This is a genomic window from Halodesulfovibrio aestuarii DSM 17919 = ATCC 29578, from assembly GCF_000384815.1.
In the GTDB taxonomy this organism is placed as follows: Bacteria; Desulfobacterota; Desulfovibrionia; order Desulfovibrionales; family Desulfovibrionaceae; genus Halodesulfovibrio; species Halodesulfovibrio aestuarii.
The window spans coordinates 1-115,343 of sequence record NZ_ARQF01000016.1; the positions used below are offsets into that span (position 1 = coordinate 1).

The following is a 115,343-nucleotide window of genomic DNA, read 5'->3' on the forward strand; positions in this document are numbered from 1 at the left end:
TTAACCCAGCAGGTGTCGTCCAAATTTCTTTCTGTGGATCATAGGTTACAGGTAGCTCTTGACCATATGGTCGATCATTTGAACCCTTCGTAAATTTTGCCAACATTGGCGCTGTAACATCAATCTCACCGCTTTGATCTGGAGTGGTGTGGACGATTGGAGAGCTTGAACCATTATCTGGAGTAACTAATGGGCCAGTGTCAACACCACCTTCTGCTGAGTAACCGTCTGTGCCAGTATCAACACTAGGGGGAGTATTGTCATGCTCGGAAGGTAACGATGGCACATCATTACCGGAGTATCCAGGAACCGGCTCCATTCCGTTGGCAGTCTCGATGTAACGTGCGCCCGTACTTACAACTGATGTCCCGTCTTCGTTTTGGCCAACTCTATAATACTCCCCTGTCCCTCTATCTTCAATGTATTCCAACTTACCAGTAACTGGATCTCTTCTTGCATTGCCGACGTAAAAAAGTTTTTCATCCCCAGAGTCAGTTTCCAATACAGCCAGCCCCTTTTGGGCAGCAAAGATAGGAGACAACTTCACAAACGTAGAAATTAAGGCTACGGCACCGGCTTCGCCCATTGTCACAGCTAGGTTGCAAGCATCATCAAGTCCTCTAGACAATTCATCAGCAACCTCAGGATATTTTTCACTGATAACTTTTAGTGTACCTGCAGTGAACAATGTTACGCCTGCCAACAGGACAGCATCGTCCACTCCCACAACAGCTAGTAGGTTCTTTATATTCTCTAAGTAAGGCTTGCCATCGGTATACGTTAGCACAAAGCCATCTTTAGCAACTATATCTGCGACATCACTCAATCTGCTAAGCTGTGAACCGATTATGCCTAGTGCTTCTGAATTGCTTTTCCCCTCATCTCGCAGTTTTGTATATTCTTCACCAACTGCATCTGAAAGTGACTTACGAGCTTCCTCTGAGTTTACTCCTTTATTTACTGCAAGTATCTCAGCAGCATCCTTAGAAACTTTTTCTTTAAAGTCTTCAAGTTCTTGGGGAGTTAGAGTTTCCTTACCCTTTAAGTCCGCTATGCAGTCAGTTATTTTTGTATGCAGATTTTTAATTTTATTTGTAAGTTCCTTACCGCCACTTGCAATATCTGCAATCGTCGCACTATCAATGTAGACCTTAACGACAGTTTCACTGTTCTTAGTAAGCTCCTGTGCTTTTGCTAAATTTCGATTTAAGCCATCAAGCGATGCATTGGGATCAGAGCGAATGATGATTGTGCCCGCACCAATTGTTGCGCGGTTAATCTGACGTTTATCGTGCGAAGAATAGCCACCGGAAATGGTTGCTGTATCAATGATATTGTTGGGGTCTTGCGGATTTGTAGATGCCTCGTTCGCATCAGCAGCTTTCGGAGTAAAAGATGTGGATGCACTTACATTTGCATTGAAGCCTTTCCCTTTATCGGAATCTTTTATGTCAGCGAAAGTAAGTGTTTCCGTGTTTAGCGTTAGGTTATCGTTTTCAGCAGCAATAACCGCACCTTCAACATGGGTATTTTTCCCTGTATAAATATCTACTTTCTTTTCACCGACAATAGATGTTTGAGTGTCTACCCATTTTGATTTTGAACTGTTACTTCCTACACCGGCATTAACACTGACACTCACACCATAGCCAACGGTGACTGAACCACCGACACTAAGCTGCGACCCCTTAGAACTAGTTTTTCCTTGGACGCTACGTACAGTCAGGTTTTCGCCGACATTCATATCGACAGTTGAACCTTTCAGATTCGCGCCTTGAATTGTAGTATCTTTTTCGGAAGTTACTGAAAGGGATTGACCTGCCGTTACACCAGTATTCACGGGAGTAACAACTTTGCCTTTTCCTTCAGAAAGGGAAACAGCAGCAGAACCTGTAACACCAATAGAAGCGCCACCGGCACCGACACTGGCACCGATGCCTCCACGTGCATCGGCAAAGGATGTGCTGAAAGAAGAAGTATATGTATTCTCTGTTGACGAAACGAAAACATCGTCTCCGGCAGTTAATGAGACATCATTTGCGGCATGAATTTGGGCTCCGGTAATAGACAAATCATCATTAGCCGTCAGACTAATGTTATTACCTGAGTTAATGCTTGATGCTATTGCAACTTTTGAAGTGTTTTCCTGTTTTGCTTCTGAATAAGTGGCACCCGCTGTGGCCGAAATAGAGGCTGTATTGGTCATAGCAGAGCTAAGAGCTGAATAAGCCTCCATTGCGGCACTTGCAGCTGTAACGGCTTCTGCTGCGGCATTGCCTTTACCTGCCTGTAGAGCATTAGGAAGGTCTGCAAGAGTACGCGCTACTCTAGTTACACTTTGCTTTGCAGCTAGCTTTGCTCCGACCTCAATATCACGAACATAAGAATCTATTTTTTCTACATCATGCGCAGCTTCTATACTAATATCTTCACCCGCGCTGATTGTAACATTCTCACCAGATGCTATATTTGATGAGATTTGGGTTACATTTCTTCCAGATGAAATTGTTACATTCTTATTAGCTGCAAGGTTTGACTGTGCGTTATAAAGACCAGAGAACTCTTCTTTTTGTTCTGTTATCTTAATACCACTCGACAAACTAATTTCATCTTCGGAAAAATTAAACCCAAAACCTGCAACGCTTTTCTTAGTCGATTGGGTTGATTCTTCCTCACTTCGACCGGAAAGAATATTTACATCACGCCCAGCAGTTATCTTCAGGTCTTCATTTGCCATGAGTTCAGAGCCTATTACTACCGCATCATTATGAGCTGCGATAGTAATGTTCTCATTTGAAATGACGCTGGAACCAACGCTCGTGGAGTGCTTAGCTGAACCTTTACCTACACTGCTTTCAGCATAGGTCAGCCAACCTGAATCAAATCCTAACGAAAAGCCTGATTTTTCCTTTTTATTACGGGAGGTATATTCATTTTGCGCAGCAACAATGTTTATGTCCCCCTGATTGCTTGTTAACGAAAGCTCCCCATCAGAAAAAATATTGCTTGCAGACAACCTTACGTCATCTTCTGCTGTCGCAGAGAACGTTCCCCCAGAACTCAGATTGCTGGCAACCTGCGTAGAGCTAGTATAGTCGCCGCTTTTTAGCTTTGCCCCTAAAAACCCCTTACTGCTATGGTACCGTGATGATTCATGAACATCTTGTGCTGAAGCAACGCTAATCTTGCCGCTCGACTCTAGCGCCAGATTGCCGTCCGCATTGATGTCACTACCAATAACAGCTAAATCTCCTTCACCGGCAGATCCAGCAAGAATCTTTACATTACCGCCGCCTGAAATCTTTGAGCCCTTGTTACGAATATTAAGTTCATGCCCTGAGCTGACCTTTTTCTTGCCAAACACCCCACTGCCTTTGGACTTACTATAGTAATAAAACTCGTTGTGCTCAGCAGCTGAGGTAATGTTTACGTGTTCACCAGCCGTAATGGAGGTGTCAGCACCGGAGGCTGCAAGGCTTGCCTGCATTGCCACATCCCGTCCGGCGGATATTTCTATATTTTCTCCAGCAGCAACAACGCTTTCGTCAAAATGAGAGTCTTTACTCCATGATCTATTTTTCTTTCCACGGTCAATGTGTGAACTTGCAGTAGTTTCTTTGCCTACTATCGCCACATCACGCACTGCAGAAATAGAAGTGTTTCCACCTGAAACAACATCTGTCCCACTTAAGACAACATCGTTACCAGCCGTTAATTGCAGATCACCAGTTGCGCGTATTGCGCCGCGTGCTCCAGAAGTTTGTACAACACTGCCTCCGGCATTATGCGTCTTAACATACTTATCTGAGACAATATCTCCCTCTGCAGTAAGTGAGACATTCCCCCCTTCTATTACACCACTTCTGTTTGTAATATCACCCGTTGCTGTAACGGCTACGCTTGTAGCACCAGAAACCGTGCCACCAGAGTTCAAAAACTCTTCTGTGGTAATTGTCACGTCTTCTTTGGCGACTATTGCTCCACTATTCTTCACATCGTCAGCAACAACCTTAACACTTTTGCCAACAATAACAGCACCGTCTGTGGCTAGTTTATCAAGGCTGTTTGAAGCCAGATACACAACAGGAACAAAGACTTCTTCTCCTGCAACTGTTTTTTTCTCCATCCAGAGAATATCATTATGCAGTGAAGCTATCTGGTCTTCCGTAAGGGCCACGCCTACACTTAATGAGAGAGAATCTTTTTCCGCTAGCGCATTGTCCATTAAGATCTGCATTTGATCTGCGTCAGACGTAACGCCGGAATCTAAGAATCTACCACCTGTAAGCTTGTAAATCTGTTCTTGGACTAATTTGGTTTCATAGCCAGCATCACCGAGAACCTGCTCTGTTTCGTCCATGGTAAAACCGGCACGCTTAAAGAAATAGTCTGATCCAAGAAACTCAGACATGCTAAGTAATACAGGATTAGTCTCCACCCTATAGCGGTGACCTGGAGTTTTATTGATTATGTATAATTGGCTAAGGTGTTCCGGAAGCAAAGGAACTTCCACTTTTGAAAAATGACTATCGTCGACTGGAGCGACGGGAGTTTCACCAGCAAGGGGGGAAAGCACCGATGCCATAGTACTTTCTGGATACGTGCCTTGTCCGCCTGTAGTGTAGGATTCTATACCATTCGTTGCATGTGTTGCAGTAATTACAACATCTCCTCCGGCAACTATTGTTCCGCCGGAGCCTGCAATCTTAATATCTTTTTTCTCAACACCACTTCCGTGATTCTCATACCGAGGACTACGGTGTTCATTATATTTACCGATTCCCCATATAACAGAGCTGTGAGAATAGGCCGCATTTTCTTCGTTAACAAAGTTTGTAGTGTCTACTGTTATATCACCAAGAATTGATGTTAATGCGCTACCAGTATTTCTAAAGTTAGTACTGGAAATATACAAATCATCTTTGGCTGTAATAGTAGCCATTTTATCTATATTTTCTGCACTATCTTCTACTGTAACAGCTTTAACCAAAACTGAATATCGTGGAGACCTTACCGCATACTCATGGCCACTATTCAAATGTCCTTGCGCAGAATTAACATAACTTTCTCGAGTTGGGTCCGGTTTAACAAGAAGTTCCTCTCTTGATTTATTAATTGCCGCTTGAACTTCTGATCGTGAAAACGTTCTTTCTGCTGTATTCAGACCAAGAGCCCGTAGCATAGCATTGTCAACTGCCCAGGTACGACGCCTAGAGTAACTAAAAGGATCTCCTGTTAAAGATGTAAAAAAGTCTTCACAGTTATCTCGTGTATTCCCAGTGCTACAATATGCACCTCGAAAAACACTCTCACGTCCAGCGACTACAGAATATTCACTGTTGTAGTTAATAAATTCGTCTGCAGAAATGGTAATAGAACCACCATATGACTCTATTTGACCAGAGGCATTAGTAAAGGACGCCATACTCTCACCAGCAGCTTCACCTTCAAGGGTAATATCCCCTTTCGATATGACCGCCCCTTTGTCATTGGTAAACTGGCCTTTAATGCTAGCATGGATATTGCCAGCCGAAGCCAATACCCCTGTATTGGTTACAGAATCAGTGGCATGCAAATTAAGATCTGTACCAGCGGATACGGTTGCGGAGTTGCTAATTTTTGAGGCATCGAGTTCAATTGTCGGGGCATCAATGACTGCTGAGATTCTTCCTGTCTCTGCTGTGAGTTCAATCTTATCATTTGCTGCCACTTCAACACGATCATTGGACACCAGTAAACCTGACGCAGCTACGTTATTCCCAGAAACTCGCAGAAGATTTCCTGCAGAGAATTGTCCTTTGGCAGAGACATCCCCTGTGCCTGCAATAGAAAGGTTATTTCCTGCTATGACATGGCCTGAAAGATCTATTCCGCTTGCTTTAAGGTAAACTGAGCCAATTGATGAAATATCGTTTGAAGAAGTCCAGTTCCCCCCTACGTCCAAAGACAGATCACCTCCGGAAGTAATACCTTCATGGAGTTGCAGTTGGCCTGCGTTAAGAACAAAGTCTTTTCCAGAGGAAAGGAGAGCTCTCGTAGTAATGCTGTCATCTGCACGTAAATGCATTGCATCCGTGGAGAGTACTTTTTCTGCAATATCCATGGAGCCAGCTTGGAATGCCAATTCTTGCCCGGCAGACAATACTCCGCTTGTGATAAGCCCATGACCGACTACAGCGCGGAAATCGCCACCAGCAATAGCGGACTGCAGCACCTTAAGATTATCAGCAGACAGAGCAATATTACCCTGCGACGATATGGCATTTGATATAACAGCAACCTGACTTGCAGAGATTGTTAAGTCACTACCAGTGGTAATATCACCAGCCACCTCTATATCTTGTCCCTGTAAAGTCGTCTGAGCTAAAGATGACATTGTGCCAGAGGTCGCCAACTTACCTGTGCTTTCAATCTCTATAGAACCGTTTGCTGTGATATCGCCTTCTAAAGTAGCTACCCCTGCGGTAACGGTCATTGACCCACCAGAAGCGATATCGCCAGTGCTATGCACACCCTCCTGACCTTCAATGCGTAGAACCTTACCCGCAGTAACAGAGCTATCTACTCTTATGCTTTTGCCTTTAAGAGTTAGCTTGTCCTCAGAAGACAACTTGTCTGAAATCTCAATATGATTACGAGCTGTAACCCCTAGCTCAGATCCAGCAGAAACGCCTCCATTTACGGCCACATCACTTGCAGAAAAAGCAATGTTATTTCCCGCTACGAGAGGGTCAGAATTATCCGTTTTACGCTCTATTGTTATTGCATTATTTGCATCAAGTTTAATTGCGCCCGACGAATTAACGGCACCAGAAATAACTATAGAATCCCCGGAAGCGATTAATTCATTTTGCGCTACTATATTATTGCGTAGTTGAATCTTGCCGGCTGAACTAATTTCCAAATGATCAGTAGACTGCGTCAACCCTTCAAGGTTAACACCAACCCCTTTTTCTGTTCCTACAAGACGAATACGGTCAGCATACATACCGCCAAGAGCTGTTGAGTCGATTGAAACGGCTGGCTTACTTCCGCTAGCTTCAGAAGAAGCCATCCTACCGGATAAATAGTCATATTGGCCTGTTCCTGTAGTTACGGTGAGATCTTTGGCGTAAATACCAGCATTAATCTTAGCCACACGGGTAACCATAGAAAATGCATCAATATTGCGAGCATTTAGTCCCGCACCACTGATTTCAATATCACCCTTATCAACATCCAAACCAAGAAGATTTTCATGTTCATCCCAACGTGGAACCCCTGTTGTGAGCATCGCTTTAGGGATATTAATAAATCCACCGCCATTAACAGTAATGCCGTTAGGGTTGGCTAAGATATAATCCGCACGTTTTCCGAAAACCTCAATATATCCATTCAATAAAGAACGGTTTGTTCCGGTTACTTCGTTAACAATTTTAGCTGCTGATCCAGAATGTAATAACGGGTTCGCACCAATAACGCCGCCAAGTTGAGATCTACCAATCGCATTGCTGTTGTTAATAATTACGCCACGATTTGATACATTGAACTCAGTGTACTTACTATGCGAGATGCCGTGTCGATTAGGAGCAGGGATGTTCACTATAGGAACACCATTTCGTGCCGCATCTAGCTGTGCCTGATGTTTTGCCTTCGCACCAGTATCAACAATGATTCCTTGTGCATGAACAAGTGCAGGCGAAAAAGTCATCAGAAAACATAGTACTGAACATAAAATTTTGTGATAAAGAGAACTCATGGTGACACCTTAAAACGTTAGCTTTACAGAGGAATATATTTCAAAATCATTTTTCAAAAGATAATCAGGCGCATCTAATGGCTTTGCGAAAACAATTTCTGCCGCCAAACGTCCGCCACCGGTGCGTATTCCCAATACTGCACCTTGCAGTGTCCCCCCGTTATAGGCATCATGCTGATCCTCCAATACACATCCAGCATCATACCCAGCAAATATTTCAATAGACTTCGCCAACCCCCACATATCTTCCATAGGAATGATCAATGCCAAATCATTCCTTACATATCCCCCGGTACTTCCATAAATATTGTCCTCATGAAATCCACGCACCGTATACCTACTCCCTATGCTGAACTGTTCCGCAGAGTAGAGAGTATCTGGAGACCATTGGGTGGAAAAAATAGATGAAAATACGAACTGGTTTGAATAAATCGTAAACGGGCGCATTACACTAAGATTCAATGTGGCTTTATCAAATGTTGTCTGAGGTGACGCCAAAGAAAACTCAGAATCCGTTGGCTGAACGCCAAATATTGGCAGTCCCTTAGTGTACTCACCACGAATGGATATGGCGGTGCCTAATACACGGACAACACCACTGCCGTACATCGAAAGATCTGTAAGTTGATAGCTGCTTGCAAGTAATTTTGTGTCGTCAAGGTAGGTGCGTATACAACGACTTAAAAAGGATGTTCCAAGAGTAAATTTGCTATTAGCACTTCGATACACAACACGCTCTAACGAGGCTCCACCTGTCAAGGTTTCACCTGTGTTACGCAATTGCATATTTCCATCACCGATGAGGCTGTTATATTTAAATACACCAAAGGTTCCCGAAAAAGACCAATACCCATACCCCATCGTATAGAAAGATTGCAGACTATAACTCCTCAATCCTTCATAATTAAATAGATTTTCAGCATCACCACTAAACGAAATAGAAAGAAGATCATTTAGGTCGAACAAGTTGTCTTTTTCAAAAGAAGACAAAAATTGTGTCGTGCCCGTAAGCTCTTGACCGGAGTTGTCTACACCGAAAGCGGGACGCCAGGTACGCGTCGGCTGATTGTCAATAACCACACATGTTGTGCCAACTTTTTCACCAGGCTCAAGGCGTATTTTAGCATTATTTGAAGGCAACTTATTAAGCTGATCAAGTCCCTGCTCAATATCTCGAATATTAAGCTTACGACCATTAAGATCTGGGAAAGCACAATAGAGTTGCCTTTCTCCATTTTCTGCTGGCGGATTAAATTTAAAAGACGTTACCTCTCCTTCAACAACAACTAACTTCAACACGCCAGAACCCATATCTTGTTGTGGGACAAAAATACGTGAAGTTATGTATCCTTTTGCGATGTAGAGGTTTGTTAGCTCGCGTATAAGCTCCTTAATATCAGCAAGGCGCAAGCACTTGGAGCTATAGCGTGCTATAATTTCACTATACTCATCTTCATCAAGTAACGTGCACCCAGTCAGTGATATGGTCTTTATTGAAACACATATTTTTTGATCTGCCTCTTCAGGGCTTTTGGGTAGCAAGTACTCTTCATCACCAAGAGATTTTTCGTACTGCTCTTTGTGTTTTTTCTGTAGTTCTTTCCTTCGTTGTTCTTCTTGTTGTTGTAATACAGCATCGTTTCTAAATATAGATTCTTCCGTACTTGAATACCCATCAAGAGGTTGACCCATCAACAAAAGCGATACGTTGCATAATAAAAGTAGAGCAGTAGCAAGTTTGTGCATATTTTTTCATTCTTATTTTTTTATTAACGAAAACTTTAGCTGCGCTATATGCGCAAATGAAATTTTTATCATTAAAAAAATTATTATTTCTTCATGTTATGTTCATAACAGAAAATAAAAATGCATTGCAATACTGTTACACGGATGAGATACTTTACAGTTCTTCATCTAGATCAATAGGCAATTAATGTTGTAATAAAATGTAAGGTGAACTAATTTTAAAAATCAGACTCGAAAAACACATTAACAATTCAAACTAAACAGTTATAGAAAGTTCATAATACTTTTTCGGCAACCTATGTAATTTGCGAGTCTTTATAAGAAAAGAAATTGAAGTAGTAATATGTTGTATAGGGAGAACTCCCAGCTAAATACCTATTCCATAATGAAAAATCTTACTTTAAACGATCATGTTAACGAAAATTTCCCCATTCTCCTTAATAGCAAATTGGATAAATTCCTTACCGCTGTTCGTTGAACACAAAAAAAGCCCTCACAGTCGTCACTGTAAGGGCTTAATTCTCATGGCGGAGAAGGAGGGATTCGAATCGAAACATAACCATTTGGATTTTAATAGTTTAAAAAAATAATGAGATTATAATGTGCCACCTTGTGTACCACATTTGGACGGCTACCGGGTTCAACTCCTCGATATCTATGTACTAGATCGCCAAAATTTCTATTTGCCTAACTTCACTCAACAGATCATTGCAACGAAGCACCACCATCAGAACGACTTCCCAAAGAACTTTGGGGAGTTCTTGAATGGTTCGTTACGACAAACGAAAAGAATGGGATAAGTAAGCTACAATCGTCCATTACTGGTTCGTGACAATTCACCCTACTACCTCGAGGTGGCCGCTATTGCAGGAAAACCAGTTATCGGCCACTGCGACTGCTGCGGTCACCTGATCTGCAAAGGCGAACCACACACCAACAACTACGGCTTATGGTGTACCCGCTGTATGCCGAAGGGGTAAAAGACATGGCAACAAATACCATAACCGTAAGCATAGACGCTATGCGCCGGAACACTGCTCAAAATTACTTAAACGCACACCGTACGCTTGAAACTCTCTTCGAAAAAATGGACGGAGCATACAGCTACCTCACAGATAAAGTTAAGGAAGCAATGAACGACCTTAACTCCTCCATTAGCAGCTTGTTTTACATACACATATCCGAAGTCAGCCACTTCTCTGATCTGACAGACGAAGTAGACAAGATTTTCCCTGAAACTTTCGATTTGGATTAAAAATACAAGGAAACAACATGCAGACACATCACGAAATGCCACCTATTAACATTCTACCTGTAAACAAAATTAGCGTATCAGTGGAAGAAGCCAGCCAAGTTACAGGTATCCCCGCAGCCACCCTAAACGTCTGGCGATGCCAAGGACGTGGCCAAAGTATGTAAAGAGTTCTAACCGGATCTATTACAGGCATGACAGCATAAAAAAATATATAGAGTCCAGTGAGTATGCTACTGCCGACCAGCAGTAGAAAAAGCCCCTCGGATTTCTCCGAAGGGCTTTTTCTTGGTATTACTTGTTCTAACCAAATGGTTAACCAAAAGTTAGAAACTCCCTCCTTGGTTAGAAATAGTTTAAAAAAAGAAAAGGCTCTCAGAAGAATAACCTTCTAAGAGCCTTTATTTACTGGAGCCAACAATCGGAATTGAACCGACGACCTACTGATTACGAATCAGTTGCTCTACCGACTGAGCTATGTTGGCTTATGTGAGGAGTGGTTTTTATCGCAATGGGTTATCCGGGTCAAGTGAAAGGTCATTACTTTTAGAAGCGATGCCTATTTGGAAGTGCACTCACCCCAAACTTGGCAGCATTTTCCTGTTGAAGATGATTCAAGATCAACAGCAATGCGAATACGACGCAACGACTTCACAATTTCTTCTGACAGCAGAACGTTTTCAATTACAAAACAGTTTTGTCTCTCACACTGCTTATCAAAACGTTGATGCTCTTCGCCATGGTTACCAATGCCACAGCCGTCAATCAATATAAACGCCGGTTTTCTTATGAGCAAGGCATCTAATGCCTTTTGTGTCAAAAATGTTTCACTTTTTCCATAAACATCACTTCCGTACCCTGCAGAGTTCAGCACGCATGTATAAAAAACTACGGCTTTTCCAATCAAATCCGATTCCGCGAATTGTGCCGCGGTCGGCATCGCCTTGGTACAATCAAAAACAACTACATCCACTTCGTAGGTATCTTTAGTTGGTTCTGTCGTATAGCAATCTAAATGAGTGCCAATGTGTCCAATGGCGTTAACTGAATCGGATTGAGATTTTGCCCACCGATAAGCCGGATGTTCCTCAGTAATTTCAATATGCAATGGTACCAATTTCATAGGTCTCTCCTCAATATAACGTTCGAGGCCTAATCAATTAGCTTTTCAGCGTCAAATACATTCACAAAATGGCACTTTCTTAACTTTTGAACACAAAAGATGCCTCAGATTCTTTAGCCCGTTATCTTGAATGAACAGCGCCCCATTGCTTGCTTGAAAGAATCTACACGCTATCAAATAGACCTGAACAATTCCTCCGTGGTACTGTTTCAGAACATTTCTTTAAAAAGGAGATTTTTTTCATGCCTAACCAAGACTATCCAGGCGTTTGTATGTCCTGCTCAACTAAAGCTTGCCAAGTTGTTGCGCCTGATATTGAAGCAGTGCGCGAACGTGTAAAACACGACCCTATTACTGGATACACAAAAAATGTTGTAAACAACCTAACTACAGCAATGGGTGACAAGTTTGCCGACGAATATGAAGCATACCTTGCTTTTGATGTAGTGAAAGCTGCAATTGTTATGGGCCTCAAAAACGGACAGAAAATCGACTTGGGCGGGCTCGGAGAATTTAATGTTGAAACAGTAAACGGCCAAAAAACTGTTACCTTCCAGCCAGCACCTAGCCTGAACGCAATTCTTAAAGAGTAATGTTGTAAAATGGAATTAATACCAAAAAGGCGGCATCATGCAGATGTCGCCTTTTTCTATATCAATTCATTGTCTCGTTCTGAAAATCGTATTCAAGCTTTTTTATTTTAAGCCAACTTCTTTCTCACATAACGCAAGAGGAGTAATTTTAGAGATGCGCTTTTCATAGGCAGTCTTGGAATTGTAAATATGTCTGCGAGAAAGATCATTTAACACATCGATATCTTTTTTCCGCATTGCCTCAATAAACTCTAAATGCTCTTCTCCGGACTGGAGAATGTACTCTCTTTTATCCCATGCGGCATAACGCGTAATATAAAGTTTAACATGCAGATCATTGATGATTTCAACCAATGCCGCATTGTCCGCACGCTTATATATAATATTATGAAATTCTGTATTTAACCGGCTCAACTCTTCAACATTTGCCGTATCTACGCTATCAAGAAATTTTGCGGCAATGGCTTCAAGCTCCGAAAAATCCTCTTCACGCATATTATTCAGGGCAAGGCTGTAGGCAAATCTTTCTAAATTAATACGGATATCGAACACGTCGCTGATCTCTTTCATAGAAAGACTTACAACACGTGCACCTTTGTATCGCTTCGTTTCAATAAGCCCTTTACTCTCAAGAACCTTGAAGGCGTCACGAATAACGTGGCGCTTAACAGAAAATCTGTCTGCCATGTCTGTTTCGCCAAGACGCTCTCTTGGCAACAGCTGTCCTGAAAGAATAAGATCTTCCAAATGGTCAGCAACAAGCTGGCTAGGAGGACAGTTCTTCATACCAATTTCCTACCATTACTTTCATTTAGAAAAAACACCATAAAAAGGCAGTCTGAATAATATCAACTTTCCACAAAAAGGAAGCTGCTCAGTAAACCATCTGCCACCCTATGTCTAGCTATCTAATAATTATGAACAACACCTAATACAACAAAATTGCTGACAATCTTGCCAAACTCTTGCAAAAACCTACAAAAGCTTGTTTTTATTAACTTAATACAAAAAAGAAGGAGAACCATACATAAAATTTGTTCTCTCACCATCTTTGCCACGTTTTTAGCCATAAACATTCCTGCTATGACGCAGAGCATTAACCGTATCATTATTGCTACTGCCACCACAGGCGGCACATTTTACCCCGCAGGTGTTGGTATCGGCACTCTTATTAATTTAAAACCTGCTAAAACTAATAACATTACCGCAACGGCTATTAACTCCGCACGCTCAGGTAAACACATTGAAATAATGAAACCATGAAGCACACACATCCGGTACTTCATCTTGCTTTTCCGCGGCATAACGGTGCTGCTTTACGTTCTGCCGGAACTGCTGGATTGGCGTTGTCATTTTTGCTATTCTCACAGGTATGCTTAACTATACCAACGTGTTCGACAGGAATGACCTATAGAAAAATCCGCACTGACAGAAGCTGCATAGCAGGAATACCATGCCATACCCTATCTTCTATGACGTCGAACAAACATTTGAGACGTCTCAACTTGATGATATTGCAAAGACCGTAGATACGGTATTTGCTTCTTTTGACAGTTCGTCAGTAAAGCAAAACGCACGAATCGGCATTACGGTCGGCTCACGTGGTATCGACTGCATTGTGCCGCTGCTGCAAGCTGTTGTACGCAACCTTAAAATCATGGGACTGCGTCCTTTCATCATACCTTCAATGGGTTCCCATGGCGGTTCTACCGCTGAAGGGCAGACTGCTATTCTTGCCAAGCTCGGCATCACAGAAGAGTCAGCGGGGTGCCCTATTGTTTCATCTATAGAGACAGTCAGCCTTGGAACGCTGAATGAAGGCGCAGAAGTATTTGTGGCAAAAGATGCACTGGAAGCGGACTATATTTTTGTGATGAACCGTGTAAAGCCGCACACGCTGTTCCATGGAGAAGTCGAATCCGGCCTGTGCAAGATGCTCGCAATTGGACTCGGCAAACCTCGCGGGGCAGACAACCTGCACAACTTCCCGCTGGAACAAGTAATCAAACCTGCTGCGCTGCGTATACTGGAAAATATTACCCTGCTCGCAGGTCTCGCTATAGTAGAGAATGCTGTAGAACAACTGCACAGCATACGGCTCTGCACACCGGAAGATATAGTAAAAACAGATTCTGCCCTGTTGTCTGTGTCCTCTGCTCTTCTGCCGCGTATTCCTGTTGATTCGCTTGACCTTCTCATCATCGATGAAATGGGCAAGAATATCAGCGGAACCGGCATGGATACCAACGTTATCGGAACATGGCGACGTATGGCTGGCGAGCGAAAGCCGGAATACAAAACACTTGTCGTGTTGAACCTTACCCCGCAATCACAAGGCAACGCGCACGGCATCGGCATGGCTGATCTCATCCCGCAACGTCTTGCAGATTCCATAGACCCCACCGCAACGTATGCAAACTCGCTCACTACCGGAGTATGGGCAAGCGGACGATTGCCAATAACACTCCCTACAGACAAGGCCGTTATTGATGCAGCACTGGCAAAAGCTCCAGAGCATATACGGGCAGTGCGCATCACAAACACGCTCTCTTTGCAACATTTCTGGGCGACAGAAGCAGTTCTCGACGATCTTGCAATGGCTGGCGCAACCATCCACCTACCATGCTCTCATCCTCTCGAGTTTGACGACGCCGGTACTCTGCAGCCATTTTATAAACTACCGGACAAAACGTGATACACATGTTCCGGACGATAAAAATACTCAAACAAAACTGTCTTATACTGCTATTATGGCATGATAGAATCTTACTGCAACGCAGTCACAGCGCTCTGCTTTGACTCTTTGTCAACCGAACCGTCAAGGAGAGAAACATGCTTCGGAATATCGGTTTATTGACTGTATGCATCATACTGCTTGCGGTATTAGATTGGTTTGGCATCATCAACTTCTGGCAGCCAGTACAAGTCATAGCCTCCTTCCTAGTAAATCTGGTACAGAAATTACTGGAATTAGGATAACGATCAGCATATCCCCTAGGCATGTTCCCAGCAGTTTTGCATAGGCCCGTCTCCCCATATGCCTTTTCCGCCCTTATTCTCTCAAATTTACTACTGTATAGATTCGGCAACAATTCCCGAAACTTCCCGTCACCAGACGGATATTACAGATTCACAGACAGCAAAAATACTCAAACTAAGCTCTCTCCCTCTGCTACAATGATGTGAACACACTTAGCAGCAGTGCAGTCACGGCCTTAAAACCGGCACGTTAGACACGCGCTGCCAAGGAGAGACACACATGCTTCGAAAAATCATATTACGGGCTAGCTGCGTCATGCTGCTTGCCTTAGCATTGGGGTGCACGGCTGCTGTTTCCGGCGGCTACAACTACTCTCCATATTACCGAAATGCTCCATATGGCTGGCGCAACAATTACTATCATCACAATTACTATCATCATAATTACTATCGACCTAGATATCATCATAACCATTACAACCGGTACAATCGACACCATTACAACCACCCTCACTTTCATCGCAGATGAATATCCAACTGGTCTAATAAGCTATTACAGATTGATTATATAACAGTAATGGCGCGGACATATGCAGCAGTATATTTCACCTGCGCGCAACCGACGGTTGCGATAGCAGTAAAGCCCTCTGTATACCCAGTTACACAGAGGGCTTTCTTTTTTGCAGCCACGCCGCATCATGTCTTATAAATAATTGTTATTTCATATATTCTTAGTACGAGATACCATTGGAAAAGCATTTATATCAGGAGACTAAAAATGCCAGCAAAACGAATTCTTATGATCGTTGGAGATTTTGTAGAAGATTATGAAGTGATGGTGCCCTATCAGATGCTGCTACTTGCGGGACATTCTGTAGACACGGTTTCTCCGGATAAAAACGCAGGTGAATTCATTGCCACTGCAATTCATGATTTCGAAGGACACCAGACCTACACAGAAAAGCGCGGACATAATTTCCTTTTGAATACAAGTTTTGAAACTATTGACGTTGACGACTACGACGGGCTTATCCTTCCCGGTGGTCGTGCTCCGGAATTCCTGCGTCTTGATACCCGTGTACTGACAATTGTCCGGACAATGCATGAAGCGAAAAAACCAATTGGCGCCATCTGTCACGGCCCACAGATTCTTGTGGCTGCCAAAGTCCTCAAAGGCGTTGCCTGTTGCCCGTATCCAGCAGTTAATCCAGAGATTTTACAATCGGGCGGCACACTGGAATTATTCAACGATACGTATTCAAACGCCTGTGTCAGCGGACACATTGTCACTGCTCCTGCGTGGCCTGCACATCCGGCATTCATCAAGGCTTTCCTTGACCTGCTAGGAACAACAATTGAACCATAACCAGGCCTGCCTCCAAGATATAAACTGCACCGTTGCCCACGCAATTGTGCAGTTTTTTTTGTAGCTTCAGTCCAACTTATACTTTTCTCTCTGTGTAACTATTTTATTGTATTCATTACCCAAATAGAATCAAAAACGTAGAGAGGAACATATGCCCCTTCATAATCACAAAGTTATTATTGATGACCTCTTCACCACTGAAGCTATGGCAAAACCCTTGAACGTGCATCGGATATCCCGCAAAGAGCGCAATGCGGAAGCTGTGTACCAGATGATTCACGACGAGCTTCTCCTTGACGGCAATTCACGTCAGAACATGGCGACATTCTGTTCTACTTGGCTTGAACGGGAAGTTCATGAACTTATGGAAGAATGTATCGACAAAAACATGATCGACAAAGATGAATATCCGCAGACGGCAGAAATTGAGTCCCGCTGCGTGTCAATGCTCTCTACCCTTTGGAATGCCAAAGAATGTACGAACCATGCTGCAACGGATTGTCCGCCCGCAATCGGCTGCTCCACTACAGGCTCAAGCGAAGCTGCCATGCTTGGAGGTATGGCGCTTAAATGGAATTGGAAGGCACGCCGGATAGCCGCCGGAAAGCCGTACGACAAACCCAACCTTGTCTGCGGCCCTGTTCAGGTATGCTGGCACAAGTTTGCCCGCTACTGGGAAATTGAACTGCGTGAACTGCCCATGGAAAAAGGCAAATACATGTCCTCTCCGAAAGACGTAATCGCCCACTGTGATGAAAACACCATCGGGGTCGTACAGACCCTCGGCACTACCTTCACAGGGCACTATGAACCTGTTGCGGATGTTCACGCCGCCCTCGACAAGCTTCAACAAGAAACAGGGCTCGACATACCTATGCACGTTGATGCTGCAAGCGGCGGTTTTGTTGCTCCGTTCATGCATCCCGAAATCAAATGGGATTTCCGGCTCCCCCGCGTCAAGTCGATCAACGCGTCAGGTCACAAATACGGGCTTGCACCTCTCGGCTGCGGCTGGGTGATATGGGCAACAGAAAAAGATCTTCCGGAAGATCTTATTTTCCGCGTCAACTATCTTGGCGGACAAATGCCAACCTTCGCTCTTAACTTCTCACGTCCCGGTGGCGAGGTTGTCGCGCAATACTACAACTTCCTCCGCCTCGGATACGAGGGCTACATAAAAGTACAGGAAGCCGCCTTTGCTGCCGCACGATATTTTGCAGCCGGACTCGAACAATTCAACTTATTCGAGTTCATCAACAACAGTTCCAAAGGACTTCCGCTCATCTGCTGGAAACTTAAAGATGACGCAACTCCACCTTTCAGCCTCTACCAGCTCTCAGACGGGTTGCGCGAACGCGGCTGGCTTATACCAACCTACACCCTGCCGCCAAACTGCGAAGAGATCGTCGTGCAACGCATTGTTGTCCGGCACGGCACCAGCGTGGATATGCTCAGCCTGCTGCTCAAAGATTTCAAAGAGGTCATAGCTGAACTGACGGAAAACCCTCCGCTTAATCCGGACAAAAAGCGCACGTCGTTCAACCATTCGTAGTTCACAACTGTTTTACTTTTATTGCATCCGGCGGCCTAAGCCCCTTTCCGGGAGACAGTTTCTCAGGAAACGCCAAAGGCTTTTATATGCAAGTCAGACTCGTTGACTACGCAGGCTCATGTCTTATGCCTCATTAGCTTTCCACAAAAAAACGCCGGAGTTTCCTCCGGCGTTTTGTACTTGTAATGTGTATCAGGCTGTTGCTAAACTTTAGCGCCCTGAAGTTCTTTTGCAGTGAAGTCCCATTTCACGTTATGTGGCGGGAGAGCTTCTTCTGTGAACCAGCGTGGAAGCTGATCGTCTTTTTCGGTAAATCCTGCGCGACGGTTAAAGTCAAGCTCGTCCTGAAGTGCACCGATACCGAGATTTACTACGTCATCAACGCTGTATTCGGAACCGAGAAGACCGGAAACGAGTTTCGCCATGCAAGGAACACCGCGTTCGTCATCGAGAACAGCAAACGCTACGAAGAGGCAGAGGCCAAGGGAGTCAACAGCTGCGGTTGCAATCTGAAGGTTCTTGGAAACTTCAACGTTACCTTCTTTGCTGTGACCATCAATGTCGCCACCACATTTCAGAACGTTCTGACATACAGCATAACCAGCGGTATGGTCAGCACCCATTGGAGTCGTTGCGTAGGTAACACCGACACCTTTTACTGCACGCGGGTCATATGCCGGCATAGACTGGTTTTTAACAGTCGGGATACGGTCAACGCCGAATGCTGCTGCGGTAAAGCCTGCACCGTTACCAAGAATACGACCTACAGGATCGCCGGTACCGACTTTTCTGAGGTATTCAAGAGCGGCAGGGCCGTCGCCCCATGCGATAAGGCCGCCTTCCATTGCCATTGCAAGGGAGCTGGCCATTTCGATGGTGTCCATACCGATTTCATCACAGGTACGGTCCATAGTGGCGATGAGATCAAGGTCATCAATGAGAAGATGTGCGCCGAATCCCCAGATGGTTTCATATTCAAAACCAGTGGTAAGCATTTTACCGTTCTTGTCGTTGTACACCTGTGAGCACTGGATGATACAACCTGTGTGACAACCGTGGGAAACTTTACCTTCACGTTTAGTAATGGTTTCAGCCAGAGTTTCACCGGAAATTTTGCCAGCATTCTCAAAACGACCGGTACGGAAGTTTTTAGTTGGCAACGCGCCTGCTTCGTTAACAATGTTAACGAGGATTGCGGTACCGAATGCCGGAAGCCCTTCGCTGGTTACAGGGTGACTGCGAAGGATGTCTGTCCACTCTTTACGGGCAGCTTTAAAGCCTTCTTCGTCGCCCATAACAGCTTTACCCTTAACTTCTGGATCAAGGATGATGGATTTTACTTTCTTGGAACCAAGAACAGCACCCATACCACCACGACCTGCAGAACGGGTAGGAAGACCTTCAGGGTCGGAGAACTGAATGGTTGCAGCCTGCATGCAATGTTCGCCCGCAGGACCACAAAGACAGGTGACCGCTTTTTTACCGAACTCTTCCTGCAATTTTTCCTGTGCAGGGTAGTTATGCATCCCAACAATTTCTTTAGCAGGAGAGAACTTTACTTCGTCTTTAGAAATAAAAATATTGGAAAAGTCAGAACCGTCTTCAGGCTTGTCTTCAAGGATAATTGCCTGAAGATCCATTTTGCCCATCTGGTTGGCAAACTGGCCACCGGAGTTACTTTCTTTAATACCACCGGTAAGTGGAGATTTAGCGCCTACGGAAACACGGCCAGAGTTAGCAGCATTTGTGCAGGCAAGAACACCGGATGCAAAAACAAGTTTGTTTTCAGCAGAAAGTGCATGACAATCAGCAGGCACTTCTTTGTTTACAACGCGGGAAGTAAGAGCGCGACCACCAAGGCCTGCATATTCACCAAGCTCTTCAAAAGCGTATTCCTGAGTTCGAGTATTAATTCTAAGAATTCTCATCACTTAACTCCTTGTATTGCTCCGGTTTTTCACCGACTAATAAATCCTGATAGGATTATATAAATAAGTCTAATTCTAGAATCACTCAATCAGGGAAAAGTGGAAAAACGGTAAGGTTTTTCCCCAACGCACTTATTTTATTAAACATTGTTTGAGCACTTAAACAGTCGTCAATCCACAACGTATTGCGTACTTTGTCAGCTCTGCCACACTGGTATATTTGGTTTTTTGCATGATCTGTCTGCGATGCGTTTCAACTGTTTTAACACTGATACAGAGCTGCTCCGCCACTTCCTTGGTACTGTTACCTTCAGCAATTAATTTAAGCACTTCTCTCTCCCTTGTAGAAAGAGGAACCTCCTCTTCCTGAGGATTACGCAATGTTCCTATATAATCCATCACGACAGAATCTCTAAGAGGCTGGCTTAAACAGATTTCACCCTTCATCGCAGAACGCACAGCATGTGCTAACTCGTCAAAACAACAATCTTTCAGCAGAAAGCCGTAGGCGTTTGTCTTTAAAATTTCCCGTACAAACTGTGTATCTTTATGCATCGACAACGCAATAATGCGCGTATCAGGGAATTCCTGAGTGATTTTCTGCGCAGCAGTAATTCCGTTCATCCCCGGCATACTGATATCAGAAATAACTACATCAGGACGCAGCTTGGCTACCAGTTCCACCAACTCTGTACCGCTGGCGGCTTTCCCGACGACTTCGATGTCTTTTTCGTCTTTAACCAACGAGCAAAGACCTTCTAAAAAAACCTTGTGGTCATCTGCAATGACAACACGGATGGTCTTATTCATTGTATCTTCCTGTTGCTGCACTCATTTCCACATCGAGTGCGGGTGCAGATTGTTTGAAAGGAATAAAGATAAGGACATTACCGCCAACACTGTCGGATGTGAAGGCAACATCCCCTCCGAGATGACGGATAGATTCCTGAATGGTAAGCAGCCCGAACCCTTTTCGGAATCCCGAACCGGCAGTGCTCTCCGGAAATCCTTTGCCATTGTCATGAATCGTAATCGCGATGCCGTCAGTACGACTGTCGAATGTAATTGTGCAAACAGAAGCCCCCGAATGCTTGACCACGTTGGCCATAAGTTCTCTGACAACGCGGAACATCATAATTTTGAAATCACTGCCCCAGATACTGCACTGCATGTTGTCTTCTACCACAAACTCAATATCATGTTCTCTGGCGTATTTTTCACCAAGCCATTCCACAGCAGCAACAAGCCCCAGTGCATACAATGTCGGCGGACTCAATTCCCATACAAGAGTCCGTGTCAGTTCAATACCGCTTCCGAGTTGTTCCATGCTGGCATCAAGCAGTTTCAGTTCGTCTCCATCCTTCAAATAACGGCGTAACAGATTCAGCCGCATCTTAACGATTGCCAGAATCTGCCCGAGACTGTCGTGCAGTTCCACAGCAATTTTACGACGCTGCTGTTCTTCCGATAACGCAAGGCGTGTAGAGAGAACACGAACGGCTTCGCGATTGCGCTTTTCTTCTGTAATCTCACGCGCAACCCACACAATTTTTCTAGATCCGCAACCATGCTGAGGCAGCGCAAGAGCACGACCTTCCAACCAGTGTTCCTCGCCGGCATGTTTTACACTATATTCAAAAACTTGCAGACTGTTGTGCTCAAGACTTTTCAACAGGAAGCGACTTATCGTGTCCGACACCTTTTGATCAAATAACTCTGACAGTTGTTTGCCGACAGGTTCGCTTTTGTGACAATACTCAAGTAAATTTTTTCTTGATGTAATGACATTCTGACACACAAAAAACTCATCAAAAATATAATATATATTTTGCGAAGCATTAAAAATAGACTGCATCAATGTTTCATTACGTTGCAGAACATGCACTTGCATTTTTGTATCTGCCAATTCAACGAGTAAGGTTCTGTCGTGTTGCGCAATTTTTGTTTTTTCTCTGCGATACAAAACAAACACAAGGCTCAGGAGCACGGCAGGTACACCGCACAGCAAAAGCAGCAGATTCTGATTACTCAGTTCAATAGCAAACAAGTACACGGCTGTTGCAACGGACAAACAGAGTACTATACCGGCTACACAAAAAGTTTCTATAAATACGCTATGTTTTACAGTACGTGTCAATTCGGTATTCCCCCTGTAACTGTGGTCTTCATGCCATGCAAGGATGCGTACGGGCGCATACCATGATGACACAAGAAAGAATTATACTGTTATCAGTTCATACCGCGAATCAGGAACAAAAAAAAGAGCAGACATCCGCGCACACGGTTGCCTGCTCTTTTTAGCTTATCCAAAAACAAGGAGGTATTATCAATTAACACAGTATCCTTGTTACAATAATTTTCAATTATATCTATTTAAAGCTGGCAAGCGGCAATACAGCCATGTCTTTTGCCGCGTATCTAACCACTTCACAACACTTGCTGAAATAAACAACACCACAGTCAAGAGTGCATAAGATATCGTCATAATCCAACTCCATTCCGTCTATGTATCACCAATTACCTTGCGCAGTCTTTCTTCATCTTCATGAGAAAGAGATGTCTGCATCAAGTGCCCGCCGCTCCCTTTCAACCGTTCAAGAACGCGCTCAGAAGTCATCTTTGAACAGAGCACAAATAAGGCAGAAGTTCCTTTAGTCAGTTTTTCTGCAAGTTCTTTCATAAAATTGTCATTAATACCCACATCGCTCATGGCTCCGGCAGCAGCCCCCGCACTGGCACCAGCCACAAGACCGAGAAGCGGATGAAGAAACAGCAGGCCGATAAAAACACCCCAGAAGCCACCGCCGACGGCACCAGCGGCAGTCAAAGCGTGCATCTGCCGTAATTTAACTTTGCCATCCTGCTTATGAATGGCAATTACTGCATCTTCTATCTCAACAAGATATTCACCAGCCATCTTTAACAGTTCTGCGCGAACTTCTGAGGCCCGCTGCTCGGTATCATATGCAATTACCACTAGATCAGCCATTCTGAACCTCCACATCTATTTTGATCAATGCATTCAGAATACCGTGAGCACTATGTACTGGTTATGATAAGTAACAAGAACCGGGAAAACGCATGCCATATTCTGCTCCCCCTCCGACCAATCATCTGTCTTTTTGATTTTTTTCCATACACAACACGCCGCAGCCATTGCATCTTTACGCCATGTTATAACTTAACGTTTTTTCCCAATTCGCACTCGCCCTCTTTTCTTGCTTATTGTATTAGGATAACAATAGAAACAGGTAATACCCCGAAGCATATGTCATTCCACACAACAAACAGCTTGATTTTCTCGGGAGAAAAATGATGAAGTTAGGTTATGTCACTCTGTATGTAGATAATATCCCAGAAATAATTACTTTTTACGAAAAAGTGCTCGATCTCACACTCCGGTTCAAGCATGAAAGCGGTATGTACGCAGAAATGGAAACAGGCAACACCGTTCTTGCATTTGCCCATCATGAGCTTGCAACGCAACTTGTTCCCCAAGGCTACCAAAAAGCGCATCCTGATAACGAGGCACTCGGAATGCAACTCGGTTTTGAGGTTGAAAATGTAACTGAAACTTACCAAAAAGCTCTTACAAACGGTGCCAGCACTATCGCTCTACCAGAAGTAAAGCCATGGAACTTTGAATCAGCCATGGTAAAAGACCCCAGCGGGCATCTTGTTGAATTTTGCCGGCCTGTACATACAGTAAACCCTTCATAGATCTATTCTCAAACAAAAAAGCCCATACAACCAGATTGTTGTATGGGCTTTCTCTATGGTAACATGCATTATGAACATGAAAAGTTTTTCTCAAGCGACCAATTTATCCGCTCACACCATCCGGTATTATGAAAAAATCGGTTTACTTAAAAATATCGAACGTAATAGCAGCGAACACAGGATCTTTTCAAAACACGATCTAGTGTGGATGGAATTCATTACGCGCTTAAAAGACACAGGTATGCCTTTAAAACAGATCCTTATCTACGCAGAACTGCGAGACCAGGGGGAACATACCGCAACGCAACGCATGGAACTGCTGAAAGAGCATGCACACGCCCTTGAAGAGCGCCTTGCACAAGAGGCACAGCACCTGTCCAAGCTCAAAGAAAAGATCGCTTACTACGACGATATGATTAATTCAAACAATCGCTTGACTTAGAGTTAACTCTAACTTGTAGGCTCGGTGCTTGAAACATTCAACACACCTACAAAAGGAGAGTTACATGGACAGTCAACGCTTTACGACAGGGCTAGAAAAACTTCATGAAATTGACGGCGAAGCAGGAAAAATGGTTATCGAAAGCCTGCAATCAATAGCACCTGATCTTGCCAAATATACCATTGAATTTCCCTTCGGCGATATCTACCAACGCCCCGGACTGGATCTGCAAAAACGGGAACTCATAACCGTTGCAGCTCTGGCAGCACTCGGCCATTGCCAGCCGCAGCTGGCAGTACACACGCACGGCGCACTTAACGTCGGCTGCAAACCAGAAGAAATCGTAGAAACCATCATTCAGATGGCTGTCTATGCCGGTTTTCCCGCAGCACTCAATGCCATGTTTACTGTAAAAGCAGTCTTCAGCGAACGCGGACTCATTGAGTCAGAATAGCACTGAAAAATACATCACGGCCTGTCCTGATTGCTAATTAAAAATTTGCTATTCAGAATTCAGCTGATGCGGCTGTCTAAAAAAACATGAAAAGGATGGGGAGACTACCTCCCCATCCTTTTTCATATTGTAACTAAAAAAAATGATGCCTACTCCGAAGGATTCTCCTTTTGCAGCTTTGGCTGCCAACGCTTTTCCAATTCATTCAAGCTCTTGCTGTGTGTCAAAATCACAATCTCGTCGCCAGCGCGTAATGCCGTATCTTCATTTGCATGGGCAAACTTCCCTTCACGATAATAACAAACGACGCGGGCATCCACAGGCAGTTTCAACTTGTTAACGACGACGGCGTCTTCTTCCTCAGCAATAAACATGAAAAAACGGGCCTCATCTTTGAGAACCGTGGACAACTCTACGTTTTTACTGCCGCCGACCATATCCACCAGATAACGACTTATGGTTCGGGACGGGATAATTGTGTCCGTCAACCCTAACTCATGGCAGATGCCTGCGAACTGCTTATCCCGAATGCTCGTTACAATTCGTTTGAACCCCAGAGAACGGCCGACGAGGCTGGCAATAACGTTGGATTGGTCACTATCGGTCAAACAGAACAGTATGTCGGTATGTTCCGGATTCACCTCGCGCAGAATATCGGGCCGGCTGCCATCACCTAAAAGAAAGCTGCAATCCATATCGTCAGACAATTCGTCAATCTTTGTTTTGTCATTCTCGACGATGATGACTTCGTGACTCTTTTCAACGAGTGCCTTTGCGGTTTCAATACTGACTTGCCCTGCTCCAATAAACACTGTTCTCATTTTCCCTCCATTCTTCTACCAATCCACGTTCCAGGATACAGCATCACAATCCACGCTACAATTTCAAGTCGTCCCATCAACATGTCAGCGCACAGAACACATTTAAGAAGATCGGGTAATTCTGTACTTGTCAGCCCAACGGAAAGCCCTACTGTTCCAGTCGCGGAAGTCACCTCAAACAAGGAGTCGAGAGGGTCGTATCCCATTACTACAAACAATAGCCAGGACAGCGCAATAATGAATATGAACAGCACAATAACCAGCAGCGCCATACGGATCTCATCGTCCTGCAATCGGCGACCAGCAATCCGAGGCTCAAAAACGGCATGTTTCGGCAGGCTTGTTCGAATGATGAGCAACCGAAACACATTTACCGCGATCAGCAGCCGCAACAGTTTGAATCCGCCTGAGGTAGATCCTGCACCGCCGCCGGCAATCATCGAGAAAATCAGAATCAGCTTCGATCCCGCGTCAAGCTGCTCACATGGCATCGAGGAAAACCCCGCAGTACTCTGTGCGGAAAAAGCGAACAGGGGCGCGTGCTGGAATACCTGAGACCAATCCATGCCAATGTTCAGCCGCATGGAGATACCCACCATTAGCGAAACTACAAAGGAAGCTATGATAACGAGCTTAAACTGCAAAATATCCAGTGCTACGTGTCGCTTCTTTTTCAACATTCGGTAATAGACTGCCAAAGGAATCGCTCCTGCAAGGCAGAGCAGAGTAATCCACACCTGTGCAAACCGGTTCAACATTGCGAGGCTGCCATCATTCGGGGCAAAGCCTCCGGTTGAGAGCGCCGCGAAAGAATACAGCACAGCATCAAAAAAACTGATGCCAACCATCATAGATCCGATGATCCCCAGAACGGTTAATCCGCTATAGACCTTCAGAACCCGTCGTGCGTGGGCCCGTGTGCCACCAACCAGATCTTCAGTATCGGCCTCTGTAACAGCCAACCCCTTCGCCACCAGCCCCGGTTGCATAACAAGCGCCAAAGAAAGGACTACAATTCCCAGCCCGCCATACCATTGCATCCATGCGCGGGCAAAAAGAAACGTTTTCGGCATTCCGGCGAGCGTAGCCTTCGTACTCAGCCCCGTAGTCGTCATGCCGGAAATGGCTTCAAAGAGGGCATCCAAAAACTCCATCCCCCCGCCCATCATGGGGTAGGACATCACAAACGGTGTGAAAAGAAACATCAGCGCGACCACAACCATGCCTTCATTGGCCTGTATTCCGAATGGAACCCGCAGCCGAACCAGAGACCACCCCAGAACTGCAAGCCCGCCGATCACAATGCCATAGCGCAGGCTGATGGCCGTATCTCCAAAGAACAGCGACACAGACAACGGCACAAGAGACAACATCGCGAGAACAAGGCACAGTTGACCAAAATATTTGAAGACAACTCGGAACCGAACAGCATACTTCAGTTCGGCAGCTTGTTCAGTCATAAATGAATCCTTTATCCTTTGCGCCTATGATCGCAGGCGATAGTATACCCACCCTTTTCGAGTCAGTACGGTAAGGAAACCATTTTACCAAACTGAAGACATCTTATGCAACATGCAATGTCATAAAGACCGTTGCATGCAGGTTCCCTCTTGTACTTTCAAAAAACGGAACCAGACGTAACTCATACATATCAAAACGTATGTAACACTCTCTCCTGTTGCTCAAGATATCCCTTTTTCAGCATTTCCCCCCAGAGCATAAAAAAAGAACAGCCTACATTTTGTAGGCTGTTCTTCATAGGTAATGGATATACTATTTGACAGGGAACATACCCTCGCAGTCGAGAGGGCGTCCCTTTCGCGGGGTGCAGGGGCAGAGCCCCGCCCGCCGGAGGCATAAAAAGTCAAAAAACAAAAAACTTATTTGGGCGTAACACCCGCCATCATGAGCCCGATAGCTTCAACTTTTTTAGAATCCGATTTCGGGAACTGATCAATAATACGACCACGGTACATGACGGCTATACGGTCTGCGAGTTGCAGTGCTTCGTTCAACTCTGATGTTATAAGCAAAATACCTGCGCGCTTACGGACTTCAAGCAGTCGCTGCCAGACTTCTTCTGTTGCTGAAATATCGAGACCCTGTGTCGGGTTTTCTGCAACAATGATATCAGGCTGACGATAGAACTCACGCCCGATAACGAGTTTTTGCAGGTTACCGCCGGAAAGAGACCGTGCGTCCGCATCAATATGCCCGGGCTGTACGTTGAACTGCTCAACAATCTCTACGGTTGTGTCGATTGCCTTGCTACGGTTTAAGAACGGCCCTGTTGAAAACGAATGACGCGTTGTGAGCAGGAAGTTGTCCACCAGATCAACGAATTTACATGTCGCAAGTCCTTGGCGGTCTTCAGGAATATAGGCGAGAGAACGCCCTTTTCTTGGAGGTCGCGGATAGAAATCATGCCATTCCAGCCCAAGGATTGAAACATCACCTGTTATCGGCTTACGGAGACCGCAGACAACTTCTACAAGCTCTTTTTGACCGTTCCCTGCTACACCTGCGATGGCAACAATTTCACCTTTCCTGACAGAAAGCATGATATCTTCAAGCCCGTCACCTTCCAATCCTTGTACGTCCAGAACGGTTGCACCAAGTTCTACAGGCTGCGCATCAAGGGAGAGTTCAACATCACGGCCGACCATGCGGTTTGCAAGCACAGCTTCGTTCGGCACATCCGCTTCTTTGAACTCATCAACAACTTCACCTTTACGGAGAATGGCTATTTCGTCTGCCACTGCCATAACTTCTTTGAGTTTATGAGAGATAAAGACGAGAGATTTACCTTGGTCCGCCATGCGCCACATGGCATCAAAAAGCTGCTCAGTCTCGGTCGGAGTCAGAACGGCTGTCGGTTCATCAAGAATAAGCACGCGACTGTCACGGTACAAAAGCTTAAGAATTTCAACACGCTGCTTTTCACCCATGGAAAGGGTCGAAACAATTGCTGAAGGGTCGATAGGCAGACCGTACTGTTCCGCCAGTTCTGCAACTTCTTTTTCCTGCTCTTTCGGGCTGATGAGGAATGCTTTTTCCTGACCAAGCAACACGTTCTGCGCAACAGTCATGGATTCCACAAGCATAAAATGCTGATAAACCATACCGATACCCGCTTTAATTGCGTCTTTCGGAGAGGTAAAGGTTGTCAGCTTACCGTCTACCAGAATATCACCGGAAGTCTGCTGGAATCTACCGGAAAGAATAGACATGAGGGTGGATTTACCCGCACCGTTCTCGCCCAGCAAAGCTTTAATCATACCGGGACGAATATCGAGAGTAATTTCGTGGTTTGCACGCACCTTACCAAAATGCTTGCTGATTCCATGTAACCGGACAAATGATGCCCGTCCTGCAAATGCACCGCGGTTGGTTCGCTTATTAACGTATTCTGCCACGGCTATTCTCCCGGCTCAATATTCACGCCGAGAGCAGCAGGAGCCTGACGCCCCTTGCCTCGCGCTGAAGAAAAAAGAAGAACGATGATAGTCAGTGCGTATGGAAGCATGAGCAGCAGTGATGAAGGCAATGTTGCTCCTACAGCCTGTAAACGCATCTGGAATGCCATAATTCCGCCAAACAGATACGCACCGAACATTGCACGACCCGGACGCCAGAATGCAAAAATAACTAACGCGACAGCAATCCAACCACGTCCTGCTGTCATGTTGTTTGTCCACAGATGGGTGTAGGCAAGAGACAGGTATGCTCCGCCAAGACCGCAAAGGACACCGCCAAAGAAAATCCCCGCCCAGCGCAGTTTCACAGGATTAAGACCTGCGGCAAAACATGCAGCCGGATTTTCACCGGCCGCGCCGAGAGCAAGCCCCCAGCGGGTTCTGCTCATGAAGAACCAGAACAGGAACGGCAGGAAGTAGGACACATAGACCAATGCATCCTGCTTAAAGAAAATATCGCCCATAACCGGAATGGAAGACAGAAATGGAATATCAAATGGAGCAAACCCCGGTGCAGACATACCTACGTAGGTTGTGCCAAGGAAATCTGCAAGGCCGACACCAAGAATAGTAAGAGCAAGGCCAGATACAACCTGATTACCTTGGAAAACAAGGCAGACAATTGCATGTGCAAGACCGAAAAGACCGGCAAGCACACCTGCGCAGACAAACGCAAGCCACGGGCTGCCTGTGAAGTATGAAACAATGAACGCGAAAAACGCGCCGAAAATCATCATACCTTCCACACCAAGGTTCAGCACACCGGAACGCTCTGTCAGCATCTCTCCAAGAGTTGCGTACAGAATTGGTGTACCGGACTGAATAGTCGCAGCCAGAATAGGAATAATAAGTTCTAAGCCCACGATTATCCTCGCTTGCTTCTCTGGAAAGAATACCAGTTAAAGAACTGTCCAGCCAATACGCTCAACAGAATAAGTCCCTGCATAATACCGGTAAATGACGCCGGCACCTGCAATTCAAGCTGCAAGTTCTCTACACCTACGCGCAGACCTGCCAACAAAATAGAGTATCCGGCAATGGAGGTAATACGCAGACGGGCAAGCCACGCCACAACAATTGCGGTAAAACCGTACCCCACGACGATTGTCGGTTGCAGACGGTTAAGCGTTGCAGACGTTTCAATAAGCCCTGCCCAGCCTGCCAACGCACCGCATAGTCCCATGACCAGCACAACAAGTGCGCTGTACGGCATACGAGCGTAACGGGCGGCACGAGGATTCTCGCCACTGACCATGATTTCGAACCCGAGGCGAGTATGCTTTAAAAATACGGTAAGAGCTAACGCAGCACCCGCACAGACAAGTATGCCCCAATGAATCCGTCCGAATAATTCGCCGATAACGGCTGTATCAGGGAACATGATAGTCATCGGAAAACCGAAGCTCGCAGGATCTTTCCATGCACCGTAGACAAGGTACTGAAGAAACAGGATGCCGATGTAGTTAAACATCAGTGTCGAAATAATTTCGTTAAGTCCCATCTTCTCGCGCAGCAAAGCCGGAATAATTGCCCAAAGCCCGCCAAGCACCGCGGCTGCGATAAACATAAGCGGCATCAGCACCCATACAGGTGCATTCGGCATGCTCAGCACAACCCAGGTTGCACCGATGGCCCCGAGGGCGTACTGCCCTTCCGCGCCAATATTCCAGATCTGCATACGGAAGCAGACTGCAACCCCGAGGGAACAGAGAAAAATAGGGATAGCTTTAAGGACAGTGTCCTCAAGAGCCCATCCGTGAGCAAAGGCTCCGTCCCATAACAGGTACATTGCTTCCAACGGTGGTTTTCCCTGAACAGCCAGCAACAAAGCGCTTACCCCGAGAGAAAAAACCATCGCAACCAGAAAGATAAAAAAGGAGCCCCACTTAAGGGGCTCCTGACGTTTTTCAATAGTAAAACCTAGCATATGCTAAGATACTCCAGATTAGCCCAACGGCTACTGGTTAGAGCCCTCAACGCCTTCAACAAACCAATCCATACCAGCGAGCATTGCGTCAGAAGCGGTTTCGCCTTCTGCAATACGGATAGTACCGGACTGATCTTTGACAGGGCCAGCAAACACCTTGAATGTTCCATTTTTAATTTCTGCTTTACGGGCAGTAACCATAGCACGAACATTCTCAGGAACCATGTCACCGAATGGTGCAAGATCAACTACGCCTTCGGAAAGTCCCCACCAGTAGTTGTCAGCTTTCCATTCGCCCTTTTGAACTTTTTCAATAACTACCGGGTAGAATGCGCTCCAGTTCCATACTACAGAAGTAAGGTGTGCTTTAGGAGCAAACTGGGACATATCAGAGTTGTAGCCAATGGAGTAAATACCGGCTTCCTGAGCAGCTTCCTGAGGGCCTGGGGAATCCTGATGCTGTGCGATAACGTCGGAACCGATGTCGATAAGAGACTTGGCAGCTTCTTTCTCGGTTGCAGGGTCGTACCAAGTTTTAGTCCAGACAACGTGCACTTTTGCTTTAGGGTTCACAGCGCGAACACCGAGAGTAAATGCGTTGATACCACGTTTAACTTCCGGAATAGGGAATGCACCAACGTAACCGATGATGTTGGATTTAGTCATGGAACCAGCTACGAGACCTGCAAGGTAACGAGCCTGATAGATACGACCAAAGTATGCAGACATGTTCGGTGCAGTTTTGTAACCGGAACAATGCATGAAGGTAGTATCAGGAAATTTCTTTGCTACTTTGAGCATTGGGTCCATGTAACCGAAGCTGGTGCCGAAGATTACATCGTACCCTTTACGAGCCATGTTGTTGATAACACGGGTTGCATCAGCACCTTCCGGTACGGATTCAACATAAAACGTTTTTACGCCGTCCATTTTTTCAACAGCCTGACGACCAAGGTCGTGAGCGTAAGAATACCCAGCGTCACCAACTGGAGAAACGTACACGAAGCCAACTTTCAAATCTTTCGCCTGTGCTACAGTTGCGCCAAAGCCAGCGACAACAACCATAGCAGCGAGCATTGCAATACCCACTAATTTACGCATTGTTTCCTCCCATGAAACATCAATCCCGAATATTAAGAGGAGTTGCAGAGCTATTCTGCAACATCCAAATAGAACTACTTCGTATCATTAACCCGCTTAACGAGCGGCTCAACAAACTGACCCTCAGAATCCCAAGGGAATAAAATCCAAGTATCCTGAGAATATTCTCTGATAAATGTATCTACAAGCGGGCGGCCTTCCGGCTTCGCATACAAGGTTGCAAAATATGCTTTTGGCAACATATCACGCACAACTCGTGCGGTTCCGCCGGTATCCACCAGATCATCGATGATCAACCAGCCTTCGCCGTCCCCTTCCGGTTTTTTCAAAACATTCATCTCACCCTGATTCTTCCAGTTATAACTGCTGACACAGATGGTCTCAATCTGGTGAATTTCCATTTCTCGGGCAAGAATAGCAGCAGGAACCAAGCCTCCACGCGTAACGGCGTAAATGCCCTTCCATGTACCTTTTTTAAGTAAGTCCCAAGCCAGCTGTCTGGCATCTCTTTGCAACAACTCCCAAGATACAGGAGTAACTTTTGAATAGCGGTTGGAATCTGACACTGTAGTAATCCAATATGTATTTAAAGTGGAAGTATTACGGTAACAGTTAGAATTTTAGCCTAAAAGAGGCTTGCGTACGCCTCTTTTAGGCTAATCAAAAATATAAGACGAAAAGCTAATCCTGCTTACTTGCCTTTTTGGAACCAGAGTACAGCTGGTATCCAAGCAACTTACATTCAATTTTTGCGCTAAAGAATGTAAGACGCTTAAAGGTGCGTAAGCCAACCTGCTTCGCTAAATCCAAGTTACCGGTAAAAATAAACCCTATGTAGCCCTGACACTTCTTCTTAAAGAAGTCGCCAATAGCCTGATACACGTCACCAAGGTAACGCACATCACCAAGCCGTTCACCATATTCAGGGTTCATTATTACAATGCCGCCGCCTTCAGGAACGTCTGTTTCACGGAAATCGCACACATCAAATTCGATGTAGCGGTCAACACCCGCAGCAACAGCATTCTTTTTTGCAGCTTCAATAGCTTCTGCACTTTTGTCAGTAGCGATAATTCTAAAATCAAGTCCGCCAAGTTCTTCTGCTTCTGCTTCATCAAGAAGCTTGTCCCAGCGAGCCTGATCAAAGTCCGGCAAATGCATAAAACCGTAGTTGTCGCGCATCAGCCCCGGAGCACTGTTAAGACCGATAAGTGCTGCTTCAATGGCAAGTGTACCACTACCGCACATCGGGTTTACAACATTGCTTTTACGATCCCAGCCACTGGCAAGCAAAGACGCTGCACCAAGCGGTTCGGACATTGGAGCCTTCCAGGGAAGTTTGCGGTAACCACGACGGTTAAGAGGTTCGCCGGATGTATCTAAATACAGCTTACAACGGTTCTGAACCCAATGCAGGAACAGGACTGTACCTGTCTGCTCAGGGCCGGAATCCGGTCTGCGACCATGCTTATCACGCATAAAGTCACAAATGCCGTCTTTAACACGAACATTGGCGTAACGGGCATCACGAATGGAATCGTTCTGCACAAAGGAAGATATAGACAGGTAGCCGTCAGGAGCGATTATTTCGTCCCAGTCGATGTATTCGCGAATGTATTTGTACACATCGTCGGCATTGTATGCCCTGAAAGATGCAAGTTGGAACTGAACACGATGCGCAGTGCGCAGATGCAGGTTCAAACGCATACAGCCAGCCATAGTAGTAAATGTTTCTACAGCAGCGGTATGCTCATGCCTAACAGGGAAATTAAGTTGCTTAATTTCTTCAGTCAAAATTGGTGCTGCGCCGCGCGGGCATGTAATCAGCACTTCTGACTTACGGTTGAAAATACTCATGATTCTCCTGCACTCTTCGTGCAGCTACAAATAAAAAATCCGGCAAAATTACACGTTCCGTCCGCATAACATTACCAGATATGAAACAAGACTTACGCCTTGCACCCTTTCAATTTCTCCGCAACAAAACACAGCTGACTTGCGCCAACTTGATTTTTTTTCTACGGAGTGGCTCTTACTCATTGATTTTCCGATTTTTTATAAAAAACCAGTATCAGCTATTAAGATTCACACGGTATATATGACTCCTTAATAAGATGCAAATGCGCGTTTTTTGAGACACATTTTACGTCTCAACATGTATCAAGTTCTCTCAAACTGTATCAAGAGCAGTCACTACTGGTAGTGAGCTATCTTCTTTACATGTAACAAACAAAACGTGCCGGTGCTCCCTTGATGCAGTTGCCAGTTTTACCAGATACGTTTACTAGAGGGAGATGCTCTCTCTGTAATCGGGCACACGCTTCAGCCGCCACCAGACAGATATGTACAGGGACACATTGCCGCATCGCGCTAATAAGCTCATTGCAGCATACACGGTTACTATTTGCTGCGCCTGATTTTTTTTACTGCCGCACGCTTGTGTCCCGTAATTTTATCCTTCTACCCTAGCCTTGCGTACAAATTGTATCATTACATATGGCGACGCCCCGACACGATACACATTCAATAACCCTGCAGAATGCACATTATGACAACAACTACACTTTCCATACTTGTTTCATGCACCAGTTCAAACGAAGCTGCTGCCTTGTCTCTTGCCTCATTCACCAACCTGCCGAAGGATCTTGAATGCGAGATTCTCATTGCGGCAGACAGTAAAGCTGCACCAGATTTATCTGCGCTTATTGATGAAATAGCACCGCTGCTTCCCGCACGTCCCACAGCACTCGAACTTACTGCACCAATCAGCAGAGCACGTGCATTCAATCTTGCTGCGGACAACGCAAACGGCACCTACCTGTTCTTCATGGAAGCCGGAACACAGATAACAGCTGAAACCATTCCGCCGCTGCTCCGACATCTCAAAAGCAATCCATCCGCAGGCATTGCAGCACCGCTGCTCATATGCCCGCAATCCGGCAGAGTACAAAGCTGCGGCACAACATTTACCCCATCTCTGAGCGTCCAGCCGCTCTTTGCTTCGTTTCCGGCAACACATCCTGCTGTTAACAAGCAACGCTCTTTTCAGGCAGTGCCTGCAAACGGCATCCTCCTACGCACAACAACATTCAAAGACGCAAGCCAGTTCGATACAAAGTACAAAACAGGCATGGAGGTGCTCGACCTCTGCTGTGCAGTGCGCAACAACGAACAGACGATTGACCTCATCCCGCAATCCACACTTCTTACGCCGGACACAACCGAGTCCATTCTGGAAGATGATCTCAGTATCGACACAATGCGTTTAAATGACCGCTGCAAAGGTTGTTTTGGGCCGGACAAACACCTTTTTGCCCAAAAAGAGGGCTACCTGTTCTCCGTTTCACCGTGGCTAGAAAGCTACATGACTCTTACACCGGAACGTGAGCAAGAATTAAACGAACAGATGATGCAGTCACCAGACCCGTCGACCTGTCTTGCACTCATCCTCGAAGAACCACTCTGGCAAACAGGCTACGTCCAACTCGCAGCGTATCTGGAATCAACAGGAAAATACGAGGAAGCATGCGGAATCCGTCTGCTGCAAACATTTTTCTTCCCCATGCTGCCGCTGTACCGCAAACTTGCTGCCGTAGCAGAAGCCGCCAATAACGAAAACCTGCTGCAAATGGCAAACGACAAGCTCAAACATATCGACAACCAGCTTGAAGATATCAGCGCGCTTACAAAAAAAGCCGCCGGACTTGCCAACTGGGCACGTAAAGCCAAAGAAACCGAGCTCCAGTCCATATATGAAGGCTGGCTGAAAGATTTAGGACTGCTATAAAAAAAACGCCGATCTGCTAAAAACAGATCGGCGTTTTTTATCAAATAGTTCTTTGATAGCAATTCTAGCGTTCGAGCCAGTCTTCGAGAACTTCATTGTATTCTTCTTCGGTGTAGGTCGGTTGATCATACTTGCCGGAGATCTGGCGCTGACGAGACGCTTCTGAAAGAATTACGGCTGCTGCAACGGAGACGTTGAAGCTCTGGATCATGCCGAACATCGGGATGTACACTTCGCCGTCTGCAACTTCTACGAGTTCCGGGTCGGTACCGCGATGTTCGTTACCCATGATGATTGCTGTAGGCTCGGAAAGGTCGTAGTCACGAAGCGGTTTCGCTTTTGGGGAGCAGCTTGTTGCGAGAACTTTCATTCCCTGTGCGCGCAGAGACTTCATGAGATCATCAGTGTTGTCGTGGCGCTCAGTATCTACCCATTTTCGTGCAGATGCAGAGGACTTGTTACCGAGTTTCGGGAACGGGGTGTCGGTGTAATAGAGGTGAACTTTTGGTACACCAAAAGCATCACAACTACGTAAAATAGCAGAAACGTTATGCGGATCATGTACGTTTGCCATAACCAGAGTCAAATCTTTTTGGCGAAGCTTTAATACTCTTTCAAGCTTAGCTGTTCTTTCAGGCGTTCTTTCTTTTGTCATCTGTGTACCATACTACCCTGTCTGTTGCCGCCGGAGCTACGCCAACAACAGGATTTTTTTGTTATGTTAATGAGACTTATCTGAAAAATGCTGATTTGTGCCATCAGCATAACATATTGCAATAATAATAAAACACGCGCACCAATAGCTAAGGATCCTTCACACAAAAACTTTCAAAATCGCTTGTTGCAAATGATCATATGGGCAACCAAACAGATTTTCTTCCTTGTAAAGTTACGCGGAATGGGTGTACAGACTTTTGCAACTCTTGTCACGCAATGCAACATAACGCTGAAACCGGTTAAATATATTTTTTTGCACGATAGCTTGATTTTCCAACCGTACGAAATTCAAACCAAGCATTAACTAACTCGCTGCAAATTATATTTTTTTACACTGATTCTATTGAAATGTGCATTGTGTCCGAGTAAAAGAATCACTTGTTCTCTAATTTAATCCAAGAAGTTCGTGAATATACCGAATACCAATGCGCCCATATGCAATGGCGAAATGTCAATAGTTGTCTTTATTTATTGAACATTACAAAGGGTATATCTCGCTTTGTATCTTTTGATACACAACTTGTATGAAGGAGTCTTACGCTGTGTTTACCTTTTTGAAATCTAGAACTTTTTCAAGTCTGAGCGTTGCCTTAGCAGGATTGTTGCTACCTGCTATGGCATTTGCATCCGCATCTGCCGGAGGGGCACACCTTGGTGCACCACATCTTGATGGTGCCTCCCTTTCTGCACTGTGGGTAGTTCCATTTGCATGTATGCTACTTTCCATTGCAATTGGACCAATTGCAATGCCACACTTCTGGCACAACAACTTTGGTAAAATTTCTGTATTCTGGGCACTTTGCTTCCTCGTGCCATTCACAATGGCGTACGGATTCTCCCTTGCGCTTTACGAAGCATTACACGCCCTTCTACTTGAATACTTCCCGTTCATCATTCTTTTGCTGACACTGTTTACCGTAGCTGGCGGCGTTCGCCTCAAGGGCAACCTTGTTGGTACCCCTGTAGTGAACACTGCAATTCTGCTCATCGGTACTGCTCTCGCAAGCTGGATGGGTACCACTGGCGCAGCAATGCTCCTTATCCGCCCGCTTCTTCGTGCTAATGCTCACCGTAAATACAGAGTACACACCGTTGTATTCTTCATTTTCCTCGTAGCAAACATCGGTGGTTCCCTTACTCCACTTGGTGACCCACCACTCTTCCTCGGCTTCCTGAAAGGTGTTTCCTTCTTCTGGACCACTACTCACATGCTGCCGCTTATGTTGTTTGCTGGTGCGTTACTTCTTGTTGTCTTCTTCGGTATCGATACCGTACTCTTTGCTAAAGAAGGTAAACCAGTACCACCTACAGATTGTTGCGACGATGAAGAACCAGCAGTTCCCGGTCGTTGTCGTTTCGAGAACGGTCGTCAGATTTACGACTGCGGTCCAGGCCCTAAACTTGCCCTTGATGGTAAAGTTAACCTGCTCCTTCTCATTGGTGTAATCGCAGCTGTACTTCTTTCCGGTATGTGGAATCCACATGTCAGCTTCAACATCTACCATGTTCATGTTGAATTGCAGAACCTTGTTCGTGACATCATTCTTCTTGGCATCACCGGTCTTTCTCTCAAACTTACCGACGACGAATGCCGCCGTCTTAACGACTTCAACTGGTTCCCTATCCTTGAAGTTGGCAAGCTCTTCATCGGTATCTTCATGTCCATGATTCCGGCTATCGCTATCCTGAAAGCTGGCGAGCACGGCGCTCTTGCTTCTGTAATCAACATGGTTACAAGCAACGGCGAACCTGTGAACACCATGTACTTCTGGCTCACCGGTGCACTTTCCTCATTCCTGGACAACGCACCTACCTACCTTGTGTTCTTTAACACTGCTGGTGGTGATGCTGTTCACCTCATGGGCGACATGGCAAGCACTCTTCTTGCTATATCCGCTGGTGCTGTATTCATGGGTGCCAACACCTACATTGGTAACGCACCTAACTTTATGGTTCGTTCCATCGCTGAAGATCAGGGCGTAAAAATGCCTAGCTTCTTCGGCTACATGGCATGGTCCTTCGGTATCCTTATCCCAACCTTCATTCTCATTACTTTTGTCTTCATTGCATAGATAGAAGTTTGAATGACAGTAAAGCCCCCGTGCTCTGCACGGGGGCTTTTTTTTGCTCACATCTCAGCACAATAAGTCTCGCAAATTCTACTACCTGCCAACTCTCCCCCGTCATACTCCAATACCGCTACTCAACCTGAGTTATCACGCTGCACGCAAAAAGCAATTTTAGTTTGACTAACAAATATTTTCTATTTAGCTTGAAAATCAAATATCGTATCACTTTTTATTGGTTTGGAATTTTATTTTACTATCCCAATCAGAATTTATTAATTTCCTTTCAAAAAACATGGTAGCGCCTGCGCTACATATGTTTTGTACGGCATTGGAATTGATAAAAGGAGTTTAAGTTTATGTTGACTCGGCAACCTGTTATACTGTTCGCAAAATTGCTAACAGTATTTGCCACCTTTTTGCTGCCATGTACCGCTTTTGCAGCTTCCGCAGGAGCACCACATCTTGACGGTGCACTTCTCTCCGGCTTATGGGTGCTGCCCTTTGTCTGCATGCTGCTTTCTATTGCAGTACTCCCGTTAGTTGCACCACACTTCTGGCACAAACACTTTGGTAAAGTATCCCTGTTCTGGGCTCTTTGCTTCCTTGTTCCATTCACAATGACATTCGGTCACTCTTTAGCCTTATATGAAACATTACATGCACTCTTATTAGAATACTTCCCGTTTATTATTCTTTTATTGGCACTTTTTACTGTAGCCGGCGGAGTACGCCTTACCGGAACTCTGGTAGGTACTCCAATTGTTAACACACTTATTCTTGTCATCGGCACCATACTTGCCAGCTGGATGGGAACAACCGGTGCAGCTATGCTGCTTATTCGCCCATTACTCCGTGCTAACGCGCACCGTAAATACAAAGTTCACTCCGTTGTTTTCTTCATTTTCCTTGTAGCAAACATTGGCGGTTCTCTTACTCCTCTGGGCGATCCACCGCTTTTCCTCGGTTTCCTGCAGGGTGTTTCCTTCTTCTGGACTACCCAACACCTGCTGCTTCCGATGCTCTTCACAGCGGTTCTTCTTACGGGTGCATACTTCCTCATCGACACCTACCTGTTCGGTAAAGAAGGCCGTCCTGCCCCTGAAGGTCTGGACGCTTCAAACACTGAAAAGCTTGGGTTGGACGGTAAAGTTAACCTCCTTCTCCTTCTTGGTGTAATCGGTGCGGTATTGTTGTCCGGCATTTGGACACCAAATATTGAATTTAACATTTACCATGTGCATGTTGCACTGCAGAACATTGTCCGTGACATACTTCTGCTTGCCATTACCGGTCTTTCCATAAAACTGACCAGTAATGAAAACCGCAGATTAAACGAATTCAGCTGGTTCCCGATCCTCGAAGTCGGCAAGCTGTTTATCGGTATCTTCCTGTCCATGATCCCGGCTATCGCGATTTTAAAAGCCGGCAAAGACGGTGCCCTTGCTCCAATCATTAACATGGTTACTGGTGCAAACGGTGAGCCGGTAGACATCATGTACTTCTGGCTCACAGGTCTCCTGTCATCCTTCCTTGACAACGCACCTACCTACCTCGTGTTCTTCAACACTGCGGGTGGTGATGCAGTACACCTTATGAGTGATATGGCGAGCACATTACTCGCAATCTCAGCCGGTGCTGTATTCATGGGGGCGAACACCTACATCGGTAACGCGCCAAACTTTATGGTTCGTGCAATCGCAGAGGATCAAGGGGTTACAATGCCGAGCTTCTTCGGCTACATGGCATGGTCATTCGGCATTCTTATCCCGACATTCATTCTTGTTACATTTGTATTCTTTTAAACCGACATTCTAAAAAAAAGCCCTCTGCAACGCGCGGAGGGCTTTTTTTACGGTCAACCAAACGACTGCGTGTGTCATTTTTTTAGATTCGTAACACGTTGACGATAAGCTTACGTAAATGGTATCGAAAGACATCACATCACTCACTCATACCATTGGACAAGTATTATGCACATTGCCGAAGGAGTTCTACCACCAGTTATTCTGGCCTCCAGCGCTATCTTATCAGCAGCAGGAGTTTGCATCGGTCTGAAAAAACTTGATTATGACCGAATCATGACAACTGCCATTCTTTCAGCCTCTTTCTTTGTCGCATCACTTATCCATGTCCCGATCGGGCCTGTATCCGGTCATCTCATCTTAAACGGACTACTCGGATTACTGCTCGGCTGGGTCTCGTTTCCGGCAATTATGGTTGCACTGGCATTGCAGGCAATCCTATTCCAGTTCGGTGGTATCACTACCCTTGGTGTAAACACCTTAAACATGGCGCTGCCACCAGTTATCTGCTTCTATGTATTTCGTCCTATGCTTAGTAAAGGCACCTTCTCTCTGCGGATGGCTTCCTTCTTATGCGGCATGACAGCAGTCGCCCTTTCAGCGCTGCTCACATCAGGTACCCTCGCCCTTGGCGGTGACAACTTCCTGAATTCCGCAAAAATTTTACTCATATCCAGCGTACCTGTGATGGTAATTGAAGGACTTATTACAGCCGTTGTTGTAGGATTCCTTGCCAAGGTAAGCCCACAGATTTTTGATTTCGAAATAGCGACGTCAAATTCTGTTGTTTCTGCGCAGACTTCACCCAGCACAACAGAGTAACGCATGTCGCTTGAATCCTTTGCCGAAGGCAAAAGCCCGTTTCATACAATGGATGCGGCAGCCAAACTGGCTGCCGCTGCTTTATTTTCAATCTGCACAGCACTGCTTACTTCCATAACCGCCGCCTGTGCTGCTTTGCTTGTCGGTATCGTTCTGCTGGCAGTTGCGCAACTGCCGTTTAAAATTCTTTGTAGACGCGTGCTCTTCATCAACGCATTTATTGCCTTTCTCTGGCTCACACTGCCGGTCTCGACCGCAGGCACCCCTCTCTTCACATGGGGCGGTTTTACCGTCACCAAAGAGGGTGTAGATCTGACGCTGTTAATCACGCTTAAATCAAACGCCATCATAGCGGCAGTGATTGCGCTGCTTGCCACATCAAACGTCACTGATATAGGTACAGGGTTCGCCAGACTGCATGTACCGCAAAAGCTCAGCCTGCTGTTCCTTTTCACATGGCGTTACATTCACGTAATCCTCGAAGAGTACAAACGGTTATCCACCGCCGCAACGCTGCGCGGGTTTGTACCCGGAACAAACAGCCATACGTACAAAACGTATGCAAATCTTATTGCAATGGTGCTCATAAAAAGTCATGACAGAGCTGAGCGAGTTTCCAATGCCATGAAATTACGAGGATTTAACGGTACGTTCCATTCCCTGCATCGCACACGAACGCACCCTGCTGACGCAGTAGTCGCAGCCACCATTGTCCTTCTCGGGACTGCCCTGCTCGCTGCGGACTATTTTCATCTTACGGAGTTACTGTAATGCCCACCCCTTTGCTTTCCCTCACCGATATTCATTACACATATGCAGGCACAACAGTGCCGGCTCTCACAGGGGCAAATCTGGAACTCTTCCCGAACTCCCGACTCGGTGTTCTCGGGTACAACGGCAGTGGCAAGACCACACTCTTCCTCGCAGCAATGGGAATACTCAAGCCCAACAAAGGCACCATCACCTACGCAGGAACGCAGCTTAAAGCAGAAAAAGATTTTCGCACACTTCGGGCTGAAATCGGCTATCTTTTCCAACGCTCAGATGATCAGCTTTTTTCACCTACTGTCATTGATGACGTAGCCTTCGGCCCTTTAAATCTTGGAAAAACACCGGAAACAGCTCAACGCATTGCAGCAGAAAAGCTTTCACTCGTAGGACTGCAAGGGTTCGAGAACCGCATAACGCACAAGCTTTCCGGTGGTGAAAAAAAAATGGTCGCCCTAGCCTCTGTTCTGGCAATGCAACCAAAAGCACTCCTCCTTGATGAGCCGACAAACGATCTCGATCCTGACACCCGAGAACGGCTGATAGGTATCCTTAAAGATCTTGATATAGCACTGTGCATCATATCCCATGACTGGGATTTTCTCGACAAAACATGCACCAGCTTCCTTAATGTGACAAACGGTACTACCAAATCAGCTGAGTGTATTCCGCATACACATGTGCATACTCACCAAGGTGGAAATGTTACACACAACCATGTATAACATATTGTAAATTTTCATTGCTTGCGACTCGCGCACCCCTTTCAGGAAATACAAAAAGGCTGCCCTACGTTATGTAGGACAGCCTTTGTTATTAGTTACGTCAGTAGCGATACGCTACATGAGACCTTTTTCAACAGACGTTTTTTCAATCTCCTTATGACAGGAGAATAGTAAAATAAACTACGATTGCAGAACAGCTTCCGGAGCAAGCTCTATGAGCTTGTGCGCTATCTGTTCTGTACTACCAAGAGAGCTGTCTATTGCAACATGGTAATTTGTAGAATCTCTCCAGTCTTTACCCGTATAATTTAAACAATAGTTAGCTCGTTCGCGATCTGATTGTTCTAATTCTTTTGTTGAGACTGCAGAAGCCACACCATATTCTTCAACAAGCTTTGCTTTACGAAACGTATCATTTGCATGAATAAAGATATTAAAACAGTTCGGGGCGTCCTTTAAAATAAAATTAGCGCAACGTCCGACAATAACGCATGGCCCCTTACTGCAAATCTCTCTAATAATTTTGCTTTGGATTAAAAATAAAATATCAGACGGCGGTATTCTGTCATTTACATAAGCATAATTCTGCATATAAAGCTCTTCTAATAGAGACTTTGCCAGTTTCTGCTCATTCTGCGCAATGTATTCTGTGGTAAACCCACTTTTTTCCGCAGTTATATTGATTAATTCCTTGTCATAAAAAGCAATTCCAAGTTCTTTGGCAATTTGCTGACCAACCCCATGACCTCCACTGCCGTACTCCCGTGAAATGGTAATAATCGGGAAAGTATTCGTATCTTCCGATGCAACTATCGCTGTTTCGTCAGCCTCGGCACCTTCGCCCAACCATGAGCCTATTCTCGACAACTTACTATTAGCAAGCTTTACAAGATAGCCAACAAACAAGGCAGCAATAACAGTTCCTTCGCGTATGCCTGCAAGATGACTCATTAAAGCAAAAGAACTGATTACCCCTATAATAACCAGTGAGCTATCAAATCCGACCTTAACTCTGCCGAATTCTTTTTTATACAGATCGGCAAGAACAACAGCCAAACCATCACCGGGAAGATATGTAAGGTTTGCTTTTACTAAAAGGAACACACCAAATGCGATAACAACGCAGCTAAGCAAACACCAAAAGAGCTGCCACCCGTAAGAGGAGACATTGATGCCACCAACCAGAGTTAATGCATAATCAATAAAAAAACCAAATACTGTTATTGCAGGAAGCTGAACCAATTGCAGCAAAGAATATTTTCTACGTAATATTAAAATTTGTATGATGATGAATAATATATTCATAAGAATAGTTAGTTCGCCCAGACTGAAATCGAACGTTAAACTATATACATATGGAATACATGAAATAGGTGATACTCCCAGATCTGCCTTAACAGATAAAGCAACACCCAACGCCATAACAAAAAGCCCTAAAACAAATACAACGACCCTTTTAAACATATTTCTACTTTTATACATGAAACATACTCGTTAAATTTAGCAATCTACTACGTAACATAGTAAATTACCTTCTATTGCTCTTTACATTTTCTGAATGGAAGATCTGAATTCAATACCCCGAATGATGACACTAACCACCTGAAAGTAGATGCAACTCACGTCTTTGTTGTGCCTTCTTACTATTGAATAATATTATCTACCCAATCTCACATGCATATTTTCGATAAGACGATCCAGCATACTGATAAACTGAAGTTGTTCTTCATCGTCAAACCCAGTGAATAACGCTTCGTTATGCTCTTTAAGAATAGCGATAAGCTTCTTTCGTAACGATTTAGTCTTGGCCGTAGAATAAACGCGTTTTCTGCGGCGATCTTGCTGATCTTCTTCACGGTAGACCAGTCCTTTGCTTTCGAGATCCTGTAAAGCTCGCGCCGTTGCTGCCCGGTCAAGACATAAGGATTGGGTTAAATCCTCCTGAATAATTCCTTCGCAATTCTGTATTTTCATTAAAAAAGGCAGCTTTCCGCTACCTATTCCAAGCTCAGATAAAGGGCCTGATACATTAACCATGCACAAGCGATGCAACATGGAAACCCGACGCCCGACAGAGCCCTGTTCGAACTCTTCCATTTTTTCTAAAAGCATAGTTCTCTCCAACTCGTTGACTAGTCAATAGATTTGGGAACCGGCATTGTCAACATATGAAAAAGAGCATCCAGCGAAATTTTTCTCTCAACCAAAACAAACAACGACAAAACGGGCTGCGACAAACTTGTCACAACCCGCTGAAAAGAAAGATGATGATACAGAAGACACACTCGATCTTAGTGCTGGAGACTGTTCAAAAAGGATTTTCTCAACCATCAAAAACAACACAACCGTCTGTAACATGAACTCATGTATCAGGTCGTTCCCTTGGCCTTTGCTTCCGCCGTTGCGGCTTCATCTGCCATGTTCTGCGCGGCAGCCGAAAGATCTCTGGTTTGCTCTGGAGTCAAATCTGCTCCCTCAGGCACATGCACGCCTACGGTTGGACGCGCGAATTCAATGCCTTCCTCTTTAAATATCTTACGCATTTTTTCATATACGACTTTTCTGATACTCCACTGTCCGCCCGGCACCGTCATAAACTTCACGCGCATGCGCAGTCCGTATTGTTCGATAGATTTGACGCCTTGGGACTTAATGTCATCGAGGAGTAAGGCGTCGAGTGCCGGGTCTTCACGCACTTCCTTGTTAATACGCTTCATAATCTTCTTAATTTTGTTCACGTCTGTATCAAACGGCACAAGGTACGGCAGTTTCATGATAGCAAAACCGCGCGACATGTTCGTAACAAAACTGATGGTTCCGAACGGAATAGTGAAAAGAGACCCTCGCGGGTGGCGCAGTTTCAGAGCACGTATAGATATCTCCTCCACTGTACCCATTGAATTTCCTATCTGGATGTAATCATTCACGCGGAATGCATCATCCATCAGGAAGAAAATTCCGGAGATAATATCTTTTACGAGAGTTTGTGCACCAAAACCGATGGCAAGACCGAACACACTGGCACCTGCCAGAAGCGGGGTGATGTCGATACCGAGGGATGACAAAATGATGAGTGACACGACAACAAGCAGAAAACCGAAAAGGAACTTGCGGAACAAGTGAAGCAGCGTTGCAAACCTGTCCCCGCCAGCATTACCGCTGTCTCCTTCAGAATCTGCGGCATGCCCGCTGATTTTTCGCTCTATAGCCACATTTATTAGCGCCCAGACAATATACGCCACAACAATGGTGAACAGAATTCCGATAAACGAACGTGCGGTATCCAACCCCATTCGGACAGGTACGCCCCATACGTAAAGCAAGCCCATGAACAGCAATAAAAAAATACCTATCCGGAAGCTGATCTTGAGCATATTCCGAAAACGCATGGCTGTAGTAATATGCGGAGTTTGTAGCGGATGCTGAGAAGGTTCGGCAGGGTCTGAAACATTTTCTCTGGCTGACTCTGTTCCGGTGCTATCCGAAATCTGTGATGCCTGCTCCGGCTGCATATCTTCGTGTACTGTAGACTCCGCAGGCGTATCCTTTTTTTCACCTTCACCCTCAATCAGGTGGCATCCTTCTGTCTGCAAAGCAAGACTGCTCATACAGTCTACAAGCTGCTGCGCAAGCCAGTTTGCAATGCAGTATACCGGCACAGCCAATATCGTGGCTATAGCCGGAATAACAGCACCGGAGCCTCGCACCATTAGGATAATAAGCCAGAATATCCAGCCGAGGAAAAGCCCTGTCACCAGCATTACATGCCATATTCCCGCAAGCTGAAACCGCAAAGACCCCGGAGTTGCATTCCTCCGCAAAGCCTCAGTGCCGTTACGGGCTTCCCATACGATTAATAACGATATGCCGCACACTACAACAAAGCTGGTAACCGCAAGTGACAACAAATACCAACGCTCTGCTTCCCCTTGCAACAGGATAAGAAATGAAATGAGCAAACCAAGAGCACCGATACGACTTATCCATAATATCCAATGATACACAGTCATGGCTGTTTCATTTGACAACGGAAGATACCTGAGCCCTTCAGCCTTCGGAACCAGCACAAATCGGGCAAGAAGCCCGACAAAATCTACCAGCAGAACAGCAATAAACCATGAAACTATTATGGGCTTTGCCGCGCTGCTGTGCTCATAATAAAAAAGATACAGTCCAAGAATAACGACGCTTGAAAACACAATTCCCAACAAATCCAGACCGGCCCGCATGCACAGTCGCAGACCTTTTTTAAAAAAGCCCCACTCAACCGGTGTGTTTTCTATAATTTTCCGCAAACGCTGCGTCTTTCTGCGGTACAACAAGCGCACAGCAATCCACACAAGAGTCAGCACAACGATTCCTCTTGCCAGACGCATCATCGGCACTTTACCGCTACCGCTTACTGCTTTAAAAACAACATCCGGTATATCCTTAGCTGTTTGTGCAGCATCCCCGAACAAATACTCAAACCTGTCGTGCACCCGTGCAAGCATCGCGTTAAACGTCAGCGCTATATTTTTATCACCTTTTGTAGCGTGAGATTCCACCGCTTCCTTACGCAATTCTTCAATAAGCAACGCCCGCACCTGTTCGTCGCTCATTCCCGCAAGGATAGCATCTACCTGTGCACTTGAAGCATGAGCCGGAATCTGCGGAACTTTTTCTGCGGCCTTGCTCACATTAACGAGCAAACAGCCAAGTAAAATAAGAACCAACGCAACGAAAATCTGATTTCGTATACTCACGGGTGCCTCCTATCAGTATCCTGTAAGCATACTCTTTTTTTACCTGTTATTCCTATGACATAAAAAAAGAGTAGAACTATACGTTCTACTCTCTTTACCTCTCAATCGTTACATTGGAATGAACCCAATGTTACTTATTTCTTTGTAAGCGGCTTACCACAGCACTGTAATGGCACGGAGCATCGTTCCTCCACATTGCCATCGGTCTTACAGGCGCAGCTTTTCAAAACTTTTATTTCCAAATGGCATGACGTACAATAGTACACATCACCTACTTTCATTTCACTGCAAACAACCATACAAACCTCCTTAATATTGCAAGCAGTGTAGCATATTCAAGGCAGGTTTGTTGTATATATCTTCCCTAAACAAACAACTTTTTCTCAACGTCATTCCACACCATTTCAGGTGTAATGGAATGCATACAGGAAAAGTGCCCTTTCGGGCAGGAGTTAGACCCATGCAGACCGCAGGGACGACATGCAAGTTCTGTTTCCAGAACGGTTGAAGCTTCACCACGGGGAAAAAATCCAAGTTCACGGACTGTTGGGCCGAAAATAGCTGTCAAAGGCGTCCGCTGCGCCCACGCAATATGCATCGGGCCGGAGTCGTTTGTCACATAGCAGGTAAGTTTATTCAGATACGCAGCTAACTGTACCAGAGAAAGCGCACCGGAAAGATCAATAAGGCTGTCAGAATCCTGCGCGCCACTTTTCTCTATAACTTCCTGAGCCATTAATTCTTCACCGGGCCCTCCAAACACCATAACCTGAGCACCCGCATCAATGGCTTTTGCAACCACCTCCGCATAATACTCGGCAGGCCAGCGCTTTGTTGCCCACACAGAGCCGGGATTAACCCCGAGCACAGGAGAAGTTATGTGTTTTTTCCAGAACGCATCCGCATCATCATATGCTGCTTGCGGCAAAACCAGTTCCGGCCAGTCAAGAGTTTCTGCAATGGAAAGCGGCTTTACAAGTTGCATAAGCCTTTCAATTTCTTCCAGCTCTGAAAATTTTCTATCCACAGTGGTGGTGTAGAGCCAGTTATTAAATATAGGCTTGTTGTAGCCGATGCGGGTATGGGCAGATGTCCAGCGTGCAATCACACCGCTTCTAAGGCTGGTATGCGCTGAAATCCATAGAGAATACTCTTTTTTGGCGAGTTCACGACCATAAGACAGGGCAGAAAAAAAAGACTTCTGTGAACCGCGCTTGTCGTACGCGTACACATTATCCAGTTCCGGCTGGGCAGAAAAAAGAGACTCCACGCCCTTACGGACATAGAAATCTATCGGAGAATCCGGAAATGCAGCTTTCACAGTCCGTATGAGCGGAAGTGTAAGAACAGCATCACCAAGAAAAGCGGTATTCCATATACCTATTCTGCCCATCTAGTTGTCCCCTTGTGCCAATTCGTTCTCAATCCAGCGTACTGCTGCGGAAAGATCTTTAGCAACGGCAAGCATCCAGCCATTTTCAGTACAAACCGTCACATATCCGGTAGATTCATCAACCTCGGGAAGCTCCAGCTTCTGGCGTTCTTTTTCACCTTTGCCTGTAAGCACCAGAATGGATGCGGCTAATCCGGCATTTTTACCAAGATCAATGTCTGCCTGCTTATCTCCGATCATGACAGACTCTTCCGGCAGTAACCCATACATATCTTTAAGCTGAGACCACATTCCCGTAAGAGGCTTACGGCAATCGCATTCTTCCTCAGGTGCGTGCGGACAAAAAACAGTATCCTCAATCATCGCGCCGAACAACTCTGCAAGTTCATCAAGTCGAACGGTACATGCGTGCAGATCATCTTCTGTAAAATATCCACGCCCGATGCCGGACTGGTTCGTGACAATATACAAGCGCATTCCTGCCTGCTGGAGTGCAGCAAGAGCTCTGCCCCCTTCCGGAATAAGTTCTACTTTTTCCGGATCAGATAAGTAATGTTTATCTACAATCACAGTACCATCACGATCGAGCAGTATATTTTTAATCTGCGCCATTTATTTTTTCCCTGAGTTTCTGTTATCAGTTATACTGGAATAGCGTTCGCGACTCTTTCGCACGGCATTCTATTTTTTGCAAGAAAATGAGGTAGAATCACATACTGAATAACGCCAACCAGATAGACACACCCCCCTTTCAATTTTTTGTATGATACTGTAATTTTTTTTGCATCGTTAACATATTGCTATCTCCTTAGTAAGTTAATAATAATTATCTGTAAGCGGGGAAAGGTAAGGAGGAGTGCCAGCCGAATGCGAATTTCGAGCGTTATTATAGCGAGCACCCGAAAGGGGCTTGCATACGGGTACAGAAAAACTCCCCCCACAATACGGTAGCAACTTGCCCAAAGATAGTGCATACATGACAGCAAACTACCGGTACACCCGCAATTACTACTATATATTAAATCTACCTGAAGGAACTACATGTTTGAGTTAATAACCGCCGTAACATTTTCAATTGTTATTTCGGCAACATGCTCTATTACCGAGGCTATTTTATACTCCGTCCCATGGAGTCATATTGAACGGCTCCGAAGTTCCGGTTCAAAAGCTGGCAGAACTCTATTTAAACTCCGCAGCGATGTTGAACGCCCGATCACCGCAATTCTTACCTTGAACACTGTTGCCAATACTGCCGGTGCTACACTGGCAGGCGCGGCGTTTACCAAGGTCTACGGAGCGGAGTACATGCCGTACTTTGCAGTCGGCTTTACTGTCAGCATTCTGCTTTTTTCAGAGATTGTTCCCAAAACACTCGGTGTATCCTATGCCCGACAGTTAAGCGGCGTTATTGCCCGGCCGTTGAACGGCTTAGTCATCATGCTCAGCCCGATCATTTACATTTGCTCCTGGATGACGCACAAACTTACGTCTTCCAATAAAGGGCCGAATGCCACTGAAGACGATATCCGCGCCATTGTAAGCCTGTCCCGTAATGCTGGCGAAATCGATTCCAGTGAAGCGGCATCCATCCAGAACATCCTTTCACTTGACCATAAACATGTGCACGAAGTTATGACCCCGCGCACAGTAACGTTTACTCTACCTGTCGATATCACTGTAAAAGAGGCACAACAGGTACTGGACATTAAACACTACAGCCGTATTCCGGTATACGCTGAAAATAATGAAGATATTGTCGGCATTGTTATGCGCCGCTTTATTTATGAAGAACTTGCTGCGGGTCGCACAGAAACCAAGCTTTCAACGCTGGTACGCCCCGTAAACTTTGTGCTGGATTCCGTCACGCTTGATAAAGTGCTTAGAAACTTCCTTGAAAGCAGAGAACATCTCTTCGTTGCTATCGATGAATATGGCGGAGTGAGCGGTGTTGTATCTCTTGAGGATGTGCTTGAGGAAATTCTCGGCACAGAGATTGTTGACGAAACAGACCGTGTAGATGATATGCAGCTGCTGGCAAGAAGCAAAAGAAAACAGCTGGGTAAGGACAAATTGATAACCCGTTAATAGTAAGGTATATCAAATCATACTTTACAACTCGCGGCCACACAAAACCGGATTCTCTTTACTACCGCACTTGCAACGAAACAGAGCACAGCTTTTTGTTACCCAAAACTATTTGTTGCAATGAGGCATTAAACCAATTATTCGAAAAAGGCATCTGATCCGGGGGAGAATGGCTCAGATAGCACAGGACATTTCTGTCCATAAAATCGACACTGTCAGGAGACACTATGGCAAAGAAAAACGGCAAAAGCGTATATATTGCTGCCCTGCTTCTTTTTTTAGGAGGCGTCGGGTATCTGCTTTTCTCCGGTTTTTCACAAAACAGCGTATACTTCCTGGAAGTTTCTGAAGCTTTGGCAATGACACCGGACCAGCTTGGTTCTGCCCGTCTTTTCGGTACCGTTAAGGCTGGCAAAATTGAGCGACATGAGGAAGGACTGGGCGTTACCTTCATTCTCGAAGATGCAAAAGATAAGAAACTCGTATTACCTGTTGTATACGATGGAGCCGTACCGGATACTTTCAAAGCCGGTGCTGAAGTCATTGTTGAAGGTAATATTGATGACGCAACAAAAGCGTTTCAAGCACGTACGCTTATGACAAAATGTCCATCGAAGTACGAAAAGAAAAATAGGGAATAGCCGGCTGCACATCCGTTCTATTCCACCTGTACTACTTCCCCCACGTCGCCGTTTATCGGCTGAAGGAGCATCATGCATCTCTTAGCATTTTTGCTGCTTGTGGCGTCTTTGCTGTTTGCCATTGGCTTCGGCGCAGTCGCTGCATTGCAGATTTGGCAGGGACGCTCTACCCTGCTGCACTGGATCGAAAAATCGCAGATGATGATTACAACTCTCATCACTCTGAGTTCATTAATTCTTCTCTGGGCACTGATTAACTTTGATTTCTCTAATTACTATGTATCAAGTTATACCAGCCTTGATCTTCCGCTTTTCTATCGCGTAACCGCCTTCTGGGCCGGTCAGGCCGGTTCCTTGCTCTTCTGGGCATGGTCAGTTGCGTTATGCGGCATTATTTTCTGTTACACTAACGCGTACAAAGCGCTTTCAGACGGCACTAAAATGTGGTTCTGGATGCTCTTCCTTACGTTTATCGGTTTCTTCTTATTCCTGTTGACCACATGGTCCAACCCGTTTGAGCTTATCAGCCCTATTCCCGCTGACGGTAACGGATTGAACCCGCTGTTGCAGAATCCGGGCATGATTTTTCATCCGCCGCTTCTGTTCCTCGGGTATGGTGGTTTCACTATCCCTAGCTGTCTTGCTCTTGCTCAGGCTCTCAACGGTTCCCAGCACGATGAAGGAAGCTGGACAGATGCGTCCCGCAACATGATTCTGTTTGCATGGCTTACCCTTACCGCAGGTATTATCCTCGGTTGCTGGTGGTCATACATGGAACTTGGCTGGGGCGGATACTGGGCATGGGATCCAGTGGAAAACGCATCGCTTATCCCTTGGCTCGTCGGGTCTGCATTCCTGCATACCTCTGTTATCGAGACCCGCAGAGGCAAGCTGCACAGAACAAACACCTTCCTTGTTGCGCTCACAACCATATCCGCTGTGTTCGCCACCTACCTTGTACGCAGCGGTGTTGTTGAGTCCTTACACGCATTCGGTGACGGTGGCGTCGGAACTCCACTGCTCATCTTTATTATCTTCTTTACCGCGTTGGCCCTGTTTGCAACGGCAACCTGCAAAAATCCAAACGCAAAACCGATGGCTGAACTCTTCAGCCGTGAAGGTTTGCTGCTGGTAGCTGCATGGTTCCTTATTGCACTTAGTGTTATCATCCTCATTGCTACAATGTGGCCGGTATTCTCCAAGTTCTTTACAAGCAACCCGCAGGGACTTGATCAAAACTTCTATAACAAAGTCTGTATGCCTCTGGCAGCCGTCATCTCCGTACTGCTGATGATCTGCCCATGGATGAAATGGAAAGGCGGCGTTAAAAGTACAATAATGCTTGGCACTGTTACTGCTGTCTTTATCGCTACAGGTGCCGGCATGTACATTGCCGGATACCAGATTCCTGTTTCCATCCTTGCTGTAGGTTCCGCTGCCGGGTGTATCGCCGGTATAGTTCTGCTCTTTGCGACAGACGCTTCTGTACGCAAAAGCAACCGGGCCATTAGCGCATACGGTGTGCACATCGGTGTTGCACTTATCGTTATCGGTATTGCATTCTCCGGTTCGTACAAGCAGGAAATTCAGACTAGGATCAGTCATGGCGGAACTGCTGCACTTCAAGAATACACATTCAAATACAAAAAACTGTATGAAGGTCAGGCACCGGGATATGTTTTCCTGCAAGCCGAAATTGACGTTTATGAAGACGGCAAGCTTGTTGGAACGCTTGAACCTCAGCGCCGCCTCTACAACAAATTCGGCAAAAACAGATCCTTCGCAGAAGTATCCATTATCCCGTCCTTCGGTGAAGAGCTTTACTCTTCCCTCCTCGGGGCAGACTCTCAAGGCAATATCACTGTTAAATTGAGTATTGAACCGATGGTTAACTGGTTCTGGATTGGTGGTACGCTTATGTGCCTCTTCCCGTTCATCGGATTTACCAGATTCCGCAAATCTGAAAAGGTAACGGATGCTGCTTAAACTGGACAAGGTTGCTAAATTTTATGGCAACCGTCTAATCATCAAGGATGTTTCCTGCACGGTTGAACCGGGTACAGTAACAATACTGGCCGGTCCTAACGGCGCGGGCAAATCAACCTTGCTCAAGATTATGGCAGGCCTTTCCGAGCCTACAGCCGGAGAGGTAAAGCTTACAGTAGAAAATGACAGTATTGGATACGTGGGACATCAGACCTTCATTTATCCAGATTTGTCAGCCCTTGAAAACTTGTCCTTCTGGTCTTCCCTTCACGGGCAGAAAAATGACGAGGACACACTGCTTGCCGCACTTGATCGTGTAGAGCTTAAACGCTTTGCATTCGAGCGCGCAGGTTGTTTCTCGCGCGGCATGGCGCAACGTTTGAATCTTGCCCGTGTATTTTTGCTCCAGCCGTCCCTTATCCTGCTTGATGAGCCGGGTACGGGACTGGATGTCCGTTCTATGAACATCCTGCATAACGAAATTGCTGCTGCAAAAGAACGCGGTGCGGGGCTTGTGTGGATCAGCCACTCCGTTGCTTCCGACCTCGTGCGCGCCGACAAAGTACTCGCCATCCGTGATAAGAAGGTTGAATACTTTGGCGAAGCACAGGGCTACACACCGGAGGCGGTATGTTAAAAGCAGCTGTTTCCATTGCCGCAAAAGACCTGAAACTTGTGCTTGCACGAGGAACAGGACTTATTCAGGCACTTCTACTCGGCTTACTGCTTATCTTTGTATTCAGTTTGTCTCAGCAGATCGGTGAAAAAATGAGTGCACAGGCTGCTGCTGCCATCTTCTGGCTGGCTTCAGTATTCTGTCAGGTACTTATCTTTAATACGTTATTCAGTCTGGAAGAACAAAACGGCGCACGCTTCGGCCTGCTCCTTTCCCCTGCCCCTGTGCAGTCGGTCTGGATAGGCAAAGCCCTCGGCGGTTTCGTTCTTCTTTTATGTGCGCAGGCAGTATTTCTACCGGCAACAATCGTTTTTCTTGGTCAATCTGTATCCAACTTATGGCATATAGGGCTGGCAATGCTCATTGCCATTGACCTTGGATTAATTTTGCTCGGAGCACTGCTTGGTGCGCTTTCACAGGGACAGGCTGCCAAAGAGTCTTTACTCTCTATCATTCTGTTCCCGTTACTTATTCCTATTCTGCTTGCAGGTGTACGCGTCGGGTCTGCCGCTTTTTCCGGTATCATTCCGGAAGGATTCGGGGACTGGCTCGGCATTGCCTGTGCGTTTGATGCGCTGTTCGGTGCCGCGGGGCTTTTGCTCTTCGGCTACATTTACAGCGGAGAAGAATAGGGTTGAAGACAACAGCGCTTCCGCTGCGCTGAATTGTCCCACTCCCAATAGGAAAAAACTTTGTCAGTAACTGGCTGTTTTGCTATATAAATCAAACAGTCAGAGATGCAGATAACAGTTACAGAGGATATAATGCGAACAAAATGGATAGCACCTGTGGCGCTTCTGGCCGCACCGGCGATGGCATTAAGCCAGTACCTCATCTACCAGTATGCCCCTGTTGAACAGGTAATGGGCATAGTGCAGAAGGTGTTTTACACTCACCTGCCGCTGGCATGGTGGTCACTCCTCAGCTTCTTCTGTGTATTCGTTGCCTCCATTATGTATTTGAAAACCCGCAAGCGTTTCTGGGACAATGTCGCAGCAGCATCAGCAGAAGTGGGTGTTCTTTTCAGCGGACTGGCTCTGGTCACCGGAATGATCTGGGGACGGCACAGCTGGGGTGTCTGGTGGACATGGGATCCGCGTCTCACCACGACCCTCGTTATGTGGTTCGTATACGCAGGCTACCTAATTCTGCGTTCCATGTCCCTTTCTACAGAACGCAAAGCTGTGGTCAGCTCTGTTGTCGGCATTGCCGCGTTCATTGATGTACCGCTTGTTTTCCTTTCCGCCCGTTTGTGGCGTTCTATCCACCCGGCTGTATTCAACAGCAAAACAGGTGGACTGGAACCGGAAATGAAAATTACGGCTATCGTCTGTGTTCTCTGCTTCGGTCTTATCTGGGCCACCCTTGTAGGCATCCGCTCCTCGCAGATGGCGCTCTCTGACCGTATTGATAATCTGACAACACATGACGAACTTTAACCATCTGAATAAATAAGAAACAGAAGGGCATTCACAATGGAAAGCTTTAGCTGGCCTCTTATGACGAACCTTGCAGTTATTATCTGTGCGGTCTGCTTCGGCCTTATTTGTGCAGCTCTTGTGGGTATTCGTTCATCTCAGGTGGCTCTTACAGACCGCATTGAGAAGTTAACAAAACACTACAAAAAATAACCGCCTGAATTTACAAGGCACTCAAGGAGATTCATCATGGAAAGCTCCAACTGGCTCCTCATGGCTAACGTTGCAGTCTGGGTAGGCATTGCAGGCTACCTCTTCTTTATCGCACGCAAACATTGCGAGTTAAGCAAACGCGTTCGCCAAATGGAGCTGCTGAATGACTAATGCTCCAATGAGGCAACCGACTACGGTTGCAAAAATATTCATTGCGGCAATCCTTCTGGGATTTGCTGTAATGCTCGTTACCTCGAGCTTTTACCGTACCAAGCACCCGAGCCTGACCAAAGTTGTCCAGCCTCGCAACACGGTTTCCGCAGAAGCTAAAAACGATAGCTCTGCACACATTGCAGAGCTTATGGGCAAGCTCAAAGAAGACGCAAACAATGTGAAGCTGCTTGAAGAAATTGCCCAGCATTTTATGGATGATGGAGAATACAGTCAGGCTCGCATGTTTATCCAGCGCGGCATTACAGCCCAGCCGAATAACGCGCACCTGTTCTACATGCTCGGCATGGCCAACTTTAAGCTGCAAAGCTACAGCAAAGCAGCTAAAGCTTTTGAGACCTCTATTGCTATTGCAGATGATCCTTCTGCGCGCTATAATCTGGGGGTACTGCTTAAGTACTATCTGGATAAACCAGCAGAGGGTAACGAACAGTTTAAAAAGATTGTTTCCTCATCTGCCAATAAAAATCTTAAAGCCGCTGCGCAAAAAGAACTCAATGACAAATAAATTTAACAGATTACACTAACGCACAAAGCGCATTGCACTTGCAATGCGCTTTTTTTATACCCGATACGTATTGTACATGAAGCCCATTTGTCTCATGCTGTATCAGATCATCTTTTAAAGATTTTATGGTATAGTCCCTACGAAATCGGTTTCACTACTACTAAAAAGTATAATCAACCGTTGACATAGAATCAAAGGGCGCATACGCTAACGGGATTACCTAAAGTACTATCCGCCTAAACACACTAGGGAAGAAAGTACTGAACTCCAGGCCGGTTAAACGCGTGAATTTACGCTACTGTGGCCTTTTTTAATAGCTACCCAAAACTTATTTGGAGACCCACACAATGAGCGTAATCTTAGGCAAAGCACTGACTTTTGACGACGTGTTGCTTCTTCCAGGTTATTCTGAAGCCACGCCGGATCAGGTGGACCTCTCCACCAAGCTCACAAATTCCATCGCACTGAACATTCCACTTATTTCAGCAGCAATGGATACCGTCACCGAATCTGACATGGCCATCGCAATGGCCCGACACGGTGGCATCGGTGTTATTCACAAAAATATGCCATTTGAGCAGCAGTGCCTCGAAGTAGAAAAGGTTAAGAAATCTGAATCCGGAATGATTCTTGACCCTGTGACCGTTGAGCCTACCCTGACCATCACTCAGGCTCTCGAAGTTATGTCTACTTACAGAATTTCCGGCCTTCCTGTCGTTGAAAACGGAAACCTCGTTGGTATCATCACCAACCGTGACGTTCGTTTCGTCGACGATCCTGACGAAACTCTTGTTTCTGACATGATGACCAAAGACAAGCTTGTAACTGTTCCTGTTGGCACCACTCTGGAACAGGCAAAAGAACACTTGCACAAGCACCGCATTGAAAAACTGCTTGTTGTCGACGATGACAACACCCTGCAGGGCATCATTACCATGAAGGATATTGAGAAAGAAATTAAATATCCTAAGGCATGTAAAGATGCGAACGGCCGTCTTCGTGTCGCAGCAGCCCTCGGTGTTGGTGAAGATTGTAAAGAACGCGCTCAGGGTCTGCTCGACGCAGGTGCTGATGTTCTCGTTCTTGACTCTGCACACGGCCACTCACTGAACATTCTTAAAGCTGTAGAATCTATTCGCACCTCCTTCCCTGATGCGCAGATTATTGCCGGCAACGTCGCGACCTACGAAGGTGCAAAAGCTTTGTTCGAAGCTGGCGCAGACACCGTTAAGGTTGGCATCGGCCCTGGCTCCATCTGTACTACTCGAATTGTTGCGGGCGTTGGTGTTCCACAGATCACAGCCGTTCAGGAATGCTGTAAAGCAGCCAAAGAATTTGGCCGTCACATCATTGCTGACGGTGGCATCAAATACTCCGGCGACATTGTAAAAGCTCTGTGCGTCGGCGCATCTTCTATCATGATCGGTTCACTCTTCGCAGGTACTGACGAATCCCCGGGTGAAACTGTTCTTTATCAGGGTCGTCGTTACAAAAACTACCGCGGCATGGGTTCCATCGATGCAATGAAAGCTGGTAGCTCAGACCGTTACTTCCAGGAAAAGAGCAAAAAACTTGTTCCTGAAGGTATCGTTGGACGCGTGCCGTACAAAGGCCCTGTTCAGGACTCCGTATACCAGCTCTTAGGTGGTCTTCGTTCCGGTATGGGTTACATTGGCGCAAAAACTATTGTTGACATGCCTGAGGTTTCCAAAATGGTGGAAATTTCTACTGCAGGTCTTCGTGAATCTCATGTTCACGACGTTATCATTACGAAAGAAGCTCCCAACTACCGAGTTGAGAACTAATCTCTCTTTCTAGAGGAACTTATGGACGCAATTAGCAAAGTCGTTATTGTTGACTACGGCTCTCAGTTTACTCAGCTTATCGCACGTCGCGTACGCGAAGCGGGCGTATACTCTGAAATTCACCCTTGCATCGTTACAGCTGAAGAAGTCAAAGCAATGAATCCTTCTGCTGTGATTCTTTCCGGTGGCCCTTCAAGCGTAGGCGATGAAGACGCACCTACTCTTGACATGGGTCTGCTTGAGCTTGGCGTACCAGTACTCGGTATCTGCTACGGCATGCAGCTTCTCGCGCACAACATGGGTGGCAAACTTGCAAGCTCTGAGACTCGTGAATACGGTCCTGCAGACTTTAAAATGACTGCAGACTGCCCTCTCTTTGCTGACCTTAACCGTGAAGAATCCTTACGTGTATGGATGTCTCACGGCGATCAGGTTAAAGCTGTGCCGCCTTGTTTCGAGATCATCGGTTCTACCGAGACTCTTGAAGTTGCAGCTATGGCGTGCGTAGAGAAAAACATTTACGCTCTCCAGTACCATCCGGAAGTACATCACTCCGAAGGTGGCGACACCATGATCAACAACTTCCTCTTCAAGATCGCAGGAATAACTCCAGACTGGACAATGTCAGGATTTATCGACTCTGTTATCAAAGATTGTCAGGAAACAGTTGGTCCTGAAGGCAACGTCGTTTGCGGACTCTCCGGCGGCATTGACTCAACCGTTGTTGCTGTTCTTCTGAACAAAGCAATCGGTCATCGTCTCCACTGCATCTTTGTTGACAACGGCCTCATGCGTCAGAACGAAGTTGAAGAAGTTTCCAGCTACCTGCGCGAACACTTCGACCTCAACCTCACTGTTGTAGACGCCCGTGAGCGTTTCTTGTCCAAACTTGAAGGCGTTGAAGATCCTGAGAAAAAACGCAAAATCATCGGCTACGAATTTATCGATGTATTTGATAAAGAAGCAGCACGAATTGAAAACGTTAAATTCCTTGCACAGGGCACCCTGTACCCTGACGTAATCGAATCTATCTCTCACAAAGGGCCTTCTGCTGTAATCAAAAGCCATCACAACGTCGGCGGCCTGCCTGACGATATGGAACTTGAACTCATCGAGCCGCTTCGCGAGCTCTTTAAAGATGAAGTACGTAAAGTTGCTATCGAACTCGGCATGCCTGACTCCGTAGTTTGGCGTCATCCATTCCCTGGTCCTGGTCTTGCCATCCGTATTATCGGTGAAATTACCGATGAACGTCTCACTATTTTGAGAAAAGCAGATAAAATCGTACAGAACGAGTTGACTGCATCCGGATGGTATCGCAAAGTGTGGCAGGGCTTTGCTGTTCTGCTGCCGCTTAAGACTGTTGGGGTTATGGGCGACGACAGAACCTACGAAAACGTTATTGCCCTTCGTATTGTGGATAGTGTAGATGCTATGACAGCTGACTGGGCACGCCTTCCTTCCGAACTGCTGGAAAAAATTTCCAGCCGTATCATTAACGAAGTGAATGGCGTAAACCGCGTTGTTTATGACATCTCCTCCAAGCCACCGAGCACTATCGAGTGGGAATAAGCCAACCTTAGCTAATTGGGCGTGACTGCATGTTTGGAATCGGTACTACTGAAATACTGGTTATTCTTGTTGTAGCACTTATTGTGCTGGGTCCTAAGAGTTTGCCGAAAGTGGCTCGTACACTTGGGAAAGGTCTTGCGGAATTCCGCCGTGTATCTACTGACTTTCAGCGTACTATCAACACTGAAATCGCATTAGATGAACACGCAAAAGAGAAAAAAGCTGCTGAAAAGAAAATTTTCGGTGACGAAGACTCTAAAACGGAAGCAAAATCTGCTCCTGAACCGGCTGCCGAGTCGTCAACAGCTGACGCTACCGGAAACCTCGCAGTAGCTCCCGACAATGCAGAAGATGCTCAGCCGATAGCTAAAGAGACTGCTGACCAAAAGACCGAGAAGGAACAGGCGTAATGAGCGTTGATAAAAAAAATGACGCTCAGCCTTCTGAAGCAGACGAAACTGCTTCCAATGACGAGCACATTGAAGACGTTGAGTCTTCTGAGACTGATACTTCTGACAATGTGCACGCAGACGGAAGCGATGATTCTGATCCTTCTGCTGAGATAGAGTTCTCAGACGGTTCCCGTCCTGATCACATAGATGATCATGACGACGAAGATATAGATAACACCGCGTCCGAGGCACATGCTGCCTCGGACGACGGTGATTCTAATGATAACGAACAGGAATCTTCTACTCCCCCTACTCTGATAGACCATATTAATGCGTTGGATAATGAGGACGAGGATGATGAAGACGAAGAAGAAGAGTCAATGACTCTCCTGCAGCACCTTGATGAGCTTCGCGTGCGCTTAAAGCGCATCAGCTTTGCAATCATCATCGGCTGTCTTGCCTGTTACAGTTTTGCTGAAAAGCTCTTTGATTATCTGGTAATGCCGATGGTTGCGGTAATGCCGGACCAAAGTTCTTTCATCTACACAGCGCCGCATGAAGCGTTTGTGACCTACCTTAAAGTAGCCGCCTTGGCAGGCTTTTTTATCTCCAGTCCTTATATTTTCTACCAAATATGGGCATTTATTGCACCGGGACTGTATGAAGAAGAGCGTAAGTACATTATTCCAATCGCATTTTTCTCTGCTGCCTGTTTTATAGGCGGCGGCGCATTTGCCTACTTTATTGTATTCCCGTTTGCTTTTGAATTTTTCATGAGCTTTAACACAGGCCACATTCAGGCCATGCTTAAGCTCAACGAATATTTAAGCTTCTCGATGAAGCTGATCTTCGCCTTCGGCCTTGTTTTTGAGATGCCGCTGTTTGCCCTGTTCCTGAGCAGATTAGGAATTGTGACAGCAGAAATGATGCGTAAAGCACGTAAGTTTGCTATACTCTTCTCATTTGTCCTGGCTGCTATCCTTACGCCACCGGATGTTGTATCCCAGCTTCTCATGGCGGGACCATTGATGATTCTGTATGAAATCTCAATTGTCATCGCTGCAGTCTTCGGCAAACGCCGCCCTTCCGAGGAAGACGACGACACCGAAGATGATGAAGCAGTGGCTGAGTCTTAACAGACTCCTTCCTGCACTCTACTAGGTGTACTACAGGCCGGGCTTTTGCCCGGCTTTTAACCATCTACCGACTAAATCTGAGGTAAACGTATGACTCAACGTACCGCAACCATTACAAGAGACACAAGTGAAACCAAAGTATCACTGACTCTTACTCTGGACGGAACCAGCAATGTAGACGTGAAAACTGGTTGGGGTTTTGCCGACCACATGCTCACCCTTATCGCATTCTGGGGCGGCTTTGATCTCCATATTCATTGTGACGGAGATTTACACGTTGATGCACATCATACACTCGAAGATATTGGTATCTGCCTCGGTAATGCCCTTCGCGAAGCTCTTGGAGACCGAAAAGGTATCAACCGCATCGGCATGGCTAAAGTGCCAATGGACGAATCAATCTCTGAAGTGAACATCGACATTTCCGGTCGCCCTTATCTTGTGTATCGCGGTGACGACCTATTGCCTCCTGTTATTGCCGGTGATGAGTCTGACCTGTGGCGCGAATTCTTCAAATCCGTCAGTTATGGCGCAAGAATAAACATGCATATTTCTTACCTTTATGGTAAAAATGGGCATCACCTGCTCGAATCAGCATGTAAAGGCTTAGGATTGGCTCTGCGCATGGCTGCTTCCTGTGACCGAAACCAACTACTCAGCACCAAAGGGAGTCTTGATTAATGCATAAACATCTTCGTCATACCGGCCTTATTCTTTGCCTAGTTGGCTTGTTTATGGTTGGCGGTTGCGCTAAACCCACACCACCTGCCCAATTACCACCATTAGCTATGGGGCTGGCAAACTTTACCCAGCCGACCACCACTGGCGAATTGCTTGCTGGATACATCCCTTCCGACCAGTTTAAAGTTTCTGCTGAAACTCTGGACAAACTGAATGCTGATTTTGAAAAACTTTTGATGACAGAAACTACCCGCGTATATACGAGCGGTGCCGCTGCGAGCCAGTGTTACGAAATTACCACGGCACAACACAGAGAAGATCCGCTCAATGCGTTACAATTCTGGAATCAGGTTGGCATATGTATGAAGGCAGACGTTCTTATCATTCCGCAAGTAATTGACTGGACACCTCGCGAAGGTGGCAATATGGGCGCATTCCAGTCTGCGGGTGTTAATATGGACTTCTACACATTACGCGTTGATGCTGAAGAGCCTTCAATCTCACGTTTTCATTTTGAAGAAACCCAAGAAAGCCTTTCTGAAAACCTTCTCAACATTAAAAAGTGGTTCAAGCGTAAAGGTCACTGGATTACAGCTGAACAGCTTGCTGAAGAAGGAATGCGTCAGGCTATAACGGAGCTTGGTCTGTGATAATTTTTCCTGCTGTAGACATTAAAGGCGGACAGGCTGTTCGTCTTAAACAGGGTAAAGCCGATCAGGAAACTGTGTTTTCCTCCGATCCGGTAGCAATGGCAAAAAAATGGCAGGAACAAGGCGGCAAATGGCTCCATGTAATTGATCTTGATGGTGCTTTTTCCGGCGAACCAGTCAACCGTGATCTTATTAAAAACATCTGCTCCAGCGTAGATATGCCTGTTCAGCTCGGCGGTGGCATCCGCGATCTGAAAACCGCAAAAGCGTATCTTGACGCTGGCGTTTCCCGTCTGATCATCGGTACTATCGCGCTGACGGAACCTGAATTATTCGGCTCCATCTGCAAGGCATTTCCGGGTAAAATCGGTGTGTCCCTTGATGCAGAAGGCGGCGTATTAAAAACAAAAGGCTGGGTAGAAGACAGCGGCCTTACTATCTACGATGTGCTCCCGCGCATGGAAGAACAAGGCGTAGCTTTCATCATCTACACCGACATCGACCGCGATGGTATGCAGACTGGTGTCAACCTGCCTGCACTTACCAAACTGGCGCAGACATCGTCTGTTCCTGTAATTGCTGCAGGCGGTGTTGCAACTCTTGATGATATCAAGGCACTGTACCCGCTCACAAAGCAAGCCAACCTTGAAGGTGCTATTTCCGGAAAAGCTATATACACCGGAACGCTTGACCTTAAAGAAGCTTCTGACTGGATTGCAGCGCAAGACTAGCAACTCCGGACATACAAAGAGTAAAGCGAACCTGTAGTATTCAGGTTCGCTTTTTTATTTAGCCTTTACATGACTATTGCGACTAGTTATTACTTTTAATCAACTATACCATTGTATAACAGTTCATTTGCACATAGACACGTATACTACAGTAAAGCACATTCATACGGAGGCTAAGTATACGACACTATGAAACGCATATTAACCGCTGACATTGGCGGAACAAACAGCCGCTTTGCAGCCTTTACTATACAAGGAAAGACCATACGTCTGGTACGAAGCATTTGGCTTTCAACAAATGCTGCGGACAGCTTTGTACAATTACTGGAACTGCTGGCAAATTCTAACTTTGAGTTGCAGCCCTCTGAAGCAGATGCGGTGGTCTTCGGTGTTGCAGGGCCCGTTGTGGACAGCACTAAATGTGACCCACCGAACATTGCATGGGATATTGATCTCGGTGCGATTCCTAAAAAACTGTGCTGCAACAATGCGCTGCTCATTAATGACTTTCTTGCGCAAGCCTACGCATCGTTCACTCCTGCTTTCGACGATGCCGTAGAAATTGCTGCGGGTGCCCCTGCTCTAAACTGCCCTGTGGCAATCCTTGGCCCCGGCACCGGTCTTGGAAAATCACTTCTGGTACCAGATGGTACAGGGAAATACATACCCGTTCCATCTGAAGGCGGTCATGGAGCCTTCCCGTTCACAACTAAAGAAGAAACTGATTTCGCAGCCTTTGTACGTGAAAAAACAGGCAACAACGAAATCATTCAAGACAACATACTCACCGGCTCAGGTCTGGAATACCTTTTTGAATTTCACACAGGTAAGACAGCGCCTTCCCAGGCGGTTGTTGCACATTTTTCGGAGTATCCAATTGTTCTAGAGTGGTTTGCACGATTTTTTGGCCGGATATGCCGTAATTTTGTACTCGATACTTTTGCCCTTGGCGGGTTATACGTTACGGGCGGCATTGTCGCAAAAAATCCCATTATTATTGAACACAACGAATTTATGAAATCGTTCCTCGGCGATAAACAAGACAAGGACCTGCTCTGCAATATCCCCATCAAACTCAATGCTAACGAGGAAGCCGGTCTATGGGGAGCCGCTCAATACGGTGCTGACCATCTTATACGAAAAGCGAACAATCACCCTGCGATGAAAAGGTAACCGAATGACTGCAATTCAAGCAAAACGCATCAGCCTGATCACAATAATTGCTCTTCTACTGGCATCAGTCTGGTACTTTAACCTTACAGACTACCTTACACTTGAATACATTAAAGAAAAACAGGATGCGTTCAGGGTACTATACAAAGAATACAGTATCCTACTTGTAGGCGGGTTCATTCTTCTCTATATCCTTGTCACTGCTTTATCTATTCCCGGGGCTACAATAATGACCCTTGCTGCGGGTGGTTTATTCGGCTTCTGGACATCACTGATTGCCATATCGTTCGCATCTACTATCGGCGCAACACTCGCCTGTTTTGTATCCCGTTATATTCTCAAGGACTGGGTTCAGAATACATTCGGCAACAAAATTAAGAAAATTAACGAAGGAATCGAGAAGGAAGGAGCGTTCTACCTCTTCACCCTTCGTCTTGTTCCCATCTTTCCCTTCTTTGCAATAAATCTCATAATGGGCATCACCACCCTGCCATTGCGAACATACTTCTGGGTATCACAACTGGGGATGCTGCCGGGCACTGCTGTGTATGTGAATGCAGGAAAACATCTTGCCACTATCAATGACGTCTCAGACATTCTCCAACCTGTGCACATTCTTTCCTTCGCCCTTCTCGGTATTTTTCCCTTACTTGCAAAATATTTTTTAAAAATTATCCGTAAAGTAAAAGAGAACACCTAAATGGCAAAATACGATTTTGATCTCATCATTATTGGCAGCGGCGCAGCAGGACTAACCGTAGCCTCCGGTGCAGCACAGCTGGGTGTTAAAGTATTACTGATAGAAAAAGAAAAACACATGGGTGGCGACTGCCTTCATTACGGCTGTGTGCCCAGCAAAACGCTCATTAAATGTGCCAACGTACGCAACCAGATGACAAAAGCCGAAAACTACGGGCTACCCGCTCCGGCACTTGAACCTGTCGATTTTTCAAAAATCTCAGCACACATCAAATCCGTTATCGACACCATTCAGCCGCACGATTCTCCGGAACGCTTTGAAAAGCTCGGAGCCGTTATTCGCTTTGGCATTGCCTCTTTTACAGACCCGCACACTATCTCTCTTGCCCCCACAGACGGCAAAACACCTGAACACATCTCCGGTAAAATCATTGTAGTAGCAGCAGGATCTGCCCCTTCAATCCCGCCGTTCAAGGGCTTGGGTTCTGTCAATTATCTCACTAACGAAACCATTTTTTCCCAACAGAGGCTCCCGCAGTCTCTCACGGTCATCGGTGGCGGCCCTATCGCCGTGGAAATAGCTCAAGCTCTTCACAGATTAGGTTCCAAGGTCACGCTGCTCCAACGCTCTCCACACATTCTCTCAAAAGAAGATCCGGACATGGCAGAAATTGTCGAAACATCCCTCCGCAACGATGGCATTCGGGTCATAACAGGCACAAGCATTGAAGAAGTCACCCAGAACGGCGAAAAAATATCCGTCCATTATGGAACCACAGAACATCCCGCACAGGAAATTACCAGCGAAAGCCTCCTCGTTGCTCTCGGCAGAGCCCCTTCAGTGCAAGCGCTCAATCTCAAAAATGCAGGCGTGGAATATTCAACAAAAGGTATCCCAGTTGATAACAGAATGCGGACTAATGTTCCGCACATATATGCAGTGGGTGATATCACCGGCAAGCATCAGTTCACCCATGCCGCAGGCTACGAGGGCGGCATAGTCATAGCCAACGCAGTGTTCAAAATACCGCGTAAGGCAGACTACACCCTGCTCCCGTGGGTGACCTACTGTGATCCGGAACTTGCTTCCATCGGCTATAACGAAAAACGCGCACAAAACGCCGGAATAGACTACACGGTTCATACAGAAGTTTTTGCATCAAATGACCGCGCACTTGCAGAAAACCAGCCAAACGGTAAATTAAAGCTCCTGCAAGACAGCAAAGGACATGTTATCGGCGTGCAAATCGCCGGACTCCACGCCGGTGAACTTATAAACGAATGGGTCGCCATCCTCGGTGGAAAAATGACACTCTCCACCCTTGCAGGCGCAATTCACCCCTATCCGACACTCGGCGAAATCAACAAAAAGGTAGCTGGAACCATACTCAGCGAAAAAGTTTTTTCGCCGTTTACACGCAAGGTGCTCCGTACCCTGTTCAGGTATCGCGGCAACGTCTAGTTGGTCGATGCGGTCGTCTAACCATCTTCCAGTGACGCTTGTCAGCCTAACGCCATAGGTCAGTCTGCCACACTTTTTTTACATCCCCGACGTCTGGAGAAACTCTTTCTCAAAACACAAAAAGGATGGAGCTACTGCTCCATCCTTTTCTGTTAACATAGCTTAGTGTTGATCTGCACTGGTTACGGGCAATGAAAACTCTGCACGTCAATGCATTCGAGAGGACGTTCTTCTGACAGAGGCCCGCCCGCCGGAGGCACAAACACTAAAACAATGCCCCATACACACCTACTGTTTTAAATCAGCCATAAGTGATTCAAGCTCAACAGCCTGTGTGCGGACATCAAATAGAGAACGACTGAAGTCGCTCATTGATTCTGCGGTGGTTGTTGCAATGGTGTTCACTTCTACCACTGCGCTACTTATCTGTTCACTGGTTGCAGACTGCTGCTCAGACGCTGTGGCAATTGAACGGATACTGTCTGCTGTTTCAATCGCCATGGAGTTAATTTCTGTCAATGCAACAAGCGCTTTGTCAGAGCCGTTTGTTGTAATCTCCACGGATTTGTCCATTTCGTTTGCAACGGCAGTAGTTCCTTCAACGCCGCGCTGAATCCCGCCGACCTGATCAATAACTTCACGGGTTGCAACCATAGTTTTTTCTGCAAGCTTACGTACTTCGTCTGCTACAACTGCAAATCCCCGTCCGGCTTCGCCCGCGCGTGCCGCTTCGATTGCAGCATTAAGAGCAAGCAGGTTGGTCTGATCTGCAATATCAGAAATAGTGGAAATGACACCACCAATATTCGTTGCCTGAACCCCGAGGTCGGTAATTACACCACGCAGATTTTCTGCGCTTTGTGCCACAAATCCGATGGCATCTTTCAATTCTGCAATAATTTTTGCGCCTTCATCAGAACGTCCCCGAGTCTGGTCAGCTTTCTTTGCAGCCTCGCTCGCGTTCCGGGCAATATCCAGAACTGTTGAGTTCATTTCATCAATGGACATTGCTGTTTCTGAAATACGTGAGCGTTGCTCTTGTGCACCGGACTCTATCTGACCGATTTGATCGGTAAGTGACTCGGTAGTTGCCACAACAGAACGCATAGCATCGGAGGATTTATTCGCAGTCTCAATAATCCGGGAAGAAATCTTTTGAATATCCTCTTCGCGCGCTTCAACCTGAGCACGAGCAGCAAGTGCTTCTTTGGTGCTCTTTTCAGCAACGGCAGTCTTTTCTTTTGCATCCAGAATCTGCTTATGCAGACTCTGAACCATATTGGTAAGCGCTTGAGCCAACATTCCCAGCTCATCTGCACGGCTATTATCTAAAGAATATACTGCATCCGGATTATCACCAACATGCGCAGCTACACCGGAAACAATACTCAGCTCTCGGGCAGTCTTTGCATAACCAAGGCACACGGTAATGAGCACAGAAGTTACAATAAGGAGACCCATAATTAGAATATAATGCAGCATAGAAAGAGAGCTTGTAAACTCTGCAACAGAATGTTCCTTCAACTCGTCGTAATATTTTTCTATTACGGCAAACCCTTCAATCGCCAAATAATCACTTCTTTTCGCTATCTTATCAATTTGTGCAGGCGTTTTGCCTTCACTCCAAAGGCGCTTCACGAGCCTGACATTCTCATCGTACAGAACAGCAACCTTTTCTAATTTTTGAAGAGCCTCGCGTTCCTCCGGAGTAATATCCTGCAACCCTTTATATTCTTGCAGTGCTTTGTCTATCTTCTTCTGGTTAGCCATAACCATATTGTAATACTTGTCTGACCCACGCAGTACATAGTTTTTAAAGTTATGTATAATACCACCATAACCAAACTCGGACTTCATGGTTTGCAGCAAGTCCTGACGGGTTCCAACCCGTTCTGTAAACTCATTATAAGCAGATACAAGATGTGTTAGTGAATAATACGTCACCGGTGCAGCCACCAGTATTGTTACAATTCCCACCAATAAAAAATTTGAGGCTTTGCGTTTAATATTCATAAGCTCTCTATTCCTATAATTCGGTTCTAGCCAAAGGGAGTAATACTAAATAAAATTCTCAGTATTAACACAGTGCCGTTGTAGAAATATATTTAAAAATAGACGCTAGAAAATGTACAAAACAGATTGTTCAATCAACCATCGTCATTATTAATTGTATTCAAACAGCCGCACCGACATAAAACACACCTTCCCCGAAGCTATAAGAATACAAGTATCTTATCGGCATCCCTGTATCGACTTTAGCCATATTTAAAAATAAATATATTTTTATACGTAAACAGGACGCTACGCATTTTCTATAAAAATAAAAAAAGCCGACAATGTCGGCTTTTTCAAGGTACAGAAATTATGGAGCGTTATAGATTAATCGTAGGTAAAACCTTTGTTACCAGACAAAATCGGGTACGGTAACAACCGGGACACCATGATCATTTTCACATCGCCTTTATCCGGCTCAACAGCCGCAAGGATTCCACGCCCGAACTCAAACAGAAACTGCCTATCTTCAGCAGTCGGGGCAACAACAGAACCATCAGGAGCCAATGCTACTACAGCACGGAAGTCGTACTCGCCGTCTGCAATTGCTTTAAGCATTGCAGTCTTAATGGCAGAAACATTTTCCTTAGCAGTCTCTACGTTACATCCCACATAGGTTTTGCCGGAACGAGTCAGCACTGCCGCGCCTACAGGAACTTTAGAATATGGCGCATACGCGTTTACTGCAGCTTCGGAAGCTGCTTCGAACAGCTTGTTCAATTCATCTTCATATAATTCAGGAACAAACCATTTTCGGTAAATTCTATCATATTCGCCTGTAGCAACGACACGCTGGAAACCTTTGTTTACCATTTCCAGAATACGTCCTTTATCACGGTTAACCGCGACAAAGGATTCTGTAACACGCAAAAGACTGCCCACCGCACTAACTTCACCGTATTTAAAGCGCTTCAGATAGTAGTATGCTGTCTCCTCCGGCCCACAATACGCTTGTACTTCGTCACGACCAAGAGCATGGATTGCATCAACCATTGTGACGAATGGCTTAACATTCATTCCGCCAAACTCTTCGAGAACGCGCTGCTGGAACGACCCACGTTTTACAGACACCTTCTGCCCACGCAACAAGGTAACGTTCCCGACTCTGTTTGGAGTTTTGGTAAACAGACGAATCTTCATCGGTAACGTCGGTTTCTCTGAAAAATGGAAGAGCAGACTACGCTGCTTTGTTTTTGCCATACCTGTGGTCAAATCAATTGCGCCGGAAGAAAGTTCCATAAGCACATGATCCCAAACAAGAGGACGTGTAACCAGCTTAACGTTCTGGCCTTTAAATATGGCGCGAATTAAGTCAACATCAAAGCCAACAGCCTTTCCTTTTGCTTCTTCAAAAGAAAATGGCGGGAACTCCCTGTCAAAGCCATATGTAACTCTAATTGGCGCTTCTGCGTATGCCTGAGGCACAACAACAAAAGAAAATACACTCAGGGCAATGCCCAAAAAAACAGCTAAAAATCGACAGCGCATTACTATCTCCTGAAAAATAAACATGCCTTCCGGTAAGCCTGTATCACATCTCTTACAAAACAACTGCCACTCTACTCCTGTTCCGCAATCTATGGCGAAACAACGCAAAAAGGCAGCATACAACACTCTTCGGCATAACCAGAGAAAACTGTAGATAATGCCGCAAGAGCTATAACGCTGCCCTCTCAAACGCAATTTTAATTCTTTTTCAAGATCTCAATCAGCTGTTCAACCTTTGCACGGTCACTTTTGTATACTTCCGAAGCGTACTGCTTAATGAGAGATGACACCTTATTTCTTTTATCCAGCTTTGCTTTGAGCGCTGGAAGTTCCGGAAGCACCATTCCGGAAAATTCCTCACACGGAACAAATGTCAGACACATATCCTCTCCGGGGATGCATCCGGCCTTGCTGTTCACTGCTCCGACCGCTTTCTGTTTAGCCACCTTGTCCACATCCATCCCGCGTACGACACTGAGAACCTGTGACGGAGAGTGATCCCGATTAACTTTAGCAATGTGCTCGTTCAACTCAGTGCACCATTCCATGTATCGATAGAATCCCGTTGTCTTACCATACTTTTCTAAGGAACCCTTTTTTTCATACAGCGTGCCATGCAAAAAAAACTCAAAGGCGTTACGCATACGTTCATATGTTTCAAGAACACACTTTTCGTACCGCCCCTCTGCTGTGAAGGCAAAAGGCAACTTCATACTCAGCCAAGGATCGGCAGACTCTACACGAGGCAAAAAGTCAACCGGCACACCAAGTACATATAACAGCCCTTCCATATTATGTTCACTGGTCAACAATGCCATCAACTGAGCACAGATAGTTAACGCGCGCTGTTCCGCCAGTCTGATATCGCTTTCGACGCGCTCAAAAAATTCACGTTCGTCATCAATAGCCTTACGCGCACCAAAGTACCCGTTGGCGATATCCACCATAACCTCGCCCTTCAAGGATGCCGAAAGAGACTGAAAATCTGTCACCGCTTATGCCTCCTGTTCTTCACGCCATTCTACAGTGCAAACTGCGTCTCTAGCAAGGACTGCTTGCTATGCTACTCACGGAATGATAGCGAGTAATCAGGGAGTTATCATATGCATATTCCAGAATTATCCACACAAATTTTAGAACTCGGTGAAATCCTCCGCCAAAAGAAATACATGCTCGGCACGGCGGAATCATGCACTGGCGGGCTCATTTCTATGCTGCTTACTGAAGTGTCCGGTTCCTCTGACTGGTTTAAAGGAACCATTGTTTCTTATGCAAATGAGGTAAAGGAAAGCATACTGCACGTACCGCACGAAACCTTGCTGCAACATGGTGCTGTAAGTGAACAAACAGCACTGGCAATGGTACAGGGAGTACAGGATGCCCTGCAATTGCAGGCAGCAATTTCTGTAACGGGTATTGCGGGCCCTACCGGCGGCACAAAAGAAAAACCGGTCGGCACAGTCTGGATAGGCTTTGCTCTTGGCACACAGCGCTTTGCACAGCACCACGTATTCAGTGGCGACAGAACTGATGTCCGGTATCAGACTGCCATGGCGGCAATCTCTACCCTGCTGCATGAACTAAAACGGTAGCAGTAAATTTACTCGTATTTCATAAGAAAAGGCAGCCTATCAGGCTGCCTTTTCTTTTAACTTCTTTTCGCAAGGAATGCTGCTGCTGTTGCAGATTATCGCCTCATTGCTCGCCACACAGTAGTCTATAAAAGACAACGGCAGCATCGTAAGTTTTATACGAGGTAATCCCCGCGATTCAATTTAAATTGTTCAGTTACGGTCATAACCTCAAGCTCATTGCGCACGTTGTCCAACTCCGGAAAGTCGGACTGAAGAGACGGTGCAGTCTGTTTGAGCGTTGCAAGGTTATGGGCGAGCTCCTGAAGAGTTCCAAACGCGCCCTTAAGGTCCGGTGAGCCTTGTGTACTGATCTGTGTGGAATATTTTTCCCATTGATCGAGAATACCTTCTAACTCATCAGCCACTTTTTTCGGATCAACAGCAGGCTTATCGACTTCCTGTTGATCTGCATTCAGACGCGGGTCAAACGCAATGGAGCGGGTACCGGGAGGCAAGATTGCCTCTGTTGCAGACTTACTCTGCAACTCAATTTCCTGAGAAAGCAAATTATGGAAACCATCCGCAGCTCTTTTAGAGGCTTTGGTTGCCTGACTCTGCTTTTCAATCGATGTAATCTGTTCTGTAGTATTTATTCTCATAACAATATCCCCGGCGATTAGGATTTACACCTAACCTAGCAAAGAGCTTGCCAAAACGTCTGAGCCCTTGAAAACAGTACATTTTCGTTTTTCAGGAGCGTATCATGCGGAATTTTCTGCCCATTATTTGCGGAAAAAAAAGCATGACTTCTGCAATTTACATAAGAACGTTATCCTTGTCTATCTTCACAGAATGTGAGTATATGGTGTATAAAACAAAACAGTTACCCACTATAGACAGATACTCGTTATCCCTCAGGAGGTAGTATGGTTGCTATAAACAAAGCTGTTGTAGCTGTCGATTTTTCCGATGAAAGTACCTACATTGCAGAGTATGCACGACTTTTCGCTGAAAAATTTGATGCTGAATTAATTGTTATTTATGCGGCTCCATCACTGAACCAGTATGTTGGTTTTCATGTTCCACCAAACACAATTGAATCCTTTGTAGGTGAAATTGTTACCGGCGCGGAAAAAAATATGGAAGATTTCATCGAAAAACACTTCTCCGGTCTTAAGACTACCGGAAGAGTTGTAACAGGCTTTGCAGCCGAGGAAATTCTGGAAATTGCAGCTGATGAAAAGGCCGACCTCATTATTATGGGGACTCACGGCAGAACCGGTATAGACAGACTTCTGTTCGGTTCCGTTGCTGCCAAGATAGTTCGCGGGGCAGAAATTCCGGTTCTTACAGTAAGGCCTGATTTTACTAACTAACACGCTGCCTCTTGCGATATGCATTTTTGTAGTCTATTCAAAAGGACGACTCTGAACGGGTCGTCCTTTTTAATTGTGCATTTTTTTTAATGCATAACTTGCTCAACTATTGTCTAAACTAACGGCAATTCGCCTGAAACGAAGCTACATCCTTATATGATAGCCAAATCAACCACAGGCAGTATGTCAAAACATGTTGAAGAATACATCGGGGAAAGGGGCAATATATGAGCTCAAAAGTATCTGTATGTGACGCAGTTCGCGACGAGGTAAAAAGCTTTTCGCCTTACACGGCAGGAAAATCCATCGATGAAGTTAAAGAGGCATATGGTCTCAACTCCATCATCAAACTTGCAAGCAACGAAAACCCGCTGGGAACTTCCCCGCGAGTGCAGGATACTATCAAGCTTCATGCTGCATCCGTATTCCGCTATGCTCAAGTCGGCACCCCGCATCTTATCGACGCAATTGCTCATTATTTCCATATTCCCAACGATTCCATCGTAACCGGAAACGGTTCTGATGAAGTCATTGATATGCTCATCCGTGTCAAAGCGACATCCGGCAAGAATAACATTGTGGCCTTTGCCCCATGCTTCTCCATGTACAAGGTGTTGTCACAGCTGAACGGTATTGAATTCCGCCAGACCCCCCTTAACGACGATTTTTCATTCGACTGGGACGGCCTGCTCAAACTGGTAGACGAACAAACTTCTATCGTTTTCATCACCACACCGGATAACCCTTCCGGCTATGCACCGGCAGTGGAGGAAATTATTGCCCTTCACTCCAAGCTTCCAGCTTCATGCCTTCTTGTAGTTGATGAAGCGTACATGGACTTTGCGGAAAATGCAGAGAATCACTCCATGCTGCCACGACTTGCACAGTACGAAAACGTATGTGTCCTGAGAACGTTTTCAAAAACATTCGGTCTTGCAGGACTGCGTCTCGGCTTCGGTGCCATGCATCCGGAACTGGCAGAGTATCTGCGCCGCATCCGCCCTCCGTTTAACGTAAACATACTGGCGGAACAGGCAGGTATTGCCGTACTAAGTGACACACCATTTATCGAAGAAACTCTGCGGGTCACACGCGAAGGCCGTGCATATCTTACACAAGAGCTTGAAGCCTTAGACTTTACTGTCTATCCGTCTCACGCAAACTTTATTATGGTTGAAGCACCGGAAGACGGTAACTACCTTAATGAAGAGCTTCTGAAACGCGGGCTCATCATCCGTCCTCTTGTAAAGGGCTATAACCTGCCAAAGCACTTGCGAATTACCATTGGCACAGCCCATGAAAACAAAGTGCTTATTTCTGCTCTCAAGGAGATTCTTAATGCAGAATAACCTGCGCGTTGTCACCCTTGACGGCCCTGCCGGTGTCGGCAAAACAACTCTTGCCAAGCGCGTTGCACAGGAACTTTCCATTGCCTATCTCGATACCGGAGCGATGTTCCGTATCTTTGGATGGAAATTTGGGGAAGCTGCTCCAGGCATGTCTGAAAAAGAACTGGACGCGCATATTGCCCAGTACACGTTCTCTCTTTCCGGCATCGGATTTAATTCCGTTCTCTCCGTCAACGGAACACCGGTCGGTGATGAAATCCGTACAGAAGAAGTTGCCGCACTCGCTTCGTCCGTTGCCAAACTCCCTGTAGTGCGTGATGCTCTGAAACGAGTCCAACGGGAAATCAGTACTCAGACGTCTCTGGTGGCAGAAGGCAGAGACATGGGTTCCGTTGTGTTCCCAAATGCTGAATACAAGTTTTTCCTTGATGCTACAGCAGAAGAACGCGGCGCGCGCCGTTTCAAGCAATTGCAGGAAATGGGAAAACCGGCAGACCTCGATATCATCATTCAGCAGATTAAAGAGCGCGACGAGCAGGACAGAACCCGTAAAATTGCGCCCCTTGTTGCGGCAGATGACGCACACATAATTGATACAACGAAGCTTGATATCGATGGAGTCTTCGCAGCCATTATGAGTTTCTTTGACTAAGCCAAACACCGCGACATCCAATTCTACAGATTATCACTCCCGTCAGACCTGTCTGGCGGGAGTTTTGCTTACTCCAGAAGCATACAACCTGCCAAAAGTCTAAAATAGTTACCTTATTGGTTTTAACATCTTTTAACACTTTGTCTATAAAAAATATGTCATGGTGTTATAACAAAACTACACACTCCCCTCTCTCATTTTCCGCAAAATACTCCTCGTTTTTTGAAATAACCATCATACATATTATGAAGCCCATACTTACAAAAGCAGAACTCCATTTTCTGCTGGACAAACACGAATTAAGCGATCTCCAACTTCGCCAAATTGAACGACTGGAGACATGCAGATCTGTGCTGCGCGCGCTACAGTTACTCTATCCGGAAAAGTTACAAGGCTACGTTGCGCTATTTCTATTCTTTTCCATCATCAACCCGCTTGAACACAAACTCATAACCCCGTTCCACCCGCAATTAGTACTACTTGCCATAACTATCGTCACAAACTGCATCGGGTTGATAATTTTAAAATATAACAGCTCGGAATGGATAAACACCTGCCTTGATGATCTACAGATTGGTTTACTTCCTCCGGTTTCCGCATACCGCTCAGGCATTATCGCCGTTACAGGAATGCTGTTTCTTTTACCGGGGGTCGTGTTCAGCGTTGTAGGCACAATTCTCCTTATCCCCCCCATCACAACACTACTTGCTATTTATTTACAAAAACGAATTCTACTAAAATTTGAATAAAAAAAGCCCCTGCCGCATTGCGACAGGGGCTTTAGCCTTATATTGGACGGAATTTCAGGCTATGCGCGTTGTTTAGGTAGAATGAGGTTCAGTACAATACCTATGATACCGGCAAGACCGATACCTTTAAGACTGAAGGCTCCAGCGCTGAAGCTCATACCGCCAACGCCAAAAATCAAAATTACAGCGATAATTGTAAGGTTGCGAGGCTCCATAAGATCCTGACCGGCACGAACAAGAGAGTTCATACCTACAACAACAATGGTACCGAAAAGCAGAACAAGAATACCACCCATTACTGGAAGTGGAATTGTTCCAAGGAGAGCACCAAGTTTACCAACGAATGCCAGACAGATAGCTATAATGGAAGCCCATGTCATGATACCCGGGTTAAAAGATTTAGTCAGTGCAACAGCACCGGTTACTTCCGAATAGGTAGTGTTAGGAGGCCCGCCGAGCAGAGAAGCAAAAGTTGTAGCAATACCATCACCAAACATTGTACGATGAACGCCCGGTTCTTTAATATAGTTTTTACCCGTCACAGCCCCGATAGCGAGAACATCACCTACATGCTCAATAGCAGGAGCAATTGCAACCGGTACTATGTACAGAACAGCTTCCCAGTTCCATTCAGGGGTCACAAAATTAGGTACTGCAAACCACGGAGCATTCATAACTGGAGTAAAATCCACGATCCCGTAAGCCAGGCTTAAAGAATAACCAACGACAATACCACACAGAATAGGTATCAGTCTGAGCAGTCCTTTACCGCACAAGGAGACCAGAATAGTCGTACCAAGGGATGCCATAGAAATAACAAGAGCAGTAGATTCCGGAACAAGCTGAAGAGCACCGTCACCAGTTTTACCCAGCGCATTGAATACAGCCACATTAGCAAGCATAAGGCCGATAACCATAACGATTGGGCCGGTTATGGTAGTAGGCAATACACGTTCAAGAATCTGTGGACCCTGAATCTTGATAAGAAGTGCGAGCCCCATGTACAGAAAACCGGAAGCAGCAAGGCCACACATAGTCGCCGGAATACCCCAAGTCTGCACGCCGTAAATAATTGGTGCGATAAACGCAAAAGAAGATGCAAGAAAGATTGGTACAGAACGTTTCGTAACAAGCTGGAACAGCAATGTTCCCACACCGGCGGTAAAGAACGCCACGTTTGGGTTAAGTCCTGTGAGCAGCGGAACAAGCACAAGAGCACCAAATGCTACAAACAGCATCTGCGCGCCAAGAAGGCAATCTTTAAGCCTAAAAGAGTATTCCGTATTTCCGTTTGACACCATTCCCTCCTACTGTGAGTTTTTATAACTCATTTCTCAAACAATTAGCGCAACACTTTGATATAAAACACTATATCTGCGCTAAACCATATCCTGACCGCCCAAAAAAAGAGCATCCTCCCCCCAAATCCACTGCTTTAAAAAAGCAGAACCAGAGGGGGTCAAATGCTCTTCCCGTTCAAAAACGGATCGAAACGCTATTTGGTTCCGAAAATCTTATCACCAGCGTCGCCAAGACCTGGTAAAATATATCCATGCTCATTGAGTCGTTCATCCACAGATGCAGTGTAAATATCTACGTCAGGATGCGCTGCAACAACGCGTTCAACACCTTCAGGTGCTGCAACGAGGAACAGCCCGATAATTCTTTTACATCCAGCTTTTTTGAGCAAATCGATGGTAGCAATGAGAGTACCACCGGTTGCAAGCATAGGATCCAGAATAATTGCCGTGCGCTCTTCAATGTTTTTAGCGAGCTTAACGTAGTATTCTTCAGGCTCAAGAGTTTCTTCATTACGGAACATACCAACAACGCTAACTTTAACGCCTGGGATCATATCCATAATACCGTCCAGCATACCAATGCCGGCACGGAGAATTGGAACTACGGTAGCTTTCTTTCCTTTAATCTGGTCTACTTCTACAGAACCAGCCCATCCTTCGATGGTGCATTTCTCAGTTTCGAGATTTTTGGTTGCTTCATAGGTAAGAAGACGACAAATTTCATTGGAAAGTGCACGGAATTCTGCAACAGAAATGTTTGCTTCACGAATTCGTCCGAGTTTATGTTTGACCAGCGGGTGGTCAACCACGTAAACAGCCACATCGGCCTCCTTGAGCGATTGCTTTAAAAAAGCGGTCTAAAAAGACCGCGCCTAAACGCATGACTTATACTCTGAAAATTTGCCAATGGTCAAGAAACAAAAAATATAAGCTGAAAATATCATGACAACACCCGAAGAATACAGTGAATTTCCCCATTTTACGCATAGCGTCCCAGCAAATATTGATGGTGTCAGACTTGACAAACATCTTGGTGATTTTCTTAAAAATGAAGTAGTTAGCAGGGAAAAAATAAAAAAACTAATTAAAGACGGTTTTGTGACAATTAATGAAAAAAAATGTACAAAGCCTAACACTAAAGTTTTTTCAGGTATGAAAATATCAGTAACCATACCTGAAGTGCAAAACGAACTCATCCCGGAAGAAGGTGATATTAATATCCTTCACCGTGATGATGACCTCATTGTCATCAACAAAGAAGCGGGTCTTACAGTACACCCGTGTCCAAGCTGTCCGGAAGGAACTCTCGTACATCGCCTTGCGCATTCCATTCCTGAAATCACAAAGATGGAAGGATTCCGTCCCGGTATCGTTCATAGGATCGACAAGGACACCTCAGGACTTCTTATTGTCGCACTCAATGAAAAAACTCGCCTTGCCCTTTCAGAAGCTTTTGCGGCGCGTACCATTTCGAAAGAATATCTTGCTATTGTCCACGGCACCCCGCCTGAGTCCGGCGAAATCAAAGAACCTGTCGGTCGTGACCCAAAAATGAAAATTCGTATGGCAGTTGTGCCTAATGCAAAGGAAGCACATTCTGCGTACCGGACACTCTACTCCGACCCCAAGGGCAAATTTTCACTCGTCGCTATTAAAATCTTCACAGGCAGAACACACCAGATTCGAGTGCATATGAGCCATCTAGGCTACCCGCTATGGGGAGACACGCTATACGGCGGTGGTGTCAAAGAGGATTCCCCGTTGGCACCTTTTGCCTCCCGTCAAATGCTGCATGCATGGAAACTCAATTTTGAGCATCCAACAACCAAGAAACAAATGTCCTTCACGTGCCAGCCGCCACAGGACTTTATAGCACTTATCGAACGTCTGACTCTTGCGGTACAACGAGTGGCTCTTACCGGTATGCCGGGCTGCGGCAAATCTGTAGTTCTTTCTGCTCTTGCAGAAAAAGGCATTGCCACATGGAGCGCGGATGCTGTCGTTCATAAATTATATGAAAACGGTGCAGACGGCTGGTATGTACTCCGCGGGCGCTTCGGCTCTGAGGTTTCTCCCGACGACGGCCCTGTGAACCGCAAAGCGCTTTTCGCCCGTATGCAGAAAAAAAAATCTAACCGGAACGAAGTGGAACAACTTGTTCATCCGCTCATTTTGCATGACCTTATGCTCTTCTGGCAGGAACATGCAGCCGACCCGTTTGCTGTGGCTGAAATTCCACTGCTCCATGAATCACATTGGGATCGCGAAGTGGATATTGTTGCCGGAATCCGTTGCAGCGAAGACTCACGCCAGAACAGGCTGCAGGAAATTCGGGGCTGGAACGATGATCTCATTGCTACCATGGACTCGTGGCAATGGGCAGAAGATGATAAGATGAAAGCGTGTCATATTATTCTTGAGAACAATGGCTCACTTGAAGAACTCAACAACGCAGTAGATAAATTCATTGAGGCGATTATGCGTGTCCGCGCTAAAAAATTACAACAGACTGTAGAAGCTATTACTACTCTGTGGAGCGAATAGCAGCCTTGTGACCATAAAAAAATGATGCAGGAGGCTTATAAAGCCTCTTGCATACAACAACATGTAGGCGTATTGCACCCCCATGGCTAAAAAGACGTTACTACCTTTTGTGCTTCCAGTAGCAGCCTTCGGTACAACAATTATTGTCGGGGCGATGCTGCTGTATGAGTTTTCATCTACAGGCACTATGAGTTGGATAGACGCACTCTTCACTGCAACTTCTGCCGTGTGCGTTACAGGACTTACGGTTATAGACCCTGCTTCATCGCTGACAGACGGAGGGCAGACAACGCTGCTTGCCCTTATTCAGCTTGGCGGACTTGGTATTATGACATACTCAAGTCTTGCCCTGTATCTGCTCAGGCGAAGGGTTACACTTACAGACAGGCTTGCTGTCGGGCAGGCTCTTCTGCACAACACATCGTTTGATCTCGGACGTTTTTTACTGCGTCTGGCTGCGATGACATTTACCATTGAAATAGTTGGAACTATTCTGCTTTATTTCTTCGGAGATGGCCGCTTCACTGTATTTTCTGCAATTTTCCATGCCATTTCAGCATTCTGTAATGCCGGATTCTCTCTCTTTCCAGACAACATGATGAGCATGACAACCAACGTAGGGGTCAACTTTACCATTATGATACTCATCATTCTTGGCGGGTTGGGCTTTTCTGTGCTGGATGAGCTACACTTATGGTTCCGACAGAAAAGGAAACACAAACTCTCGTTTATTACCAAAATTATTCTCTCAACATCTGCAATGCTGATAGTTGTCGGAACAATTGCACTGTTTATTTCACGTATATCCTCCCCCAACGGAGAGAGTTTTACAACGAACCTGCTTACATCTCTTTTTCAGTCTGTGACGGCTCGTACTGCCGGATTTAACACAGTGAACATGGCCGAAATGACAAACCTGTATCTGCTGTTTATGATTTTTTTAATGCTTATCGGCGGCGCACCGGGGTCATGTGCGGGAGGGATTAAAGTTACAACGTTCCGGGCTCTTGGCGCATTCATGCTTGCTCAGGCACGAGGTCAGGAACAAGTCGTCATTGGCAACAAGTCTCTGGATTCAAAGACAATCAACAAGGTTGTTACGCTTGTATTCATGGTCACTATTATTGTCTGCCTTGCCACTGTTGCACTAAACTTAACAGAGGGCGGAAACTTTTCTCACACGCAGCTGCGCGGACAATTTTTAGAAATATTTTTTGAAGTTGTTTCTGCATTTGGTACAGTTGGACTCAGCATGGGCTTAACCGCAAAACTTACCACTGCGGGTAAGTGTATTATCATCGCCCTTATGTTCGTAGGCCGTATCGGCCCTATCTGGCTGCTGACAACGCTACAACAGTTTCATTCAAAAGTTCGGTATAAAGTACCGGAAACAGACCTTCCTATCGGCTAGGAGCATATAAAGATGAAAAAAATGGAAGTAGGAATAATTGGGCTCGGTAAATTTGGCAGCGCACTTGCTGAATGTTTATCCGACCTCGGGCATACAGTTATCGGCGTGGATAGCTCCTCCAACGCCACTAAGAAGGCTGAAGAATTTCTTGATCAGACATATCAGGCAGATGCAACCGACGATGTTGTCCTCAAGCAGATGCGCTTTATGGATTTAGACAAGGTCATTGTCAGTGTCGGTAAATCTATGGAAACCTCCATCCTTATCGTCTTGAATCTGCAAGAAATGGGAGTCAAAAAGCTCGCCGTAAAAGCTATCAGTCACGAGCACGCTGTTGTTCTGAAGAGACTCGGTGTTGATACCGTAATTCAGCCGGAACGCGATGCAGCAAGCCAATTTGCACACCGTATAGCCAACCCGGGGATGCTTGACCTGCTCCCGCTGGGCGGCAACATCTTGCTGCAAGAGCTGGAAGTACACAAATGGGCAGGAAAAAGCCTTATCGATCTCGGACTGACCAGCTTCGGCGTTATGGTTGTAGCTTCCAAGAAAAAAGGGGACAAGGAGTACGAATTTGTTCCACCGGCGGACAGGATCCTGAAAGAAGGAGACATTCTTGTCGCCATCGGTAAAGAGTCTGACCTGCTTGAGCTTGAACCGTAGTCACTCTCTCCGGCATATTTTTTCCCGCTTATTAACGTTTACAGAACGACCTCGAGCAACAAAATCACTTTGCATAAAAAAACGGGTGGAGTTTATAACTCCACCCGTTTTTTTATGAAAAATAGCAATTTTCACAGAACGATAAGGTATCCTCTACCTTCTTGAAAACAAAAAGCAAAGAGTTCCTCTCATCCATCCAGCTCTCGAATCAGCAGGTAACAATTTCAAGTCACTCAAAAAATATTCGAGACAGAATCCCTTTTTTACGCCCCAATCCCAAGAGCACTGTGCAAATGTTCTGAAACATTTGCGGTGGTTTCTGCGTATTTCTTTTTAATTTCAAGCACTGCTGGCAATTCGCTCAAAAAAACAGTCACTAAGTCAGGATCAAAATGTTTTCCAGCATCTTCATGAATGAGCGCCACAGCATCTTCAACCGACCATGCACTTTTGTAGGGACGCTCAGAAGTAAGGGCATCAAAGACATCTGCTATAGCAACGACTCTACCCGAAAGCGGGATATCTTCACCGGCAAGGCCATACGGGTAACCGGTTCCATCCCATTTTTCATGATGCGTAAGCGCGATTTCCCGTGCTGTTGATAACAACAGGGACGGATGATTATCACCGATAATCTCAGCGCCATACTCCGGATGCTTACGCATTATCTGCCATTCTTCCTTCGTAAGCTTTCCGGGCTTATTAAGAATGGAGTCTGGAATCCCAATCTTCCCGACATCATGCATTGGTGCAGCCTGAAACACCAGTTGAACCCAATCATCACCGGTATCAACCTGCTGGGCAATAATACGGGCATAGTGGCTCATCCTGATGACATGCAAACCAGTTTCGTTATCTTTATATTCAGCAGCCTGCCCTAAGCACCGAATGAGTTCCAGATGTGTGTTCTGCAACTCCTTAGTTCTTTGTAAAACAAGCTCTTCCAAATGATGGGTCTGGTTTCGCAAAGCTAATTGGGTACCTACCCGGGCTTTTACGATTGCAGGCAAAACAGGTTTACTTATGTAGTCTACAGCACCCAGTTCAAATCCCTGCGTTTCATTATCTGCTGAGTTTTTTGCCGTTATAAAAATAATAGGTATTTCTGCCGTTGCCGGATCTTCTTTTAAACGACGACAGACTTCATACCCATCCATGGACGGCATTACCACATCAAGTAAAATCATATCCGGTGAAGGATTATTACGAGCAATTTGTAACGCTTTTTCTCCTGTGCGGGCAGCCTTAACTTTATACTGCGGTTGTAGGATAGTCCGCAATATCTCAATATTCTCCGGTGCGTCATCAACCACCAGAACAGTCAGCTTATCTCGAGTCACAGAACAGCCCCCAAGCCTATATATGTTCTCAAAATACCTATTCCATAGCTAGTTCTCTATATGGAACACCTGATTGATATATAAAATCGCGCTCATTTCAAGTAAAAACTAGTTTTACCTCTTCCTTCCGATTCTATAACGAAACTTTTATGCGGAAAGTCTCTCTACTCCCGCTTCAAGTTCTTCCAATAACGCTAATGCATTTTCAAAATCATAGTCACGCACCATACCGGCCATATTACGGACAAGCTCCTGTAAATCAGGGTCGCCTCCCATATGATGCTGAATATCTTCAATCAAATCCACAGCCTCTGTATCATCATCATCCAACAAGTTACGTAATTGTACCAATTCCCTCTCTATTACCTCTTTCGAGAGCTGAACATCAGAAACAATAGGAGTAAGTACAAGTTTATTGCGGATATCATTTACGGTTGCAGCCAAAGTAGCATCAAGAGAATTAACTAATTGGCGCTGCATGGCAGGGGCATTATCCGCCATAATGTTTGCTTCCAGTTCTGTAGCAAGCTTCTGAATCCTCGTTGCACCAATATTACCCGCAACACCTCTAAGAGTATGTGCCTGCCTGCTTGCCGCTTCAATATCGCCTCGCTGCAATGCTTCGCTTATAACAGCGATGTCATCTGCCTGTATTTCAGCAAAACGTACTAACAACCGCCGCAACAAATCTTTGTTTTGCTGGCAAATGGACAAGCCTTTTTCAACATCCACACCGATAATATCCGGTAACTCATCACCCGAGTCGGAATCCTCTACACTCACCTGTACAGCCAGTTTAGGCGTAATCCAGCGTGCCATTTTTGAAAACATGTCAAGAAGTTCCAGCGGCTTGGAAATATGGTCATTCATGCCGACTGCAAGTACTTTTCTTCTATCTCCAACCATCGCATTTGCTGTCATCGCAATAACTGGCAATGCAGCAAAACGAGGATCTTCCCGCAGCCTACGGGTTGCTTCATATCCGTCCATCACCGGCATCTGACAGTCCATCAAAACACCGTCGAATGATTTTTCTTCCAGAATATCCAAGGCTTCCTGTCCATTTGTAGCAACAGTAACCGCCATTCCGTTAGACTCAAGCAGTTCAACAGCAAGTTCCTGGTTCACCTCATTATCTTCAACTAACAAGATAACCGCACCGGCTAGGTGCTGTACGGCTGCATTAATAGCACGTTTACGCCCTGTATTACGCTTTTCGGTCACATTCGGCACGCCTTTAATGGAAGCAATCGCCTGCAGCAATGGATTCTTAGTTAATGGCTTAGTTACACAGGCATCAATAATACCCTGCTCCGCTGCATCCGTTGCGGCTTCACGACCAAAAGCTGTTACCATGATCAAATCCGGACAATGGTCTGGCCCATACTGTTCTTTGATCAACGTCGCTGTAGTGATGCCATCCATATCCGGCATACGCCAGTCAAGGAAGATCATTTCATACTCTTCTGCCTTTACAGACTGTTTGACCATTTCGACAGCGTCCATGCCGCATTCTACTGCATCAGCTATATATCCGAGTTCAGTTAACAGCGAACAAAGAATCTCACGCGATGTTTTACTGTCGTCGACCACAAGCACGCGAGCACCGTCAGACAATGTAATCGGTATTGGCTCTTCCAGTTCATTGACTTTCAAACGCACGTTAAAGGAGAAGGTTGCCCCTTTCCCGTATTCGCTTTCAACCCAGATCTCTCCCCCCATTAACTGGGCAAGTCTGCGGGAAATAACAAGCCCAAGGCCTGTTCCGCCATATCTTCTGGTCGTCGAGGTATCTGCCTGAGAAAAAGATTTAAACAGCTTAAAAATCTGTTCGCTATTCATACCAATACCGGTGTCCTGAACAGAGAATAACAGTGTTATCTCACTAGCATTTAAATCTTCTATCTCAATTGTAACGACAACCTCACCTTCTTCTGTAAACTTAACCGCATTGTTACCGAGGTTGATCAAGATTTGTCTCAGGCGCATCGGGTCACCGATCAGCTTTCCCGGAACCTCAGGACAAACTTTAAAAAGCAATTCAAGTCCCTTTTCCTCAGCCTTCAGTCCCACAACCCCAGCGACATCCTGCATTACATCTTCAAGATAGAAAGGCACCTCTTCTATCTCCATTTTGCCAGCCTCAATCTTAGAAAAATCAAGAATGTCGTTAATGATGCCGAGCAATGAATACGCAGCCCTGTGTACTTTTTCGATGAAGTTGCGCTGACGTCTGGTCAACTCTGACTGTAATGCAAGGTGGGACATGCCAAGAATTGCGTTCATCGGAGTGCGGATTTCGTGGCTCATATTCGCCAAAAATTCGCTTTTTGCGTTAGACGCCTCTTCCGCTGTAATTTTTGCAGATTCGAGTTCCTGTTCCATCCGCTTACGCTGTGTAATATCTGTAAATACAATTACACAGCCTTGAATTTCCTCTTCATTGATAATGGAGCGACACGAAAATTCCACAGGAAAGGTATGGCCTGACTTTGTTTGAAAAAATTCATTTTGATCAGTGGTCATCTGCCCGAAATATAAGGCGTTATAGATAGAGGCCTGAAGGAGACAACAGGTCTTACATTCATCAGCACAAAACCAAATATTCTCAAGAATCTTTTTGCCGACAATGTCATCATCAGTATAGCCAAGCAACGACAAGGCAGCATCATTCGCAAAAACAACCTCTCCTTGCCTGTTGAACCCCAGAAGCCCCTGACCGACAGATGTCAAAATCAAACGCCATTGCTTTTCAAGCTCCTGCAGATCCTGTGTCCGGTCAAGAACCTTACCCTCTAACTCTTCTTTGGACTGCAACAGGCTTATATTAGCTTTTCTGCCAAGGTGTAGGGTGAACAAAATGGACGGAATAGTAAACGAAAGCATAAGGAGCATGATGACAACCACACTATACTTTAACCGCGTATACTGTTCTAACAAGTCTCCTGCACGAACTTCAGCAACCAGTCCGATATTCAGCCCGGGGATCCAGCGAGCCAGTCCGTACACTTTTTCATTGCGAGCATTGCGATATCTGACAATACGCATTCCGGACTGTTTGGATACGTCATCCATTTTTTCAACAGCAAAAGGAACATCACCCCCTACAAACGCGCTCAAATAATTCTTCGAAAGATCTTCATCCACGGATGCCCCTGGAGTGCTCCGCGTATATAAAACTTGCCCCTTCCGGTTAACGGCAAAAATTTCACTCTGCTGTTTTGCAATATCCTCTTTTATTGATGAAAAGTAGAAACTATCATCAGCATCAATCTGAGCTGCAATAACCGCTATAGGCTTTCGTTTAGAATTTATAACAGGCATAAGCAGAAACGTCCTACGTTCGTTTAGCCCTGTTTCGGGGTCTGCATAATGGCAGGGAGGAACAAACACGGTCTGTCCTGCAAGAGCTTTCTGAAATAACTCAAAGTGTCGTTTTACCATACTCGAGTACTGGTCCTTTTCATCTCCGACGAGCAGCTCCCCCGTTACAGACAGTAACGCTCTGGAATTCTCTCCCGAAAGGACTCCATATTCTTTCCAGTAATCTTCTAACGAATGCAACGCACGCGTATACTCTAAAGAATCTCTGTTGTCCGAAAGAGATGTCACATGATCAACAAGTGCAAAAAACAAGGGTCTACCTATCATGTACTGAAGAATATGCGAATGCACGTCAATCAGACGCAGCAACCGGGACTCGGTAACCTCAAGTCTTTCTTCTAAAAAATGCTCTTCTTTCTGAAGAATATCTTTCTTGCTCTCTGACAAAATGAACCATGACGTTCCGAAACAGAACAATACAAACAGTGCAATGGCAATCCACAGTGCCCGTGCAAAATTAAACGAACCGAGGACAAGCCCTTCAGTATGTTTTGTATGTTTGTTCAATTCGCGGCCAATAAAAAACAATGAACACAAAAAAACAAGAAACAACACAAACAACAACGCTATGCTTCTTTCGAAAGAATTTTTTACAGGCTGGTGTTGCATCACTGCATTGGGTGAAAGGACGTAATTCTGTACTATTTCATTTTTTTCAGCCGCGGTTAGTGAAGAAAGCATTTTTTCTGTAATAGAATACAGATACGGTTCACTTTTGCTTGTCATAAACTGCAAAGGCTGAGGTGTGAACTCTTCTTGAGGGATAGCCCTTATACCGGTTAACGAATTTTCTTTTTGCGCATACAGAACCGCCATATGGGCATCCAACAACGCATCAACGTCATTATTTAATACTGCGGCAATGGCGTCGACCAAACTGGGCATCAAAACCATATTAATACCGGGGAAGCGTCTTGGGAGTAACTCTTCCATAAGATACCCTTCCACTACAGCAACTCGTTTCCCGCGCAGGTCACTCATGTTCCTTATGGAATAGTCGTCCTGCCTGACAAACAAAAAATCTCGAACAGTCATAAAAGGCGTTGTAAAATCCCCATAACGTTCGAGAGATGAATGATAGTACATGTCAGGAATAAGATCGATTTCACCCCGTTTAAACTTATCCAGAAGCTCAGAAAAAGTTCCTCCGATAAATTTGAAACGTATAGGAAACTGCTTGAACATTTTCGCCATGAGATCAACAGCAATACCTCTGGGCTCACCATTAGAAGCAAAGAAGTTAAAAGGCGGCCACTGTTCTATACCAACACGTATTACTGGATTTTGTTTTACCCATTGTTTTTCTTCATCTGTCAGCAGTACCCCTCTGTCGCTGGCAGGCCCAGCGGGAAGAGCTTGATAATAGAGCTCCAGCCTACCAATTGTGCTGTCGTTATAGACAATTGATGCCGTATACTTAGGATATTGCTCTGCAGATACTGGAATTTTTTTATTAAAAACAGGCTCTTGGCGAAAACTGAAGTAGGTAAAAAAAGGCTCATTGGTAACGGTATCTACAACCCGTAAAGCCTTAATCTGCGGTGTTCTTTTAATTATGACAGAAAGCATTCCCTCTAGTTGTCTGTCATCAAGATTATACAAAAAGACTGCGCTTATCTGCGATAACTCTGTCGCAAGATCTGAACCATTTTGAGCAGCTCTAACGATAACATCGTCTGAATGTGCTTCGGCAACAGAGACAGGCGCAACAAGCATAATAAGCACAACTGCCCACATAAAAAGACTTTCAAAATATTTTTTCAAAACTCTCTATCCCCCGCAGGTCTTGTCTCTGGAACATTATATGATACAAGGTTGTTGCCTTCTGAAACAACGTTAATGCAGCACATTAAAAATATCTTTAGGTCAAAATAAAAAAGCACAAGCATGAAAAATTAACACACTATCCATAACAATTTTTCTGCTACTTATTACGCAAGAATCTACTTATAGCACTCAAGGATAGCAGCAAGCCGACCACTGTCTTTCATTCTCTGCAGTGCAGCGTTAAATCTTGGGAGTAAAAATTCATACTGCTTATTCAACCGAATAAGCTTTAAATGAGATGAAACTGCCTGCCCTGCAACAATGTTATATGAATGGCCAAGCATGAGATAACGAAAAATATCATCCGGCATCATAGAATAATGGCAGCGTTTTTTATCTATCATTTGTAAAAGTTGTTCCTCAGAAAGAAAGTTCTGCCGCTCTTCAAATATATCTGGATAATGAAAACCGAGTATTCCGCAAAACTTGCTCCCAATGGGAATATTTTCCTCTCCATAAAAACGTCCCAGTGCAGCATTAGAGACATAGACGTCCTTGGTCTCCATAAATGAGTCCGTGTATACTGAATTCGTTACTTCAGCCGTCCGTTGCCGCCACTGAGGGCTAATCCCCATTTCCACGTCAATCTTACCAACAATCATGTACAGTCTAAGACGCGCTTTGGGCAGAGCCTTATACGAAAAGAAAATTCCTGTTTCTTTCGTAATCTCATCTAAGACATCAATAAAAATGCCTTTGTAACCACCAGTGTTATCCTTCCAAAAATATGGTGGCCTATCAGCATTCATCAAGCCTACAACAAGCGAGCACGCATGTGATTCAACTGCAAACGTACAGGCATACAGTGCCACCATAAGACACAGCAATAAACGTTTCATTGTGCCCTCTTACTCGTCACGTTAGTAACAAAAGCTACAACAACTCTACAAACACAAGAGGAATATCGATCCATTATGCAACTCTTACCTCTCAATATTTATGTGGCAATTTTCATAGACACACTCACACTAAGAAAGACTATAAATCTCTCTCTGGCAAGAGAAAGATGTAAGCACTCACTTTTTAAAGTGCGTATACACGAAAACCGACATGTAAAGACTTTTACAAATGCAATAAGCTTATAGAAACACTTGCCGTCCCATTTTTTTTTACTTTACATAATGGTGTACATAAATTCACCAGATTATCAAAGAGCTAATCCCAAATAACTGTACAAATTATTTCCAACACATCACTACATCTTATCGACCGCATTACGGTTACACTTTACTTTTAGCCAGACCAAACATCTAATACAGACTGAGTCTGTTCCAATTTTACTGGGCATCACAGTAAGATTAGCTTATAGTTAACTATGATTCCTATTCACGACTCAATACCACGCGTCCATACGCCATACATGCTGTATACGATTATTGCGGTGTGTTTTGGTATTTTTTTATTAGAAAGACTTCTTCCAGTCTCTCAACTAACAGAATTTTTCTATGTCTATGGTGTTGTACCTGCACGTTTTACAGACCCGGTATGGGCAGAACGTATGCATTTCCCTTCTGATGCAGAGTATGTTTTTATTACACACCTTTTTATCCATGGTGGATGGGTACATTTAATTCTAAATATGTGGTTTTTGTGGATCTTTGGGGATAATATTGAAGATGTAATGGGGCCGTTACGTTTTCTATTCTTCTACCTTACGTGTGGTGTTGTTGCTATCCTCATCAATATTGCATTCACACCAACAAGTGTAACACCTGTTATAGGTGCGTCAGGTGCCATTGCAGGAATTATGGGAGCATATTTTTTACTTTACCCGCATGCAAGAGTACTCACGCTTATTCCGATTGTGATTATCCCCTTTTTTTTCTACCTGCCTGCAGTCTTCTTTCTACTGCTATGGGTGGGGATACAGCTTGCACTCGGCATTGCAGCATTAAGCGGTCATGCCAGCACCTCCGTAGCCTGGTGGGCACACACCGGCGGTTTCATATGCGGCATTCTAATTTTGCCATTATTCAGGAAAAAGAACCGATGCTACTATTGTAAAATACCGGAGGGAACACCGCCTGTTCGACCACAGCTTCTAACCCCGAAACCAAGCGAACTGCCCCCCCCGGAAGAGTGATTAGCCACCACTTACCAACCTTTAAGAATTAATTCGCAACTCAAAACACGATTGACTTGAGCCGATTGATACCGCATAACGGGACGTCAGTTACATTAGACGTGACTAAAAAAGAATCCCGTAAGGACGGTTCTCTCATGCTTGAAATAAAAAATCTTCACGTTAACATCGGCGATAAAGAGGTTCTTAAAGGAATTGACCTTATTATCGAAGACGGTGAAACGTTTATTCTGTTTGGCCCAAACGGTTCCGGTAAAACCACACTGCTTATGACCCTTATGGGTTTTGGTAACTACACAGTTACTAAAGGGCAGATTATTTATAAGGGTCAGGACATTACATACGCTCCAATGTATGAACGTGCCCGCCTTGGCATTGGCATGTCCTTCCAGCGCCCTCCTACCATTCACGGTCTCAAAACCAGCCACCTCGTACGTATGTGCGGTCAGGGACGTGAAGTTGATGTTGAAGGCCTTGCTAAAAAGGTTAACTTCAGCAACTTCCTCGAACGCGACATTAACGCCGGCTTCTCCGGTGGTGAAATCAAGCGTTCCGAAATGCTTCAGCTGATGGCACAGCGCCCTGATCTGGTATTATTTGACGAACCTGAATCCGGCGTTGACCTTGAAAACATGGCTCTCATCGGCAAAACTGCACGTAACTTGCTCGATGGCCTTGCAGAAGGCTGTACCATGAAAAAGGCAATCAAGCGTTCCAACACTTCCGGCCTTATCATTACCCACACCGGTCATATTCTTGAATATGTGAATGCAGACCGCGGTCAGGTAATGTACAACGGCAAACTGTGCTGTGAAGCAAATCCGCGCGACATTCTCGACCATATTTCCCATCACGGTTATCAGGAATGTTTGCGCTGTCTTTCCGCTGAAACCGGCGAGATCCTCGACCTCTCCAGCTTTAACGAGGCATCCTAACCATGAAAAAAATAGATCTTTCCAAATACAATGCCGAAGGTGCTACTGAAGCAGCTATCCCGGATTTCTCAGGTTTTTCTGCTGAAGACAAAAAACGCCTCCTGTTTGCAGGTATTGATGTAAACAATCCGAGTGATTCCGGCGCATTTATGCACCTGAACCACTCCGGCGTTCACTGCAAGACCCATCGCGAAGGTCTTGAAATCATGGATATCAAAACGGCTCTTAAAGAGTTTGACGGTCTCCCTGAATACTACTGGCAGCTTGTTGACAAAGACAAAGACGAATTTACAAAAGCAGCACATGACCATTTGCACGGCGGATACTTCATCCGTGCTAAAGCTGGTACAAAAATTACTGAACCTGTTCAGTCATGTCTTTTCATCGACAAAGCCGGTATCACTCAGAACGTCCACAACATTGTTGTTGTAGAAGAAGGCGCAGAACTTCATATTATCTCCGGCTGTGCAACTGCACACGATGCCAAAGAATCTGCCCACCTCGGCATTTCCGAGTTCTATGTTCACAAAGGCGGCAAGCTTACCTTCACCATGATTCACAACTGGAGCGATGACACGGCTGTACGTCCACGCTCTGCCGGTGTTCTGGAAGAAGACGCTGTCTTCCTTAGCAACTACGTTCTGCTTAAGCCTGTTAAAGACTTGCAGATGTACCCGAAAATTACCCTTAAAGGTGAAAACTCTGTTGCACGATTCAACTCTGTAATCGTCGCTCCGGAAGGTTCCTACATTGACTGCGGTAACCGCATTGAGATGCAGGCACCTAACACCCGCGCAGAAATCATCGCACGCACACTTACCACCGGCGGTACTATTATCAACCGTGGTTACATTGGTGCTGACGCCGTGCCTGCCCGTGGTCACCTTGAATGCAAAGGACTTATCCTCGGCGGCGGCCGTATTCATGCAATCCCTGAACTTGATACTGATCAGGACGGCGTTGAGCTTTCCCATGAAGCTGCCGTTGGTAAAATTGCTCAGGAAGAAATTGAATACCTCATGGCCCGCGGATTAGACGAAGATGAAGCAACCTCTACCATCGTTCGCGGCTTCCTTAACGTGAACATGGAAGGTCTTCCTCAAGAGCTTCAAGACGCTATTGAACAGCAGATTGACGAACTTGATGCAGGCGACGCAATGTAACCTGCTATATTCATAAAGAATAAAAAAATCCCTCTAAAGTGGTACTTTAGAGGGATTTTTTTGTACAATTTCAACCAGACTATCTAAAAATAACTATCCTAAAAAAGCAGCGCTGCTCGATGCAGACTGCATTATAAAAAACAACAGGAGCTTTTCTCGTGAAGAAACTTGCAACCACAGTCTTTGCTGTCATCTGCACATACATGCTGTGCTTCAGCCTGCCTGCATACGCCAACGAAAAATGTATCAACTACGCTAAACCGCTTGCGAGTTCTGCCCGCCTGCTGGCCAAATCAATTGAAGCAACAACCGAAGCGCTTGTAGCCATTAATAAACGAGCCAATACTCACGAGATCACATCATTCAATGACACTGTTGAGGCTGCACAAAAACGCTCAGAACAGATGGTACGAGATCTGAACGAAAAGCAGCAACATATTATGGAACGTGCCGAATCAACCACAGACTATACAATCTGCAAACAAGATATGCAGGATGAACTTGAAGAATTAAAAGCTGCAACAAAAGAAGCAAAAGACTTGCTGATTGAGCTGAAAGACTCCATCAAAAGCATGCTAGAGGAATTAAAAGGATCGTTCTTCGGATTATTTAACAAAGAGGACAACAAAAGAAAGGATGCAATCACAATATAAATAGCAGCGCTAGCGACTGCCCGGAATTCCCCCAGCACTCCACGTGCATCAAAATGAATTCCGGTATTCAGACAGGAAAATATAAAAAGCCTGTCACAGAAGGAGTAGCAACGGAAGCCAGAAAGAGTGGCCCTGTCATGGAACTATAGAGCATGCCGCTATTCCATTACGAGAACTCTGCGGCCTGTGATTTTATTATTCTGTGGCATAAATTCGTTTCGGGCTTCTAAAAAAGGCGAGGCGCTTCCCACAACAGGTTCCAGCTTTTCCTCATCAAAAAATGCGGCAATATTCTTAAGAGCCAGACAGTTACCGTGGGACACATACAAGTATTTAGACTTTTTGGCTGTAAAGAATGAGGAAACAATACCGAAACGGTCACGCTCCGGATGCGTTGTGATATAAACACCTTTCGAAGTAAGGTGCGGATTCATAGTCTCAAAATCCCAGATGCCTGCCACGTCAAAGACCACATCAAAGGTTTCTTCAGAATGCAAAATTTCCTGCCGCGTATACTCAATAAAAGAATCAACACCCAGACGAAGCAATGCATGCTGATGCCAGAAACGCCCCTGTGCTGTAATCTGAGCACCAAGCATTTTGGCAAACTGCACAGCATACACACCAACCCCGCCAGTGGCACCGCTTAACAGAATACGCTGCCCAGCTTTCAGATTGGCGAGCTCCTGCAATGCACGCATGGAAGTCATGCACCCCACGGGGACGGTAGCAGCCTGCGCATACGTAAGCTTAACAGGCTTATGGCTTATCATCCGCTCAGGGACGCAAACAAACTCAGCATGGGTAACACCTCCCTTGCGAAAGTCTGTGTACCCGAACACATCGTCGCCTTCTTTAAAATACTCACCAGCAGTAACCACAGTGCCGGAAAATTCCACACCGGTAATCACCCCCCGCTCGGTACGCCGCCTCTTTGTACGAAAACCCAGATCTTCTGCTTCGAACAACTCTTTATCGCGTCCGCCAATAGACGCAGCACGCACGCGTGCAAGCACCTCGCCCTTCTCGGGCACAGGTACCGGGCGTTCCTCAAAGGCGATCCGTTCTTCAGGCGTACGTTCTGGATATAAGACCATGACAGTCATGGTCTGCTGATGAGATGACATATGCGAAACGACTCCTTGTAATACGTTTTCGCACCACACAGCTATCAGCTTACCCAACGTTGCGACATATAAGCAGTATATTTCGCAACATACCGAACAATACTACCTAGAGACCTGACCTTAACGTTTCTTCGAGCTCTGGTCTGAGTTTGACAAGAAGAGAGCCTTCAGACTCTGCATGCACTGTACCGGCAGCAGCGCCTTTTATTTTACGGACGTTCTTTACACGGGCAAACATAATGCGCGCCTGTTCATCTTCCCGCTGCCAGCTTTTTACACCGACAAGAATCGCAGCCTCTTGCAAAGTCTGCTCAGGAACCTGCTGGTCCGGATAGTCCAAATGGAGCACAAGGTGTGCACTCGGACCGTCTTCCGCATGAAACCACAGATCATAGGATGAGACTCTGTTCAGAAGTTCATGATTCCCCTGTGCATTACGCCCGCGGAGCATCAGAAAACCATCTGAGCTTCTGAAACGCTGGATGAACTTATCCTTCGCCTGCCGTTTCTGCTGGCGTTTCAGCGCACCGCCTGTGAGCTTCTGCTCTGTCTGAGACTTCGGCACTTCACCTTCGCCGCGCTGCAAACGTGAATACTGCATTTCCAGCACCTGCCTTCGTTCCGCAAGCATATCCATACCGCGTTTTCCACGGGCTGCCTGCTTAAAGAGGTATGCCATATTTTCACGGATAGTCTTACGCGGATCAAGGGTAATGGTGCACTTGTCACCAGCGGTCAAACCGTCAATACCTTCCGGTACTGTCAGGCTGATAGAGGAAAGCTTACGGTCTGCATCAAGCTGCCACAGGCACGCCTGCAACAGCACTGCATGCTGCTGCCCTGCAATCATGCGTTCAAGACGGGCCTTTTCCTGATCCAATCGGGCAAGCGTTTTCTTAGTACGCTTTAGCGCAGCAACCACAGGCTTTGCAGAGGTTGAGGCTTCAGCCTGTGCCAATTCTGCAAACAGACGCATTTCACCCACGGCTGTGGCTGCCTCCATGGCAGAGGCTACAGTTTTCTCTTCACGCTTACCGCGAACAGCCTCCGGCAATGGCCAGACATATGCATCAGCAGGCTTGCCATCCTTGAAGTAAAGATAAACCTCTCCAAGCTCAGCCAGATCTTCCTGCGTCGCTACAGAACCGTATCCATACTCCAAATCAACAAACAATGCCTGCGCGTCCATAGGATCATCATGAATCAACGCTGAAAGTGTCTTCCGTAACGGAGGTGTCAATTGCGGATAGCTGCTCCACACCTCACTGCTTGCCAATACATGCGGCAAGTCTTCAGGTTCACACCATACAGGCTCATAACCTGACCATTCCGGCTCTTCTTTTGTAATGAAGACACCATTACACAAATCAAGCACAAGCCACGTTACAGGGGTTGTTGTAAGCGGAAAAGCAATACGGCGGTTACACCAGTCCACAACGGGAGTACCCAGACGTTTACCGGCTGCATACTTTCGCAGCCACATTGATTTTGCAGAGGGGGTATCGGGATTTACAGGACGCTTGTCACTGAGAAAAAGGAGGGGGAAACGGCGACCGGCCTGAAGCAGAAGATTCTGCTTCCGGCCGGCGCGGTGAATTACTATTGTAGTGGTATCGGAGGCTGGCTGAAAAAACTTTTCAATACGGGCACCAGTAAGGTGCACAGCAAGTTCTACGCACAACCGCCGAAAAAAATGTGCTTCCATTGCGTACTAGTCAGCGCGCTGGCGCTCGTCCTCTTCCTGCTTGCTTTTGCAGTTAATGCATAGCTTCGTAACAGGACGTGCTTCCAAGCGTGCAATGCCGATATCTTCGCCACATTCATCACAAATGCCAAAAGAACCTTCATCAAGACGAGTAATGGCAGAACGAATTTTCTTAATAAGCTTACGCTCGCGGTCACGGATACGTAATGTAAACGCGCGGTCAGATTCAGCGGTGGCACGGTCTGCAGGATCTGCAAACATTTCATTGTTGTCAGTCATATCATCAAGGGTCGCATCGCCCTTCTGCTGAGCCTCTTCGAGCATCTTATTCAGAAGTGCACGGAAATGATCAAGATCTTTCTGTTCCATGTATATCCTCCTCGGCATCTATCAAACAGAGGCCGTCACTCTCATAACATAACAGTCAAAACACACTGCATATAACGCCAAGAGTATGGTCGTATGCCCTTACCATAAAGAAGAACATTCCAATAAACTAAAACATCTCAAAAAGCAAAGCTCTCATTGCGTGTTATATGACTATTACTATTTTTATCTTATATCCCATAAATGTAGCCCCTGATAGCCAGCTTACCATTATTAATGAACATATTAGCCGGTTAGGTTGAGTTAATAACATGTACCACAGGTCACCCCCGCAGTAAGCCGGTTATCATAAACAGGAATACCTTTTTACAAGCCGAACAGTTAATCCCATAAATTCGCTACAAGCCACACTCTCGACATAAAAACGCCTACCAACTTTCCGCAGCGCCTCTATGACATTGAGGCAGCAAAAAAAGAAAAAAATACCTTTTTTACTTGACCGGTTGGCAACCTCTGCGTATACACCTCCCCCGTTGGGGCGAATTAGTCCCTACGCAATGAGCGGGAATAACTCAGTGGTAGAGTACAACCTTGCCAAGGTTGGAGTCGCGAGTTCAAATCTCGTTTCCCGCTCCATTAAAAAAATAAGACGCAGTTAATTTAGGACTTGATTATCACAAGAAAGTCCCTTAAAAAGCTGACTGCATTGCTTAAAAGCAATACGAGCGGGAATAACTCAGTGGTAGAGTACAACCTTGCCAAGGTTGGAGTCGCGAGTTCAAATCTCGTTTCCCGCTCCACTTAAAAAAATAAAAAAGCAGTCTATTTTAGGCTTGATTATCACATCAAAGTTCCTTAAAAAGCTGACTGCATTGCTCATATGCAATATGAGCGGGAATAACTCAGTGGTAGAGTACAACCTTGCCAAGGTTGGAGTCGCGAGTTCAAATCTCGTTTCCCGCTCCATAAAATTTACTTTCGATACAGTTTACTATAGACTGTGCGAACACGAGCGGGAATAACTCAGTGGTAGAGTACAACCTTGCCAAGGTTGGAGTCGCGAGTTCAAATCTCGTTTCCCGCTCCATTAAAATTTATTTTTCTCTTTTGAGGCGACATAGCCAAGCGGTAAGGCAGAGGTCTGCAAAATCTCCATTCTCCGGTTCAAATCCGGATGTCGCCTCCACTCAAGAGCGGGAATAACTCAGTGGTAGAGTACAACCTTGCCAAGGTTGGAGTCGCGAGTTCAAATCTCGTTTCCCGCTCCATTAAAAATTTATTTTTCTCTTTTGAGGCGACATAGCCAAGCGGTAAGGCAGAGGTCTGCAAAATCTCCATTCTCCGGTTCAAATCCGGATGTCGCCTCCACTCAAAAGCGGGAATAACTCAGTGGTAGAGTACAACCTTGCCAAGGTTGGAGTCGCGAGTTCAAATCTCGTTTCCCGCTCCAAGTGCACTTTAAGCCAGTTCTTTGAACTGGCTTTTTTTTGCGTCCGGCAGCCTGTGCCAACAAGTCCTAGACGGTATCCTTGAAGCAATCACACGCCCCGCTCTGTTACTCGTTCTATAGCAGTGCGTTGACCACAGACTCACCTTCTATTTCTTTTTAAGAAACGTTCCGCACTCCCCTTTTCAAACAGCATATAAAAAAGCCCCCGCACAAACTATGCAGGGGCCTTTGGGTATTTTTATTTGTGCTATACGCTGCACAAAAAGCTTATAGAACTATATCACGCAACGCCACGCGCCTTATTAAAGTATTTTTCCCGAACCTTATCAAACACTATGACAGTGCGGATGCACGCCACTATAATGGCAAAGATTGAAAAACCTAAAATAAGCTGTTTCTGGATATCCCATTTCTCTTTAAACAACAGACCTGTTGCCCATTCCATGCCCGTCTGTTCGCCATAGAACATTGAAAGCGGTAATGCGACAACAACAATACACATAAAAGTCACTTCAACCCAGAAAAACGTACGAGACATAATCAGCATAAATAACGTTGAGTCTCGAACTACCTTTAAAAACTTCAAACGATTTTCAAGCTTTTCAAGGCGCTTTTCTTCTGTTTCTGCAACAGCCTGAGCTTTCTTAAAAATATCTGCAACTTGGAAATGGGTATTTAATGCCCACTTAATATTAGCGGCGCACACATTATAATTCTTATTGAACTCGACAAGCGCCCGCGGGAACGGGAACCATGCAGCTTCTTCCCGAATATAATTCAGGCGTTCTCTTTGTTCCTGAAATTTCTTTTTAAGTTCATTTGCTTCTTTTGTAATATACCTGTCCAGCTCTTTTGAAAGACTCCTGCAGCCATGAAGGATAACCATGAACGATACATAGTTTTTGATATCACTGGCTGCGGTCATCCTTTCAATCCGCTTCATGCACTTTGCAAAAAATGGACTCCCTTCATCAAACCACTCATGAACTTCTTTTTTCAGTCCTTCCAGCTTTTCAACAGCCTTTTCCACATGACTTTCCGCTTCTACCCAGGGTGCATACAACGCTGATAAAACCTGAATGTGTCCGCGCTCCATTTCCGGATCAATAAGCACTCTGTTAAAGTAGTGAGGAGTTTGCTCCACAAGAGAAATCAGGGAAGACATCGCCTGCTCTGCAAATCCGATTTTAACCTGACACACAGATTTGCGGTACTGTGCATCTTGCATTGTAGGGCACATACGCAGCACTCGGCTATACAGTTCAGAGGCTTGCTGGAACTGAGACGTAAACTCAAGCAAACGCGCCTGTAAAAAGACGCAGTACGCCTGCTTCAGCATCGGGCCGGAAAGAATCTCAGCCTCTTTCCACATCATCATGGCCTTATGGTAGTCACCCCGCTCCATGGCGACAAAACCGGCAAGCATTCGCGGCCTTGCATCACGCGGAGCGCGAATAGACAAGTTTGTAAGCTCCTTGTCCGCCACAAGCAAATCACCGGCAAGCACATAAGAAAGAGCACTCCAGACAGGGTTGTCATCACGTGGCACAACTTCGTCCAGCCCTTTCGCAAAATCTTTGCCACGGCAAACCCACATATGCTGCATCATACGCAACTGCGAAATCTGGTTCACACCATAAACTGCATTCAGCAGAGTGCCCTCATGTCCTTTTGAGGTCTGGATGTCATTCAGCGTTGAGGGATCCTCGACATTTACCTTTGACTCAATAACTTCAAAAGCTTTGTTAAACTCCTCAAAATTTAACTTTGCAAGCTCATTCCATACCTTTGAAGTTAATTGAGTCAAAAAACGAGTCGGACACTGATGAGAAGGATGCGAACGCATGCCGCAATAGAAACAATGGTCGTGACTACCGGCAATAAGGTGTTTGGAAATCTGCACCGGAAGCATGCCGCTTTCTTCAGAATGATTAGCGGCGCGTGTTACTTTACACCAATCATCAACACTGCTTGCATCCAATGAGAAGTTAACGTCATGCACTTCAAAAGAACGTCCGAGCAAGTAACCGGAACGAAAGCTCATATGTGGAAAATCCGGAACCAGCTGATTCCAGTCCAGCGCCATTTTCTTCGGCAAATCAGGGTTAAAATTCAACCCGCGCTTATTCGTCACGGCTACAACGGCAGGCCAGTATGCCTCACGGTTGTCCGCCTTAAGATTATCCACAAGCACCAGATGTTCGCGTGTCCACTGACGAAGCATCTGCAAGTTTTCCAATTGAAAAACTAAGTAGCTATCCTGAACAAGAAATTTAATTTTCAGTCTTTCAAAAAGCTTTTTTATTTCAAGAGCGTATTGACGCCAGCCTTCAAGAAAATTCTTTTCCATAGAATTGCCAAGCGGCTTAATGACGCCATACCACCCCAGTGAAGACTGATACGGAAGGCGCGGGTCAACCATCAAGGATGCCCATTCAACAGAAGCCAGACCGGAGCGCGTACCTTCCGGCTTAAAGGTCAGTCCCGGAAGACCTCTCCCTTCACCACGGATCTTGGGATGCACAAAAATCTGACAAGTGTCAGGGACGATAACTGACTGCGCCATTAATGATGGCTCAACAGAACACGAAATTTCACGCTTAGGGCTGAACAGCAGTTTTGCCGGAAACAGCTGGGCGTAAAGCTGCAAGGTATTAAATTTAGCCCAAACACTTAATCTGGCTGCCGCCAAAAATACATCAGGACTAAAAAAGAACCATAACGCTTGATCTCTATCAACTTCTACCTGCAATCCTCCGTAGTCTTGCAATGTCTGCACGACTGCCGGATTGAGTTCTCCATTCCAGCTGATCCACATTCCGTAGCCGGAGGCTACCATTCGTGATTCCTGGAACATCGGAAGTTTGTTGAGCAAGTTTGATAAATGAGGCATATTTACCTTTCACCATTACTTTTGGGAGGACTTATGGACATTACCAGAACTCTGGCTGAACTGAAAAAAGACCCGGGTTTTGCCGAAAATGTCGGCATGACACTTATTCATAACGGCACAGTGCGTGGTTGGTCTCGCAAGGACCGACGAGAAGTTAAAGCTATTCGCATCCGTCATGATTACGAAAAAATTGAAAGCATTCGCAAAGAGCTTGAACAAAGCGAAGGTATTTACCGCATTATTACCGAAGCATATGAAGGAGACTTCAAGCCCGGTGACGATGTGATGTACCTTATTGTTGCAGGTGACATTCGTGAAAATGTAAAAGCAACTCTTGCTGAACTGCTTGACAGAATCAAGTCTGAAGCGGTCACTAAAGAAGAAATTTTTGCCTAACTTATGATCGGCTTTTTTTTGATTTTCTCTAGGATCTGCCTAATTCTGATCAAAAAAATGACACTTTTTTCCGGAAGCATCACTCGCTAAGTAATTTGCAATATTTATTCCAACTAAAAAGAGCCTACATGAAGTATGCAGGCTCTTTTTTCTGGTTTCATGTCTAGTTCCGATCACAGGCAGTTCGGGATTGCGGGCAATGAATATTCAAAGCGCTTTTTACTACAACTTCAAAATCTACCGGATTCATTGACTCAAAGTACCTAAGATCAATAAATTTTCTTTGCAGACAAAAAACATCCAGCATACAGCGCAAAGCAGAAGGATCCCGTGGAAGCAGCTTGCTGCCCTCAACTGTCTCAGCGTAGCTGCGAAGGAGCACCCCGCCTGCATTTCTGCGCCATACTTCAGCCCATCTTTCAAGTTTATTCTTATCCTCAGGGCGAATAACAGAAGTGTGATGCAACACTTCTAATGCCGTATTCTGCAATGAATCCAGCAAGTCTACAACGTCACGCAAGGCACTGTCTTTTAATCTACGTGCAGTAAATGAACGATATTTATGCCCTTCAAAATTGACGAAAAGAAAATCTTTCCCGGTATAAAATACCCTGCGAAGGTACAGGTTGCCATGCAATCTAATTTTATGACAGTCGTACTGATATTCAAGAAATTCCTTCACATCATCCAACATCGCATGCTTACGTTCCAGTAACAAATCAACATGTGGAATAATGTCACTATGCAATCCCCCCCTGTTCCGCTTCAGTCTGTCCATAGTGCGTTTCACGACACTCTGTACACTCTGATACACAGAACGAGCATACAACTTCGAGTAAGGTTCCGGAACAAAATCCTTGCCCGTTTTAGGTCGGGCCAAAGCAAGATGCATTTCTCCCAGCCGTTTTCCCAACAGCGTAAAGACTGTAATATCTGCATCTGTTAACACTTCTGCATTATTTAAATCAGGCCGTTCGAAGGCAATTTCAAAAACATCTGCATCAAGTTCCGCAGGTGATTTTTCAACAGTACTATCAAGAGCAAGTCTTCCCTCATAGAAGCGTGTAATACTATCAAGAACCATCTGCCGTAAGTCGGATTCACAATGTGTATATTGGCTATATGCCCCTACATAGTGCTCGTCTCCACGTTCACAAACATACTTAACAGCACCAAAATAGCGGGGAACATTAGGAAAATCACACGTTACAGACAGATGCTCCAACATCTCAGCATCCGGATTAATACCGTCACTCAGCCTGCGGTACATACGGAAAAACAGGTCATTACCGCAGACAACAGCACTTGATTCAGGAAAATCTATCCACCAGCCAACACAATTATGAAAAACCGGAAGTCTGCGTCTGTCTTGAACAACGGAAAATACACCATTTCTGCCGGAAACAGATTTCACCTGCTTATACAGTTGGATAAAAGAATCACAACTCCAGCCTTCAATAAAGCCTTCGACCAGAACAGAGTTATCTATTCCACCTTCAATTGTGCAAATCAATTCAGGAGTGCGTACTGTTATTAAATCCGCAGCAACGACTCCCTCCAGCTTACTTACAAACAACGTATATAATTCTGACGGTTGTTGCATGAAGCGGACTTCAACCACAAGAAGCCAGCACTGCTGCATTTCGCTACCAAACGGTATAGCCTCGCGAATTGATATCTCCCGCAATATTGCTTTGCTTGTCAGCAGCTTATTACGGCGTATGAAGTAAGCCGGAAGCACACCTTCCAACCCGCGTCTAAACTCAGCATCAAACATATTAACGGTAGAAGAAGAAACAATCGCCGGTATTTCTTCAGAACGGGCTACCACTTCAGCAACATTCCGCTGCAGTGCAAACATAAAGTAGCCATGCGGGTTAAGAGTCAACTCGTACATAGCTATTCGAACCATAGGAAACTTGGTATGCGACATAAGTTCGACAGGTTCACACCCTTCGAAGCCTGTCAAATCCAGCGAGGCAGCTTGCGGGAAACGTGATAAGTTACAGACGATTAAAATAGTTTCGTCGCCATACGTACGAATAAATGCCAATACCCTGTGGTTGTCCGGCATAAGAAACGATATTTCACCCCGTGCAAAGGCAGAATGCTTCTTACGCATCGCAATCATATCTTTCATCCACCAGAACAGAGACGATTTGTTACTCTGCGCCGTTTCCACATTTACAGCTTCATAGTGATATTCAGGATCAATAATAACAGGGAGATATAAGCTCTGAGGGTTTGACCGGGAAAATCCTGCATTTCTGTCAGCGCTCCACTGCATCGGCGTACGAACTCCGTCCCTGTCACCAAGATAGTAGTTATCTCCCATACATATTTCATCACCATAATACAGTACCGGAGTGCCCGGCATAGAAAACAGCAAGACGTTCATCAATTCTATCTTACGCCGGTCATTGCCAAGCAATGGAGCAAGTCTGCGCCGGATGCCTAAATTAATTCGGCTCTTAGGGTCACGGGCGTACATTCTATACATATAGTCCCGTTCTTCATCCGTAACCATCTCAAGCGTCAACTCATCATGGTTACGTAAAAAAATCGCCCACTGTGCATTTTCAGGAATAGTCGGAGTCTGTTCCAGAATATCGAGAATCGGGTACCTGTCTTCCATCTCGAGTGCCATAAACATCCGCGGCATCAGTGGGAAATGAAAAGACATGTGACAAGCATCGCCGTCGCCAAAATATTCAGAGGCATCTTCCGGCCACTGGTTTGCTTCAGCAAGCAGCATACGCCCTGCGTACCTGCTATCAAGTCGCGAACGGAGTTTTTTTAGAAAAGCAAATGTGTCAGGAAGATTTTCACAATTCGTTCCTTCTTTTTCATATAGATATGGTACCGCATCCAGCCGTACGCCATCCACCCCCATCCTGAACCAGAAATCAAACACCTTGAACATCGCCTTATGCACCTGCGGATTCTCATAGTTCAAATCCGGCTGATGATGGTAAAAGCGGTGCCAGTAGTACGCCTTTGCAAGAGGGTCCCAACTCCAGTTGGACGGCTCGAAATCTTTAAAAATAATTCGTGCTTCTTTGTATTTATCCGGCGTATCGCTCCAGACGTAAAAATCTCTATGCACAGAACCGGCAGGGGCAAGACGCGCACGCTTAAACCATTCATGCTGGTCTGAAGTATGATTTAACACAAGCTCAATAATAATTTTTAAATTACGCTTATGTGCCTCGCGGATAAGCTTTTTTAAATCCTGAATTGTCCCATAGTCAGGATTAACATTCATATAATCCTGAATATCATACCCGTCGTCCCGCAGCGGCGACGGATAAAACGGCAGCAGCCACACGGCAGTAATGCCCAGCTCCTGCAAGTAATCAAGCTTTTCAATTACGCCTTTAATATCCCCTTTGCCACTCCCTGTGGAATCGTTAAACGATTTAATATGTAATTCATAAATAATCGCATCCTTGTACCACGTAGCATTGTCGGCGTCTGAAACTTTTTTTTTCGTCATACAACGTCCTAGGAGTTGAATAGTCGAGAAGCACTTAACCATACCAAGGACTCACTAAGGTTGAAATGCGATTATTTAATATAAGCGAATTTTGTAATGTCTCCATCCTGTATAAAACGAGTCTGCTGCGGCTTCTCTCATGAACGTTAACAAATAAAAAAAGGCTGTCCCCCATTCGAAGGACAGCCTTTTTATTGACAAAAGATAGTGAAGTATAAGCCGCTACGTTACAAAGGCAACGGTTAAACCACACTCAATTTAGAATGCGCCAAGACCTTTAAGAAGCACGATAAACACAAGGATTGGGGTAATCCACTTAACGAGGAAGAACCACATTTTCAAAATGCCTTCGTTGGTGAGTGTACCACCGTTAGTAAGGCATTCTTTAGAACGTTCCCAACCCCAGACCCAACCTACGAACAGACAGATAAATGCACCGCCACAAGGAAGGAGAATGTTAGAGCTGAGGAAGTCGTACATGTCAAAAAAGTTTTTACCGAAGACTGTCACATCTGAAAGCACGTTGAACGACAATGTTGCCGGTACACCACACAGTCCGATACCGAGAGCAACAATAATAGTTGCTGTCTTACGGTTACAGGCCGGGATGGCTTCAATAAGGAATGCAACAGGCACTTCAAACAGGGAACACATAGCACCGATGGTAGCTACGGAGGTGAGCACGAAGAACAGGGTCATAAAAAGCTGACCGGCAGGAAGTGCGCTGAACACTGCAGGCATAGTCATGAAGAGCAGACCGGGACCAGCGGTAGGCGTCAGACCGTAGTTAAATACGGCAGGGAAAATAGCAATACCTGCAAGCATAGATACGGTAAGGTCAGCGAGCATTACACGCAGAGTTGTTTTAGGAATATCTGCTTCTTCAAGGAAATAGCTGCCATAGGTCATCATAGTACCCATACCAAGAGAAAGCTTAAAGAAAGCAAGTCCCATAGCATTAAGTACTACAGCCACTGTTACTTTGGAGAAATCCGGAGCAAACAGGAACGCAAGTCCCTCACCGGCTTTTGGCAGCATTAGGGAACGTACGCAGATTGCGCACAGCATAAGGAACAAAACAGGCATAAGAATTTTAGTGGTTTTTTCAATTCCTTTTGCTACACCTGCGATAAGGATAAGAGCAACAAGGGCAAGGACAAACCACTGCCATGCCAAAGCACCTACCGGATCTGATACCATAGAGCCGAAAGCAGCTTCGCCGATAGATTTATCAAGGCCGTTAAGCTGACCGGATGCCGCCTTAACTACAAAGGCAAAAACCCAGCCTGCCACGTCTGTGTAGAAAGCCATAATACAGAACGCAGCCAAAACACCGCCACACCCGACAATAAACCACGGGGAGCCGGGAGCAATTTTATGCCATGTACCAATTGCGTTTTTACGCGCCTTACGGCCGAGCATAATTTCGCCGATCATTACAGGAAGGCCAACAACGAGAGTGGCAAGCAAATATACTATAAGAAAGGCAGCACCACCGCCCTCACCTGTCATGTACGGAAATTTCCAAATGTTACCTAGTCCAACAGCCGATCCCAATGTCGCGGTAAGGACACCAAGAGCAGTGGCGAATCCTTCACGATTGTTCACAGGAGACGTCATTTTCCACCTCAACGAGTTTTACGGTTTTGTTATTGTCGTCCCCCTTGTAGTTCGCAACGGCAAGGCATTCAAGTTTTTTTGATCATAATCATCATTCCAATTTGTCATACCCCTGCTCCCAACTCAGGAACCATAGAAATACTTTGCGTATTTCCAACAGAGAGCAACACATTTACTGCATATCTTCATCGTGAACTGCGTTCATTCTATAGAAAGAATACAAAAAAACTGTTGAACAGGAAGAATAACCACTGAAAAGATAAATATCATCCTTTATTTTTTCCATTTGAACAAAAAAAGACATTAACATAGTAAGTTTTGCAGTTTTTTATATTTTTTCAAATAAACAAAAAAAAGAGAGCTCTTCCACAGTTGTGAAAGAACTCTCTAATATTAGCCCGGATTGACCGTTACCGGTGAGACCTTGCAAAATCCTTTAATTAAAGGATATGGCAGCCGCCGTCAGGAGCAACTCAATCCCCTTTGGTGACAACGGCAAGGTGCCTGTATTTGATAGTATTGATTCTGCCTACGTATCAACGGCTGACGAATCATCCAGGAAATTCTATTATTTCGCGCGGGCACGAGCCTCGTCGCGTATTTCTTCTTTTGCATCAGGCCAAAGCCATTCAGCCCAGCCCATTGGTGTTTCTCGCGTTGGAGTAACAGTAAGGATACGTTCTACTTCGTTCTCCTTACTTATAGTTACTACACTCACTTCAATTGGAACACCAGCTTTTTTTGCTTTTGGAGAATAAGAAGCTGCCCATGCTGCTGCATCCGCAATTGCTTCTTCAGACCAAGGAGCGCCTTCAAACTGGCGGCCGATGGAGATTGGCCCCGGATAGTCCACGACTTTAAAAACGAGGTCTGTATCTAACTTTATCTTAAGAAGTGACTCGTTGTCCATCTGGTTTCTGCCGACAGCCATCCAATGTGCACCGGACCAGTACTGACGCCCTATATTTGACAACTTAAAGTCTGCAACGGATGGCGTTGGGGAAAACTTAAGGACAGGCCAGTAACGGCGTCCGTTTTCACGCTCTGTCAGATTACAGCCGCCCCCCGGAGAAGGTATTTCTGTAAATCCATAATGTTCTGCAAGCCTTAATTGTTCCTTGCGGCCACGGCCGGATAGACCAAGCAGCTTATCACGCTGAACAAGTCCCGATTCTTCCATCGGAGTAGGACTCAGGCACAGGGCGCATAAAGGACGAAGCAGTACGGACTGCACGTCTGCATCACGCTTAATTACATTAAGAGTATCTCTGCGCTGCGACATCGGACGCTGCCCGATAACCTCACCGGAGATAATAAACTTGGCACCGTATTTCCCCATCAGTTCATGAGCTTTTCTGAGCATGAGGATTTTGCAGTCAACACAGGGGTTCAATGTTTTACCAAACCCGTGTACTGGGCGTTCCACCATCATACGGACAAACTCTTCCGACACATCAACAGCGTCGATTTCCATTCCGTATAATTTTTCCCAGCGACGCACTAAGTGCGGTTTACCAAAAAATGGGGTTACAAAATGCAACCCTTTTACCCTAAGCCCCTGATCCTGTATAACCTTTACAGCGAGCAGAGAATCCAGTCCGCCGGACAATAGTGCCACGGCGTCATATTGCTTCGTTACCTTTTCCATGCACGGCAAATAAGGCTCATTACATATAAAAGCAAGACTAGTTTTCCCCTGCTGACGCTATTCTCCTGAATTCATGAATAAAGATTTTCGGGCACATTTTTTTTTGATACTCATATTTGCACGATGTACATAACTTACGTTGCACATTTTGGAGATTGCCCCTGCCTCAGCGATTTGCTATTCACGATGAACACTCCCCAAACAACACTTTCCGCACGGAGATTTTAAAACAATGGCTACTAAATCTGCAATGAGCCCGGATGACATGCGTCGTGAGGCTCTTACTACAGCAATGAGCACTATTCAGCGAAAGTACGGACAAGGTTCCGTTATGAGGCTGAACGACGATGCACATGTCGCAATTCCTGTTATCCCTAGCGGCTCTATTTCACTTGATCTCGCGTTAGGCATCGGTGGTATTCCTAAAGGCCGTGTTACTGAAATCTACGGCCCTGAATCTTCCGGTAAAACAACTCTGGCACTGCATGCCATTGCACAGTGCCAGAAGCAGGGCGGAACTGCGGCATTTATTGATGCTGAACATGCACTTGACCCGACATATGCACGCCGTCTTGGCGTAGATACCGAGGCACTCCTTATTTCCCAGCCGGACTACGGCGAGCAGGCTCTTGATATTGCAGATATGCTTGTTCGTTCCGGCGCTGTTGATATTATCGTTATCGACTCCGTTGCGGCTCTTATTCCGCAGGCTGAACTGGAAGGTAACATGGGCGAAACACAGGTCGGCAGTCAGGCCCGCCTTATGTCTCATGCACTCCGTAAACTTACCGGCACCATCCATAAATCTAACGTAAGTGTTATCTTTATTAACCAGATCCGTATGAAGATTGGCACAATGGGCTACGGTAACCCAGAAACCACCACAGGTGGTAACGCTCTTAAATTTTACTCATCTATCCGTATTGATGTGCGTCGAATCCAGTCTCTTAAAGATAAAGAAGAAGTTTTCGGCAACCGTACTCGCGCAAAAATCGTAAAAAATAAGGTTGCGCCACCTTTCCGTGAAGCTTTATTCGACATTTTATACGGAACAGGCATATCCCGCACTGGTGAATTGATCGATCTTGGTGTAGAACACGGAATAGTAGATAAAAGTGGTGCCTGGTACGCGTTTGGCTCTGAAAGATTAGGTCAGGGTAAAGAAAATGTTCGAGCCTTCCTGGGCGAAAACGACGCGATCAGAGACCAGATTGAAAAAAAATTACTTACACATCTGGGCGTAATTGAGGAAGAAGCCGTGGAAGCACAGCCGAAAGAGGCTGCTGCCCCTAAAAAATCTTCCAAGCAATAGCACCGCTTCTCATATTCGAGAATAAAGTACGCCGCCCTGAAATCAGGGCGGCGTTTCTTTTAACAATAAGCCGTTAATGTTTTTCTAAGGGAGACAACGCTGTGATTACCGCAAACGAAATTCGGGAAAAGTTTCTCAAATTTTTCGAGGAAAGAGGACATGAAATTGTATCTTCTTCATCTCTCATTCCTGCCGATGACCCTACTCTGCTCTTCACCAACGCAGGCATGGTTCAGTTTAAAAAAACATTCCTCGGTCAGGAAAAACGAGCATATGTACGCGCCACCACCTCCCAGAAGTGCCTGCGCGTAGGCGGCAAACACAACGACCTTGAAAACGTTGGCCGTACCGCACGCCACCACACATTCTTTGAAATGCTCGGCAACTTCAGCTTTGGCGATTACTTCAAAAAAGATGCTATCCGCTACGCATGGGAATTTATTACCGAAGAACTCGGCCTTCCAAAAGACAAGCTTTACATCACTATCTACAACGATGATGACGAAGCAAAAGAATTATGGATGTCCGAAGCAGGCGTGCCGGAAGAAAGAATTTTCCGTCTCGGTGAAAAGGACAACTTCTGGTCTATGGGTGACACCGGCCCTTGCGGTCCGTGTACCGAAATCCATATAGATCAGGGTGAACACATGACCTGCGGCCCTGACTGCGGCATCGGCAAATGTGATTGCGACCGTTTCCTCGAAATCTGGAACCTCGTATTCATGCAGTTCAATCAGGATGAACAAGGCGTTCGCACCCCGCTTCCTAAACCGAATATCGATACAGGAATGGGCCTTGAACGTATCGCAGCAGTCTGTCAGGGCGTATACTCCAACTACGATACAGACCTTTTCCTCGAATTTATCAACTTTACTGCCGACCTTGCAGGTGTAACCTACAAGAAAGACGGTGATGACGTAGACACTGCTCTTCGCGTTATTGCTGACCACAGTCGTGCAATCGCATTCATGATCAGCGACGGCATTCTTCCTTCCAACGAAGGCCGCGGATACGTCCTGCGTCGTCTTATCCGCCGTGCGTACCGCTTTGGTCGCCTGATGGGTCTCTCCGGATGCTACATCCACAAATCCGTTGCCAAGGTAGTGGAAGTTATGGGCGACCAATACCCAGAACTTCGCGAAAACGCAGATTTTATGGATCGCGTTGTTGTTATGGAAGAAGAAGGCTTCAACAAAACGTTGGATAAAGGTCTTGCTCTTCTGGAAGACGAACTCCTCGCTGTTGAAAACACTTCCGATAAAACGCTTAAAGGCGAAACAGTATTTAAGCTGTATGACACCTTCGGCTTCCCTATCGATATCGTCAACGACATCGCTGAAAAACGCGGTATTGCTGTTGATGAAGAAGGCTTCAATGAGTTCATGGCTGAGCAAAAAAAACGTGCAAAAGCTGCATGGAAAGGCGCTGCAGGTGATACACTTTCCGCTCGCTTCCAGTCTCTTCTCGAAGAAGGACTTCGTAGCGAATTTGTAGGCTACAACACCCTCGGCACAGAAAGCCGTGTTGCAGTCCTCATGAACGAAGAAGCTGAAAAAGTGGATTCCCTTACTGCTGGCCAGAAAGGCTACATTGTAACTGGTAAAACACCATTCTACGGAGAATCCGGCGGTCAGTCCGGAGACCACGGAATAATCTCTGCTGATTCCGGTAAAGCTGCGGTTCTGGATACTCTGAAACCGAACACTGAACTTACCGTGCATCATATTCAAATTTCTGAAGGCACCATCCGTAATGAACAGGCTGTGAACATGCAGGTAAGCGAAAAACTTCGCCTTGCTTCTGCGCGTAACCACACCTGTACTCACCTGCTCCACGCTGCACTCCGCCGCGTACTCGGTGACCACGTAAAACAGTCCGGTTCTCTGGTAACTCCAGACCGTCTGCGTTTCGACTTCACCCACATCGCAGCTATTACTCCGGAAGAAATTAAAGCGATTGAGCTGGATGTTAACGCTGCAATTATGGCAAATATTCCTCTCGATGTTGCTGAAATGGAATACGATAAGGCTGTTGAAAAAGGCGCAATGGCTCTCTTCGGTGAGAAATATGCCAATCAGGTCCGCGTTGTTGCTATCGGTGACAACTCTGTTGAACTTTGTGGCGGTACTCACCTTTCTGCAACAGGTCAGGCCGGCTCCTTCTTCATTCTTTCCGATAGCGGCGTTGCAGCCGGTATCCGTCGTATTGAAGCAGCAACCGGCTTTAACGCACTCAACCTCTCCCTTGCCAACCGTGAAGAACTGCAGGAAATTGCAGGTCTTGTTAAAGGTAAAGCGGGAGACGTTGTCAACCGCGTTAAAGGCTTGCAGCAAGAAAATCGCTCATTGCGCAAGGACATGGAAAAGCTTGCAGCAAAAGCAGCGTCCAGCCAGGGTGGCGACCTCATGTCCAACGTTACCGACGTTGACGGTGTAAAAGTTCTCGCAGCCCGTGTGGACGTTCCTAACGTAAAAGCACTGCGTGATATTATGGACGACATCCGTTCCAAACTCGGTTCCGGCATCGCTTGCCTTGCCAGTGCTGACAGTGAAGGCAAGGTAACCCTGCTTGTAGCTGTGACAAAGGATCTCAACGAAAAATTCAAAGCAGGTCAGCTCATCGGTCAAATTGCCGGTGAAGTTGGCGGTAAAGGCGGCGGCCGCCCTGACATGGCTCAGGCTGGCGGTAACAATGCTGACGGTATCAGCGCTGCCTTTGACAAGCTCAAAGATCTCATTAAAGGCTAATCTGCTCTATTCCTTAATACAAAGCCCATGCACTACCGTGCATGGGCTTTTTTGTTATGCAACATACAAAACGGGCTTAAGAATATCTCAAGCCCGTTTTTCCATATACGCTGTGCCAGTCGGCTAAATTACAAGACATTAGATCCGCCATTTTGGTGATCTATAGAAAACAACCACGTCCCGTCTGCCTGTTTCTCCAAGACTTCTATACCGCTACTGACGACTTCTTCTATCTTACCGTCAGGCGTTTTATACACAGAACGGTATTTTGATCTAAACAAAACGGTGTTCTCAGCTTCAACCTGATATACGGTTTCAATATTAAGCGTTTCCACCATATCCACCATTATGGAAAATACTCTGCGAAGACTGCTCTGACCGCTTACTTCCAGCTTTCCATCCCTCAACACCATTACCGCATCATCTGTATACATCGAGCATAATTGATCAATATTTTTCTCATTCATCGCCTTAACAAATAGCGCATGTGCCATATCCGGATCAGTAATTTTCTCCAACGGAATCTCAGCATGTTCTGCAAAAGCACCCACAGGTAAAAACATACACATGATGAGGAAGCTGATTAGTTTTTTCATACTATCTCCATACTCAATTATTACGGGAAGCTATCATGATTTTTTAATTCTATGATACAGCCTCCTCCTATACATGTAAGCACGCAATTATTTCATATGGCTTATCATACTTCTCAATAAAAAAAGGCTCGCAACGGATGTTGCGAGCCTTTTTACGTACGGTATAAAAAAAACTACGAAGCGTTATAAACTTCTTCGTCGAGTTCTTTCTCAGTGCGGGAAACGAGAACAGCAGTCATTGCGTCACCGGAAATGTTAACAGTAGTACGAGCCATATCAAGGATACGGTCGATACCGGCAATGAGCGCGATTCCTTCCATAGGCAGACCTACAGAAGAAAGAATAAGGGAAAGCATAATAAGACCTGCCCCCGGAACACCGGCGGTACCGATAGAAGCGAGAGTACCCGTCAACATAATGGTCGCAATGTTGCCCATGGTAAGGTCGACATTGTATGCCTGTGCAATAAAGAGAGCACATACGCCCTGATAAATTGCAGTTCCATCCATATTAATGGTGGCACCAAGCGGAAGCACAAAGCTGGAAATGGAAGAAGAAACGCCGAGGTTTTTCTCCGTACAACGAATAGTAGCAGGAAGAGTACCGGCACTGGATGTTGTAGAGAATGCCACCATCTGCGCATCAAGGATACCGCGGAAGAACTTTATTGGGTTCAACCGGCCAAACATTGTGATGTAGCCGCCGTAAGTCAGAAGGATATGTAGAATTGCACCGACATAGACTGCACAGATAATTTTTGCGAGAGGCAGAAGAGCATCCAGTCCGTACTGAGCAACAACTTTTGCGATAAGAGCAGCAACACCGTATGGAGCACATGCCATGACAATGGAAGTCATGGTATACATTACTTCTGCAAGAGATTCGAAGAAGGTCTTAACAGGAGCACCTTTTTCGCCGGCAAAGTTAATAGAAAGGCCAATAAAGATTGCAAAGACAATGATCTGCAGGATGTTCCCTTTTACCATTGCATCAATCGGATTTTTAGGAATAAGGCCTGTTAACGTGCTGGAAAGGGAAGGAGCTTCTTTAGCAACCTGTTCCCCTGCCGCAGCAAGGTTCATACCTGCGCCCGGCTGGAGCAGTTCACCAATAATGAGACCGATAGAAATAGCGACCAGAGTGGTGGTGAGGTAAATGCCTATAGTTTTAAAGCTGATACGGCCAAGCTTTTTCACATCGTCCATGCTGGTCATACCAGTAACAAGAGATGCAAATACCAATGGAACGATGAGCATTTTGATAGCATTAATAAACAAAGTCCCTACAGGGGCAATGTATGGTACAAATGCCGGTACAAGCGCACCGATAACCACACCCACAACCATACCGATGAGGATTTGAGTCCACAACTTCATTAAGAGATCTCCTTTACTTGCCGATGCAGCAGCATCAGACAAAATTCATACAAAACAGCAGATTACGGTTTTACAACGACATCTGGCACGCAGACTTCACCCTCCTCTCTGGTAATACAGTCTGCACGTCGCAACCGTCTTTATGCCCCCCCGATAGGTAAGTTAGGCACTTACTAAGAAGGTACATTTTTGAATAAATTCCACGATCATATTCATTCAAAATGAGTCTTTCACACTGCTATCCAAGCAACAAAAAAGGCAGATTTAAGACTGCCATGCGTAACTTGAAGTAGACAAAATTTTATAGTCCTAACGCTGAAAGCTTAGCGTGAATATCGCACCTTTGCTTTTTCGTCAAACAACGCTAACTATCTATTATTACAAATAAACACACTGTACCCTTTTTCTCCTATTTTAGTTTGACTTTCATAGTAAAATTTATTTTTTAACATTTTCGTCATGCAATAACACATTATTCTACATAAAAACTTTCTTTATTTTCAGCATAGTACATAAAAAACCTCTGTACAAATTTTTTGTACAGAGGCTTCATTCGACAATAACGTTTTTTTGCTATTTATGTAAAAAAAACAAAAGAAGCGGAAGCTCACATCTAGGAAAAAAACATGGAAGAAATTTTACCTTTTTTGGGAAATATCCGACTGCCTAAAATCGACACACCAGACAGAGATTCTTTACCATGTTCTACAACCTGTCGTGCTGACTACAAACCTTGTGTTTGATGCTTTCGCCTTCGACAATAAAGACGACGGCTTCACCAATATTAGTGGCAAGATCGCCTACCCGCTCGAGGCTCCGGGAAGACAGAATTGCAGCCACAGCACGCTTAACAGCGGGGGATTCATACCCCATATAGTTAACCAACTCTTTAATCACTTCTACATCAAGCTCGTCACACTCTTCATCCATGCGGCACACTTCGCGGGCAAGCAGAGAATCTCCTTCACGCAGAGCCACAATAGATGTTTTCAACATATCCA

The 115,343-nt window shown here is 45.6% G+C and carries 93 protein-coding genes and 9 tRNA genes (1 of these 102 running past the window's edge); 60 read left to right on the plus strand and 42 right to left on the minus strand.

Translation table 11 applies throughout. The annotated features are described in order from the left end of the window. Together F461_RS0101475 and F461_RS0101480 are read right to left on the minus strand one after the other, a co-directional pair. On the minus strand, positions 1–7,738 hold a 7,738-nt coding region (locus F461_RS0101475), incomplete at its 3' end, for a hemagglutinin repeat-containing protein (RefSeq protein ID WP_019999388.1). 9 nt (positions 7,739–7,747) lie between these two features. Then, positions 7,748–9,484, minus strand: a complete 1,737-nt coding sequence (locus tag F461_RS0101480; protein ID WP_019999389.1) for a ShlB/FhaC/HecB family hemolysin secretion/activation protein — start codon at positions 9,482–9,484, stop codon at positions 7,748–7,750. Between the two features lie 985 nt (positions 9,485–10,469). On the opposite strand from F461_RS0101480, the gene F461_RS0101485 reads away from it, so the two are divergent. Then, a complete protein-coding gene (locus tag F461_RS0101485; RefSeq protein ID WP_026364557.1) occupies positions 10,470–10,739 on the plus strand; it encodes a hypothetical protein in 270 nt (89 codons plus the stop codon). Between the two features lie 17 nt (positions 10,740–10,756). After that, positions 10,757–10,903, plus strand: a complete 147-nt coding sequence (locus F461_RS19130) for a hypothetical protein (protein ID WP_155881372.1) — start codon at positions 10,757–10,759, stop codon at positions 10,901–10,903. 242 nt (positions 10,904–11,145) lie between these two features. Here the strand turns inward: F461_RS19130 and F461_RS0101495 are convergent. Both F461_RS0101495 and F461_RS0101500 read right to left on the minus strand, forming a co-directional pair. Continuing rightward, a tRNA-Thr gene (locus F461_RS0101495) sits at positions 11,146–11,221 on the minus strand. A 74-nt stretch (positions 11,222–11,295) separates the two neighbouring features. After that, the gene (locus tag F461_RS0101500) at positions 11,296–11,859 is read right to left on the minus strand and encodes a hypothetical protein (RefSeq protein ID WP_019999391.1); all 564 of its coding nucleotides are present in this window, start codon (positions 11,857–11,859) and stop codon (positions 11,296–11,298) included. 242 nt (positions 11,860–12,101) lie between these two features. On the opposite strand from F461_RS0101500, the gene F461_RS0101505 reads away from it, so the two are divergent. Then, positions 12,102–12,452 carry a hypothetical protein gene (locus F461_RS0101505; RefSeq protein WP_019999392.1) on the plus strand — a complete coding sequence of 117 codons (351 nt, stop codon included), beginning with the start codon at positions 12,102–12,104 and terminating at the stop codon, positions 12,450–12,452. Positions 12,453–12,554: 102 nt separating this feature from the next. Here the strand turns inward: F461_RS0101505 and F461_RS0101510 are convergent, their stop codons facing one another. Further along, complete coding sequence (locus tag F461_RS0101510) at positions 12,555–13,238, minus strand: GntR family transcriptional regulator (protein ID WP_019999393.1); 684 nt, start codon at positions 13,236–13,238, stop codon at positions 12,555–12,557. Positions 13,239–13,535: 297 nt separating this feature from the next. On the opposite strand from F461_RS0101510, the gene F461_RS0101520 reads away from it, so the two are divergent. The 6 genes from F461_RS0101520 to gad all read left to right on the plus strand — a co-directional run bounded on the left by F461_RS0101520 (position 13,536) and on the right by gad (position 18,349). After that, complete coding sequence (locus tag F461_RS0101520; RefSeq protein WP_019999395.1) at positions 13,536–13,715, plus strand: TAXI family TRAP transporter solute-binding subunit; 180 nt, start codon at positions 13,536–13,538, stop codon at positions 13,713–13,715. 190 nt (positions 13,716–13,905) lie between these two features. Continuing rightward, the gene (locus F461_RS16770; protein WP_019999396.1) at positions 13,906–15,147 is read left to right on the plus strand and encodes a nickel pincer cofactor-dependent isomerase, group 22; all 1,242 of its coding nucleotides are present in this window, start codon (positions 13,906–13,908) and stop codon (positions 15,145–15,147) included. A gap of 137 nt (positions 15,148–15,284) precedes the next feature. After that, entirely contained in the window at positions 15,285–15,431 is a 147-nt protein-coding gene (locus F461_RS19135) for a hypothetical protein (RefSeq protein WP_019999397.1), read from the plus strand. A gap of 398 nt (positions 15,432–15,829) precedes the next feature. Beyond that, a complete protein-coding gene (locus tag F461_RS19140; protein WP_155881374.1) occupies positions 15,830–16,003 on the plus strand; it encodes a hypothetical protein in 174 nt (57 codons plus the stop codon). Positions 16,004–16,209: 206 nt separating this feature from the next. After that, complete coding sequence (locus F461_RS0101535; RefSeq protein ID WP_019999398.1) at positions 16,210–16,797, plus strand: DJ-1/PfpI family protein; 588 nt, start codon at positions 16,210–16,212, stop codon at positions 16,795–16,797. Between the two features lie 151 nt (positions 16,798–16,948). Continuing rightward, on the plus strand, positions 16,949–18,349 hold the full coding sequence (gene gad / locus F461_RS0101540; RefSeq protein ID WP_019999399.1) for a glutamate decarboxylase: 1,401 nt from the start codon (positions 16,949–16,951) through the stop codon (positions 18,347–18,349). 203 nt (positions 18,350–18,552) lie between these two features. Here the strand turns inward: gad and F461_RS0101545 are convergent, their stop codons facing one another. The 4 genes from F461_RS0101545 to F461_RS0101560 form a co-directional block, all read right to left on the minus strand. Continuing rightward, positions 18,553–20,277 carry an aldehyde ferredoxin oxidoreductase family protein gene (locus F461_RS0101545; protein ID WP_019999400.1) on the minus strand — a complete coding sequence of 575 codons (1,725 nt, stop codon included), beginning with the start codon at positions 20,275–20,277 and terminating at the stop codon, positions 18,553–18,555. A 159-nt stretch (positions 20,278–20,436) separates the two neighbouring features. Continuing rightward, positions 20,437–21,087: a response regulator gene (locus F461_RS0101550; protein ID WP_019999401.1), complete on the minus strand. Its 651-nt coding sequence runs from the start codon at positions 21,085–21,087 to the stop codon at positions 20,437–20,439. Further along, positions 21,080–22,414 (minus strand): PAS domain-containing sensor histidine kinase, encoded by a 1,335-nt coding sequence (locus F461_RS0101555; RefSeq protein WP_019999402.1) that lies wholly within the window; start codon positions 22,412–22,414, stop codon positions 21,080–21,082. The genes F461_RS0101550 and F461_RS0101555 overlap by 8 nt, the downstream gene beginning before the upstream one ends. A 366-nt stretch (positions 22,415–22,780) precedes the next feature. Then, positions 22,781–23,266, minus strand: coding sequence for a DUF1269 domain-containing protein (locus F461_RS0101560; RefSeq protein ID WP_019999403.1), 486 nt, complete (start codon positions 23,264–23,266; stop codon positions 22,781–22,783). Positions 23,267–23,592: 326 nt separating this feature from the next. On the opposite strand from F461_RS0101560, the gene F461_RS0101565 reads away from it, so the two are divergent. The 3 genes from F461_RS0101565 to F461_RS0101575 all read left to right on the plus strand — a co-directional run bounded on the left by F461_RS0101565 (position 23,593) and on the right by F461_RS0101575 (position 24,893). After that, complete coding sequence (locus tag F461_RS0101565) at positions 23,593–23,997, plus strand: VOC family protein (protein ID WP_019999404.1); 405 nt, start codon at positions 23,593–23,595, stop codon at positions 23,995–23,997. Between the two features lie 76 nt (positions 23,998–24,073). Beyond that, positions 24,074–24,439 carry a MerR family transcriptional regulator gene (locus F461_RS19565; protein WP_219855484.1) on the plus strand — a complete coding sequence of 122 codons (366 nt, stop codon included), beginning with the start codon at positions 24,074–24,076 and terminating at the stop codon, positions 24,437–24,439. 64 nt (positions 24,440–24,503) lie between these two features. After that, entirely contained in the window at positions 24,504–24,893 is a 390-nt protein-coding gene (locus F461_RS0101575; protein WP_019999406.1) for a carboxymuconolactone decarboxylase family protein, read from the plus strand. A gap of 149 nt (positions 24,894–25,042) precedes the next feature. Here F461_RS0101575 and F461_RS0101580 read toward each other — a convergent pair whose 3' ends face one another. The 8 genes from F461_RS0101580 to F461_RS0101615 all read right to left on the minus strand — a co-directional run bounded on the left by F461_RS0101580 (position 25,043) and on the right by F461_RS0101615 (position 34,075). Continuing rightward, positions 25,043–25,714: a potassium channel family protein gene (locus tag F461_RS0101580; protein ID WP_019999407.1), complete on the minus strand. Its 672-nt coding sequence runs from the start codon at positions 25,712–25,714 to the stop codon at positions 25,043–25,045. Next, entirely contained in the window at positions 25,711–27,174 is a 1,464-nt protein-coding gene (locus tag F461_RS0101585; RefSeq protein WP_019999408.1) for a TrkH family potassium uptake protein, read from the minus strand. The genes F461_RS0101580 and F461_RS0101585 overlap by 4 nt, the downstream gene beginning before the upstream one ends. A gap of 420 nt (positions 27,175–27,594) precedes the next feature. Beyond that, the gene (locus F461_RS0101590) at positions 27,595–29,130 is read right to left on the minus strand and encodes an ABC transporter ATP-binding protein (protein WP_019999409.1); all 1,536 of its coding nucleotides are present in this window, start codon (positions 29,128–29,130) and stop codon (positions 27,595–27,597) included. Positions 29,131–29,132: 2 nt separating this feature from the next. Then, positions 29,133–30,053, minus strand: a complete 921-nt coding sequence (locus F461_RS0101595) for an ABC transporter permease (protein WP_019999410.1) — start codon at positions 30,051–30,053, stop codon at positions 29,133–29,135. A gap of 2 nt (positions 30,054–30,055) precedes the next feature. Next, the gene (locus F461_RS0101600) at positions 30,056–31,117 is read right to left on the minus strand and encodes an ABC transporter permease (protein WP_019999411.1); all 1,062 of its coding nucleotides are present in this window, start codon (positions 31,115–31,117) and stop codon (positions 30,056–30,058) included. A gap of 30 nt (positions 31,118–31,147) precedes the next feature. Then, entirely contained in the window at positions 31,148–32,218 is a 1,071-nt protein-coding gene (locus F461_RS0101605; RefSeq protein ID WP_019999412.1) for a BMP family ABC transporter substrate-binding protein, read from the minus strand. 74 nt (positions 32,219–32,292) lie between these two features. Continuing rightward, positions 32,293–32,784: a xanthine phosphoribosyltransferase gene (gene gpt / locus F461_RS0101610; RefSeq protein ID WP_019999413.1), complete on the minus strand. Its 492-nt coding sequence runs from the start codon at positions 32,782–32,784 to the stop codon at positions 32,293–32,295. A 115-nt stretch (positions 32,785–32,899) separates the two neighbouring features. Continuing rightward, on the minus strand, positions 32,900–34,075 hold the full coding sequence (locus F461_RS0101615; RefSeq protein WP_019999414.1) for a THUMP domain-containing class I SAM-dependent RNA methyltransferase: 1,176 nt from the start codon (positions 34,073–34,075) through the stop codon (positions 32,900–32,902). A gap of 691 nt (positions 34,076–34,766) precedes the next feature. Here F461_RS0101615 and F461_RS16775 point away from each other — a divergent pair. Continuing rightward, entirely contained in the window at positions 34,767–36,005 is a 1,239-nt protein-coding gene (locus tag F461_RS16775) for a glycosyltransferase (RefSeq protein ID WP_019999415.1), read from the plus strand. A gap of 64 nt (positions 36,006–36,069) precedes the next feature. Here the strand turns inward: F461_RS16775 and F461_RS0101625 are convergent, their stop codons facing one another. Beyond that, positions 36,070–36,660: a TrmH family RNA methyltransferase gene (locus tag F461_RS0101625; RefSeq protein WP_019999416.1), complete on the minus strand. Its 591-nt coding sequence runs from the start codon at positions 36,658–36,660 to the stop codon at positions 36,070–36,072. A 676-nt stretch (positions 36,661–37,336) separates the two neighbouring features. Between F461_RS0101625 and F461_RS0101635 the strand changes: the two genes are divergently transcribed. From F461_RS0101635 to F461_RS0101660, 5 genes are all read left to right on the plus strand, one after another. Next, positions 37,337–38,794 carry a sodium:proton antiporter gene (locus F461_RS0101635; protein WP_051089185.1) on the plus strand — a complete coding sequence of 486 codons (1,458 nt, stop codon included), beginning with the start codon at positions 37,337–37,339 and terminating at the stop codon, positions 38,792–38,794. Between the two features lie 353 nt (positions 38,795–39,147). Continuing rightward, positions 39,148–40,593, plus strand: a complete 1,446-nt coding sequence (locus F461_RS0101645) for a sodium:proton antiporter (protein ID WP_019999419.1) — start codon at positions 39,148–39,150, stop codon at positions 40,591–40,593. Positions 40,594–40,761: 168 nt separating this feature from the next. Continuing rightward, positions 40,762–41,415 (plus strand): cobalt transporter CbiM, encoded by a 654-nt coding sequence (cbiM, locus tag F461_RS0101650; protein ID WP_019999420.1) that lies wholly within the window; start codon positions 40,762–40,764, stop codon positions 41,413–41,415. Between the two features lie 3 nt (positions 41,416–41,418). After that, a complete protein-coding gene (gene cbiQ / locus F461_RS0101655) occupies positions 41,419–42,186 on the plus strand; it encodes a cobalt ECF transporter T component CbiQ (RefSeq protein ID WP_019999421.1) in 768 nt (255 codons plus the stop codon). After that, entirely contained in the window at positions 42,186–42,908 is a 723-nt protein-coding gene (locus tag F461_RS0101660; RefSeq protein ID WP_019999422.1) for an energy-coupling factor ABC transporter ATP-binding protein, read from the plus strand. The genes cbiQ and F461_RS0101660 overlap by 1 nt, the downstream gene beginning before the upstream one ends. A gap of 180 nt (positions 42,909–43,088) precedes the next feature. Here F461_RS0101660 and F461_RS0101665 read toward each other — a convergent pair whose 3' ends face one another. The 5 genes from F461_RS0101665 to F461_RS0101690 form a co-directional block, all read right to left on the minus strand. Next, complete coding sequence (locus F461_RS0101665; protein ID WP_019999423.1) at positions 43,089–44,390, minus strand: cytidylate kinase family protein; 1,302 nt, start codon at positions 44,388–44,390, stop codon at positions 43,089–43,091. Between the two features lie 174 nt (positions 44,391–44,564). Beyond that, positions 44,565–45,020, minus strand: a complete 456-nt coding sequence (locus tag F461_RS0101670; RefSeq protein ID WP_019999424.1) for a MarR family winged helix-turn-helix transcriptional regulator — start codon at positions 45,018–45,020, stop codon at positions 44,565–44,567. Between the two features lie 257 nt (positions 45,021–45,277). After that, the gene (locus F461_RS18400) at positions 45,278–47,653 is read right to left on the minus strand and encodes a mechanosensitive ion channel family protein (protein ID WP_019999425.1); all 2,376 of its coding nucleotides are present in this window, start codon (positions 47,651–47,653) and stop codon (positions 45,278–45,280) included. A 364-nt stretch (positions 47,654–48,017) separates the two neighbouring features. Then, the gene (gene waaF, locus F461_RS0101685; RefSeq protein WP_019999427.1) at positions 48,018–49,046 is read right to left on the minus strand and encodes a lipopolysaccharide heptosyltransferase II; all 1,029 of its coding nucleotides are present in this window, start codon (positions 49,044–49,046) and stop codon (positions 48,018–48,020) included. Continuing rightward, complete coding sequence (locus F461_RS0101690; protein WP_019999428.1) at positions 49,047–49,658, minus strand: D-glycero-alpha-D-manno-heptose-1,7-bisphosphate 7-phosphatase; 612 nt, start codon at positions 49,656–49,658, stop codon at positions 49,047–49,049. Positions 49,659–50,087: 429 nt separating this feature from the next. Between F461_RS0101690 and F461_RS0101695 the strand changes: the two genes are divergently transcribed. The 19 genes from F461_RS0101695 to F461_RS0101785 all read left to right on the plus strand — a co-directional run bounded on the left by F461_RS0101695 (position 50,088) and on the right by F461_RS0101785 (position 67,105). After that, positions 50,088–51,131 (plus strand): CNNM domain-containing protein, encoded by a 1,044-nt coding sequence (locus F461_RS0101695; protein WP_019999429.1) that lies wholly within the window; start codon positions 50,088–50,090, stop codon positions 51,129–51,131. A gap of 227 nt (positions 51,132–51,358) precedes the next feature. After that, positions 51,359–51,772, plus strand: a complete 414-nt coding sequence (locus F461_RS0101700) for a cytochrome c maturation protein CcmE (protein ID WP_019999430.1) — start codon at positions 51,359–51,361, stop codon at positions 51,770–51,772. A gap of 72 nt (positions 51,773–51,844) precedes the next feature. Further along, complete coding sequence (locus F461_RS0101705) at positions 51,845–53,758, plus strand: heme lyase CcmF/NrfE family subunit (protein WP_019999431.1); 1,914 nt, start codon at positions 51,845–51,847, stop codon at positions 53,756–53,758. Then, entirely contained in the window at positions 53,748–54,395 is a 648-nt protein-coding gene (gene ccmA, locus F461_RS0101710) for a heme ABC exporter ATP-binding protein CcmA (RefSeq protein ID WP_019999432.1), read from the plus strand. Before F461_RS0101705 ends, ccmA begins: the two co-directional genes overlap by 11 nt. Then, complete coding sequence (locus tag F461_RS0101715) at positions 54,389–55,066, plus strand: heme exporter protein CcmB (protein ID WP_019999433.1); 678 nt, start codon at positions 54,389–54,391, stop codon at positions 55,064–55,066. Before ccmA ends, F461_RS0101715 begins: the two co-directional genes overlap by 7 nt. Before the next feature lie 132 nt (positions 55,067–55,198). Further along, the gene (locus tag F461_RS0101720) at positions 55,199–55,873 is read left to right on the plus strand and encodes a cytochrome c biogenesis protein (RefSeq protein ID WP_019999434.1); all 675 of its coding nucleotides are present in this window, start codon (positions 55,199–55,201) and stop codon (positions 55,871–55,873) included. A 36-nt stretch (positions 55,874–55,909) separates the two neighbouring features. Continuing rightward, on the plus strand, positions 55,910–56,065 hold the full coding sequence (locus F461_RS19145) for a hypothetical protein (protein WP_019999435.1): 156 nt from the start codon (positions 55,910–55,912) through the stop codon (positions 56,063–56,065). Positions 56,066–56,101: 36 nt separating this feature from the next. Next, positions 56,102–56,236: a CcmD family protein gene (locus F461_RS18900; protein ID WP_019999436.1), complete on the plus strand. Its 135-nt coding sequence runs from the start codon at positions 56,102–56,104 to the stop codon at positions 56,234–56,236. Next, positions 56,229–56,804, plus strand: coding sequence for a tetratricopeptide repeat protein (locus F461_RS0101735; protein WP_019999437.1), 576 nt, complete (start codon positions 56,229–56,231; stop codon positions 56,802–56,804). Before F461_RS18900 ends, F461_RS0101735 begins: the two co-directional genes overlap by 8 nt. A 347-nt stretch (positions 56,805–57,151) precedes the next feature. Continuing rightward, the gene (gene guaB, locus F461_RS0101740) at positions 57,152–58,609 is read left to right on the plus strand and encodes an IMP dehydrogenase (protein WP_019999438.1); all 1,458 of its coding nucleotides are present in this window, start codon (positions 57,152–57,154) and stop codon (positions 58,607–58,609) included. Positions 58,610–58,630: 21 nt separating this feature from the next. Then, positions 58,631–60,181, plus strand: a complete 1,551-nt coding sequence (guaA, locus tag F461_RS0101745) for a glutamine-hydrolyzing GMP synthase (protein ID WP_019999439.1) — start codon at positions 58,631–58,633, stop codon at positions 60,179–60,181. Positions 60,182–60,210: 29 nt separating this feature from the next. Further along, a complete protein-coding gene (gene tatB, locus F461_RS0101750; protein WP_019999440.1) occupies positions 60,211–60,591 on the plus strand; it encodes a Sec-independent protein translocase protein TatB in 381 nt (126 codons plus the stop codon). Positions 60,592–60,953: 362 nt separating this feature from the next. Then, positions 60,954–61,709: a twin-arginine translocase subunit TatC gene (gene tatC / locus F461_RS0101755; protein ID WP_026364563.1), complete on the plus strand. Its 756-nt coding sequence runs from the start codon at positions 60,954–60,956 to the stop codon at positions 61,707–61,709. Positions 61,710–61,799: 90 nt separating this feature from the next. After that, positions 61,800–62,390: an imidazoleglycerol-phosphate dehydratase HisB gene (gene hisB / locus F461_RS0101760; RefSeq protein WP_019999442.1), complete on the plus strand. Its 591-nt coding sequence runs from the start codon at positions 61,800–61,802 to the stop codon at positions 62,388–62,390. After that, positions 62,390–63,040, plus strand: coding sequence for a hypothetical protein (locus F461_RS0101765; RefSeq protein WP_019999443.1), 651 nt, complete (start codon positions 62,390–62,392; stop codon positions 63,038–63,040). Before hisB ends, F461_RS0101765 begins: the two co-directional genes overlap by 1 nt. Beyond that, positions 63,037–63,771 carry a 1-(5-phosphoribosyl)-5-[(5-phosphoribosylamino)methylideneamino]imidazole-4-carboxamide isomerase gene (gene hisA / locus F461_RS0101770; protein WP_019999444.1) on the plus strand — a complete coding sequence of 245 codons (735 nt, stop codon included), beginning with the start codon at positions 63,037–63,039 and terminating at the stop codon, positions 63,769–63,771. Before F461_RS0101765 ends, hisA begins: the two co-directional genes overlap by 4 nt. A 189-nt stretch (positions 63,772–63,960) precedes the next feature. Next, positions 63,961–64,944, plus strand: a complete 984-nt coding sequence (locus F461_RS16785; protein WP_019999445.1) for a glucokinase — start codon at positions 63,961–63,963, stop codon at positions 64,942–64,944. A gap of 4 nt (positions 64,945–64,948) precedes the next feature. Beyond that, a complete protein-coding gene (locus tag F461_RS0101780) occupies positions 64,949–65,644 on the plus strand; it encodes a TVP38/TMEM64 family protein (RefSeq protein ID WP_019999446.1) in 696 nt (231 codons plus the stop codon). Further along, positions 65,645–67,105: a dihydrolipoyl dehydrogenase family protein gene (locus tag F461_RS0101785; RefSeq protein ID WP_019999447.1), complete on the plus strand. Its 1,461-nt coding sequence runs from the start codon at positions 65,645–65,647 to the stop codon at positions 67,103–67,105. It begins immediately after the preceding gene. A 288-nt stretch (positions 67,106–67,393) separates the two neighbouring features. Here F461_RS0101785 and F461_RS16790 read toward each other — a convergent pair whose 3' ends face one another. From F461_RS16790 to F461_RS16795, 3 genes are all read right to left on the minus strand, one after another. Next, on the minus strand, positions 67,394–69,118 hold the full coding sequence (locus F461_RS16790; protein WP_019999448.1) for a methyl-accepting chemotaxis protein: 1,725 nt from the start codon (positions 69,116–69,118) through the stop codon (positions 67,394–67,396). A 366-nt stretch (positions 69,119–69,484) separates the two neighbouring features. Beyond that, complete coding sequence (locus tag F461_RS0101795; RefSeq protein WP_019999449.1) at positions 69,485–70,645, minus strand: cytidine deaminase; 1,161 nt, start codon at positions 70,643–70,645, stop codon at positions 69,485–69,487. 197 nt (positions 70,646–70,842) lie between these two features. Beyond that, on the minus strand, positions 70,843–71,637 hold the full coding sequence (locus F461_RS16795; protein WP_019999450.1) for a hypothetical protein: 795 nt from the start codon (positions 71,635–71,637) through the stop codon (positions 70,843–70,845). 111 nt (positions 71,638–71,748) lie between these two features. Between F461_RS16795 and F461_RS0101805 the strand changes: the two genes are divergently transcribed. After that, entirely contained in the window at positions 71,749–72,237 is a 489-nt protein-coding gene (locus tag F461_RS0101805; protein WP_019999451.1) for a CinA family protein, read from the plus strand. Positions 72,238–72,392: 155 nt separating this feature from the next. Here F461_RS0101805 and F461_RS18405 read toward each other — a convergent pair whose 3' ends face one another. Then, positions 72,393–72,878 (minus strand): hypothetical protein, encoded by a 486-nt coding sequence (locus tag F461_RS18405; RefSeq protein ID WP_019999452.1) that lies wholly within the window; start codon positions 72,876–72,878, stop codon positions 72,393–72,395. Positions 72,879–73,145: 267 nt separating this feature from the next. Here F461_RS18405 and F461_RS0101815 point away from each other — a divergent pair, with 267 nt between their 5' ends. The 4 genes from F461_RS0101815 to F461_RS0101830 all read left to right on the plus strand — a co-directional run bounded on the left by F461_RS0101815 (position 73,146) and on the right by F461_RS0101830 (position 76,345). After that, a complete protein-coding gene (locus F461_RS0101815; protein WP_019999453.1) occupies positions 73,146–73,595 on the plus strand; it encodes a universal stress protein in 450 nt (149 codons plus the stop codon). 227 nt (positions 73,596–73,822) lie between these two features. Beyond that, positions 73,823–74,944 (plus strand): histidinol-phosphate transaminase, encoded by a 1,122-nt coding sequence (gene hisC / locus F461_RS0101820; protein WP_019999454.1) that lies wholly within the window; start codon positions 73,823–73,825, stop codon positions 74,942–74,944. Further along, a complete protein-coding gene (gene cmk, locus F461_RS0101825) occupies positions 74,934–75,596 on the plus strand; it encodes a (d)CMP kinase (RefSeq protein WP_019999455.1) in 663 nt (220 codons plus the stop codon). Before hisC ends, cmk begins: the two co-directional genes overlap by 11 nt. A 245-nt stretch (positions 75,597–75,841) precedes the next feature. Further along, complete coding sequence (locus F461_RS0101830; RefSeq protein WP_019999456.1) at positions 75,842–76,345, plus strand: FxsA family protein; 504 nt, start codon at positions 75,842–75,844, stop codon at positions 76,343–76,345. A gap of 59 nt (positions 76,346–76,404) precedes the next feature. Here the strand turns inward: F461_RS0101830 and F461_RS0101835 are convergent, their stop codons facing one another. Both F461_RS0101835 and upp read right to left on the minus strand, forming a co-directional pair. Next, positions 76,405–77,646, minus strand: coding sequence for a uracil-xanthine permease family protein (locus tag F461_RS0101835; protein WP_034604239.1), 1,242 nt, complete (start codon positions 77,644–77,646; stop codon positions 76,405–76,407). A 194-nt stretch (positions 77,647–77,840) separates the two neighbouring features. Next, positions 77,841–78,467 (minus strand): uracil phosphoribosyltransferase, encoded by a 627-nt coding sequence (gene upp, locus F461_RS0101840; RefSeq protein ID WP_019999458.1) that lies wholly within the window; start codon positions 78,465–78,467, stop codon positions 77,841–77,843. Between the two features lie 121 nt (positions 78,468–78,588). Between upp and coaE the strand changes: the two genes are divergently transcribed. From coaE to F461_RS0101855, 3 genes are all read left to right on the plus strand, one after another. Next, the gene (gene coaE, locus F461_RS0101845) at positions 78,589–80,190 is read left to right on the plus strand and encodes a dephospho-CoA kinase (protein WP_019999459.1); all 1,602 of its coding nucleotides are present in this window, start codon (positions 78,589–78,591) and stop codon (positions 80,188–80,190) included. A gap of 82 nt (positions 80,191–80,272) precedes the next feature. Continuing rightward, a complete protein-coding gene (locus tag F461_RS0101850; protein ID WP_019999460.1) occupies positions 80,273–81,601 on the plus strand; it encodes a TrkH family potassium uptake protein in 1,329 nt (442 codons plus the stop codon). A gap of 12 nt (positions 81,602–81,613) precedes the next feature. Continuing rightward, positions 81,614–82,264 carry a potassium channel family protein gene (locus F461_RS0101855; RefSeq protein WP_019999461.1) on the plus strand — a complete coding sequence of 217 codons (651 nt, stop codon included), beginning with the start codon at positions 81,614–81,616 and terminating at the stop codon, positions 82,262–82,264. 263 nt (positions 82,265–82,527) lie between these two features. Here the strand turns inward: F461_RS0101855 and F461_RS0101860 are convergent, their stop codons facing one another. The 3 genes from F461_RS0101860 to F461_RS0101870 form a co-directional block, all read right to left on the minus strand. After that, positions 82,528–83,604 (minus strand): response regulator, encoded by a 1,077-nt coding sequence (locus F461_RS0101860; protein WP_019999462.1) that lies wholly within the window; start codon positions 83,602–83,604, stop codon positions 82,528–82,530. 147 nt (positions 83,605–83,751) lie between these two features. Further along, positions 83,752–88,752 carry a response regulator gene (locus tag F461_RS18410; protein ID WP_019999463.1) on the minus strand — a complete coding sequence of 1,667 codons (5,001 nt, stop codon included), beginning with the start codon at positions 88,750–88,752 and terminating at the stop codon, positions 83,752–83,754. Between the two features lie 179 nt (positions 88,753–88,931). Continuing rightward, positions 88,932–89,654 (minus strand): substrate-binding periplasmic protein, encoded by a 723-nt coding sequence (locus tag F461_RS0101870; RefSeq protein ID WP_019999464.1) that lies wholly within the window; start codon positions 89,652–89,654, stop codon positions 88,932–88,934. A 476-nt stretch (positions 89,655–90,130) separates the two neighbouring features. Between F461_RS0101870 and F461_RS0101875 the strand changes: the two genes are divergently transcribed. From F461_RS0101875 to F461_RS0101890, 4 genes are all read left to right on the plus strand, one after another. Next, positions 90,131–90,898 (plus strand): rhomboid family intramembrane serine protease, encoded by a 768-nt coding sequence (locus F461_RS0101875; RefSeq protein WP_019999465.1) that lies wholly within the window; start codon positions 90,131–90,133, stop codon positions 90,896–90,898. 137 nt (positions 90,899–91,035) lie between these two features. After that, positions 91,036–91,833, plus strand: coding sequence for an ABC transporter ATP-binding protein (locus F461_RS0101880; protein WP_019999466.1), 798 nt, complete (start codon positions 91,036–91,038; stop codon positions 91,831–91,833). A 2-nt stretch (positions 91,834–91,835) separates the two neighbouring features. After that, complete coding sequence (locus tag F461_RS0101885) at positions 91,836–92,996, plus strand: SufB/SufD family protein (RefSeq protein WP_019999467.1); 1,161 nt, start codon at positions 91,836–91,838, stop codon at positions 92,994–92,996. Between the two features lie 158 nt (positions 92,997–93,154). Next, positions 93,155–93,649, plus strand: coding sequence for a hypothetical protein (locus F461_RS0101890; protein WP_019999468.1), 495 nt, complete (start codon positions 93,155–93,157; stop codon positions 93,647–93,649). A gap of 158 nt (positions 93,650–93,807) precedes the next feature. Here F461_RS0101890 and F461_RS0101895 read toward each other — a convergent pair whose 3' ends face one another. From F461_RS0101895 to dksA, 3 genes are all read right to left on the minus strand, one after another. Beyond that, positions 93,808–94,776 carry an NAD(P)-dependent alcohol dehydrogenase gene (locus F461_RS0101895; protein WP_019999469.1) on the minus strand — a complete coding sequence of 323 codons (969 nt, stop codon included), beginning with the start codon at positions 94,774–94,776 and terminating at the stop codon, positions 93,808–93,810. A 106-nt stretch (positions 94,777–94,882) separates the two neighbouring features. Further along, complete coding sequence (locus tag F461_RS0101900) at positions 94,883–96,481, minus strand: NFACT RNA binding domain-containing protein (RefSeq protein WP_019999470.1); 1,599 nt, start codon at positions 96,479–96,481, stop codon at positions 94,883–94,885. Positions 96,482–96,487: 6 nt separating this feature from the next. Further along, positions 96,488–96,850, minus strand: coding sequence for an RNA polymerase-binding protein DksA (dksA, locus tag F461_RS0101905; protein WP_019999471.1), 363 nt, complete (start codon positions 96,848–96,850; stop codon positions 96,488–96,490). 519 nt (positions 96,851–97,369) lie between these two features. Here dksA and F461_RS0101910 point away from each other — a divergent pair. The 8 genes from F461_RS0101910 to F461_RS0101945 all read left to right on the plus strand — a co-directional run bounded on the left by F461_RS0101910 (position 97,370) and on the right by F461_RS0101945 (position 98,258). After that, positions 97,370–97,444: transfer RNA gene (locus F461_RS0101910), tRNA-Gly, on the plus strand. Between the two features lie 89 nt (positions 97,445–97,533). Then, positions 97,534–97,608 (plus strand) — tRNA-Gly (locus F461_RS0101915). 91 nt (positions 97,609–97,699) lie between these two features. Then, a tRNA-Gly gene (locus F461_RS0101920) sits at positions 97,700–97,774 on the plus strand. Positions 97,775–97,820: 46 nt separating this feature from the next. Then, positions 97,821–97,895, plus strand: a tRNA-Gly gene (locus tag F461_RS0101925). A gap of 24 nt (positions 97,896–97,919) precedes the next feature. Next, positions 97,920–97,994 (plus strand) — tRNA-Cys (locus F461_RS0101930). A gap of 7 nt (positions 97,995–98,001) precedes the next feature. Further along, positions 98,002–98,076 (plus strand) — tRNA-Gly (locus F461_RS0101935). Positions 98,077–98,101: 25 nt separating this feature from the next. Continuing rightward, positions 98,102–98,176: transfer RNA gene (locus F461_RS0101940), tRNA-Cys, on the plus strand. 7 nt (positions 98,177–98,183) lie between these two features. Further along, a tRNA-Gly gene (locus F461_RS0101945) sits at positions 98,184–98,258 on the plus strand. A 280-nt stretch (positions 98,259–98,538) separates the two neighbouring features. Here the strand turns inward: F461_RS0101945 and F461_RS0101950 are convergent. Then, entirely contained in the window at positions 98,539–101,151 is a 2,613-nt protein-coding gene (locus F461_RS0101950; RefSeq protein WP_026364565.1) for a tetratricopeptide repeat protein, read from the minus strand. Between the two features lie 33 nt (positions 101,152–101,184). Here F461_RS0101950 and F461_RS0101955 point away from each other — a divergent pair, with 33 nt between their 5' ends. Further along, positions 101,185–101,547 (plus strand): molybdenum cofactor biosynthesis protein MoaE, encoded by a 363-nt coding sequence (locus F461_RS0101955; RefSeq protein ID WP_019999473.1) that lies wholly within the window; start codon positions 101,185–101,187, stop codon positions 101,545–101,547. Between the two features lie 163 nt (positions 101,548–101,710). Here the strand turns inward: F461_RS0101955 and treS are convergent, their stop codons facing one another. From treS to F461_RS0101970, 3 genes are all read right to left on the minus strand, one after another. Further along, entirely contained in the window at positions 101,711–105,043 is a 3,333-nt protein-coding gene (treS, locus tag F461_RS0101960) for a maltose alpha-D-glucosyltransferase (protein WP_019999474.1), read from the minus strand. Between the two features lie 258 nt (positions 105,044–105,301). After that, complete coding sequence (locus tag F461_RS0101965; protein WP_019999475.1) at positions 105,302–106,663, minus strand: sodium-dependent transporter; 1,362 nt, start codon at positions 106,661–106,663, stop codon at positions 105,302–105,304. 568 nt (positions 106,664–107,231) lie between these two features. Next, positions 107,232–108,311: a DUF814 domain-containing protein gene (locus tag F461_RS0101970; RefSeq protein ID WP_019999476.1), complete on the minus strand. Its 1,080-nt coding sequence runs from the start codon at positions 108,309–108,311 to the stop codon at positions 107,232–107,234. Between the two features lie 232 nt (positions 108,312–108,543). Between F461_RS0101970 and recA the strand changes: the two genes are divergently transcribed. Together recA and alaS are read left to right on the plus strand one after the other, a co-directional pair. Next, on the plus strand, positions 108,544–109,623 hold the full coding sequence (gene recA, locus F461_RS0101975; protein WP_019999477.1) for a recombinase RecA: 1,080 nt from the start codon (positions 108,544–108,546) through the stop codon (positions 109,621–109,623). A 101-nt stretch (positions 109,624–109,724) separates the two neighbouring features. Further along, positions 109,725–112,370 carry an alanine--tRNA ligase gene (gene alaS / locus F461_RS0101980; RefSeq protein ID WP_019999478.1) on the plus strand — a complete coding sequence of 882 codons (2,646 nt, stop codon included), beginning with the start codon at positions 109,725–109,727 and terminating at the stop codon, positions 112,368–112,370. Between the two features lie 128 nt (positions 112,371–112,498). Here the strand turns inward: alaS and F461_RS0101985 are convergent, their stop codons facing one another. From F461_RS0101985 to phoU, 3 genes are all read right to left on the minus strand, one after another. Further along, a complete protein-coding gene (locus F461_RS0101985; RefSeq protein ID WP_019999479.1) occupies positions 112,499–112,966 on the minus strand; it encodes a YybH family protein in 468 nt (155 codons plus the stop codon). 173 nt (positions 112,967–113,139) lie between these two features. Then, positions 113,140–114,342 carry a dicarboxylate/amino acid:cation symporter gene (locus F461_RS0101990; RefSeq protein WP_019999480.1) on the minus strand — a complete coding sequence of 401 codons (1,203 nt, stop codon included), beginning with the start codon at positions 114,340–114,342 and terminating at the stop codon, positions 113,140–113,142. A gap of 705 nt (positions 114,343–115,047) precedes the next feature. Next, positions 115,048–115,343: the end of a phosphate signaling complex protein PhoU gene (phoU, locus tag F461_RS0101995; protein WP_019999481.1), read on the minus strand. Its footprint extends 379 nt past the window's final position; the window shows 296 of its 675 coding nt (coding positions 380–675); its start codon lies off the right edge, out of view; the stop codon is at positions 115,048–115,050.

Excerpts from the sequence above, each read along its gene's own strand:
- F461_RS0101690 (WP_019999428.1), bottom strand. The coding sequence starts at position 49,658 with ATGGCGCAGATTAAAAATATACTGCTCGATCGTGATGGTACTGTGATT.
- ccmA (WP_019999432.1), top strand. The coding sequence starts at position 53,748 with ATGCTGCTTAAACTGGACAAGGTTGCTAAATTTTATGGCAACCGTCTA.
- F461_RS16770 (WP_019999396.1), top strand. The coding sequence starts at position 13,906 with ATGCCATACCCTATCTTCTATGACGTCGAACAAACATTTGAGACGTCT.
- F461_RS0101645 (WP_019999419.1), top strand. The coding sequence starts at position 39,148 with ATGTTGACTCGGCAACCTGTTATACTGTTCGCAAAATTGCTAACAGTA.
- F461_RS0101485 (WP_026364557.1), top strand. The coding sequence starts at position 10,470 with ATGGCAACAAATACCATAACCGTAAGCATAGACGCTATGCGCCGGAAC.
- F461_RS16785 (WP_019999445.1), top strand. The coding sequence starts at position 63,961 with ATGAAACGCATATTAACCGCTGACATTGGCGGAACAAACAGCCGCTTT.
- F461_RS0101505 (WP_019999392.1), top strand. The coding sequence starts at position 12,102 with ATGCCTAACCAAGACTATCCAGGCGTTTGTATGTCCTGCTCAACTAAA.
- F461_RS0101695 (WP_019999429.1), top strand. The coding sequence starts at position 50,088 with ATGTTTGAGTTAATAACCGCCGTAACATTTTCAATTGTTATTTCGGCA.
- F461_RS0101580 (WP_019999407.1), bottom strand. The coding sequence starts at position 25,714 with ATGAGAACAGTGTTTATTGGAGCAGGGCAAGTCAGTATTGAAACCGCA.
- F461_RS0101635 (WP_051089185.1), top strand. The coding sequence starts at position 37,337 with ATGGCATTTGCATCCGCATCTGCCGGAGGGGCACACCTTGGTGCACCA.
- F461_RS0101500 (WP_019999391.1), bottom strand. The coding sequence starts at position 11,859 with ATGAAATTGGTACCATTGCATATTGAAATTACTGAGGAACATCCGGCT.
- F461_RS0101835 (WP_034604239.1), bottom strand. The coding sequence starts at position 77,646 with ATGGTGTCAAACGGAAATACGGAATACTCTTTTAGGCTTAAAGATTGC.
- gad (WP_019999399.1), top strand. The coding sequence starts at position 16,949 with ATGCCCCTTCATAATCACAAAGTTATTATTGATGACCTCTTCACCACT.
- F461_RS19135 (WP_019999397.1), top strand. The coding sequence starts at position 15,285 with ATGCTTCGGAATATCGGTTTATTGACTGTATGCATCATACTGCTTGCG.
- F461_RS0101585 (WP_019999408.1), bottom strand. The coding sequence starts at position 27,174 with ATGACTGAACAAGCTGCCGAACTGAAGTATGCTGTTCGGTTCCGAGTT.
- F461_RS0101785 (WP_019999447.1), top strand. The coding sequence starts at position 65,645 with ATGGCAAAATACGATTTTGATCTCATCATTATTGGCAGCGGCGCAGCA.
- F461_RS0101670 (WP_019999424.1), bottom strand. The coding sequence starts at position 45,020 with ATGCTTTTAGAAAAAATGGAAGAGTTCGAACAGGGCTCTGTCGGGCGT.
- F461_RS0101795 (WP_019999449.1), bottom strand. The coding sequence starts at position 70,645 with ATGCGCTGTCGATTTTTAGCTGTTTTTTTGGGCATTGCCCTGAGTGTA.
- F461_RS0101720 (WP_019999434.1), top strand. The coding sequence starts at position 55,199 with ATGCGAACAAAATGGATAGCACCTGTGGCGCTTCTGGCCGCACCGGCG.
- F461_RS0101990 (WP_019999480.1), bottom strand. The coding sequence starts at position 114,342 with ATGAAGTTGTGGACTCAAATCCTCATCGGTATGGTTGTGGGTGTGGTT.
- F461_RS0101965 (WP_019999475.1), bottom strand. The coding sequence starts at position 106,663 with ATGACGTCTCCTGTGAACAATCGTGAAGGATTCGCCACTGCTCTTGGT.
- F461_RS0101550 (WP_019999401.1), bottom strand. The coding sequence starts at position 21,087 with ATGAATAAGACCATCCGTGTTGTCATTGCAGATGACCACAAGGTTTTT.
- F461_RS0101900 (WP_019999470.1), bottom strand. The coding sequence starts at position 96,481 with ATGGAAGCACATTTTTTTCGGCGGTTGTGCGTAGAACTTGCTGTGCAC.
- guaB (WP_019999438.1), top strand. The coding sequence starts at position 57,152 with ATGAGCGTAATCTTAGGCAAAGCACTGACTTTTGACGACGTGTTGCTT.
- F461_RS18405 (WP_019999452.1), bottom strand. The coding sequence starts at position 72,878 with ATGAGAATAAATACTACAGAACAGATTACATCGATTGAAAAGCAGAGT.
- F461_RS0101510 (WP_019999393.1), bottom strand. The coding sequence starts at position 13,238 with ATGAAGAACTGTCCTCCTAGCCAGCTTGTTGCTGACCATTTGGAAGAT.
- F461_RS0101560 (WP_019999403.1), bottom strand. The coding sequence starts at position 23,266 with ATGGCTGATCTAGTGGTAATTGCATATGATACCGAGCAGCGGGCCTCA.
- recA (WP_019999477.1), top strand. The coding sequence starts at position 108,544 with ATGGCTACTAAATCTGCAATGAGCCCGGATGACATGCGTCGTGAGGCT.
- F461_RS0101715 (WP_019999433.1), top strand. The coding sequence starts at position 54,389 with ATGTTAAAAGCAGCTGTTTCCATTGCCGCAAAAGACCTGAAACTTGTG.
- F461_RS0101605 (WP_019999412.1), bottom strand. The coding sequence starts at position 32,218 with ATGCGTAAATTAGTGGGTATTGCAATGCTCGCTGCTATGGTTGTTGTC.
- F461_RS0101765 (WP_019999443.1), top strand. The coding sequence starts at position 62,390 with ATGCATAAACATCTTCGTCATACCGGCCTTATTCTTTGCCTAGTTGGC.
- F461_RS0101625 (WP_019999416.1), bottom strand. The coding sequence starts at position 36,660 with ATGACAAAAGAAAGAACGCCTGAAAGAACAGCTAAGCTTGAAAGAGTA.
- F461_RS0101665 (WP_019999423.1), bottom strand. The coding sequence starts at position 44,390 with ATGTATAAAAGTAGAAATATGTTTAAAAGGGTCGTTGTATTTGTTTTA.
- hisB (WP_019999442.1), top strand. The coding sequence starts at position 61,800 with ATGACTCAACGTACCGCAACCATTACAAGAGACACAAGTGAAACCAAA.
- F461_RS16790 (WP_019999448.1), bottom strand. The coding sequence starts at position 69,118 with ATGAATATTAAACGCAAAGCCTCAAATTTTTTATTGGTGGGAATTGTA.
- cmk (WP_019999455.1), top strand. The coding sequence starts at position 74,934 with ATGCAGAATAACCTGCGCGTTGTCACCCTTGACGGCCCTGCCGGTGTC.
- F461_RS16775 (WP_019999415.1), top strand. The coding sequence starts at position 34,767 with ATGACAACAACTACACTTTCCATACTTGTTTCATGCACCAGTTCAAAC.
- dksA (WP_019999471.1), bottom strand. The coding sequence starts at position 96,850 with ATGGAACAGAAAGATCTTGATCATTTCCGTGCACTTCTGAATAAGATG.
- F461_RS0101950 (WP_026364565.1), bottom strand. The coding sequence starts at position 101,151 with ATGCCTCATTTATCAAACTTGCTCAACAAACTTCCGATGTTCCAGGAA.
- F461_RS0101565 (WP_019999404.1), top strand. The coding sequence starts at position 23,593 with ATGAAGTTAGGTTATGTCACTCTGTATGTAGATAATATCCCAGAAATA.
- F461_RS0101535 (WP_019999398.1), top strand. The coding sequence starts at position 16,210 with ATGCCAGCAAAACGAATTCTTATGATCGTTGGAGATTTTGTAGAAGAT.
- F461_RS0101545 (WP_019999400.1), bottom strand. The coding sequence starts at position 20,277 with ATGAGAATTCTTAGAATTAATACTCGAACTCAGGAATACGCTTTTGAA.
- tatC (WP_026364563.1), top strand. The coding sequence starts at position 60,954 with ATGACTCTCCTGCAGCACCTTGATGAGCTTCGCGTGCGCTTAAAGCGC.
- F461_RS0101805 (WP_019999451.1), top strand. The coding sequence starts at position 71,749 with ATGCATATTCCAGAATTATCCACACAAATTTTAGAACTCGGTGAAATC.
- guaA (WP_019999439.1), top strand. The coding sequence starts at position 58,631 with ATGGACGCAATTAGCAAAGTCGTTATTGTTGACTACGGCTCTCAGTTT.
- F461_RS0101600 (WP_019999411.1), bottom strand. The coding sequence starts at position 31,117 with ATGCTAGGTTTTACTATTGAAAAACGTCAGGAGCCCCTTAAGTGGGGC.
- F461_RS0101880 (WP_019999466.1), top strand. The coding sequence starts at position 91,036 with ATGCTTGAAATAAAAAATCTTCACGTTAACATCGGCGATAAAGAGGTT.
- F461_RS0101955 (WP_019999473.1), top strand. The coding sequence starts at position 101,185 with ATGGACATTACCAGAACTCTGGCTGAACTGAAAAAAGACCCGGGTTTT.
- F461_RS0101660 (WP_019999422.1), top strand. The coding sequence starts at position 42,186 with ATGCCCACCCCTTTGCTTTCCCTCACCGATATTCATTACACATATGCA.
- F461_RS0101870 (WP_019999464.1), bottom strand. The coding sequence starts at position 89,654 with ATGAAACGTTTATTGCTGTGTCTTATGGTGGCACTGTATGCCTGTACG.
- tatB (WP_019999440.1), top strand. The coding sequence starts at position 60,211 with ATGTTTGGAATCGGTACTACTGAAATACTGGTTATTCTTGTTGTAGCA.
- cbiM (WP_019999420.1), top strand. The coding sequence starts at position 40,762 with ATGCACATTGCCGAAGGAGTTCTACCACCAGTTATTCTGGCCTCCAGC.
- F461_RS0101875 (WP_019999465.1), top strand. The coding sequence starts at position 90,131 with ATGATTCCTATTCACGACTCAATACCACGCGTCCATACGCCATACATG.
- F461_RS0101815 (WP_019999453.1), top strand. The coding sequence starts at position 73,146 with ATGGTTGCTATAAACAAAGCTGTTGTAGCTGTCGATTTTTCCGATGAA.
- F461_RS0101575 (WP_019999406.1), top strand. The coding sequence starts at position 24,504 with ATGGACAGTCAACGCTTTACGACAGGGCTAGAAAAACTTCATGAAATT.
- F461_RS0101885 (WP_019999467.1), top strand. The coding sequence starts at position 91,836 with ATGAAAAAAATAGATCTTTCCAAATACAATGCCGAAGGTGCTACTGAA.
- waaF (WP_019999427.1), bottom strand. The coding sequence starts at position 49,046 with ATGGGCAGAATAGGTATATGGAATACCGCTTTTCTTGGTGATGCTGTT.
- F461_RS0101970 (WP_019999476.1), bottom strand. The coding sequence starts at position 108,311 with ATGGAAAAGGTAACGAAGCAATATGACGCCGTGGCACTATTGTCCGGC.
- hisC (WP_019999454.1), top strand. The coding sequence starts at position 73,823 with ATGAGCTCAAAAGTATCTGTATGTGACGCAGTTCGCGACGAGGTAAAA.
- F461_RS0101780 (WP_019999446.1), top strand. The coding sequence starts at position 64,949 with ATGACTGCAATTCAAGCAAAACGCATCAGCCTGATCACAATAATTGCT.
- F461_RS0101850 (WP_019999460.1), top strand. The coding sequence starts at position 80,273 with ATGGCTAAAAAGACGTTACTACCTTTTGTGCTTCCAGTAGCAGCCTTC.
- F461_RS0101700 (WP_019999430.1), top strand. The coding sequence starts at position 51,359 with ATGGCAAAGAAAAACGGCAAAAGCGTATATATTGCTGCCCTGCTTCTT.
- F461_RS18900 (WP_019999436.1), top strand. The coding sequence starts at position 56,102 with ATGGAAAGCTCCAACTGGCTCCTCATGGCTAACGTTGCAGTCTGGGTA.
- F461_RS19130 (WP_155881372.1), top strand. The coding sequence starts at position 10,757 with ATGCAGACACATCACGAAATGCCACCTATTAACATTCTACCTGTAAAC.
- F461_RS19565 (WP_219855484.1), top strand. The coding sequence starts at position 24,074 with ATGAAAAGTTTTTCTCAAGCGACCAATTTATCCGCTCACACCATCCGG.
- cbiQ (WP_019999421.1), top strand. The coding sequence starts at position 41,419 with ATGTCGCTTGAATCCTTTGCCGAAGGCAAAAGCCCGTTTCATACAATG.
- F461_RS0101520 (WP_019999395.1), top strand. The coding sequence starts at position 13,536 with ATGACGCAGAGCATTAACCGTATCATTATTGCTACTGCCACCACAGGC.
- treS (WP_019999474.1), bottom strand. The coding sequence starts at position 105,043 with ATGACGAAAAAAAAAGTTTCAGACGCCGACAATGCTACGTGGTACAAG.
- F461_RS0101855 (WP_019999461.1), top strand. The coding sequence starts at position 81,614 with ATGAAAAAAATGGAAGTAGGAATAATTGGGCTCGGTAAATTTGGCAGC.
- coaE (WP_019999459.1), top strand. The coding sequence starts at position 78,589 with ATGACAACACCCGAAGAATACAGTGAATTTCCCCATTTTACGCATAGC.
- F461_RS0101895 (WP_019999469.1), bottom strand. The coding sequence starts at position 94,776 with ATGTCATCTCATCAGCAGACCATGACTGTCATGGTCTTATATCCAGAA.
- F461_RS0101735 (WP_019999437.1), top strand. The coding sequence starts at position 56,229 with ATGACTAATGCTCCAATGAGGCAACCGACTACGGTTGCAAAAATATTC.
- F461_RS0101480 (WP_019999389.1), bottom strand. The coding sequence starts at position 9,484 with ATGCACAAACTTGCTACTGCTCTACTTTTATTATGCAACGTATCGCTT.
- F461_RS0101985 (WP_019999479.1), bottom strand. The coding sequence starts at position 112,966 with ATGAAAAAACTAATCAGCTTCCTCATCATGTGTATGTTTTTACCTGTG.
- F461_RS0101830 (WP_019999456.1), top strand. The coding sequence starts at position 75,842 with ATGAAGCCCATACTTACAAAAGCAGAACTCCATTTTCTGCTGGACAAA.
- F461_RS19145 (WP_019999435.1), top strand. The coding sequence starts at position 55,910 with ATGGAAAGCTTTAGCTGGCCTCTTATGACGAACCTTGCAGTTATTATC.
- F461_RS0101705 (WP_019999431.1), top strand. The coding sequence starts at position 51,845 with ATGCATCTCTTAGCATTTTTGCTGCTTGTGGCGTCTTTGCTGTTTGCC.
- F461_RS0101615 (WP_019999414.1), bottom strand. The coding sequence starts at position 34,075 with ATGAGTATTTTCAACCGTAAGTCAGAAGTGCTGATTACATGCCCGCGC.
- F461_RS19140 (WP_155881374.1), top strand. The coding sequence starts at position 15,830 with ATGGCTGGCGCAACAATTACTATCATCACAATTACTATCATCATAATT.